Annotated in this window: 121 protein-coding genes and 1 other RNA gene (2 of these 122 only partly in view); 70 read left to right on the top strand and 52 right to left on the bottom strand. The window is 59.7% G+C overall.

Going from position 1 to position 109948, the window contains the following annotated elements; translation table 11 throughout:
* The 3 genes from JNX03_RS08075 to JNX03_RS08065 form a co-directional block, all read right to left on the bottom strand.
* Positions 1-335: the beginning of an ABC transporter permease gene (locus JNX03_RS08075; RefSeq protein WP_025047785.1), read on the bottom strand. Its footprint begins 622 nt before the window's first position; the window shows 335 of its 957 coding nt (coding positions 1-335); its start codon is at positions 333-335; its stop codon lies beyond the left edge, outside the window.
* A gap of 16 nt (positions 336-351) precedes the next feature.
* Positions 352-1947: an ABC transporter substrate-binding protein gene (locus JNX03_RS08070; protein ID WP_203211866.1), complete on the bottom strand. Its 1596-nt coding sequence runs from the start codon at positions 1945-1947 to the stop codon at positions 352-354.
* A 123-nt stretch (positions 1948-2070) separates the two neighbouring features.
* Complete coding sequence (locus JNX03_RS08065) at positions 2071-4068, bottom strand: CocE/NonD family hydrolase (protein ID WP_203211865.1); 1998 nt, start codon at positions 4066-4068, stop codon at positions 2071-2073.
* 148 nt (positions 4069-4216) lie between these two features.
* On the opposite strand from JNX03_RS08065, the gene JNX03_RS08060 reads away from it, so the two are divergent.
* Positions 4217-4528, top strand: a complete 312-nt coding sequence (locus JNX03_RS08060; protein WP_203211864.1) for a cupin domain-containing protein — start codon at positions 4217-4219, stop codon at positions 4526-4528.
* Here the strand turns inward: JNX03_RS08060 and dtd are convergent.
* From dtd to JNX03_RS08020, 8 genes are all read right to left on the bottom strand, one after another.
* A complete protein-coding gene (gene dtd, locus JNX03_RS08055) occupies positions 4525-4971 on the bottom strand; it encodes a D-aminoacyl-tRNA deacylase (protein WP_203211863.1) in 447 nt (148 codons plus the stop codon). The two genes, JNX03_RS08060 and dtd, sit on opposite strands and share 4 nt — an antisense overlap.
* Position 4972: 1 nt before the next feature.
* Complete coding sequence (locus JNX03_RS08050; protein WP_203211862.1) at positions 4973-5647, bottom strand: nitroreductase; 675 nt, start codon at positions 5645-5647, stop codon at positions 4973-4975.
* Positions 5644-6756, bottom strand: a complete 1113-nt coding sequence (locus JNX03_RS08045) for a TFIIB-type zinc finger domain-containing protein (protein ID WP_203211861.1) — start codon at positions 6754-6756, stop codon at positions 5644-5646. Before JNX03_RS08045 ends, JNX03_RS08050 begins: the two co-directional genes overlap by 4 nt.
* Before the next feature lie 71 nt (positions 6757-6827).
* Positions 6828-7403 (bottom strand): cytochrome b/b6 domain-containing protein, encoded by a 576-nt coding sequence (locus JNX03_RS08040; protein ID WP_231024285.1) that lies wholly within the window; start codon positions 7401-7403, stop codon positions 6828-6830.
* A gap of 43 nt (positions 7404-7446) precedes the next feature.
* Positions 7447-8568, bottom strand: a complete 1122-nt coding sequence (locus tag JNX03_RS08035) for an SPFH domain-containing protein (protein WP_025047777.1) — start codon at positions 8566-8568, stop codon at positions 7447-7449.
* A gap of 35 nt (positions 8569-8603) precedes the next feature.
* The gene (locus tag JNX03_RS08030) at positions 8604-9536 is read right to left on the bottom strand and encodes a DUF2927 domain-containing protein (RefSeq protein WP_203211859.1); all 933 of its coding nucleotides are present in this window, start codon (positions 9534-9536) and stop codon (positions 8604-8606) included.
* A 31-nt stretch (positions 9537-9567) separates the two neighbouring features.
* A complete protein-coding gene (locus JNX03_RS08025) occupies positions 9568-10764 on the bottom strand; it encodes a toxic anion resistance protein (RefSeq protein ID WP_203211858.1) in 1197 nt (398 codons plus the stop codon).
* Between the two features lie 36 nt (positions 10765-10800).
* The gene (locus JNX03_RS08020) at positions 10801-11685 is read right to left on the bottom strand and encodes a 5-bromo-4-chloroindolyl phosphate hydrolysis family protein (RefSeq protein ID WP_203211857.1); all 885 of its coding nucleotides are present in this window, start codon (positions 11683-11685) and stop codon (positions 10801-10803) included.
* A gap of 558 nt (positions 11686-12243) precedes the next feature.
* Here JNX03_RS08020 and JNX03_RS08010 point away from each other — a divergent pair.
* Positions 12244-13500 (top strand): MFS transporter, encoded by a 1257-nt coding sequence (locus tag JNX03_RS08010; protein ID WP_203211855.1) that lies wholly within the window; start codon positions 12244-12246, stop codon positions 13498-13500.
* Positions 13501-13525: 25 nt separating this feature from the next.
* Here the strand turns inward: JNX03_RS08010 and JNX03_RS08005 are convergent, their stop codons facing one another.
* Entirely contained in the window at positions 13526-14371 is an 846-nt protein-coding gene (locus JNX03_RS08005) for a pseudouridine synthase (protein ID WP_203211854.1), read from the bottom strand.
* Positions 14372-14433: 62 nt separating this feature from the next.
* On the opposite strand from JNX03_RS08005, the gene JNX03_RS08000 reads away from it, so the two are divergent.
* From JNX03_RS08000 to JNX03_RS07990, 3 genes are read left to right on the top strand one after another with little or no spacing between them, the layout of a single operon-like run.
* Positions 14434-14889: a nucleoside deaminase gene (locus JNX03_RS08000; protein ID WP_203211853.1), complete on the top strand. Its 456-nt coding sequence runs from the start codon at positions 14434-14436 to the stop codon at positions 14887-14889.
* Between the two features lie 5 nt (positions 14890-14894).
* Positions 14895-15515 carry a DUF5671 domain-containing protein gene (locus tag JNX03_RS07995; RefSeq protein ID WP_203211852.1) on the top strand — a complete coding sequence of 207 codons (621 nt, stop codon included), beginning with the start codon at positions 14895-14897 and terminating at the stop codon, positions 15513-15515.
* On the top strand, positions 15512-15946 hold the full coding sequence (locus JNX03_RS07990) for a hypothetical protein (RefSeq protein WP_203211851.1): 435 nt from the start codon (positions 15512-15514) through the stop codon (positions 15944-15946). The genes JNX03_RS07995 and JNX03_RS07990 overlap by 4 nt, the downstream gene beginning before the upstream one ends.
* Positions 15947-15949: 3 nt before the next feature.
* Here the strand turns inward: JNX03_RS07990 and JNX03_RS07985 are convergent, their stop codons facing one another.
* Entirely contained in the window at positions 15950-16645 is a 696-nt protein-coding gene (locus JNX03_RS07985) for a metal-dependent hydrolase (RefSeq protein WP_203211850.1), read from the bottom strand.
* Positions 16646-16830: 185 nt separating this feature from the next.
* Here JNX03_RS07985 and gatC point away from each other — a divergent pair, with 185 nt between their 5' ends.
* The 8 genes from gatC to JNX03_RS07945 all read left to right on the top strand — a co-directional run bounded on the left by gatC (position 16831) and on the right by JNX03_RS07945 (position 22208).
* Positions 16831-17118, top strand: a complete 288-nt coding sequence (gatC, locus tag JNX03_RS07980) for an Asp-tRNA(Asn)/Glu-tRNA(Gln) amidotransferase subunit GatC (RefSeq protein ID WP_203211849.1) — start codon at positions 16831-16833, stop codon at positions 17116-17118.
* On the top strand, positions 17118-18605 hold the full coding sequence (gene gatA / locus JNX03_RS07975) for an Asp-tRNA(Asn)/Glu-tRNA(Gln) amidotransferase subunit GatA (protein WP_203211848.1): 1488 nt from the start codon (positions 17118-17120) through the stop codon (positions 18603-18605). The genes gatC and gatA overlap by 1 nt, the downstream gene beginning before the upstream one ends.
* 38 nt (positions 18606-18643) lie before the next feature.
* Positions 18644-19363 (top strand): hypothetical protein, encoded by a 720-nt coding sequence (locus JNX03_RS07970; RefSeq protein WP_203211847.1) that lies wholly within the window; start codon positions 18644-18646, stop codon positions 19361-19363.
* Positions 19302-20027, top strand: coding sequence for an N-acetylmuramoyl-L-alanine amidase (locus tag JNX03_RS07965; RefSeq protein ID WP_231024286.1), 726 nt, complete (start codon positions 19302-19304; stop codon positions 20025-20027). The genes JNX03_RS07970 and JNX03_RS07965 overlap by 62 nt, the downstream gene beginning before the upstream one ends.
* Before the next feature lie 93 nt (positions 20028-20120).
* An RNA gene (gene rnpB / locus JNX03_RS07960) (RNase P RNA component class A) lies at positions 20121-20525 on the top strand.
* Between the two features lie 95 nt (positions 20526-20620).
* Entirely contained in the window at positions 20621-21328 is a 708-nt protein-coding gene (locus JNX03_RS07955; protein ID WP_203211846.1) for an SDR family NAD(P)-dependent oxidoreductase, read from the top strand.
* A 117-nt stretch (positions 21329-21445) separates the two neighbouring features.
* Positions 21446-21613, top strand: coding sequence for a 50S ribosomal protein L33 (gene rpmG, locus JNX03_RS07950; protein ID WP_011454349.1), 168 nt, complete (start codon positions 21446-21448; stop codon positions 21611-21613).
* 70 nt (positions 21614-21683) lie between these two features.
* On the top strand, positions 21684-22208 hold the full coding sequence (locus JNX03_RS07945; protein WP_203211845.1) for a hypothetical protein: 525 nt from the start codon (positions 21684-21686) through the stop codon (positions 22206-22208).
* 146 nt (positions 22209-22354) lie between these two features.
* Here JNX03_RS07945 and JNX03_RS07940 read toward each other — a convergent pair whose 3' ends face one another.
* Together JNX03_RS07940 and JNX03_RS07935 are read right to left on the bottom strand one after the other, a co-directional pair.
* Entirely contained in the window at positions 22355-23131 is a 777-nt protein-coding gene (locus JNX03_RS07940; protein ID WP_203211844.1) for a Bax inhibitor-1/YccA family protein, read from the bottom strand.
* A 126-nt stretch (positions 23132-23257) separates the two neighbouring features.
* Entirely contained in the window at positions 23258-23473 is a 216-nt protein-coding gene (locus JNX03_RS07935) for a DUF1127 domain-containing protein (protein WP_203211843.1), read from the bottom strand.
* Between the two features lie 123 nt (positions 23474-23596).
* On the opposite strand from JNX03_RS07935, the gene JNX03_RS07930 reads away from it, so the two are divergent.
* From JNX03_RS07930 to JNX03_RS07910, 5 genes are all read left to right on the top strand, one after another.
* Positions 23597-24472 carry a LysR family transcriptional regulator gene (locus JNX03_RS07930; protein WP_203211842.1) on the top strand — a complete coding sequence of 292 codons (876 nt, stop codon included), beginning with the start codon at positions 23597-23599 and terminating at the stop codon, positions 24470-24472.
* A gap of 393 nt (positions 24473-24865) precedes the next feature.
* A complete protein-coding gene (locus JNX03_RS07925; RefSeq protein ID WP_203211841.1) occupies positions 24866-25237 on the top strand; it encodes a helix-turn-helix domain-containing protein in 372 nt (123 codons plus the stop codon).
* Positions 25238-25291: 54 nt separating this feature from the next.
* Complete coding sequence (gene hisN / locus JNX03_RS07920) at positions 25292-26092, top strand: histidinol-phosphatase (protein ID WP_203211840.1); 801 nt, start codon at positions 25292-25294, stop codon at positions 26090-26092.
* A gap of 108 nt (positions 26093-26200) precedes the next feature.
* A complete protein-coding gene (locus JNX03_RS07915) occupies positions 26201-27541 on the top strand; it encodes an 8-oxoguanine deaminase (RefSeq protein ID WP_203211839.1) in 1341 nt (446 codons plus the stop codon).
* A complete protein-coding gene (locus JNX03_RS07910; RefSeq protein WP_203211838.1) occupies positions 27538-27957 on the top strand; it encodes a CAP domain-containing protein in 420 nt (139 codons plus the stop codon). Before JNX03_RS07915 ends, JNX03_RS07910 begins: the two co-directional genes overlap by 4 nt.
* A 10-nt stretch (positions 27958-27967) precedes the next feature.
* Here the strand turns inward: JNX03_RS07910 and guaD are convergent, their stop codons facing one another.
* Complete coding sequence (gene guaD, locus JNX03_RS07905; protein ID WP_203211837.1) at positions 27968-29263, bottom strand: guanine deaminase; 1296 nt, start codon at positions 29261-29263, stop codon at positions 27968-27970.
* A gap of 111 nt (positions 29264-29374) precedes the next feature.
* Between guaD and mgtE the strand changes: the two genes are divergently transcribed.
* The 4 genes from mgtE (at position 29375) to JNX03_RS07885 (ending at position 34236) form a co-directional block, all read left to right on the top strand.
* Entirely contained in the window at positions 29375-30778 is a 1404-nt protein-coding gene (gene mgtE, locus JNX03_RS07900) for a magnesium transporter (protein ID WP_203211836.1), read from the top strand.
* The gene (locus tag JNX03_RS07895) at positions 30775-31344 is read left to right on the top strand and encodes a 5-formyltetrahydrofolate cyclo-ligase (protein WP_203211835.1); all 570 of its coding nucleotides are present in this window, start codon (positions 30775-30777) and stop codon (positions 31342-31344) included. The genes mgtE and JNX03_RS07895 overlap by 4 nt, the downstream gene beginning before the upstream one ends.
* A gap of 64 nt (positions 31345-31408) precedes the next feature.
* Entirely contained in the window at positions 31409-32221 is an 813-nt protein-coding gene (locus JNX03_RS07890) for a TIGR00282 family metallophosphoesterase (RefSeq protein WP_203211834.1), read from the top strand.
* 242 nt (positions 32222-32463) lie between these two features.
* The gene (locus JNX03_RS07885) at positions 32464-34236 is read left to right on the top strand and encodes an SLC13 family permease (RefSeq protein WP_203211833.1); all 1773 of its coding nucleotides are present in this window, start codon (positions 32464-32466) and stop codon (positions 34234-34236) included.
* Positions 34237-34248: 12 nt separating this feature from the next.
* Here JNX03_RS07885 and JNX03_RS07880 read toward each other — a convergent pair whose 3' ends face one another.
* Complete coding sequence (locus JNX03_RS07880) at positions 34249-35106, bottom strand: bile acid:sodium symporter family protein (RefSeq protein ID WP_203211832.1); 858 nt, start codon at positions 35104-35106, stop codon at positions 34249-34251.
* 89 nt (positions 35107-35195) lie between these two features.
* Positions 35196-36968, bottom strand: coding sequence for an SLC13 family permease (locus JNX03_RS07875; RefSeq protein WP_203211831.1), 1773 nt, complete (start codon positions 36966-36968; stop codon positions 35196-35198).
* Positions 36969-37107: 139 nt separating this feature from the next.
* Here JNX03_RS07875 and JNX03_RS07870 point away from each other — a divergent pair, with 139 nt between their 5' ends.
* Positions 37108-37848, top strand: coding sequence for a YebC/PmpR family DNA-binding transcriptional regulator (locus tag JNX03_RS07870; protein WP_203211830.1), 741 nt, complete (start codon positions 37108-37110; stop codon positions 37846-37848).
* Between the two features lie 149 nt (positions 37849-37997).
* Positions 37998-38363 (top strand): STAS/SEC14 domain-containing protein, encoded by a 366-nt coding sequence (locus tag JNX03_RS07865; protein ID WP_203211829.1) that lies wholly within the window; start codon positions 37998-38000, stop codon positions 38361-38363.
* Between the two features lie 82 nt (positions 38364-38445).
* Here JNX03_RS07865 and JNX03_RS07860 read toward each other — a convergent pair whose 3' ends face one another.
* On the bottom strand, positions 38446-38691 hold the full coding sequence (locus JNX03_RS07860; protein WP_203212181.1) for a hypothetical protein: 246 nt from the start codon (positions 38689-38691) through the stop codon (positions 38446-38448).
* A 98-nt stretch (positions 38692-38789) separates the two neighbouring features.
* Positions 38790-39668, bottom strand: coding sequence for a LysR family transcriptional regulator ArgP (locus tag JNX03_RS07855; RefSeq protein ID WP_203211828.1), 879 nt, complete (start codon positions 39666-39668; stop codon positions 38790-38792).
* Positions 39669-39759: 91 nt separating this feature from the next.
* Between JNX03_RS07855 and JNX03_RS07850 the strand changes: the two genes are divergently transcribed.
* The 7 genes from JNX03_RS07850 (at position 39760) to JNX03_RS07820 (ending at position 47642) form a co-directional block, all read left to right on the top strand.
* A complete protein-coding gene (locus tag JNX03_RS07850; protein WP_231024288.1) occupies positions 39760-40359 on the top strand; it encodes a LysE/ArgO family amino acid transporter in 600 nt (199 codons plus the stop codon).
* Between the two features lie 37 nt (positions 40360-40396).
* Positions 40397-41299 (top strand): DMT family transporter, encoded by a 903-nt coding sequence (locus JNX03_RS07845; RefSeq protein WP_203211827.1) that lies wholly within the window; start codon positions 40397-40399, stop codon positions 41297-41299.
* Between the two features lie 71 nt (positions 41300-41370).
* Complete coding sequence (gene betI / locus JNX03_RS07840) at positions 41371-41946, top strand: choline-binding transcriptional repressor BetI (RefSeq protein WP_203211826.1); 576 nt, start codon at positions 41371-41373, stop codon at positions 41944-41946.
* Positions 41943-43451 (top strand): choline-sulfatase, encoded by a 1509-nt coding sequence (gene betC / locus JNX03_RS07835; protein ID WP_203211825.1) that lies wholly within the window; start codon positions 41943-41945, stop codon positions 43449-43451. Before betI ends, betC begins: the two co-directional genes overlap by 4 nt.
* Before the next feature lie 47 nt (positions 43452-43498).
* On the top strand, positions 43499-44956 hold the full coding sequence (betB, locus tag JNX03_RS07830; RefSeq protein WP_203211824.1) for a betaine-aldehyde dehydrogenase: 1458 nt from the start codon (positions 43499-43501) through the stop codon (positions 44954-44956).
* A gap of 254 nt (positions 44957-45210) precedes the next feature.
* Positions 45211-46869 (top strand): choline dehydrogenase, encoded by a 1659-nt coding sequence (gene betA / locus JNX03_RS07825; RefSeq protein ID WP_203211823.1) that lies wholly within the window; start codon positions 45211-45213, stop codon positions 46867-46869.
* Between the two features lie 107 nt (positions 46870-46976).
* On the top strand, positions 46977-47642 hold the full coding sequence (locus JNX03_RS07820) for a thermonuclease family protein (protein ID WP_203211822.1): 666 nt from the start codon (positions 46977-46979) through the stop codon (positions 47640-47642).
* Here JNX03_RS07820 and JNX03_RS07815 read toward each other — a convergent pair whose 3' ends face one another.
* Positions 47643-49043, bottom strand: coding sequence for a helix-turn-helix domain-containing protein (locus JNX03_RS07815; protein ID WP_203211821.1), 1401 nt, complete (start codon positions 49041-49043; stop codon positions 47643-47645).
* Positions 49044-49126: 83 nt separating this feature from the next.
* Entirely contained in the window at positions 49127-50344 is a 1218-nt protein-coding gene (locus JNX03_RS07810) for a multidrug effflux MFS transporter (RefSeq protein ID WP_203211820.1), read from the bottom strand.
* A gap of 169 nt (positions 50345-50513) precedes the next feature.
* On the opposite strand from JNX03_RS07810, the gene JNX03_RS07805 reads away from it, so the two are divergent.
* From JNX03_RS07805 to JNX03_RS07765, 9 genes are all read left to right on the top strand, one after another.
* Positions 50514-52046: an acyl-CoA carboxylase subunit beta gene (locus JNX03_RS07805; protein WP_203211819.1), complete on the top strand. Its 1533-nt coding sequence runs from the start codon at positions 50514-50516 to the stop codon at positions 52044-52046.
* On the top strand, positions 52043-52516 hold the full coding sequence (locus tag JNX03_RS07800) for a methyltransferase family protein (RefSeq protein WP_203211818.1): 474 nt from the start codon (positions 52043-52045) through the stop codon (positions 52514-52516). Before JNX03_RS07805 ends, JNX03_RS07800 begins: the two co-directional genes overlap by 4 nt.
* A complete protein-coding gene (locus tag JNX03_RS07795; RefSeq protein WP_203211817.1) occupies positions 52513-52908 on the top strand; it encodes a cupin domain-containing protein in 396 nt (131 codons plus the stop codon). The genes JNX03_RS07800 and JNX03_RS07795 overlap by 4 nt, the downstream gene beginning before the upstream one ends.
* On the top strand, positions 52905-53279 hold the full coding sequence (locus JNX03_RS07790; protein ID WP_203211816.1) for a DUF6497 family protein: 375 nt from the start codon (positions 52905-52907) through the stop codon (positions 53277-53279). Before JNX03_RS07795 ends, JNX03_RS07790 begins: the two co-directional genes overlap by 4 nt.
* Positions 53280-53493: 214 nt before the next feature.
* Positions 53494-53640 (top strand): hypothetical protein, encoded by a 147-nt coding sequence (locus JNX03_RS07785; RefSeq protein ID WP_162933395.1) that lies wholly within the window; start codon positions 53494-53496, stop codon positions 53638-53640.
* Positions 53641-53718: 78 nt separating this feature from the next.
* Positions 53719-54066, top strand: coding sequence for a hypothetical protein (locus JNX03_RS07780; RefSeq protein WP_203212179.1), 348 nt, complete (start codon positions 53719-53721; stop codon positions 54064-54066).
* Between the two features lie 325 nt (positions 54067-54391).
* Positions 54392-54598: a hypothetical protein gene (locus JNX03_RS07775; protein WP_025047728.1), complete on the top strand. Its 207-nt coding sequence runs from the start codon at positions 54392-54394 to the stop codon at positions 54596-54598.
* A 135-nt stretch (positions 54599-54733) separates the two neighbouring features.
* Positions 54734-56779, top strand: coding sequence for an acetyl-CoA carboxylase biotin carboxylase subunit (locus JNX03_RS07770; RefSeq protein WP_203211815.1), 2046 nt, complete (start codon positions 54734-54736; stop codon positions 56777-56779).
* Between the two features lie 4 nt (positions 56780-56783).
* Positions 56784-57563 (top strand): hypothetical protein, encoded by a 780-nt coding sequence (locus JNX03_RS07765; RefSeq protein WP_203211814.1) that lies wholly within the window; start codon positions 56784-56786, stop codon positions 57561-57563.
* An 85-nt stretch (positions 57564-57648) separates the two neighbouring features.
* On the opposite strand, the gene JNX03_RS07760 is transcribed toward JNX03_RS07765, so the two are convergent.
* The gene (locus tag JNX03_RS07760; RefSeq protein WP_203211813.1) at positions 57649-58110 is read right to left on the bottom strand and encodes a DUF4174 domain-containing protein; all 462 of its coding nucleotides are present in this window, start codon (positions 58108-58110) and stop codon (positions 57649-57651) included.
* A 168-nt stretch (positions 58111-58278) separates the two neighbouring features.
* Between JNX03_RS07760 and JNX03_RS07755 the strand changes: the two genes are divergently transcribed.
* The 7 genes from JNX03_RS07755 (at position 58279) to JNX03_RS07725 (ending at position 64762) form a co-directional block, all read left to right on the top strand.
* Positions 58279-59223 carry a hypothetical protein gene (locus tag JNX03_RS07755; RefSeq protein WP_203211812.1) on the top strand — a complete coding sequence of 315 codons (945 nt, stop codon included), beginning with the start codon at positions 58279-58281 and terminating at the stop codon, positions 59221-59223.
* Entirely contained in the window at positions 59183-61324 is a 2142-nt protein-coding gene (gene scpA, locus JNX03_RS07750) for a methylmalonyl-CoA mutase (RefSeq protein WP_203211811.1), read from the top strand. The genes JNX03_RS07755 and scpA overlap by 41 nt, the downstream gene beginning before the upstream one ends.
* Positions 61325-61515: 191 nt before the next feature.
* Positions 61516-62130 (top strand): VOC family protein, encoded by a 615-nt coding sequence (locus tag JNX03_RS07745; protein ID WP_203211810.1) that lies wholly within the window; start codon positions 61516-61518, stop codon positions 62128-62130.
* On the top strand, positions 62127-62612 hold the full coding sequence (locus tag JNX03_RS07740) for a GNAT family N-acetyltransferase (RefSeq protein WP_203211809.1): 486 nt from the start codon (positions 62127-62129) through the stop codon (positions 62610-62612). Before JNX03_RS07745 ends, JNX03_RS07740 begins: the two co-directional genes overlap by 4 nt.
* Positions 62613-62643: 31 nt before the next feature.
* Positions 62644-63324 (top strand): molecular chaperone DjiA, encoded by a 681-nt coding sequence (locus JNX03_RS07735; protein WP_203211808.1) that lies wholly within the window; start codon positions 62644-62646, stop codon positions 63322-63324.
* Positions 63324-64373: an endonuclease/exonuclease/phosphatase family protein gene (locus tag JNX03_RS07730; protein WP_203211807.1), complete on the top strand. Its 1050-nt coding sequence runs from the start codon at positions 63324-63326 to the stop codon at positions 64371-64373. The genes JNX03_RS07735 and JNX03_RS07730 overlap by 1 nt, the downstream gene beginning before the upstream one ends.
* Positions 64374-64396: 23 nt before the next feature.
* Positions 64397-64762 (top strand): hypothetical protein, encoded by a 366-nt coding sequence (locus tag JNX03_RS07725; RefSeq protein WP_203211806.1) that lies wholly within the window; start codon positions 64397-64399, stop codon positions 64760-64762.
* A gap of 80 nt (positions 64763-64842) precedes the next feature.
* Here the strand turns inward: JNX03_RS07725 and JNX03_RS07720 are convergent, their stop codons facing one another.
* From JNX03_RS07720 to JNX03_RS07700, 5 genes are all read right to left on the bottom strand, one after another.
* Positions 64843-66426, bottom strand: a complete 1584-nt coding sequence (locus JNX03_RS07720; protein ID WP_203211805.1) for a Ppx/GppA family phosphatase — start codon at positions 66424-66426, stop codon at positions 64843-64845.
* A gap of 103 nt (positions 66427-66529) precedes the next feature.
* Complete coding sequence (locus JNX03_RS07715; RefSeq protein WP_203211804.1) at positions 66530-68704, bottom strand: RNA degradosome polyphosphate kinase; 2175 nt, start codon at positions 68702-68704, stop codon at positions 66530-66532.
* A 74-nt stretch (positions 68705-68778) separates the two neighbouring features.
* Positions 68779-69459: an HdaA/DnaA family protein gene (locus JNX03_RS07710; protein WP_203211803.1), complete on the bottom strand. Its 681-nt coding sequence runs from the start codon at positions 69457-69459 to the stop codon at positions 68779-68781.
* Position 69460: 1 nt separating this feature from the next.
* Positions 69461-70540 (bottom strand): AI-2E family transporter, encoded by a 1080-nt coding sequence (locus JNX03_RS07705; protein ID WP_203211802.1) that lies wholly within the window; start codon positions 70538-70540, stop codon positions 69461-69463.
* 67 nt (positions 70541-70607) lie between these two features.
* Complete coding sequence (locus tag JNX03_RS07700) at positions 70608-71969, bottom strand: FAD-dependent oxidoreductase (RefSeq protein ID WP_203211801.1); 1362 nt, start codon at positions 71967-71969, stop codon at positions 70608-70610.
* Between the two features lie 117 nt (positions 71970-72086).
* On the opposite strand from JNX03_RS07700, the gene pepT reads away from it, so the two are divergent.
* The 6 genes from pepT to JNX03_RS07670 all read left to right on the top strand — a co-directional run bounded on the left by pepT (position 72087) and on the right by JNX03_RS07670 (position 78602).
* Positions 72087-73331, top strand: coding sequence for a peptidase T (pepT, locus tag JNX03_RS07695; protein ID WP_203211800.1), 1245 nt, complete (start codon positions 72087-72089; stop codon positions 73329-73331).
* Positions 73332-73492: 161 nt separating this feature from the next.
* Positions 73493-74833, top strand: a complete 1341-nt coding sequence (gene proS / locus JNX03_RS07690; RefSeq protein ID WP_203211799.1) for a proline--tRNA ligase — start codon at positions 73493-73495, stop codon at positions 74831-74833.
* An 80-nt stretch (positions 74834-74913) separates the two neighbouring features.
* Positions 74914-75423 carry a DUF2937 family protein gene (locus JNX03_RS07685; protein WP_203211798.1) on the top strand — a complete coding sequence of 170 codons (510 nt, stop codon included), beginning with the start codon at positions 74914-74916 and terminating at the stop codon, positions 75421-75423.
* 99 nt (positions 75424-75522) lie between these two features.
* A complete protein-coding gene (locus tag JNX03_RS07680; RefSeq protein WP_203212178.1) occupies positions 75523-76770 on the top strand; it encodes a lipoprotein-releasing ABC transporter permease subunit in 1248 nt (415 codons plus the stop codon).
* Positions 76763-77446, top strand: a complete 684-nt coding sequence (locus JNX03_RS07675) for an ABC transporter ATP-binding protein (protein WP_203211797.1) — start codon at positions 76763-76765, stop codon at positions 77444-77446. The genes JNX03_RS07680 and JNX03_RS07675 overlap by 8 nt, the downstream gene beginning before the upstream one ends.
* 175 nt (positions 77447-77621) lie before the next feature.
* Positions 77622-78602, top strand: coding sequence for an Ldh family oxidoreductase (locus JNX03_RS07670; RefSeq protein ID WP_203211796.1), 981 nt, complete (start codon positions 77622-77624; stop codon positions 78600-78602).
* 1 nt (position 78603) lies between these two features.
* On the opposite strand, the gene JNX03_RS07665 is transcribed toward JNX03_RS07670, so the two are convergent.
* Complete coding sequence (locus JNX03_RS07665; RefSeq protein ID WP_203211795.1) at positions 78604-79038, bottom strand: DMT family transporter; 435 nt, start codon at positions 79036-79038, stop codon at positions 78604-78606.
* A 99-nt stretch (positions 79039-79137) separates the two neighbouring features.
* On the opposite strand from JNX03_RS07665, the gene JNX03_RS07660 reads away from it, so the two are divergent.
* On the top strand, positions 79138-79548 hold the full coding sequence (locus tag JNX03_RS07660) for a c-type cytochrome (protein WP_331000484.1): 411 nt from the start codon (positions 79138-79140) through the stop codon (positions 79546-79548).
* Here JNX03_RS07660 and JNX03_RS07655 read toward each other — a convergent pair.
* Entirely contained in the window at positions 79545-80222 is a 678-nt protein-coding gene (locus tag JNX03_RS07655) for a hypothetical protein (RefSeq protein ID WP_203211794.1), read from the bottom strand. The genes JNX03_RS07660 and JNX03_RS07655 overlap by 4 nt on opposite strands.
* Positions 80219-80620 carry a PaaI family thioesterase gene (locus tag JNX03_RS07650; protein ID WP_203211793.1) on the bottom strand — a complete coding sequence of 134 codons (402 nt, stop codon included), beginning with the start codon at positions 80618-80620 and terminating at the stop codon, positions 80219-80221. The genes JNX03_RS07655 and JNX03_RS07650 overlap by 4 nt, the downstream gene beginning before the upstream one ends.
* 132 nt (positions 80621-80752) lie before the next feature.
* On the opposite strand from JNX03_RS07650, the gene JNX03_RS07645 reads away from it, so the two are divergent.
* Positions 80753-81154 carry a cytochrome c gene (locus tag JNX03_RS07645; RefSeq protein ID WP_203211792.1) on the top strand — a complete coding sequence of 134 codons (402 nt, stop codon included), beginning with the start codon at positions 80753-80755 and terminating at the stop codon, positions 81152-81154.
* Between the two features lie 120 nt (positions 81155-81274).
* Here JNX03_RS07645 and parE read toward each other — a convergent pair whose 3' ends face one another.
* The 4 genes from parE to JNX03_RS07630 all read right to left on the bottom strand — a co-directional run bounded on the left by parE (position 81275) and on the right by JNX03_RS07630 (position 83837).
* A complete protein-coding gene (gene parE, locus JNX03_RS07640) occupies positions 81275-83233 on the bottom strand; it encodes a DNA topoisomerase IV subunit B (protein ID WP_203211791.1) in 1959 nt (652 codons plus the stop codon).
* A 71-nt stretch (positions 83234-83304) separates the two neighbouring features.
* Entirely contained in the window at positions 83305-83541 is a 237-nt protein-coding gene (locus JNX03_RS20610; RefSeq protein WP_280526500.1) for a type II toxin-antitoxin system death-on-curing family toxin, read from the bottom strand.
* A gap of 12 nt (positions 83542-83553) precedes the next feature.
* Positions 83554-83685 carry a hypothetical protein gene (locus JNX03_RS20680; protein WP_269142453.1) on the bottom strand — a complete coding sequence of 44 codons (132 nt, stop codon included), beginning with the start codon at positions 83683-83685 and terminating at the stop codon, positions 83554-83556.
* A complete protein-coding gene (locus tag JNX03_RS07630) occupies positions 83682-83837 on the bottom strand; it encodes a hypothetical protein (RefSeq protein ID WP_203211790.1) in 156 nt (51 codons plus the stop codon). Before JNX03_RS07630 ends, JNX03_RS20680 begins: the two co-directional genes overlap by 4 nt.
* Before the next feature lie 80 nt (positions 83838-83917).
* On the opposite strand from JNX03_RS07630, the gene JNX03_RS07625 reads away from it, so the two are divergent.
* Positions 83918-84526: a carboxymuconolactone decarboxylase family protein gene (locus JNX03_RS07625; protein ID WP_203211789.1), complete on the top strand. Its 609-nt coding sequence runs from the start codon at positions 83918-83920 to the stop codon at positions 84524-84526.
* Between the two features lie 3 nt (positions 84527-84529).
* Here JNX03_RS07625 and JNX03_RS07620 read toward each other — a convergent pair whose 3' ends face one another.
* Positions 84530-85396 (bottom strand): alpha/beta fold hydrolase, encoded by an 867-nt coding sequence (locus JNX03_RS07620; protein ID WP_203211788.1) that lies wholly within the window; start codon positions 85394-85396, stop codon positions 84530-84532.
* A 77-nt stretch (positions 85397-85473) separates the two neighbouring features.
* Positions 85474-86340: a LysR family transcriptional regulator gene (locus tag JNX03_RS07615; protein WP_203211787.1), complete on the bottom strand. Its 867-nt coding sequence runs from the start codon at positions 86338-86340 to the stop codon at positions 85474-85476.
* Positions 86341-86432: 92 nt separating this feature from the next.
* Here JNX03_RS07615 and JNX03_RS07610 point away from each other — a divergent pair, with 92 nt between their 5' ends.
* Entirely contained in the window at positions 86433-86822 is a 390-nt protein-coding gene (locus tag JNX03_RS07610) for a DUF4260 domain-containing protein (RefSeq protein ID WP_203211786.1), read from the top strand.
* Between the two features lie 42 nt (positions 86823-86864).
* Complete coding sequence (locus JNX03_RS07605; RefSeq protein ID WP_203211785.1) at positions 86865-88232, top strand: MATE family efflux transporter; 1368 nt, start codon at positions 86865-86867, stop codon at positions 88230-88232.
* A 2-nt stretch (positions 88233-88234) separates the two neighbouring features.
* Here JNX03_RS07605 and JNX03_RS07600 read toward each other — a convergent pair whose 3' ends face one another.
* Entirely contained in the window at positions 88235-88918 is a 684-nt protein-coding gene (locus JNX03_RS07600) for a helix-turn-helix transcriptional regulator (RefSeq protein ID WP_203211784.1), read from the bottom strand.
* 104 nt (positions 88919-89022) lie between these two features.
* Here JNX03_RS07600 and JNX03_RS07595 point away from each other — a divergent pair, with 104 nt between their 5' ends.
* A complete protein-coding gene (locus tag JNX03_RS07595) occupies positions 89023-89871 on the top strand; it encodes a DMT family transporter (RefSeq protein ID WP_203211783.1) in 849 nt (282 codons plus the stop codon).
* Between the two features lie 4 nt (positions 89872-89875).
* Here JNX03_RS07595 and JNX03_RS07590 read toward each other — a convergent pair whose 3' ends face one another.
* Together JNX03_RS07590 and JNX03_RS07585 are read right to left on the bottom strand one after the other, a co-directional pair.
* On the bottom strand, positions 89876-90280 hold the full coding sequence (locus tag JNX03_RS07590) for a hypothetical protein (protein WP_037909586.1): 405 nt from the start codon (positions 90278-90280) through the stop codon (positions 89876-89878).
* 10 nt (positions 90281-90290) lie between these two features.
* Positions 90291-91493 carry a pyridoxal phosphate-dependent aminotransferase gene (locus tag JNX03_RS07585; protein ID WP_203211782.1) on the bottom strand — a complete coding sequence of 401 codons (1203 nt, stop codon included), beginning with the start codon at positions 91491-91493 and terminating at the stop codon, positions 90291-90293.
* Between the two features lie 102 nt (positions 91494-91595).
* Here JNX03_RS07585 and JNX03_RS07580 point away from each other — a divergent pair, with 102 nt between their 5' ends.
* From JNX03_RS07580 to JNX03_RS07570, 3 genes are all read left to right on the top strand, one after another.
* Entirely contained in the window at positions 91596-91994 is a 399-nt protein-coding gene (locus tag JNX03_RS07580) for a helix-turn-helix domain-containing protein (protein WP_203211781.1), read from the top strand.
* On the top strand, positions 91987-92265 hold the full coding sequence (locus tag JNX03_RS07575; RefSeq protein ID WP_203211780.1) for a succinate dehydrogenase assembly factor 2: 279 nt from the start codon (positions 91987-91989) through the stop codon (positions 92263-92265). The genes JNX03_RS07580 and JNX03_RS07575 overlap by 8 nt, the downstream gene beginning before the upstream one ends.
* A gap of 123 nt (positions 92266-92388) precedes the next feature.
* Complete coding sequence (locus JNX03_RS07570; protein ID WP_203211779.1) at positions 92389-92889, top strand: MarR family winged helix-turn-helix transcriptional regulator; 501 nt, start codon at positions 92389-92391, stop codon at positions 92887-92889.
* Here the strand turns inward: JNX03_RS07570 and JNX03_RS07565 are convergent.
* The 5 genes from JNX03_RS07565 to JNX03_RS07545 all read right to left on the bottom strand — a co-directional run bounded on the left by JNX03_RS07565 (position 92886) and on the right by JNX03_RS07545 (position 97279).
* Positions 92886-93614: a DUF1194 domain-containing protein gene (locus JNX03_RS07565; RefSeq protein ID WP_203211778.1), complete on the bottom strand. Its 729-nt coding sequence runs from the start codon at positions 93612-93614 to the stop codon at positions 92886-92888. The genes JNX03_RS07570 and JNX03_RS07565 overlap by 4 nt on opposite strands.
* Positions 93611-94327, bottom strand: a complete 717-nt coding sequence (locus JNX03_RS07560; RefSeq protein WP_231024290.1) for a DUF1194 domain-containing protein — start codon at positions 94325-94327, stop codon at positions 93611-93613. The genes JNX03_RS07565 and JNX03_RS07560 overlap by 4 nt, the downstream gene beginning before the upstream one ends.
* Positions 94321-94755: a VOC family protein gene (locus JNX03_RS07555; RefSeq protein WP_203211777.1), complete on the bottom strand. Its 435-nt coding sequence runs from the start codon at positions 94753-94755 to the stop codon at positions 94321-94323. The genes JNX03_RS07560 and JNX03_RS07555 overlap by 7 nt, the downstream gene beginning before the upstream one ends.
* A 97-nt stretch (positions 94756-94852) precedes the next feature.
* Positions 94853-96247, bottom strand: a complete 1395-nt coding sequence (locus tag JNX03_RS07550; RefSeq protein WP_203211776.1) for a surface lipoprotein assembly modifier — start codon at positions 96245-96247, stop codon at positions 94853-94855.
* The gene (locus JNX03_RS07545; RefSeq protein WP_203211775.1) at positions 96248-97279 is read right to left on the bottom strand and encodes a hypothetical protein; all 1032 of its coding nucleotides are present in this window, start codon (positions 97277-97279) and stop codon (positions 96248-96250) included.
* 213 nt (positions 97280-97492) lie between these two features.
* Here JNX03_RS07545 and thyX point away from each other — a divergent pair, with 213 nt between their 5' ends.
* The 3 genes from thyX to JNX03_RS07530 all read left to right on the top strand — a co-directional run bounded on the left by thyX (position 97493) and on the right by JNX03_RS07530 (position 100182).
* Entirely contained in the window at positions 97493-98398 is a 906-nt protein-coding gene (thyX, locus tag JNX03_RS07540) for an FAD-dependent thymidylate synthase (RefSeq protein WP_203211774.1), read from the top strand.
* A 232-nt stretch (positions 98399-98630) separates the two neighbouring features.
* Positions 98631-98954, top strand: a complete 324-nt coding sequence (locus JNX03_RS07535) for a TraR/DksA family transcriptional regulator (protein ID WP_203211773.1) — start codon at positions 98631-98633, stop codon at positions 98952-98954.
* A 43-nt stretch (positions 98955-98997) separates the two neighbouring features.
* On the top strand, positions 98998-100182 hold the full coding sequence (locus JNX03_RS07530) for a cytochrome P450 (protein WP_203211772.1): 1185 nt from the start codon (positions 98998-99000) through the stop codon (positions 100180-100182).
* 72 nt (positions 100183-100254) lie between these two features.
* On the opposite strand, the gene JNX03_RS07525 is transcribed toward JNX03_RS07530, so the two are convergent.
* Positions 100255-100461, bottom strand: coding sequence for a cold-shock protein (locus JNX03_RS07525; protein ID WP_025047677.1), 207 nt, complete (start codon positions 100459-100461; stop codon positions 100255-100257).
* Positions 100462-100637: 176 nt separating this feature from the next.
* On the opposite strand from JNX03_RS07525, the gene JNX03_RS07520 reads away from it, so the two are divergent.
* Positions 100638-100958, top strand: a complete 321-nt coding sequence (locus JNX03_RS07520; protein ID WP_203212175.1) for an ArsC/Spx/MgsR family protein — start codon at positions 100638-100640, stop codon at positions 100956-100958.
* A 45-nt stretch (positions 100959-101003) separates the two neighbouring features.
* On the opposite strand, the gene JNX03_RS07515 is transcribed toward JNX03_RS07520, so the two are convergent.
* The 6 genes from JNX03_RS07515 to JNX03_RS07490 all read right to left on the bottom strand — a co-directional run bounded on the left by JNX03_RS07515 (position 101004) and on the right by JNX03_RS07490 (position 106962).
* A complete protein-coding gene (locus JNX03_RS07515) occupies positions 101004-101546 on the bottom strand; it encodes a DoxX family protein (RefSeq protein ID WP_203211771.1) in 543 nt (180 codons plus the stop codon).
* A 9-nt stretch (positions 101547-101555) separates the two neighbouring features.
* Positions 101556-102299 (bottom strand): HvfC/BufC N-terminal domain-containing protein, encoded by a 744-nt coding sequence (locus JNX03_RS07510; protein WP_203211770.1) that lies wholly within the window; start codon positions 102297-102299, stop codon positions 101556-101558.
* The gene (gene bufB / locus JNX03_RS07505) at positions 102296-103144 is read right to left on the bottom strand and encodes an MNIO family bufferin maturase (protein WP_203211769.1); all 849 of its coding nucleotides are present in this window, start codon (positions 103142-103144) and stop codon (positions 102296-102298) included. The genes JNX03_RS07510 and bufB overlap by 4 nt, the downstream gene beginning before the upstream one ends.
* A 64-nt stretch (positions 103145-103208) precedes the next feature.
* Positions 103209-103511: a BufA1 family periplasmic bufferin-type metallophore gene (locus tag JNX03_RS07500; protein WP_203211768.1), complete on the bottom strand. Its 303-nt coding sequence runs from the start codon at positions 103509-103511 to the stop codon at positions 103209-103211.
* Positions 103512-103739: 228 nt separating this feature from the next.
* Positions 103740-105686 (bottom strand): threonine--tRNA ligase, encoded by a 1947-nt coding sequence (gene thrS / locus JNX03_RS07495; protein ID WP_203211767.1) that lies wholly within the window; start codon positions 105684-105686, stop codon positions 103740-103742.
* Between the two features lie 88 nt (positions 105687-105774).
* Positions 105775-106962: an MFS transporter gene (locus JNX03_RS07490; protein ID WP_203240805.1), complete on the bottom strand. Its 1188-nt coding sequence runs from the start codon at positions 106960-106962 to the stop codon at positions 105775-105777.
* Between the two features lie 79 nt (positions 106963-107041).
* Between JNX03_RS07490 and JNX03_RS07485 the strand changes: the two genes are divergently transcribed.
* From JNX03_RS07485 to JNX03_RS07470, 4 genes are all read left to right on the top strand, one after another.
* The gene (locus JNX03_RS07485; protein ID WP_203240806.1) at positions 107042-107863 is read left to right on the top strand and encodes a creatininase family protein; all 822 of its coding nucleotides are present in this window, start codon (positions 107042-107044) and stop codon (positions 107861-107863) included.
* 60 nt (positions 107864-107923) lie between these two features.
* Positions 107924-109183, top strand: coding sequence for an MFS transporter (locus JNX03_RS07480; RefSeq protein ID WP_203211764.1), 1260 nt, complete (start codon positions 107924-107926; stop codon positions 109181-109183).
* 117 nt (positions 109184-109300) lie between these two features.
* Complete coding sequence (locus JNX03_RS07475) at positions 109301-109546, top strand: hypothetical protein (RefSeq protein WP_203211763.1); 246 nt, start codon at positions 109301-109303, stop codon at positions 109544-109546.
* A gap of 70 nt (positions 109547-109616) precedes the next feature.
* Positions 109617-109948: the beginning of an alpha/beta hydrolase gene (locus JNX03_RS07470; RefSeq protein WP_203211762.1), read on the top strand. 421 nt of this gene lie beyond the right edge of the window; the window shows 332 of its 753 coding nt (coding positions 1-332); it begins with the start codon at positions 109617-109619; its stop codon lies beyond the right edge, outside the window.

Below are 109948 nucleotides of genomic sequence, written 5' to 3'. Positions count from 1 at the left end.
GAGATCGCAGCGGCCCAGAAAGCGAGGAACAACGTGTTCTTGAGACGTCCGCCAAGGCTTTCGGCAATATCGCGGCCATTGGTCAGCGCGGTGCCCAGATCGCCTTGCAGGATACCGCCAAGCCACTGGAAATAACGCGATACTGGGGGTTCGTCCAAGCCAAGGCTTTCCCGAAGGTTGGCAAGGTTTTCTGGGGTCGCAGACTGGCCAAGGATTTGCTGGGCCACGTCGCCGGGCAGCATCATGGTGCCGCCAAAAATCAAAATGGACGCTGCAAACAGCAGCATAATGCCCAGCGCAACGCGCTGGACAATGAGTTTTAAAATCGGGTGCATTTGCTAATGGCCCGGATCACGCGTCTTTCAGCCAGCAGGCAATGTGAGACTTGTTGTTCATCACAGGGCCGTTTGGATCATTCACGTAACCGCCGACGTTGTTGGACACGCCCGCAACGAAGTCGTTGAACATTGGCAGGATCAAGCCGCCTTCATCGCGCAGCATGCGGCCCATCTGGGAATAGATGTCCTTGCGCTTGGCTTGGTCCAGTTCGGCCTTGGCGGCGTTGAGCAGGGCGTCAAAGTCATCCCGCTTCCAACGGGTGTCGTTCCAGTCCGCGGTGGACAGATACGCCGTGGCATACATCTGATCCTGCACCGGACGGCCGCCCCAGTAGGAGGCACAGAAGGGCTGTACGTTCCACACTTCGGACCAGTAACCATCGTTCGGCTCACGCTTGATCTCCAGCGGGATACCCGCCTTGGCCGCGCTCTGCTGGAACAGGGCTGCGGCGTCAACCGCACCGGGGAAGGCACCGTCTGCAACACGCAGGATGATCGGGCTGCCATCGTGGCCGGACTTTTTATAGTGCTCGGCGGCCTTTTCGATGGAATGCTCGCGCTGCGGAATGGTTTCGTCAAACAGCGGATAGGAGGCGTTGATCGGCATGTCGTTACCGATAGAGCCATAGCCACGCAGGATCTTGTCCACCATCTCCTGACGGTCGATCGCATACTTCAGCGCCAGGCGCAGTTCGTTGTTGTCAAACGGCGCGGTGTCGATGTGCATGATAAACACATAGTGGCCACGGCCAGAGGCGGATTGAACGCTCAGGTTCGGGGCGCGGTCCAACAGCGCGGCAACCTTGGGGTCAACGCGGTTGATGATATGGACCTGACCGGATTGCAGCGCCGCGGTACGGGCGGTTGCATCGTTCAGAACCAGCTGTTCGATCTCATCGGCCCAGCCACGGTTCTCGCTGTCCCAGTAATCGTCACGGCGCTTGAACGCATGGCGCACGCCGGGTTCGTCGATCTCGATGGTGTAGGGGCCCGTGCCGATGCCCGCGCCGGGGTTGTCCATGCCGCCGCCGGGCTGGATCATCAGGTGATAGTCCGCCATCAGGAACGGCAGGTCAGCGTTAGGTGTGTCCAGCTCAACAATAAAGTTGTCGCCGTCGACCTTCATGTTCGCGATGCCCTTCATGATGCCCAAAGCACCCGATTGGCTGTCTTCGTTGCTGTGACGCTCCATGGTTTTCATGACGTCGTCTGGTGTCATGTCTTTGCCGTTGGAAAATGGGATACCCTTGCGGATCTTGAAGGACCATGTCTTGGCGTCTGCAGAGGCTTCGACGCTTTCGGCCATGCGGAAGTCCAGCTCGCCGCTTGGGTCAACTTCGACCAATGTCTCGCCCCAGGCTCGCAGGTTGTTCAAAGGCACTTCTGATGCGGTCAGAGCCGGATCTTGGGTGTTCGTGCTTTCGCCGCCGGACGAGCCGATGCGCATCATGCCGCCACGCTTGGGCGTGTCCGCTTTGGCAGAGCTGGCCAGCATGGTGTTTGCAACGGCTGCCGTCACACCCAATGCAGCGGCGCGGCCGACAAACTCACGACGGGTCATCAGGCCCTTGGCTACTTTCTCCGTCAGGTAATTCAGTTGATCATTCATTTAGGTTCTCCCGGTTGTATCGTGGTTCGCCGCGTTGCTCGCGGTTTTATTGACTGTGGAGTCAAGTTTGCGCATTTCGTCTGTTGCTGCAAGGGTTAATAACGGGTGTTCATGTCGTTGTGACTACAGATTGTCGCGATCAATGCTGTCTTCGACATCTCTGCAATAAATCAGGTCATTCCCTTCAAAGGCTTCGATTCGGGCGGTCAGGTGAAATTTCGTGGCGTCTGACCACATTTCGCAGCGGGTTTCGGTGCGCATCCGGATGTCGTCTTTTTGCAATTCGTCGGTCCAATGACAGATGCCCCGCGCCGAGGTTGGATCGTCGGGATGAATGCTCCAGTTTTCGCGGGCGATGGAACTGGTGATCAGCCCGTGATCGGCATCGCGCACAGCGCCAAAATCATCCTCGATGATCAGGCTGACGCGGCCTGTGACCATATCGGTTTCCTGCCGGCGGATGTGGTTTTCATCACGCAGGGTTTCGGTCTGCCACGGATCGGCGGCGGTGGGCGGAGCAAAGACATATTCATCGCCGCCAGCCGTCGGGCGTTGGGGAAGGGCGATCGTGCCCCTGGTCAGCCGCAGTTCGGTTTTTTCTGGCGAGGGCCAGATCAGCGGCCAATAGGCGTCCGAGACCGAGACCCGAAGGCGATGCCCTTTGGGCACGCGATAGGCGATGTGATCAAGAGCAAAAGAAACCCCCTCAGGTACACCCGGCTGCATCGGCTGCGGCTCCGCTGCGCTGTTGCGATGGCTGAGGTTCAGTACGCCATAGGTGATCCGCGTTGATGCACCATCGGGGTGAATGTGGTTCAGGCGCACGGCGATCTGGGCTTGCGGCTGGTCGGAGACCACGGTCAATGACAGACGCGGCGCCCCGACGATATCCATGTCTCGGGTCAGGGGACCACTGTCAAAGCACCGCGACAGCGCATCATCATGGCGCTGGTCGCCGGGCATTTCCGGCCCCAGCCATATCGCGCAGTATTCCCCCGCATTCGCACCGCAATGCGCGGGAGAGGACACCAGCGCATCCAGTGGGCCCGCCGTTTCGGTCAATCCATCATTGGTCAGGTGCAGCTGTTCGGTTTCAAGGTGGCTGGTTGCGCCCCTGTCCTCTGCCACCCAGCGGCCGGGGCGTTCTGTGTACCAGGCCGCGGGGCGCACACCGTCCATCAAATAGGCGCGATAGTCAGGATCATCCTCAACGCCGGTTTCCTCCCCCTTGAGCCAATGATCCCACCAGCGCAGCGCCTCTTGCAGAAAGCCGATGCGCGGTTCCGGCACGGCGAAATGCGGATATTTGTGCACCCAAGAGCCGACAATGCCTTTGGCCCCCGGCAATGCCTCAACCAGTTGAGGCACGGCGTTCTTGTAGGCGTCCCCCCAGCCACCGATGGCCAGCACCTTGGCCTTGATTGCGCTAAAATCCTCGCAAACCGATCCGTGCTGCCAATAGGCATCGCGGCGCTGGTGGCGCAGCCATGCGGCGGGCAGAAACGGCTCATGCTCCAACCGCTCCAGCCACATCTCGCGCCAATCCTCGGGGCGCAGGGCAGGGTCCGGCGCACGGGAGGAATAAGACCACATCGTCGCGCCCCAGCCGAGGTTTTCATTCAGCAGGCAACCGCCCTTGTAATGAATGTCATCGGCAAAACGGTCCACAGTGGAACACAGGGTGATCACTGCCTTGAGCGGGGCCGGATCCATCGCGGCAACCTGCAACCCGTTGAACCCGCCCCAGCTGATCCCCATCATGCCGACACTGCCGTTGCACCACGGCTGCGCGGCGGCCCAGTTGATCACCTCAACAGCGTCGTCGAGTTCCTGTGCGGTGTATTCATCCTCCATCAGTCCTTCGCTGTCACCATTGCCGCGGATATCAACGCGCAGACAGGCATAGCCGCGCATCGCAAACCACGGATGGGTCAACGCATCCCGCGCGCAGGTGCCGTCGCGCTTGCGGTAAGGCAGATATTCAAGGATCACCGGCACCGGATCATCGCCCGCGTCTTTGGGCATCCAAACCCGCGCCGACAGGCGGCATCCATCAGAAAGAGTGATACCCATGTCGGGCTCTTCGGTGATCTCGCGCAATGCGTTGGGGGTGCTTGTCATGTCGCGACCGTCCGAGGGATCGTTGATTCTGTCAAGCAGATGGAAAAGCGGGGTGAGAAAACTGGACCTAATCGACAGTATACTTTGGACCTATAGATTGCCCGGAAAACCGGACAGCCTTTCATCATGTCCCTACGGGAGAAACCGAATGTGTTCTGATGCTGGCACCGCTGTGCCCAAAGTCATGATCGAAAACGAGCGGGTCAAAGTCACCGAATGGCGGTTTGCCAAGCGCGGGGACAACACCGGCTGGCACCGCCATGCTTATGATTACGTGGTTGTCCCGCTGTTTGACGGCGTTCTTGAAATTGATCTTGGCGGTGGAGAACGTGTGACCGCAGAGATGAAAAACGGCGTGCCCTATTATCGCGAGCTGGGCGGTGAGCACGATGTGATCAACGGCAACGATTTTGAATGCGCTTTTGTCGAGATTGAATTGTTGGAGCCGAAACCGGGCTAGGGCCGCTCGGTGTCCAGACAGATGGTTACCGGCCCGTCATTGACCAATGCCACAGACATATCCGCGCCAAACTCGCCAGTCTCCACCGGAATGCCGAGGCCGCGCAGTTGATCGGCGAAATGCAGGTAAAGCGCCTTGGCCGCGTCAGGTTTGGCCGCATAGGAAAATCCCGGCCGCGTGCCCCGCGAGGTGTCGGCGGCCAATGTGAACTGGCTGACCACCAAGGCCGCGCCGCCGGTTTGGGCCAGGGACAGGTTCATCTTGCCCGCGTCATCCTTGAACAGCCGCAGCTTGGAAATCTTGAGCGCCAGCGCCTCGGCAGTTTTTTCATCGTCCTCGGGCATGGCGCAGACAAGGATCATCAGACCCTTCTCAATCTGCCCGATCACTGCGCCATCTACCGTGACGGAGGCTTGCGTTACACGTTGAAGAACTGCGCGCATCTCACTCTTTCCACTGGATAATATCTGATGGTTCCGCCCGTTCAGTGCGAAACTTGTTCGCCGGATGATCCGTATCGGCATACCCAAAAGAGATCGCGCAAAGCACCAGACGATCATCGCCCAGCCCAAAATGTTCGCGCACCTGCGGGGCATAGGCTGCAATCGCCGCTTGCGGCACAGTGGCCACGCCAAGCGCGGTGGCGGCGAGGGTAAAGGCGGTGACAAATCCACCGCTGTCCATCGCACCGTAGGGGCCAAGCTCTGCCGGGGAATGCACAATCGCCACATGCGGCGCGTCAAACAGCGCGTAGTTGCGCAGCATTTGTTCCTGACGGCTTTTGCGGTCAGATTTGTCGATTCCCACCGCATCGTAAAGCTGGAAACCGCAGGTGCGCCGCCGTTCGGCATAGGCGCCGGAATACCCTTTGGGCCATGGCAGATCAGGCTGCGGCACGCCGCCCGCACTGGCGGTCTCCAGCATCAACTGGCGAAACGCCTCGGTGCCGGCGCCTTTGGTCACGCTGACCTGCCAGGGCTGGGCGTTGCACCAGCTGGGCACATGGCGGGCGGTTTTTACGATCTGGGTGATGGTGCTATCGGCCACCGGATCGGGGCGAAAGGCCCGGCATGAATGCCGTGCCTTGAGGATATCGGTCAGGGTATCGATCTGGGTCATTGATTTTGCGCCACAAAATAGCCGATGACCCCGGCGGCCAACAGGCCAAGGATCACCGCGATGGTGATTTTGATGGCCGAATAGGGGCGTTCGCCCTGCACCCGGCCAGAGGTTCCGTTCACGACAAAACGGTAGGTCTTGCCGCGATATTTGTACGCAGCCAACCAGACTGGCAGAAGGATATGTTTGAAGGTCAGGTCAGAAAGGGCGGTGTCCACATCATGGACCCGCTGCCGGTCGCCGCCGATGTCAAACCGCACGTCCCGTTCGATCACACGGTCCATATGCGCACGCGCCTCGACAAATCCATCCTCAAGCGAAACCGCATAGGCCTCGGCCCGAAATCCGGCAAGGTACTCGGGGGCATAGGGCGCAAGCCCGGACAGGTCCCAAGGCTCCAGCGCGTCGGTGTATTTCTTGGGCAGGGATTTGGACGCCAGCACCAGCACATCATCGAAGAACCGCGCAACCCGGCCAGATGCGGGGGACCAGCGCACCTTTTGAACCCGTTCCTGCACCCTCTTGCCATCCCGCGTGACGGTGCGGGTCACATAATAGACCGTGCCGCGCTCCCCCCGGTAGGAGGACCGCGTTTGCGCATCATAGGTCCAATAGGGCACGTAGATGCCTTGCATTTTCCGCCCCTTGCGGGCGTATTCCTTGAGGCCGTTGGGTGCAAACCACAAGCCGCCAAGCCATTTGGTCATTGCATCGCGGGCGGTCTCTTCGGCCAAGGCAAAGGGCAGCACGGCGCGGGGTTTGATATGGCGGTGGGTGCCGGTATCGACCACCACCGGGGTGGCGCAGAAAGGGCATTCAGCGGCGTGTTTTCCTGCCTCAAACTCCACCTGCGCCGCGCAGTTGGGGCAGGTGGTGACGCGGGTCTCTTCCATCTCGGCGCTGGGCAGATCGGCGGCCAGTCCGGAACGCAGATCCAGTTCTGCGATGGCGTGGCTGCGCGGGGCGGTGCCTGCAATGGCTTCGGTGTTGCCGCAATGATCACAGACCAATTGTGCCGCGCCGGGATCAAACCGCAGGTCCGATCCACAGGTGTCGCAGGGAAATCGATGTTCAGCCACGGGGGCGGGGGGCATGTGAGGATCAGTCATCGGGGCCTCGTTCGTCTTGCCACAGACATAGCGGCCTTGACCGCCGGGTGCCAGTGCCGCCGCCTGCGGGCCTACAAAAAAGGATGCAATCGTTTGGGCGCCATGATGCGCAGAGCGTTGTCGCGCAGGCGCAGGTGCCGCCAGATATGAAACGCGGCGTGGCAAATGGCGATCAGGGCCAATAGGTAAAATTCATAGATGTGGATCTGGCCGATAATCTCATTGGCGCGGCGCAGGCCCAGAGGCGGGGCGATGGGCAGGAACCCTCCGGCCTTGAGCAGGGTAAAGGAAGTCAGCCCAAGGAAAAAACCGCTGAGTGCGACACCGAACAAACCCCAGATCAAGGCCTTGTGCATCCATTGATGCGCCCGCCGCGCCCAGGGCGGCAATTTCGGCCCCGGACGGCTGGCCAACCCGCGCCGCATATAGTCGGCGGTCCAAAGCAGGCAAAGCGTGACAAAAATCAGCGCCAGCATCGAATGGGCCTGAAATGCCTTTGGCCCAAACGGCAGGACATCATCCGGCGTGACCAGAAGGAACCAGATCAGCATGGGCACCATGGCCCAATGCATCGCCTTGAGCCAGGTGCGCCGCTGCGGCAGCCATTTGGGCAGTTGAAACGAGGGGCGAAACAAACGGGTCATCATGGCACAGCCACGGACAACACCGCGCAAAAGTTTCGCGCCTTCGTCACGCGCCCGGCGGGGGCGGTGGCAATACGGTAAAAAGCTGGGCCAGTTCGGCCACGTCTTCGGCCCGTTGCCATCCATCCTGACCGGGGGTCCAAACGTAGGTTTCACGCGAAAGACTGCCGTCGGCGGCCTTGCGCCCCATCGCGGCTTTGGAAAATGGTCCCGTGGTCTCACCGTCCACCGCGATGTGCCAGACATGTTCGACAGGTGGCGGCGGGGGCGGGATATGGGCGGTGGCGGGGGCCGCAGCCACCTGTGGGCGTGCGCCCCATGGCCCGGCCTGCGCAGCGGCCTGGCCGATCTGCATACCCAGACCTGCACCCAGACCCGCTTGAATGGCTGCCGCACCCCCACCATCACGGCCCAATGCCTCAGCGGCCTGAAACTGCATGTATTCGTTCAGATTGCCGATCACCCCCATGGAGGATCGTTTGTCCAGCACATCCTCAACCGCGGGCGGCAGGGAGATGTTTTCGATATACAGCTCCGGCATGGCCAGCCCGTATTCCGCCAGTTGCGCCGCGATCTCGGTGCCGACCAGCTTGCTCAGCTCGCGGGTATTCGCGGCCATGTCCAGAACCGGGATCTGGGCGCGGGCGATGGTGCGGGAAAATTCCTGCACGATAATATTGCGGATCTGATAGCTGATCTCGTCCATCGTAAACTCGCCATCGGTGCCGACGATCTCGGTCAGGAACCGCGCCGGATCGCTGACCCTTACGGAATAGGTGCCATAGGCGCGCAGGCGCACAGGGCCAAATTCGGGATCGCGCACGATGATCGGGTTCTTGGTGCCCCATTTGAGATCGTTGAACCGGGTGGTGTTGACGTAATAAATCTCGGATTTGAACGGGCTTTTGAAACCGTGATCCCAGTGCTGCAGCGTGGTCATCACCGGCATGTTGTTGGTTTCAAGCATGTACAGGCCGGGGGTAAAGACATCCGCCAATTGCCCTTCATGCACAAAAACCGCCGCTTGCCCCTCGCGCACGGTCAGCTTGGCCCCGTATTTGATCTCATGGCCTTCACGCTCAAACCGCCAAACCATGGTGTCGCGGCTGTCATCCACCCAATGAATGACATCAATGAATTCGCCGGAAAGGAAATCGAAAATACCCATGAGGTTGGTCCTTTATTGGTCAGAAATGGGAAGGCTCACAACGGCCCGCCGGTCAGTTCGCGTGCGATGATACGGGTGATCGGCGCCGCTTCGGCGGCGCTCATGCCGGGGCGCAGGCGCGGATCGTATAGCATCTTGAGCAGCAGTTCGTCATGGCCCGTGAGCAGCGCAAATTCGTCGTCGTCGTTAAAGATCGAAGGCCGCGCGGCCGGGCTGTCATTGGCAAGGCCAAGACCTTGGGCCAGCTCTTCGTGGATGCAGCTGAGGCGCAGCAGATCGGGGTTTTCGGCCCGAATGATCGCGACAGCGGCGGTATAGGTGTTGGCATCCGGCCCGGCGGCATAGGCGGCCACGGCGCAATAGGTGTCACGGCGCATGTTGCGCAACGCCCGCAGACTGTTTGCGGTGATTCCGCGCACCCGCGTTGCGGCCTCCACCAACGCCTCGGCGCGGTCGTCCTCAGAGGCGATGATCACCAGGAAATTCGGCGTTCCGGAGGTGGAAATCGGATGGCCGGTGATCCGCGCCAGCCTGTTTGCATAGCGGCGCACGTCATAGGCGTCGCCAGCGCGCTGCGATGGCGGCACCCCGGCGCCAAAGATGACGTCCATCCGGACCGGCATATCCCAGCGGCGCAGGGGGCTTTGGCCGCCCCGGCCGGAGAAGTTGCCGTCGTATTCGTTGAAAAAGGCGATTTTTTCAAAGTTGCGGGCCAGCATATCGGCGGTAAAGGGGGTGTCAGCGCCGCCGCCGTCGCGGCGCAGCAACCCTTGGGTCAATTGTGCGGTCTGCACCTGATTGAGATAGCTGCGCAGCATCGCGCTTCTTTGAGAGGTGGGTTTGGCCACCACCGGCGCGGGCAGGGCGGCAGGCCGCGCCTGCGGTTTCAGCGAAGGCTCGACGGGCGCAATCAGATTGCACGCGGCAAGGGCGGCGGACAACATGCCCGCCCCCCCAATGCGCGTCATGCGCTGAAGAATGCCTGCCGTCATCAAGTACCTACCCCGGAACCGCGCCGCCAGCGGTATCGCCCAGGCCGGTCTTCTTGGCCTTGGCTGCGGCCAGCGTATCGCGCAGTTTCGCTTCCATCTCCTGCAATTCCTTTTCAGCGGCGGCGCGTTTGGCTTTGCCTTCGTCGGCAATTTGCAGGCTTTCTTCGATGGTGCCAATCAGATCGGCGTTGGCCTGTTTCACCGCTTCGATGTCAAACACACCGCGTTCCATCTCCTGGCGGATCATCTTGTTGCTTTCGCGCAGGTTTTTCGCGTTTGAGGTCAGTAGTTCATTGGTCAGGTCATTGGCCTCGCGTACCGCGCTGGCCGCTTCGGCAGAGCGTTGGATGGTGACGGCCTGTGCCAGCTGCGTTTCCCACAGCGGCACGGTGTTGACCAGCGTAGAGTTGATCTTGGTCACCAGCGACTTGTCGTTTTCCTGCACCAGCCGGATGGAGGGCAGGGATTGCATGGTGACCTGACGGGTCAGCTTCAGATCATGCACCCGGCGTTCCAGATCATCCCGTGCGGCCCGCATGTCGCGCAATTCCTGTGCGACCATCACCTGATCGGCTTCGGCGGCTTTGCTGACTTCGGCCTCTTTGGCAGGGATTACGGTGGCGTCGAGATCGGCCAGCTTTGCCTCGCCTGCCGCGATATAGAGCGCCAGCTCATCGTAGAACTGCAGCGTTTTTTCATAAAGCATATCAAGCGATTTGATGTCTTTGAGCAGGGTATGCTCATGGCTCAGCAGATTATCGGTGATCCGGTCAATCTGGCCTTGGACCTTTTCGAATTGCGCGGTGAACTTGGCAAAGGGCGCGGCCTTGCCCAACAGTTTTTCCCACCAGCTGCGCTTGCGGCGCACGTCGAGTTCCGAGACTGAGAAGCCACGAATTGTGCTGACAATATTGCGCAGGCTGTCACCTGCGGGGCCGACGTCCTTGTTGCGCACATCGGCCAGCATCGCCTGGCTGATTTCCTGCAACTCGGCCTGCGCGGCAGACCCGAAAGAAACGATGGATTGCGTGTCTTCCATATCGATCTCGGCCATGCGACGCTTGATCTCGGCACTTTGGGTCTTGTTGGCCTTTTCCAGTGGCACAACTGCATTGGCTGCCGCTGGTTCGGGCAAGACAACAGCGGTCACTTCTTCCACCATGGCGAGAGATTGATTGGCTTTTTCACGAACAGTTTCAGACATATATCAAGTTTCCTTCATGCGTTTTGCAGGGCAAAGTCAGTCCAGCCGGACCCCTTCGCGGGACAACCGTTCGCGCAGCACGTCGATCTCTACGGTCAGATCGCTGCGATCTTCGAGCAGGGATTTGCGTGTGCGGGCGGCAAAGTTTCGGTCAAGATCATCAAGCAGCGCAAGGTAATCGGCGCGGGCCTGATCGTCCTGTGATCGGCTATAGATATCGGCGAATTTCGCCGTCGCATCGCGGGCACCGCGCAGATAAACCGACAGATATTTGCGCGCGGCTGTCAGGTCGCGCGGATCTTCTTCGACTGTGCGGATCAGTTCGCGTGCCGTGTCCTGAAAAACCTCCAGACGCTTGGCTGCGGCGCGGTCTCCGGCGCGGGCCATGGCATCGCTCATCCCGGCGAGCAGCTTCTCGGCCTCATCCACCACGCGGGCCACGCGGTCTTGCTGAAAGGTGTCGATGCCTTCCATGCCTTTGCTTTTCATCGGATCAAGGCCAAAGGCCGTCAGGTGCAGCGCGGCGGTGCAGCCGCCAAACAGCAGCGGCGCTAGGATGGCCAAGCTGCCGTCCTGATGGGCCAGAACCGCCAATGCCGCGCCAAGGCCAGCGGCGGCAGCGGCCAGTAATTTCCGGGGAATGGCTGGTTTGCGGGCCACCTTGCGGCTGTTGAACTCCGCCTCGGCGCGCAACCCCTCACGCAGCAGCCATGCGCCAAGGATCAGGCTGGCCGCCCCCGCCAGACCCAGCGCCAGACTGGTGGCGCCGTCATTCAATGAAGTAAAAACCAGCACAATCGCCGGGGCAAACAGTACGTTCGAGCGCCCACCTGCGGGGTCCACTTCAATACGTTTGCGCGGCGTGCTGTCCGGCGCGACCTGCCCATCGGGGCTGTATTTTCCGCCAAAGCGTTTGGCCATGGATCAAAGCCCCCCAAGCCAGCCGCTGGTGACGCCAAACAGCACCACGATCAACGCAACATATGCCATTCTTCGAACGGACCCTGACCCCATGTGCATATCCTTTATTCCCGCGTTGCCCCTTGACGGCCCAGAAGACCGAGGGGCCGTGGCCGCATTCCAGATTGATAGCATTATCGCGCCAATGGCAACGATCACCACAACAAACAATACGATCAGCAAGAGCCGTGCCACAATTTTCCCCCGTACTGCCAACATAGGCGCAACATGAACACCGTGCCAGACGATGCGCCCTTGCGCAAAGACCAGCGGCCGACAGGCATGCCAAGGCTAGCCGGGCGTCTGCCTGATTTATATCGATTATATAGGGGTTTACCCTCCGATTGTGAATGATCTGTGACGGGGAAAAACCATCCAAAACTCACCCATGGGATCAACCCTGCGCTGCACGCCAAACAGGTTTTGCGACATCGTGATCGCGCTTTGGTGTCGCAGGTCGAACAGAAAAACAGGGATTCTCAGTCAAGTTGGCAAAAAAACATGGGGTGAGTTTTTCTTATGTTCGAACGCCGTATTCCCGAATGGATCCGCCACGCGCCAGCCCCCTCTGTAAGAGGGTTTGCGATGCTGGCGGGGTGTGAAGCCGTTGCGAGAGGGATTTTGATCTCTGTCTATCCCGTGGCGATTTACAATGCGCTGAAAGATGCCGCGCTGATCAGCTCGATCTACTTTTGCATCGGCGTGGTGTCGCTGCTTGTTGGGCTGCTGGTGCCCTTCCTGAACAGATTTGTGCCGCGGCGCTGGATGTATGGGGTGGGGGCGTTTGGCTTTGTTGTTTCGGCCGGGCTGGCGATGACAGGCCAGCCCGAGATGATCGTGGCGTCCTTGGTGCTGAACTCGCTGGCGACCGTGACAACATTTGTCTGCTTCAACGCCTATGTGCTGGACTACATTGCACGGGTGGAACTTGGCAAATGCGAGACATTGCGCATGTTCTATTCGGCTTTGGGCTGGACCCTTGGCCCGGTGCTGGGCGTTGTGCTTTGGAGCTTTTGGCAGCCTGCGCCTTTCATCGTTTCCGCCATTGCCGCGGCTTTGATGCTCGCGGTGTTCCTCTATATGCGGCTTGGCAATGGCAAGCTGATCACGCGGGCGCGCAAGGCGCCGCCCAATCCGCTGTCGTTTCTGGGGCGCTTTTTTGAGCAGCCAAGGCTGATCGCGGGTTGGCTATTTGCGGTAATCCGGTCCTGTGGTTGGTGGGCCTATGTGGTGTACTTGCCTATTTTCGCTGTGGAAAATGGCCTGGGGGATCAGCTGGGCGGGATATTGTTGTCGCTGACCAATGCGGCGCTGTTCCTCTCGCCGGTCATGTTGCGCTGGATGCAGGCGGGGTCGATCCGCCGTTCTGTTCGCACCGGTTTCATGGCCTGTGGGTTGCTTTTCGCGCTGGGCGGCTTTGTCGCTGGTCTGCCGCTGGCCACGATTGCGCTGCTGTTTTGTGGGAGTTTCTTTTTGATCTTGCTGGATATTTGCGCGGGCCTGCCGTTCCTGATGGCGGTCAAGCCGTCCGAGCGGACCGAGATGTCGGCGATCTATTCCTCGTTCCGTGATGTGTCGGGCATTGCGACACCGGGAATTGCATGGCTGATCCTGCTGGCCGCGCCGATTTCTGGTATCTTTGTGGCTGCAGGGGCGGCCAGCTTTGTCGCTTGGGGCATCGCGGGGCGCCTGCATCCGCGACTGGGCGAAGCGCGTTTGAAACCTGCCGGGCCGTTGTTGCCCGCCGAAACGGGAGAGCCTGAGGCGGCGTGGTAATGCCCGGCGGCGCCGTCGCCCTAATTCAACGGCGCGGTTTGCCCGGTTTTCCGGCCATGCTGCTGCGGCGTTTTGAGAACCTCTGGACCGCCTTCGGTTTTTTCTGCGCGGTGCCGCTGGGATCTTCGATCTCAAGTCCCAATTGATCGCGCACGATCTTGCGGCGGACCTCTTCGACCTCGCCGGATTTCAGCTCGCCCAGCTGAAAAGGCCCATAGCTGATGCGGATCAGGCGGTTCACGCTGAGGTTCACGGCTTCCATCGCACGGCGGATCTCGCGGTTTTTGCCCTCGCGCAGACCCACGGTCAGCCAGGCATTTGCGCCCTGCTGCCGGTCCAGCGTCACAGTCATCGGCTGAAACCGTTCGCCCTCGATGGTGATGCCCTTGCGCAAGGGCTCCAACGCTTCGTCGCTGGGCCGCCCGTTGACCCGCACGCGGTAGCGGCGCAACCAGCCGGTGCTGGGCAATTCCAGCTTGCGTTTGATGCCCCCATCATTGGTCAACAGCAAAAGCCCTTCGGAATTGATATCAAGCCGCCCCACCGACATCACACGCGGCATGTCTTCGGGCATCTTGTCGTAAATCGTTTCGCGGCCCTTTTCGTCGCGATCACTGGTCACCAGCCCGGTGGGCTTGTGATACATCCACATGCGCGGCGGCTCGGGTTCTGACACGGGGTTGCCATCGACCATGATGGTGTCGCTTTCGGTCACGTTCAGTGCGGGGGACAGGATCTGTTCCCCGTTCACGCGTACACGGCCAGCCTCGATCATGCGCTCCGCCTCGCGGCGGGAGGCGACACCGGCACGGGCCAGAACTTTGGCGATCCGGTCGCCTTTCGGGGTCTCTTTAGGGGCATTGTCTGTCATGCCGCCCGCTTACCCTGTTTGTGCGGGTTGCGAAAGGGCGGCAATTGCGGGCATGAAAAGGGATGGTGTTTCGATCCCACATGCAGGCCGCCCTGGCCGAAGCGGCCGCCGCTGGTGCACGCGGCGAGGTGCCGGTGGGCGCAGTTGTCGTCGATCCAGGAGGGCAGGTTGTGGCGCAGGCAGGCAACCGCACCCGCGAATTGAACGATCCGACCGCCCATGCGGAGGTGCTGGCGATCCGTGCGGCCTGTGCGGCGGCAGGGTCGGAACGGCTGCCGGGCCATGCGCTTTACGTGACGCTTGAGCCATGCCCGATGTGCGCCGCCGCGATATCGGCGGCACGGGTGGCCCGGTTGTATTACGGTGCCTCCGATCCCAAATCGGGTGGGGTCGCGCAGGGGGCACGGGTGTTTTCCCATCCGCAATGTCATCATGTTCCGGAGGTGTTTGACGGCATTGATGGTGCGGCGGCGGAGACCATGTTGAAAGAGTTTTTTGAAGCAAAAAGAAAAGGTTAATTGGTATGGCTGTCAGTAAGGAGCTTTCCCGCTTTACCCGCGATGCACTGAGCGCGGGCAAAAGCCGCGATGAGATTGCAGCGGCCCTGACGGCCTCAGGCTGGAGCGCATCAGAGGTGTCAGATGCCTTGAGCGCATGGGCTGACACCCCCTTCGCGCCGCCGGTGCCAAGGCCGCAATCCACCGTGTCGGCACGGGATTTCTTTATCTACGCCCTGATGTTCGGGGTCTTGCTGTTTGGTGCCATCCATCTGGTGCTTTTGCTGAACCACCTGATCGATCTGGCCTTTGACGATGCGGGCTACCGCAGCAGCCATGGAATCCGCTGGGCAATTGCAGTTCTCGTGGTGACAGCGCCCACCTACCTTTGGCTGACCGCGCGGGAACGCAGCAAACTGGCGGCGGATCCGGCGCTGTATCGATCTGTGATCCGGCGCTGGATGACCTATCTGACCTTGCTGGGCGCGTCCGGCGTGTTGCTGGGTGATCTGGTGTCGGTGATCTACGCCTTCCTCAGCGGCGATTTCACTTTGCAGTTCTTGGCCAAAGCGCTGGTTGTCGGCGCAGTCTCCGGATTAATTTTTGTTTATTATCTCGGGGATATCCGCAAAGGGGACGCGGCGTGAACAGGCTTTTGTTTGTCGCCTCTGCGGCGCTTGTCTGCGGCGCAGTGATTGCCGCGCTGATGGTGGTTGGCGGTCCGGGATTCGCCAGGATGGAGAAGAATGATTCCAAGCGGGCACAGGATCTGCGCAGACTGGGGGAATATTACCGCTGCAACCTTCCCGTTGATTTGGCATTTGGAGACAGCGATCCGCAGATCAACCCCGAACGCTGCCATGGGCACCGGCGCAAGCCGGATGCCCGCGATCCGGCCACCGATGCAGAGTACAGGTTCACCCGATCCGGCCCGGACAGCTTTGAAGTTTGTGCAACCTTTGAGACGGACAGCCAGAACACCCAGCAATACCCCTATCAGATGATCACTTTTGAGGGGAAGAACGGGTGTTTGACCTATACCCGCAATGCTGCAGGTATGGATTGGGTGACAAATTAGAAGTTACAGGCTGATCGCCTGGAGCACCTTAGGCTCAATCACATTCACCCCCGGCAGGCCTTCTGCCAATACCTTGGCCGATTGTTCCAGCGCGTCAAAGGTGCGGTAATGGCAGGGGATCACGGTCTTGAAGTTGAAATAGCGCTTGGCGGCATAGGCGGCTTCGGCCATGCCCATGGTGTAGAACCCTCCTGCCGACAAGATACCGATATCCGGCTTATAGAAATCGCCGATCCAATCCATGTCCGCCATGATGCCTGTGTCACCTGAAATATAGACCGTATGCCCTTCGCCGCGCAGGATAAATCCTGTCTCGCGGCCCAGACCCAGAGGTTTGTCCGCGTCCATGGTTGAAGATGAATGCATCGCTGGAACCATCGCGGCGGTCACATTGTCGCCCAGCGGTATCGTGCCACTGATGTTATAGGCCGCGCCCTCAACCGCACCGCCCGCCGCAAGGTATTGCGCAAGCTCATACATGCCCGAAACCGGCGCGCCGGTGGCTTTGGAAATCTCCACAACATCGGTGATGTGGTCAAAGTGCCCATGGGTGACCAGAATATGCGTCGCGCCTTGAATGGCCGCATCGTGGCCGTCCTCGGGCATCATCGGATTGCCGTTCAGCCAAGGGTCAATCAACACCACCTGATCTTCGATCTCGATGCGAAATGAGCCATGTCCAAGCCAGATGATGTTCATATGTGTTCTCCCTATCTGCTGACGAAAGCATAATCCGTTCTGGCGCTGCGGCAAGGCCGGGTTTTCCATCAAACCGGCCCTCCGGGGGGAGGTTTTTTGGGCCAAATGAAGAGGTGGGCAGGGCGCACCCTTGCGAGGGCGCAAAAGGAAGGATACACCGCCGCCCAAGCAGATGGAGAGCCTTCATGTCGATCGACGAAAACACCGCCGCCCGCGTGGCGAAACTGGCCCGCATCAAGGTAGAGCCTGAGGCGCTGCCGGCGCTGGCGCAGGAGTTCAACAATATCCTCGGGTTCATTGAACAGCTCAACGAAGTGGACATTGACGGGGTCGAGCCGATGACCTCGGTGACCCCGCAAAAGCTGAAGCGGCGTGAAGATGTGGTGAGTGACGGTGACCAGCAAGAAAAGGTGTTGGCCAATGCACCCGATGCCCGCGAAGGTTTTTTTGCCGTGCCGAAGGTGGTGGAATAATGACTGAACTGAACAAACTGGGCCTGGCGGGCGCACGCGATGCGCTGCGCAGCGGCGATGTAACATCCAAAGATCTGACCGAAGCTTGCCTCAAAGCCATTGACGGGGCAGGGGCGCTGAACGCTTTTGTACACAACACGCCGGATCTGGCGATGGCGCAGGCCGATGCAGCTGACAAACGCCTCGCGGCAGGTGAAGCACCTGCAATGTGCGGCTTGCCCATCGGGATCAAGGATCTGTTCTGCACCAAGGGTGTGCCCTCTCAGGCAGGCTCGCGCATTCTCGAAGGGTTCTTGCCCGAGTATGAAAGCACCGTAAGTCAGAACCTTTTTGACAAGGGTGCGGTGATGCTGGGCAAGCTCAACATGGACGAATTTGCCATGGGCAGCTCCAACGAGACCTCCGTTTACGGCAATGCGGTAAACCCCTGGCGGCGCGGCAATGATGATGCGGCGCTGACGCCCGGTGGCTCCTCCGGTGGCTCTGCTGCGGCGGTTGCAGCCGATCTGTGTCTTGCGGCCACCGGCACCGATACCGGCGGGTCAATCCGCCAGCCTGCAGCCTTTACCGGCACGGTTGGGATCAAGCCGACCTACGGGCGCTGCTCGCGTTGGGGCATTGTTGCCTTTGCCTCCTCGCTTGATCAGGCCGGTCCGATGACCAAATCGGTGCGCGATGCGGCGATCATGCTTGAGGCGATGTGCGGCCATGATCCAAAGGACAGCACCTCGGCCGATCTGCCGGTGCCGAACTTCGAGGCGGCGCTGACGGGTGATATTCGTGGCAAGAAAATCGGCATTCCCAAGGAATACCGCATGGATGGTATGCCCGAGGAGATCGAAACCCTGTGGCAAGACGGCATTGCGATGATGAAGGATGCCGGCGCCGAGATCGTCGATATCTCGCTGCCACATACCAAATATGCTTTGCCAGCCTATTACGTGATTGCGCCGGCTGAGGCCTCATCGAACCTCGCGCGCTATGATGGTGTCCGTTACGGCCACCGCGCCACGCTTGAGGCAGGGGACGGTATCACCGAAATGTACGAAAAGACCCGCGCCGAAGGCTTTGGCCACGAGGTGCAACGCCGGGTGATGATTGGCACCTATGTGCTGTCCGCTGGTTTTTACGATGCCTATTACAACCGCGCCCGCCGGGTGCGCAGCCTGATCAAGAAAGACTTCGAAGACGTCTTTGCTCAGGGCATCGACAGCATCCTAACCCCGGCCACCCCGTCTGCGGCCTTTGGTCTGGGAGAGATGACCGACGCCGATCCGGTGGCGATGTATCTCAACGATGTGTTCACCGTCACGGTCAACCTGGCCGGTTTGCCGGGCATTGCGGTGCCAACGGGGCAGAACCGTCAGGGCCTGCCTTTGGGCCTGCAACTGATCGGGCGGCCATGGGAAGAGGCAGATCTGCTGTCTTCTGCCTATGCGCTTGAGAAGGCGGCAGGCTTTGTAGCCAAGGCAGACAAATGGTGGTAAACCAGCGCCAATAACCGTCAAAAGACAGAGCAGTCCAGATGATCAAACATGCCTTCTTCGTTCTCGCCGCAGGCGTGACACTTGCCGCCTGTCAGCCTGCTATCCCGGATTCGGGGCGCGGCGCCGGATTTGACAACTTCGCAGCCGAGCAGCGCAAGCGCGACGCGGCTCTGACCGGCATCGTGCCTGCAACGCCGGTGATAGCGGAAACGCCGATCCAGCCGAACCTGCCGAGCGATCCATCCGCCGCCGCCACCGCAGCGGAAACCGCCCGCGTGCTGGCCGCCACCCGTCCGGGGGTGCCAAACAGCGGCGGTGTGCCGATCAATGCCAGCCCGACCAACCCACCGCCCGCAGTGGTAAACACGGCAGGGATCTCCAACGAAAACAACTTTGACGCCGTGTCGGGCCAGCGCAGCATTGATGACGACGCCGCCCGCATCGCCGCCAACAAGGCTCAGTACGAGGTGGTCACGCCCCAGGCCCTGCCGACCCGCGTTGATAGCGGCCCGAATATCGTGGCCTATGCCTTGAGCACCAAAAATGCCGTTGGCGAACAGATCTATCGCCGCATCGGTTTGAACAAGGCGGCAAAATACGCCCGGTCCTGCCGCTCGTTCAGCACGCCAGATCAGGCGCAGATTGATTTCCTCGCACGCGGCGGCCCGCAAAAAGACCGCAAAGGCATGGACCCTGATGGCGATGGGTTTGCCTGCGATTGGGATCCGACCCCGTTCCGCCGCGCGGCCCAAGGCTGACGTGACAGGCCCTGAGATCAGGGATCACCTTTCGCCCAACTGCGGCCCGCGCCGGGACGGTCTGACGCCCAGCCTGATCGTGATCCACTACACCGCCATGGACAGCGCCGCCGCCGCCCGTGACCGCCTGTGCGATCCGGAGGCGGAGGTGTCCGCCCATTACCTGATTGCAAACAATGGTGAGATCCTGCGGCTGGTGCCGGAGGACCGCCGCGCCTGGCATGCCGGTGCCGGGGAATGGGCCGGACAATCCGATGTCAACTCCCGCTCCATCGGGATCGAACTGGACAACACCGGTGCCCATCCTTTTTCAGAACCGCAAATGCGGGCGCTGGAAACCCTGTTGCGTCAGATCATGACCCGCTGGAATATCGCGCCCGAAGGTGTGATCGGCCATTCCGATATGGCGCCGGGCCGCAAATGCGACCCGGGCCCGCGCTTTGACTGGACACGGCTCGCGCGCCAAGGGCTCGCGCGGTCCGCTGGCCCTTCCGCCACAGCGCAAGACGTGACCGAAAACAGTTTCCGCACGGCCGCTCGCGCCGCTGGCTTTACCGCTGACGCGCCGCTGAACGATTTGCTCGCCGCCACACGGCTGCGTTTTGCCCCTTGGCGGCAAGGCGCATTGCACCCGGATGACCTGAACCTCCCGCCGCTGCGCTGACGCCACTCTTCCCCCTTTTTGGCCCTTAAATACTCAATCCCGCCCGAGCAGCCATTGACGACAGCGGCGTCGGCGCGCTACGCCGCACCTTGCGCGGAAGGCCGGATGACCGCGGCGATGCAAATCGTCGAGGAAAGTCCGGACTCCAAAAAACAACGGTGCCGGGTAACGCCCGGGCGGGGCAACCCGACGGAGAGCGCCACAGAAATGAAACCGCCCCTGCGGGTCTGTGTCGGGCAACCGATACCGCCGGAGGGGTAAGGGTGAAACGGTGGGGTAAGAGCCCACCGCGCCGCTGGCAACAGGGGCGGCACGGCAAGCCCCACCGGGAGCAACGCCAAATAGGGACCGCGTGCCGCCGCAAGGGGGCGGGGCTGTTTTTGCCCCAGCAGGTTCGGGTTGGCAGCTATAGCTGCACCGGCAACGGTGTGGTCAGAGGAATGGTCATCCAGGGGCGCAAGCCCTGGACAGAATCCGGCTTACAGGCCTTCCGCGCATTTATGACCCGGTGCCGTTTTCTTCCAAGAAAACGGACCGGAAAATTCAAATTTTCCGCGCCCCGCCCAACGCAGAGCGCAGACAGGAGCCATCCCATGAAACTCACCGGAAAAACCGCCCTCGTCACGGGTGGCAGCGATGGCATCGGGCGGCACATCTGTCTCAAACTTGCCGCTCAGGGCCTGCGCATCGCGGCGCTGGGGCGCGACAAAGGCCGTCTGGATGCCGTGGCCGCAGAGGCGCTTCGGGCGGGCGCACCGGAGGCCCAGGGTTTTGTCTGTGATCTGGCCCAAACCGAACAGATTGACGCTGTTGTAACGGCGATTCTCGATGGCTTCGGCCCCATCGACATTCTGATCAACAACGCTGGCATCTGGCACAAGGCCGGCCCGCTCGACAGCATTGATCCGGCCATGATTGAGGCAACACTGGCCACCAATCTCAATGGCGCGATCCACCTGACCCGTGCCCTCTTGCCGGGGTTGCGCAGCCGCGAGGAGGCCGCGATTCTCAATGTCGTTTCCAAATCCGGTGTTTTGGCGCAGGCCGGACAATCGGTCTATACCGCCAGCAAATATGGCATGCGCGGCTTTACCGATGTGCTCAAGCAAGATGAGGCCGAAAGTGGCGTGCGGGTGGCGGGGCTTTATCAAAGCGGCACAAACACCGGCATGTTCGACAAGGCAGGCGAGGATGTGCCAAACCATATTTTCACCGAACCAGATGATCTGGCCGATGTGGTGGTTTTCATGTTGTCACGGCCTGCAAAACTGTGGATGCACGATGTGCGCATCGAGTTGTGAGGAAAGCATGATTTCCCATAGCTTTTGCTGTTGACACGCAGCCGCATCCCGTTACAAGCCGGGTTTCAGAATTCACGCACCCGCCCGATGGTCTAAGGTGCAGCAGGAGATGACAAGATGGCAAAGCCAACCACGATCAAGATCCGTCTGAACTCGTCCGCGGGCACAGGCCATTTCTACGTGACCAAGAAGAACGCACGCACCATGACGGAAAAGATGGTTGTCCGTAAGTATGACCCCGTTGCGCGCAAGCACGTGGAATACAAAGAAGGCAAGATCAAGTAAGATCTGTTCCTTTGGATCGCTTTAAGGCCGCGCTCATGCGCGGCTTTTTGCGTTTGGGGGAGGGCGATCAATGAAACGCGTGATGATTGTCGGTGGGCCGGGATCGGGTAAATCCACCCTGGCGCGCCTGCTGGGGGAACGAACGGGGCTGCCCGTTTTCCACATGGATCTGATCCATTGGCAGGATAACTGGGTTGAGCGCACGAAGGCCGAGAAAATACCTCTGGCGCGGGCGGTAGAGGCGCAGGAAGAATGGGTGTTCGAGGGCAATATGTCCGCCACCAACTCCAGCCGCCTGGCCCGCGCCGATACGCTGATCTGGTTGGATCTGCCGGTGGGTCTGCGCCTGTGGCGGGTGACCAAACGGCTGTTTCGCTATCTCGGTCAGGCCCGGCCCGATCTGCCGCCCAGCTGCCGCGAAAGGCTGCACCCGCAAACCTGGGCCTTTTACCGCCTGATCTGGACCACAAGGCACAGCGCCCGCGCCAAGATCACCGCGCTGATCCAAACGGCCCCGGCGGATAAAAGGATCGTGCATCTGACCAGCCCCCGCGCGCTGCGGGAGTGGCTGAAAGAGACCCTGCCGCCGCACTGACGCCCCTCTCCCTTCACGCTTTCGTAGGGTCTGAACCCTCAATATTCACTGCGCAGCGCTGCGCCACGTGCTGCGGCGTCAAAGGGGCACAAACAAAAAGGCCGGCCTCTTTCGAGACCGGCCTTCATCGCGGATTTTTACCGTCTTTATTCGCGATTGCCGAACAACTGGAGCAGCAACATGAACATGTTGATGAAGTCCAGATAGAGGTTCAGCGCACCCATGATCGCCGCTTTGCCAAGCCATTCCGTATCGCCGTGGTGGGCGTGGGCCAGGTATTCGGTTTTGATCTTCTGGGTGTCATAGGCGGTCAGACCGGCAAAGATCAGAACACCGATGGCCGAGATCGCGAACATCAGCGCCGAAGAGGCGAGGAAGATGTTTACGATAGACGCGACGATCAGGCCGATCACGCCCATGATCAGGAAGCTACCCCAGCCGGAGATGTCTTTCTTTGTGGTATAGCCCCAGAGGGACAGACCGGCAAAGGCGATCGAGGTGATCAAGAACACCTGCGCGATCGAATAGCCGGTGAAGACCAGAAAGATCGAGCTGATGGAAACACCCATCGTTGCGGCGAAAAGATAGAACACGGTCTGCGCGGTGGCCGCCGACATGCGGTTGATCGCGGCACCAAAGCCAAAGACAAAGGCCAGCGGCGCAAACATCACAACCCACTTCAGCGGCGAGGCATAAAGCGCGTAACCGAGGCCAGTCAGATATTTGTCAGGACCGATCTGCGCGGATGCGCCAGATGGATCTGCTGTCACGGCAAGGCCGGACAGGGCCCAAGCTGCGGCAAATGTGATCAGCATGCCGATCGACATTGTGCCGTAGACCTTATTCATATGGGCGCGCAGACCCGCATCGATTTCGGCGGCGCGGGCTCCGGCTGCGGCCCGGATTGTATTCACGTCAGCCATTCAAGACCTCCAATTGACTAATAGGTTCACCCTCACGCAACGCGCGCGAAGTATTGAGAGGAATATTGGGCCTATGGTCCCGTTTTTCAAGGGTGAACCTGTGTCATGAGGGGGATTGGCATCCGATTATTTCAACCAATAGGCAGGGACATCCCAAGGCGCGCGGGAGGCTTCTGCCGCGGCGGCTTCGGCAGAGACACCGATATCCTCAAGCATACGTGCATCCAGACGGGCCAGCGCACGGCGGCTGCGCCACAGTTGAATGGCATTCAAGGCGGCAGCAGCCCGAGACGTGCTGCGAGAAGAGGCGAGGCCGGCGGAGCGGAGAGTGATCTGTGTCATGGGAGTGACCTTTCTGTTTTCGTGATGATAACTTCTTAATTCATTTCGATGGTTGATATATGGCAACGAATGGGCATAATGAAATTGAATGTTTGTTATGTTGACCATCAAGGATATTGATGAATGAGAAATCTGGATATCACGACACTGCGTTCATTTGTGGCGGTGGCCGATTCCGGGGGCGTCACCCGCGCCGCCGGTTTTCTGCATCTCACGCAATCGGCAGTCTCAATGCAGCTCAAGCGGCTGGAAGAAATGCTCGGCCTCGAATTGCTTGACCGGACGGGCCGGACCATTGCGCTGACGGCATCGGGCGAACAATTGTTGGCCTATGCGCGGCGCATGATTGCGCTGAATGACGAAGTTATCACCCGCCTGACTGATCACGCCTATGAGGGGGAGATCACGCTGGGGGTGCCGCATGATATCGTTTATCCCGCCATCCCGCAGGTGCTCAAACAATTCCACGCCGCCTTCCCACGGGTGAAGATCCAGCTTGAGGCCTCGTACACCCGAACGTTGAAGGAACAATTTGCCAAAGGGGAGTGCGATATCATCCTGACCACCGAACCCGAGGTGGACAGCGGCGGTGACACGATTGCCCGCAAACGGCTGGTCTGGCTGGGGGCGCCGGGCGGTGCAACATGGCGACAGCGGCCGCTGAAACTTGCCTTTTGCCGCTATTGCACGTTCCGGCCCCATGTCACTGCAGCGTTGGACCGGGTCAATATGCCTTGGGAGATGTCCCTCGATACCGACAGCGACCGCACGATTGAGGCGGCTGTCAGCGCGGATCTGGCGGTCAACGCAATGATCGAGGGCACCGAACCCCCGCATATGGAGCAGATCGACCATGATGGCGCCCTGCCGGAATTGCCATTGCAGCTGATCAATCTTTATGGTGGGCGGGCCGCCAAGAACGAGGTGCATGATACCCTTGTGGGCCTGCTGCGAAATGCGTTTTCGACCAGCCAAGTGGGCCGTTTACGGGCGGTTTGACGCCGGTCTTTGCTGAATGCCTAAAATTTGTGCGTTGCGATAAAATCGCGCAGGGCAGAATTTTTTTGCGAGACAATTATTCAACTTTTAGTGGAATCGAATATTTCCCGCATCCATAAGCTTCATTGTTTTTCAATGTTTTGCAGAGATTTCTTCACCCATGTTGAGCGGTCGTGATGTTTGGAGTTTCCTGATCTGCAAGCATAGGGAGAGTCATCCGTTAATCATCCGATCGCGCCTCTGGACCGGACTTATTGCCAAAACGGCGTCGAAAGGTTTTGCTCGCAACCATTAAGTTTTGTAGACTTATTCAACAGTCGGCGCTCCTTCGTTGCGGAAGGGGAACATGAAAATGGTCGAACTGCACATTTTAGCCGAAGGGGAGTGTACACGATGGCTCATAAAGTAGACTTGCACGTAGGCAAGCGGATCCGTCAACGCAGATGGCTCACCGGGATGACCCAACAAAAGCTTGCCGAACTGGTGGGTATCAAGTTCCAGCAGATCCAGAAATATGAAACCGGTGCAAACCGGGTCAGCGCCTCCCGGCTTTGGGATATCGCTGACGCCCTCGAAGTGAACGTTGCGTTCTTCTTTGAAGGTATGGAAGGTGAAGGTGCCGAGGTGACGACCTCTGGCAAGGTGCCGATCGACGTGATGGGCGACAAAGAAGCAATGGATCTGATCCGGTCGTATTATGCGATCCCCGAAGATCAACGCCGCCGTTTGTTCGAATTGGCCCGCGTTCTCAGTGACGTTGCCTGAAAGCATTGATGACATTGGCTTGCATCGCCTCGCCTGAGGTGGCAGGCCGGTGCCATGACCAGATCCACAGATTTTGACAGTGACATTCGCCGCGTGGCGCATCTGATGGCAGATGCAGCACGCGCGGTAATATTGCCGTATTTCCGCAATGCTGCATTGACCGCCGACAACAAGCTTCATGGCGGCTATGACCCCGTGACCGAAGCGGACCGCGCCGCAGAGCGTGCGATGCGCGATATTTTGGCGCGCGAACGCCCCGGCGATGGTATTCTGGGCGAGGAATACGGGGCATCCCAAGGGACATCTGGCCTGACTTGGGTGTTGGACCCGATTGACGGCACCCGTGGTTTTGTCAGCGGCACGCCCACATGGGGCGTATTGATCGCCGTGTCGGATGGGCAGGGGCCGTTTTTTGGCATCATCGACCAGCCCTATATTGGAGAGCGCTTTGAAGGTGCGCCGGACGGGGCGGTCTTTGCCGGCCCGCATGGGATGGGACCGATGCAGACGCGCGCGCCGAAACCTCTGTCCGAGGCGGTGGTCTTTACGACTTTCCCCGAGGTTGGTTCGGCGGCAGATCAAGCCGGATTTCACGCAGTCGCGGCGCAGGCCCGGCTGACGCGCTATGGGATGGACTGTTACGCCTATGCGCTTTTGGCGGCGGGGCAGGTGGATCTGGTGATCGAGGCAGGGCTGAACTCTTATGACATTCAGGCGCCGATTGCCGTGGTGCAGGCGGCTGGCGGGGTCGTCACGGATTGGCAAGGCGGACCAGCCCATGATGGTGGCCGCGCGATTGCCGCGGCGAATGCCGAAATCCATGCCGAGGCTTTGGCCATCCTGAAAGATTATTGACCAAGCGGTCAACTGCAGGCTAGGTTCCCCCTGCATCCGGTTCTTCAGCCTGTTTTCCACCCGATGCGCACATGATCTGAGACAGGTTTGCCGAAAGACGGGTGAGCCATGTCCGAAATCCTTTTGAAAAATGCCCTAACGATCCTGACGATGGATGACGCGCGGCGCGAGTTGTCCTCAGCCGATATCCGGCTCAAGGGCGGTGTGATCACCGAGATCGGGCAGGGCCTTTCCGGCGGGGCGGAGGTGGTGGATGTCTCGGGCTGTGTGGTCACTCCGGGGCTGGTGAACACCCATCACCATTTATACCAGAACCTGACCCGCGCTGTGCCGGGGGGGCAGGACGCGCTGCTATTTGGCTGGCTTCAGACGCTTTATCCAATCTGGTCGCGGATGACGCCGGATCATATGTTTGCTTCGGCGCAGATCGGGTTGGCGGAACTGGCGCTGTCGGGATGCACGCTGAGTTCTGATCATCTTTATCTCTATCCCAACGGTGTTCGGCTAGAGGACACGATCCATGCTGCGGCAGAGCTTGGCCTGCGGTTCCAGCCCACGCGCGGCTCGATGAGTATCGGGGAAAGTGATGGTGGTTTGCCACCTGATGCACTGGTTGAGGACGAGGATTCCATTCTCGACGATTGTGTTCGGTTGGTCGATGCCTTCCACGACCCTGCGGAGGGCTCCATGTGTCGGGTGGCGCTGGCACCCTGTTCGCCGTTCTCCGTCAGCCGCGATCTGATGCGCAACACCGCGGTTCTCGCGCGTGACAAAGGTGTGATGATGCACACCCATCTGGCTGAAAACGAAGAAGATATTGCCTATTCCCTGGAACAGTTCGGCTGTCGCCCCGGAGAATACGTGCAAGATCTGGGCTGGGTTGGCCGTGACGTTTGGCACGCCCATTGCGTGAAACTGGACACCGCTGAAATTGCGCTTTTTGCCCAAACGGGCACGGGGATCGCCCATTGTCCCTGTTCCAATTGCCGGCTCGGATCTGGCATCGCGCCGGTGCGGGCGCTGCGCGATGCAGGGGTGCCGGTTGGCTTGGGGGTCGATGGATCGGCCAGCAATGATGCGGGCAATCTGGTGGCAGAGGCGCGGACGGCGATGCTGCTGCAACGGGTGGCGCAGGGTGCAGATGCCATGAGCGCGCGCGAGGCGCTTGAGATCGCCACGCGCGGCGGCGCTGATATTCTGGGGCGGCCTGATTGCGGACGGCTGGAGATTGGCAAACGCGCCGATATCGCGGTCTGGGATGTGCAGGGGCTGGCCAGTGCTGGCAGTTGGGATCCGGCCGCACTGTTGCTGGCGGGGCCGACCACGGTGCGTGACCTTTTTGTCGAAGGCCGGCAGATTGTGCGGGACGGGCATGTGCAAACCATTAACCTTGAGGCAACCATTTCACGTCACAACAGAATGGCACGTGAATTGGCGGAGGCAGTATGAGATCACTATTGATGGTGCTTGCGATGGCTATTGGGATGCCGGCCCTGGCCGACCCGGCGGTTCTGCGCCCGGTCAATGAGCTGCGCATTGCGCAGGGCCACGCACCAATGACCTACGCACTTTCTTTGGAGAATGCGGCCTTGTTGCATGCTATTGATATGGCACAGCGGAAATATTTTGCCCATGAAGGCCGAGATGGTTCAACGGTTGGACAACGTGTCACGGCGCAAGGCTACCAATGGTGTCTGGTGGCCGAAAACATCGCCAAAGGGCAACGCAGCCTGAACCAGGTGATGCAGGATTGGGCAGAAAGCCCGGGCCATCTTGCCAATATGATCCGGCCAGAGTTGCGCGAGATCGGCGTGGCACGGGGGCCGGGGCACCTATGGGTGATGGTTTTGGCCGCACCTTGTTAGCGCTTTGACCTTAGGGGCGTTTCTGCCCGTTGATCCAGACATCCGCAATCGCGCGATCATCGCCCATCATGATGGTGGCAAAGAGGCTTTCCCAAATATCGCTGGCCTGATCTGCGCGCTGTGCAATGGCAGGGGTCGAACTGAGGTTGAGAACCGTCAAATCAGCCTCCATCCCCTTGGTCAGGCTGCCGATCTTGTCGCCGATATGCAGACTGCGGGCCGAACCGGCGGTGGCCAACCAGATCAACTGTGCCGCATGCAGGGGCGTGCCGCGCAATTGGCCCACTTCGTAAGCCGCCGCCATGGTGCGCAGCATCGAAAATGACGATCCGCCGCCGGTGTCCGTGGCAAGGCCAACCGGAATGCCGCGCGCCGTCAATCCGGCCATGTCAAACAGGCCCGAGCCGATAAACGTATTCGACGTAGGGCAGTGCACCAGTGCCGCACCGCAGTCCTTGAGGCGGTCAATCTCCCGCGGCTCCAGATGGATCGCATGGCCATAAAGCCCGCGTTCCCCCAACAATCCATGGGCTTCATAGGTATCAAGATAATCGCGGGCCTGCGGGAAAAGCTCTTTCACCCAAGCGATCTCATCTGTCTGTTCGCTCAAATGGGTCTGCATCAGACAGTCCGGATACTCCGCCCACAAAGCCCCCAACGCGGCCAGTTGATCGGGCGTGGATGTGGGCGAAAACCGCGGCGTGATGGCATATCCGGCGCGGCCCGTGCCATGCCACTTGTCGATCAAGGCTTTGCTGTCATCATATGCCGACTGCGCCGTGTCGCGCAGGCCGTCGGGCGCGTTGCGATCCATACAGGTTTTCCCGGCAACAATCCGTTGCCCGCGCGCCGCTGCCGCCTCAAACAAGGCATCGGCAGAATGGGGGTGAATGGTGCAATAGGACGCCGCCGTGGTGGTGCCATGGGCCAGCGTCAGATCCAGATAACGCCCGGCGATCTGATGGGCATATTCAGGATCCGACAGGCGCATTTCCTCAGGAAATGTGTAGGAATTCAGCCAATCAATCAGCCGCTTACCCCATGAGGCGATGATCGCGGTCTGCGGGTAATGCACATGCGCATCGACAAACCCCGGCGCAATCAGATGATCGCTGTTATAGTGGTGAAGATCGGCCTGCGGATGCGCCTCTTGCAGTGCCGCGCCAGAGCCGACCTCAATGATCCATCCATCCTTGATCAAAACCCCGCCCGCGCTGTCAACGCTTACGGCATCCTGCCAGGGGCCACGCAGTGGATCACCCGTATAGCGGAGCACGGGGCCAAGAATGAGGGTCTGCTTTGTCATGCTCCAACCCTAAGCCCCGCAGAGGTCGGGGACAATCGCAAAGCCGTCTCAAGTGGCATTGAAACCCCCCATACGCTTGCCTATGGTCGCCCTCAAACGGAGGACCACGCTATGTCGGAACAGATCGAAGACCTGGAACTGGCCACTGGCGAGGATGCGGAGCGTCAGGCTTACAAGCTGGAGCCGAAAACCGTCGCTTCGGTGCTCTATGCGGTGGATATCGACGACCGCGAAAAGCTGACCGAACTGATGGAACCGCTTCATGCGGCGGATATTGCTGACCTTCTCGAACAGATCAATGCTTTCGACCGGAGCCGCCTTGTCCGGCTTTATGATCGTGAATTTGACGGCGAGATCCTGTCGGAACTGGACGAATCTATCCGTGAGGAAGTGATCGCCGTTCTGACCCCGCAAGTGCTGAGCCAGGCCGTGCGGGATATGGACAGCGACGATGTTGTCGACCTGATCGAAGACCTTGAGGATGATCAGCAAGAGGCGATCCTTGAGGTGCTCGAAGACGCCGATAGGGTTGCGGTAGAACAGGCGCTGAACTGGCCTGAATATTCCGCTGGCCGCTTGATGCAGCGCGAGGTGGTCATGGCCCCCGAACACTGGACCGTCGGGCAGGCAATTGACCACCTGCGCAACACGGCAGAAGAAGATCTGCCGGATCAGTTTTATCACATCGTGATGGTCGATCCGCGGTTGCATCCGGTTGGCAATGTAACGCTGGGCAAGCTGATGCGGTCGAAACGCGCAACGCCCTTGCGCGACATCCTTGAAGAGACCTTTCAGATCATCCCCGCGATGCGCGATGAGGGCGACGTGGCCTATGCGTTTAACCAGTATCACCTCATCTCGGCGCCGGTGGTCGATGACGAGGGGCGGCTGATTGGTGTGATCACCATTGATGACGCCATGGCGGTATTGGATGAAGAACACGAGGAAGACATCCTGCGTCTGGCCGGCGTGGGCGAGGGGTCGCTGTCCGACCGCGTGGTAGAGACCACCAAGCAACGTCTGCCTTGGCTTGCGGTGAACCTTGTGACGGCGATTGCAGCCTCCATGGTGATTTCCCAGTTCGAGGCGGCCATTGCACAGATCGTGGCGCTGGCGGTGTTGATGCCCATCGTGGCCTCCATGGGCGGTAATGCCGGCACCCAAAGTCTGACTGTGGCCGTGCGGGCCATTGCCACCAAGGATTTGACCGGCTCCAACGTCTGGCGGGTGATCCGGCGCGAATGTCTGGTGGGGCTGGTGAACGGGTTGATCTTTGCGCTGATTATGGGCGTTGTGGGGATTATCTGGTTCGGCTCGCCTGCACTGGGCTATGTGATCGCGGTGGCGATGGTGATCAATATGGTGGTGGCTGGATTGGCAGGCACCGGTATCCCGATCTTGCTTGAGCGCATCGGCGTGGATCCGGCGCTGGCTTCGGGCGCCTTTGTGACCACGGTGACAGATGTCGTCGGTTTCTTCGCCTTTCTCGGCCTCGCGGCGGCGGTGCTGCTATGACCGATCTTGCAGCGATCAAGGACGCGGCCCGCAAGGCGGCTTTCGCCCGTCGCAAGCCGTTGTTTGAAAACGCGAATGCGGCGCAGGCGGGCTATCTGAGCGAGGTTCTGGCAGGCTATCGCGGCGTGCCTTTGTCCGGCTTCATGCCAATCCGCACCGAGATTGACCCGACCCCGGCTATGGCAGAGGCTTGCGCCCATGGCCCCGTGGGCGTTCCGGTGATTGAGGCGGCGGCAACACCGCTCAAATTCGCGGCCTGGACCCCGGACACGCAGATGGTCAGCGGTGCCTTTGGCGCGATGATCCCCGCCGATCCGGAATTCTTTGAACCTGAGATCCTGATTGTGCCGCTCCTGGCGTTCAACAGGAATGGCGGCCGGCTGGGCTACGGCGGCGGCTTCTACGACCGGACACTGGAAATGCTGCGGGCCAAACGGCCAACCATGGCCATCGGCTTTGCCTTTGCCGGGCAGGAAGACGCAGATGTCCCGCTAGAGCCGACGGACCAGCCGCTCGATCTGATAGTGACCGAACAGGGCATCATCGATATTCCGCGCGGCGGTTGAACCACGGGTTTTGCCCTCAGGTTTGACTTGCTGTTCGGCCCGTGTCCGCGTACCGGTTGATGCCATGAAAATACTCTTTCTTGGCGATGTGATGGGCCGCGCGGGGCGCCGTGCCATCACGGAAAATCTGGGCCGTCTGCGGACCGAGTGGAAACTCGACTTCATCGTGGTCAACGGCGAAAACGCAACCGGCGGCATGGGGCTGTCCGGCGCGCATGCCAAACTGCTGCTTGAGGCGGGGGCGGATTGCCTGACGTTGGGCGATCATGCGTTTGACCAAAAGGACATGCTGTCTTTTATCGAACAAGAGCCGCGCATCATCCGGCCGCTGAACTTTTCCAAATCCGCGCCGGGCAAAGGCGCACGGCTGTTTACATCCAAGAACGGGCGCAAGGTGCTGGTCACACAGGCATTGGGGCAGGTGTTTATGAAACGGCCCTTTGATGATCCGTTTTCGGCACTGGATACTGTGCTGAAAACCCATCCACTGGGCGGGCTGGCCTCAGCGATCATCGTCGATATTCACTGCGAGGCAACCTCGGAGAAAATGGCCATGGGGCATTGGTGTGACGGACGTGCCTCGCTGGTCGTGGGCACCCATACCCATGTGCCCACAGCCGATGCGATGATCCTGCCGCGCGGCACGGGTTATTTGACCGATGCCGGCATGTGCGGCGACTATCATTCGGTGATCGGCATGGAGAAAACCGAACCCATGCGGCGGTTTATCACGGGCATGCCCAAGGAACGGTTCACACCGGCCAATGCCGAGGCAACGCTGTCTGGTGTCTATATCGAAACCGACGACCGCACGGGCCGCGCCACCCGCATCGTTCCGGTGCGCGATGGCGGTTCGTTGCAAACCAGCGCCCCCTAATTCCGCCCCATGTGCGAGGAGAACACCCGGCGCTTTGCCCCGGAGCCCAGAGGTTTAAGGGCAAAATGAAAAAAAGCGGCACTCAGCTTTATCTGGTCGGAAAACCTCCGGCGGGAGCGCCGCGCAGCGGCGGTGGTGGCTGGCCCCCTTTGCACCTTTGATTGCGTCAAAGGTGCCCTTGCGGCGGATGCGCGGACAGGCGACACTTGGCGTCACTCTTTTTTGGCGGATGGGCCTGACCTATGCAGCTTTTTAGCCTTTCCCAAACCGGCAGCGCCGTTCTGACGCTCGCGGTTGTGGTGATCATGTTTATCCTGTTTCTGCGTGAAACCCTTCCGACGGAGGTCGTCGCGCTGACCGGTGCCGCGAGCCTTCTGGCGATGGGGGTCTTGCCCTATGAGGACGCGCGGGCGGTGCTGTCCAACCCGGCGCCCTGGACCATTGCGGCGATGTTCATCGTCATGGGGGCGCTGGTGCGTACCGGGGCTTTGGATGTCCTGACCCGTCTGGCCGAGCGATACGCCCGCAGCAATCCGCGTTTGGCGGTGGTGGGGGTGATCCTGTCGGTGATGGGGGCCTCTGCGATCATGAACAACACGCCGGTGGTGGTGGTGATGATCCCGGTTGTTGTACAGCTCAGCAAAACCTTGGGCACCAAGGCGTCCAAACTTTTGATTCCGCTGAGCTATGCGGCGATCATGGGCGGCTCTCTGACGCTGCTTGGCACCTCCACCAACCTGCTGGTTGACGGGGTCGCGCGGGCGCAGGGGATGGAGCCGTTTGGCATTTTCGAGATCATGCCAATTGGTCTTGTCGTCTGTGCCTGGGGCTTGATCTACATGTCCACCATCGGGCGCAAATTGCTGCCGGATCGCGACAGCATGGCCAATATGTTGTCGGACCGGTCCAAGATGAAATTCTTCACGGAGGCGGTGATCCCGCCCGAAAGCAACCTGATCGGCCGCGAAGTGCTGGACGTGCAGTTATTCAAGCGCGAGGGCGTGCGCCTGATCGATGTTGTGCGCGGCGACACCTCCTTGCGGCGCAACCTTCAGGGGGTCGCACTTCAGGTCGGGGACCGTGTGGTCTTGCGCACCCAGATGACCGAACTGTTGAGCCTTCAGGCCAATAAGGAACTGAAGCGTGTGGATCAGCTGTCCGCGGTCGAGACCACCACAGTCGAGGTTCTCATCACACCCGGTTGCCGGATGGTGGGGCGAACCTTGGGCAGTATGCGGCTCCGGCGGCGTTATGGCGTCTACCCTCTGGCGGTGCATCGCCGGAACCAGAACATCGGGCGGCAACTTGATGATTTGATCGTCAAGGTGGGCGATACCCTGCTGCTGGAAGGCGCAGCGGAGGATATTCAGCGGCTGGCGGCGGATATGGATATGGTCGATGTCAGCCAGCCGTCGGCGCGGGCCTATCGTCGCGGCCATGCGCCAATTGCGATTGCTGCGTTGATCGGGATCGTGACCCTAGCGGCCCTGAATGTTGCGCCGATCTTGTTGCTGGCTGTGTTGGCGGTGGCCTTGGTTCTGGTCACCGGCTGCATCGACGCCGAAGAGGCGTTTTCCTTCGTGGACGGGCGGTTATTGGCGTTGATCTTTTCCATGCTTGCGGTGGGGGCAGGCTTGCAAAACTCCGGCGCCATCTCGCTTTTGGTGGATAACATCGCACCCGTGCTCAGCACGCTGCCGCTGACCGTGGTGATTTTCTGCGTGTTCCTGTTGACCACTATCTTGACCGAGATCGTGTCGAACAACGCGGTGGCAGTGATCATGACACCGATTGCCATCAGCCTTGCCGCGGCGCTGGGCATTGACGCGCGGCCCTTGGTTGTGGCGGTGATGATTGCGGCCTCTTGTGCGTTTGCCACGCCAATTGGCTACCAGACCAATACGCTGGTCTATGGGCCGGGGGGCTATCGGTTCACCGACTTTATGCGCATTGGTATCCCGCTGAACCTGTCGATGTCACTGTTGGCCAGCGCGGTGATACCGCTGTTCTGGTAGGGCGCTGTCGGGTTAGCGGTTGCGGAACCATGCGACAAACGGCAATGCCACCAGATACATGGTGATCCCATACACGGCGGAGGGCAGCGCCATGGTACTGAACCCTTCGGACTGGCCCGAGATGATCGCGGCGAGGGTGATGCCCAATGTGGCGTTCTGGATGCCTGTTTCGATGGAAATGGTTTTGCGCGCTTGCCATGCCAACCCGGCAAGTGCGGCCAGCGCCAGACCCAGCGCCATTAGAACCACGTTCAACGTGATCAAAGCGGGTCCGAGCCGGGGCAGGTTTTCGACAAAAAGCGCCCAGTTTCCGGCCAAGGCGGCGACGACAATCAGGACAAACAGGACTGTGGCCAGCAAGGACAGGCCGCCATCAATCCGGTCTGCAAAGCTTGGCGCAGCGTGCCGGATGGCAACGCCAATGCCCACGGGCAGGGTGGTGATCAGGAACATCGCAAAGGCCAGCGTGGTCACGGATACATCCGGCGCGGCATCGCCCATGAAATGCTGCACCGCCCAGGCCGCCAGAACCGGCACCGTCAGGATCGACAACAAGGATACGACAGCCGTCAAAGACACCGAGAGGGCCACATCGCCGCGGGCCAGTTTGCTGACCATATTGGAGGTCACGCCGCCGGGGCAGAGGGACAAGAGCATCAGGCCAACTGCCAGTTCTCCGCTCAGCCCGAAGGCCCGCACGCAGGCATAGGCGACTATGGGCAACATTACCACCTGGCTGATCGCACCGATGGAAAACGCTTTGGGCCTTTGCGCCACGCGGGCAAAATCAGCAATGCTCAGGCCGATGCCGAGGCTCAGCATGATGATCGCCAGTGACAGTGGCAGCACGACGTTGATCAGGATATCCATGGTTTTCTCCTTTGTCTCCGGCCATTAGGAACGCATCAGACTGAAAAACAAGCATTTTGGTGGTGTGAGGTCAGGACCGCGCCCGTAGCCTACAGCGGCCAGAACACCAGGATCGCTGGGATGGAGACCGCAACGACAATGATCTCAAGCGGCAGGCCCATGCGCCAATAATCCCCAAAGGAATAGCCGCCCGGCCCAAGGATCAGCGTGTTGTTTTTATGGCCGATGGGCGTGAGGAATGCTGACGACGCCGCAACCGCAACTGCCATCAAAAACGGGTCCGGCGACACCCCGAGGGTCTGCGCCATCTGGATACCGACGGGGGCTGCAACGATTGTGGTGGCGGTGTTGTTAAGCACGTCCGAGAGGGTCATCGTCACCACCATCAGAACCGTCAGCACAATCCATGGCGCCATGCCTTCGGTCAGACCGACAAGGGCGCCCGCGATCAATTCGGTGCCGCCCGATGTTTCCAAAGCAGCGCCCAGCGGGATCATCGACCCCAACAGCACCACAACCGGCCATTCGATATGGGTGTAAAGTTCGGACAGCGGCACGATCTTGGCCAGAACATAGGCCACCACCACCAGTCCCAGCGCGATGGGCAAATAGATCAGTCCCACGCTGGCGGCGGCCACGGCAGCGGCGAACAGCCCGATGGCAAGCCAGACCTTTGAGTTTTCGGTGACGGCCAATCCGCGATCTGCAAGCGGCAGCACGCCCAGCCAATCCGTGACATGGGCGGCGGTGTCTCGGGGCACCAACAGCAGCAGGATATCCCCGGTCCGGAGCTGTGTGCCGCGCAGATGCGAGGTGATCTTGCGCCCCTGTCTTGAGATGCCCAGCAGGATCGTGCGTTGCCGCCACGCCAGCCCCACGGCCTGTGCGGTGCGCCCGTTCAGGCGGGAGTTTTCCTGCACCACAACTTCAATGATTTCAACGCCTTCTCCGCCAGCTTTCAAGCGTTCTTCGCGGTCCGTGTCGGACAGGGCCAGATCCAGCGTGCTGCGAAATTCGTCGAGGGCATCGGGGGCCGCTTCCAGCACCAAAGCATCCCCGGCATTCAGCGCGACGTTGCGGGCCTGCCCATATCGGCGCTTGCCATCACGGATCAATCCAAGGATCGCGACATCCGATTTTTCGGCGATCTCAGTCAGTTCGGCCAGACGTTTGCCGATGTGTTTGCTGCCCTCCGGCACGGTCAGTTCGGCGATGTATTGCGCCAGATCGCTTTCGCCAATGCTGGCATCATCGCGGGCAGGGATCAGCCGCCAGCCGATGAGCGCCACAAAGATCAAACCGGCAATCGCGGCGACCCCGCCCACGGGGGCAAAATCAAACATCCTGAAGGGCTCTCCCAAGGCATCCTGCCGGATCGAGGCGATGATAATGTTGGGCGGTGTTCCGATCAACGTAACCATACCGCCAAGAATCGTGGCAAAGCTGAGCGGCATCAGGCTCAGCCCCGGTTGGCGTCCGGCCTTGCGGGCGGTTTGGATGTCCACGGGCATCAGCAGCGCCAGCGCAGCCACGTTGTTCATAAAGGCCGACAGGATACCGCCCACCGCGCCCATCAGGGTGATATGTGCCCCCAAAGACCGCGAGGCATCGACCAAGGTGCGGGTGATCAACAGCACCGCGCCCGAGCGCACCAAACCGGCGGAGACCACAAGCACAAGCGCCACCACCAAAGTGGCGGGATGGCCAAACCCGTCAAAAGCGTTCTTTGTTGGCACGACGCCCAGAACCACACCGACCATCAGTGCCGAAAAGGCCACGATGTCATATCGAAACCGCCCCCAAAGCAGCAGGCCAAAGACAGCGCCAAACAGGCAAAACAGGATAATCTGATCGGTACTCATCACGGCCTCACATGGTGTTTGCCCCCATGACACCGCGCCTGATGCGCCAGCGCAAGGGGCAATCGGCAGGGGGGATTGCCCTTGGGCGGTGGGCTGCCCTATAGAGTGGCAACGCGATCATCCAAGTTATGAGGTATCCATGGCCGGCCACTCCAAATGGGCAAATATTCAACACCGCAAAGGGCGTCAGGACGCGCAGCGCTCCAAATTGTTCTCCAAACTGGCCAAGGAGATCACGGTCGCTGCCAAAATGGGCGACCCCGACCCTGAAAAGAACCCCCGTTTGCGGATGGCTGTCAAAGAGGCCAAGTCGCAGTCGGTGCCAAAGGACGTGATCGAACGCGCGATCAAGAAGTCTCAGGGCGGCGAGGGCGAGGATTACGAAGAAATCCGTTACGAGGGTTACGGTCCAAACGGCGTTGCCGTGATCGTCGAGGCGATGACAGACAACCGCAACCGCACCGCCTCTACCGTGCGCTCGACCTTTACCAAGAACGGCGGCAATCTGGGCGAGACCGGCAGCGTCGGGTTCATGTTCGATCGCAAAGGCGAAGTGACCTATCCCGCCGAAGTGGGTGACAATGACACCGTGATGATGGCCGCGATCGAGGCAGGCGCGGAAGACGTGGAAAGCTCTGAGGACGGGCATGTGATCTATTGCGCGGACACGGATCTCAATGAAGTGGCAACCGCGCTGGAAGCGGAACTGGGCGAATCTGAATCGACCAAACTGGTCTGGCGTCCAACCACCACCACGGAAATGGATCTGGAAAGCATGGAAAAGCTGATGAAGCTGGTCGATGCGCTTGAAGACGATGACGACGTGCAGCGGGTGACAACCAACTTTGAAGCCTCTGATGAGGTCATGTCGCAGCTCTGATCTGCATCCATCGGAACAGTTTTTGAAGCCGGCCCACTTGGGCCGGTTTTTTTGTGGCGGGTCTTTGCTGATCTCTGCCGGGTTTGACCCCGATCAAAGACGCTCCTCCGGCGTTGTGCGATACTTGGGGCATTGCATAGGAGGATACCATGCTCACCATCACCAAACCGTCGGACAACCGCGTTGATATCGAACTGCGCGGCTCACTGGATGCAGATATGATGCGCAAAGGTCTGGAGGATCTGTTGTCGATGTCCGAAGGGGTCTCGGGCGGCAGGATGCTTTATACGATACCGGAATTTGCACTGCCGACGCTGGAAGCTTTGGGCGTTGAATTGACCATGCTGCCCAAGATGTTTGGCCTGCTGGGCAAATACGACAAATGTGCGGTGCTGACTGATGCGGGTTGGATTCGCACGGCGGCCGAGGTCGAGGGCGCGTTGATGCCGGGTTTGACGATCAAGGCGTTTCCGCTTGATGGCGCTGCGGCGGCGGAGGCGTGGCTGGCGGCGTAAATTGGGTGGCCAGGAAGTTGGGATTTAGGCACTAAAAAACCGCCCCCGCAGGGGCGGTGGAAGGCCAATGGCCAGCGCGTTCTTATCCGAAGATGCGCGACATTCCGAGCCAACCACTGCCGATGCGTGCGCACGGCTTCATTGGTTCGGGGGTTTTGGCTTGGGCAATCTGGGCCAGAACGGTTTTGACTTCGTTCAGTTTTGTGCGCGCGGCGCGGCTGCCGGTGCTGGCCTGTACGTTCAGGATCTTGGACTGCGTATGCAACGCGGCCTCGATCACCTCTAATTGCGACTGGTTAAGATCCAGCTTGTTTTGAAAATCGTTCATCTGTCTTCCTTTGCTTATGAGCAGCAGATAGGTGCGGCGGCGCCATTTCGCCAGAGAGACGCAACCAAATTCACCGAATTGTGTCCGTTTTGTTGCAATCAACCTGCGGTGGGATGCAGGTGGCCGCGTGCCGCGTTCTCGATTGCGCGGGTGAGTGGCGCGAGGGCAGGCGCCATCACCCGCGCACATTGCCAATAAAGCGGCACGTCAAGCGGTGCGCTTTTGACCAACGCCACAAGGCTGCCATGGGCCAGATGTGTCCGTACCAGTGGCTCTGGATTCATGCCCCACCCCATGCCCGCGAGGGCCGCATCGACAAATCCGTGGGTGGAGGGAAGGTGATGGCTGGGCGGGTGCAGGCGTTTGTCCGTCACCTGCGTGATCCAGCGCGACTGCAACTGGTCTTTGCTGTTGAACACCATCATCGGTGCTTGGGAGAGGCTGCCGGCATTGACGCCCTTTGCAAAATGGCTGCGCATGAATTGCGGGCTGGCCGTCGCGATGTATCGCATGGCGCCAAGCGGCAGCAGGTCACAGCCGGGCGCGGCGCGGTCATGTCCGGTGATGGCTGCACTGACCGCACCGCGGCGCAGCCAATCATCCGCAGTGTCCTGATCGTCGATCACCACGTCAAACAGCAAATCCGGCACCGCTGCCAAGGCCGGTATCATCCAGGTGGCCAATGCATCGGCCGGCACCGCAAGGCGCAGCCTTGGGCGCGGCGCAGAGGTTTGCCCGAGTGCCTGCGCCTCCAGCAAAGCGACATCTTCGGCATGTTTGGCCAGTCGGGCACCCAGCGTGGTGGCGCGGCAGGGTTGGCTGCGGTGCACCAATGTGGCGCCGACCTGTTCTTCCAGCGCCTTGAGACGTTGCGACACCGCCGATGGTGTGACCCCAAGCGCCCCTGCTGCCGCGTCAAAACTGCCAAGCCTTAGGATGGCGGATAGGGCGGCCAGGTGCGTGGGGTCGAGAGGCATCAGTTTTCCTAATTCAAGCTTAGTATCTTTAATTTGTCTAATCTGCACGGGCGCTGTAGTCAAACGCCAGACCTGCAAAAGGACTGCGCATGTGCTGACTTCTTTCCTTCCCGGCTTTGCCCTGAGCCTGACCCTCATTCTGGCGATTGGCGCACAGAACGCCTTTGTGCTGCGGCAAGGGCTGCGCCGTGTGCATGTGTTCTGGGTTTGCCTGACCTGTGCCCTGTCGGACGCCATTTTGATCGCGGGCGGGGTTGCAGGCTTTGGCGCATTGGCAGAAGCGTGGCCGTGGTTTGAGACCGTCATGCGCTATGGCGGCGCGGCCTTCCTGATCTGGTATGGCTACCTCAATGCCCGCGCGGCGTGGCGGGGCGGCGTGGCACTTGAGGCAGACGGGCAGGGCGCAGGGTCATTATACAAATCACTGCTGACGGTTCTGGCCCTGACGTGGCTGAACCCGCATGTCTATCTCGATACCGTTGTTTTGATCGGTTCGATCTCGGCGCAGTATCCCGACAGGCTGGCCTTTGGCATCGGTGCCACGCTCGCCAGCTTTTGTTTCTTCTTTTCGTTGGGATATGGCGCACGCCTTCTTGGCCCGCTGTTTGCGATCCCGCTCAGTTGGCGCATTCTTGACGGGCTGATCGCGGCAACGATGTGGGGCATTGCGGCAAAACTATTGTTGATGTGACCTTGCCCTTTACGGCGCGTTGAGAAACTGTCGCGCCATGGTTACTGCTACACCTCAACGCCCGCTTACCGGTATTCTTTGGATGTTGGTCACGGGGCTTTTTTTCATCGCCGTCACGGCCCTGGTCAAATATATGGGCCCGCGCCTGCCTGCGGCGGAATCGGCATTTCTGCGCTATGCCATCGGGCTGGTGTTCCTGCTGCCTGCATTGGGGGCTTTGCGGAAAACCAATCTCAGCCGGCGCCAATGGTCCTTGTTCGGGCTGCGCGGGTTTTGTCATGCGCTGGGCGTGATCTTGTGGTTCTACGCCATGACCCGCATCCCCATCGCAGAGGTCACGGCGATGAATTACCTCGCCCCGATCTATGTCACGTTGGGGGCTGCGGTGTTTCTGGGGGAAAAGCTGGCGGCGCGGCGGATTGCGGCGGTGTGTCTGGGGTTGATGGGCGCGGCAATCATCCTGCGTCCGGGATTTCGCGAGGTCAGTCTGGGCCATCTTGCGATGCTGTTTGCCGCGGTGGTTTTTGCCGGATCTTACCTTTTGGCCAAGGTGCTGGCCGATGAAGTGCGGCCTGCGGTGGTGGTGGCCATGCTGTCGATCTTTGTCACGCTGGCGCTGGCCCCTTTTGCCTTGCCGGTTTGGGTCATGCCCACATTGCGCGAGGTTTTGATTCTCACGGCGGTCGCGGTGTTTGCCACGGCGGGGCATTATTCGATGACGCTGGCCTTTGCTGCCGCGCCCGTGACCGTGACCCAGCCTATCACGTTTTTGCAGCTGCTTTGGGCCACGTCCCTTGGGGTTTTGGCCTTTAACGAGCCGGTGGATATCTGGGTCATCGTAGGCGGTTTTGTCATTCTGGGATCGGTTACATTCATCACCTGGCGCGAGGCAATGCTGAAACGGCAGATCACTCCGAATGCGAATGCGACCAAGCTCTGACTTTTCTTGATTGACGGGTCAATAAAGATCGAACTATCCTGACGCGGTAACGCCAAAGGATAGAATCCGTCATGCCAAAAGTAGGAATGCAGCCCATTCGGCGCTCGGCGCTGGTACAGGCCACAATCGCCGAGATTGGCGCGGCGCATTCGCTGGACGTCACCGTGGGGCAAATTGCCAAGCGGGCAGGCATGTCCACGGCGCTGGCACACCACTATTTTGGCGGCAAGGATCAGATCTTCCTCGCCGCGATGACCCATATCCTTGAAGAATACAAAGCGCAGGTTCTGCACCATCTGTCGCAGGCCGAAACCCCCCGCGACCGGGCGGCGGCAATTATCATCGCCAGCTTTGACGAAACCTGTTTTGCACCTGAAACGGTGTCAGCCTGGATGACACTTTATGCCTCATCGCGTACCAGCAGTGGCACCCAGCGGCTTTTGCGGATCTACCAGCGCCGGTTGCGGTCCAACCTGACCCATGCCCTGCGCGGCGCATCCCCCCGTCCCGAAGCGGATGCAGATACGATAGCGGCCTTGATTGATGGTCTCTATCTTCGTGCGGCGCTGTCGCACTCCGGCACCGCCAAGGCGGCGCTCAAATCAGCCCTTACAACACTCGATCTCTTGCTTAAGGCACCTAGATGACACAACCAAATATTCTGATCCTGATGGTGGATCAGCTCAACGGCACATTCTTTCCCGATGGTCCGGCGGATTTCCTGCATGCGCCAAATCTCAAGGCGCTGGCGGCGCGGTCGACCCGGTTTGCCAATGCCTATACGGCCTCGCCCCTGTGTGCGCCGGGCCGGGCGGCGTTTATGTCGGGCCAGTTGCCAAGCGATACTGGCGTTTATGACAACGCCGCCGAGTTCTGTTCATCGATCCCGACCTACGCGCACCACCTGCGCCGGGCGGGCTATCACACCTGCTTGTCGGGCAAGATGCATTTTGTCGGGCCAGACCAGTTGCACGGGTTCGAGGAGCGCCTGACTACCGATATCTACCCCGCCGATTTTGGCTGGACCCCCGATTACCGCAAGCCGGGGGAACGGATTGACTGGTGGTATCACAACATGGGCTCTGTCACCGGGGCCGGGGTCGCCGAGATTTCCAACCAGATGGAATATGACGATGATGTTGCCTACAACGCGGTGCGCAAGCTTTATGATCTGTCGCGCGGTGAGGACGGGCGGCCATGGTGCCTGACGGCCAGCTTTACCCATCCGCATGACCCCTATGTGGCACGTAAGAAGTACTGGGATCTTTACGAGGATTGCGAACATCTGCTGCCTGAAGTGCCCGCGATGGCCTATGAGGATCACGATCCGCATTCGCAGCGCATCTTTGACGCGAACGACTGGCGCAGCTTTGACATCAAGGAAGAAGACATCCGCCGGTCGCGGCGGGCCTATTTTGCCAACATCAGCTATCTTGATGACAAGATTGGCGAGATCCTGAAAACGCTGGAAGACACGCGGCAAGAGGCGATCATCCTGTTTGTATCCGACCATGGCGACATGCTGGGCGAGCGGGGGCTTTGGTTCAAGATGTCTTTCCTTGAAGGATCATCGCGCGTGCCGATGATGATTTCGGCCCCGCAGATGGAGCCGGGCCTGCAAACCACCGCTGTCAGCAACATCGACGTCTGCCCGACCCTATGTGATCTCGCTGGCGTCAGCATGGACGAGGTGATGGCATGGACCACCGGCCAGTCTCTGGTGCCGATGGGCCAAGGGGTAGAGCGGACCGAGCCAGTGGCGATGGAATATGCGGCCGAGGCCAGCTATGCGCCGATGGTTTCGCTGCGCTATGGCAAGTGGAAATACAATCGCTGTGCGCTGGACCCAGATCAATTGTTCGATCTGGAGACGGACCCCCATGAGCTGACCAATCTGGCGGATCATCCTGATCATCAGGGCACGTTGAATTCGCTGCGGGCCAAGGCGGATGCCCGTTGGGATCTGGAGGCCTATGACGCCGATGTGCGCAAAAGCCAGGCCCGCCGCTGGGTGGTCTATGAGGCGCTGCGCGAGGGGGGGTATTATCCATGGGATTACCAGCCGCTCCGCAAGGCGTCCGAACAATACATGCGTAATCACATGGACCTCAACGTGCTGGAAGAAAACAAGCGCTTCCCGCGCGGTGAATGACCCTTCATTTGGCCCCTAAACTCCCGCCGGAGGCAGAAAGTTAACCCATGCCCTATGACACACAACCCAAGGCCAGCCATTTTATCAATGGCGCCTATGTCGAAGACACAAACGGCACGCCGATTGATGTGATTTATCCCGCAACGGGGGAAAAGATTGCGACGGTCTATGCCGCGACCCCTGCCATTGTCGAACAGGCGATTGAATCGGCACGAAGCGCCCAGGCGGCATGGGCCGCGATGAGCGGGACAGAGCGCGGGCGCATTCTGCGCCGGGCCGAGCAGATCATGCGCGAGCGCAATCACGATCTGAGCGTGCTGGAGACCTATGACACCGGCAAACCCTATCAGGAAACCTCGGTGGTGGATGCCACCAGCGGGGCCGATGCGCTGGAATACTTCGGCGGCATGGCGGCCACCCTGACCGGCGAGCATATCCAGTTGGGCGAGAACTGGGTCTATACCCGCCGCGAGGCTTTGGGGGTTTGTGTGGGCATTGGCGCGTGGAATTATCCGACGCAGATTGCCTGCTGGAAGGGCGCACCGGCGCTGGCCTGCGGCAATGCGATGATCTTCAAACCCTCCGAGACCACGCCGCTTTGTGCGCTCAAGGTGGCGGAAATCCTGCACGAGGCGGGTCTGCCTGCGGGCATTTACAACGTGGTGCAAGGCATGGGCGAGGTGGGCAGTGCGCTGGTCACTGATCCGCGGGTCGACAAGGTGTCGCTGACCGGTTCCGTGCCGACGGGGCGGAAGGTGTATGCTGCCGCTGCGGAAGGCATCAAACATGTGACAATGGAACTGGGCGGCAAATCCCCACTGATCATCTTTGAGGATGCCGATATCGAGAACGCGGTTGGCGGGGCGATCCTGGGCAATTTCTACAGCTCCGGTCAGGTCTGTTCCAACGGGACGCGGGTGTTCGTGCACAAGGCGATTAAGGAAAAGTTTCTGGCCCGTCTGACGGAACGTCTGGGCAATGCGGTGATCGGTGATCCGATGGACCCTGAAACCAGCTTTGGCCCGATGGTGTCAGAGCGACAGATGAACATCGTGTTGGGCTATGTCGAAAAGGGCAAGGCTGAAGGCGCGCGGCTGGTCACGGGCGGGGCGCAGATTGACCGCGAAGGCTTTTACATGCAGCCGACGGTGTTTGCCGATGTGACCGATGACATGGTGATCGCCCGCGAAGAAATTTTTGGCCCGGTGATGGCGGTGCTGGATTTTGAGGACGAAGATGAGGTGATGGCGCGGGCCAATGACACCGAGTTTGGCCTGGCGGCGGGGGTTTTTACCAAAGATCTGACCCGTGCGCACCGCGTTGCGGCGCGGTTCGAGGCGGGCACCTGCTTTATCAATAGCTATAACGACGCGCCGGTCGAGGCGCCTTTTGGTGGCTCGAAAAACTCCGGTGTGGGGCGGGAGAACTCCAAAGCCGCGATCGCGCACTACAGCGAGTTGAAATCGGTGTTCGTGCGTATGGATGACGTGGAGGCGCCCTTTTAGGGCGCCGCCAAAAGGAGCGCTGACGCGCGTTTCATTTTTGGCGCTTGAGGGAACGTGAGCCCGGATCAGGACCGGCGGTTTTGATTTGCGGCGGTTCTGGAATTTGCTGAGAGGTGCTTGCGCCACAGGTCTGTGGCTCAAGACACCGGTTCAATCATGGCGGTGCGATTCCCCGCAGCGTCAAGGACAAGCCAAGCACAGCTTGGGGCGCTTTGCGCCTCCTTGACCCTGCGCGGAATCACGAAGAGGTAGATATGAAGGCGGAATTTGTAATCGTTGGAGCGGGCAGTGCCGGCTGTGCCATGGCGTATCGTTTGGCGATGGCGGGGCGGAAGGTGATCGTGATTGAACATGGCGGCACCGATGCAGGCCCGTTCATCCAGATGCCTGCGGCGCTCAGCTATCCGATGAATATGAAACGGTATGACTGGGGCTACAGGTCAGAGCCGGAGCCGCATTTGAACAACCGCCAGTTGGCCTGTCCGCGCGGCAAGGTGATTGGTGGATCGTCCTCGATCAACGGCATGGTTTATGTGCGCGGTCATGCGATGGATTATGACCATTGGGAGGAAAGCGGCGCGCAGGGCTGGGCCTATGCGGATGTTTTGCCGTATTTCAAACGGATGGAAAGCTGGCATGATGGCGGTCATGGCGGCGATGCCGGTTGGCGCGGCACCGATGGACCGTTGCATGTGAGCCGGGGGCCGCGCAAGAACCCGTTGTTCGAGGCTTTTGTGAAGGCTGGCAAGCAGGCCGGCTATGAGGCCACGGATGATTACAACGGGGAAAAGCAAGAGGGCTTTGGTCCGATGGAGCAGACCGTGTGGAACGGGCGGCGCTGGTCGGCGGCCAATGCCTATTTGCGGCCTGCGCAGCGCACCGGCAATGTCGAGTTGATCCGCGCCCTGGCGCAGCGTGTGGTGATTGAGGATGGCCGCGCCATCGGCGTTGAGGTGCTGCGCGGCGGCAAGACCGAGGTCATCGGCGCCGAGCGTGAGGTGGTTTTGGCAGCTTCCTCGATCAATTCGCCAAAGCTGTTGATGTTGTCGGGCATTGGACCTGCCGCGCATCTGGCCGAGCATGGCATCGAGGTGGTCGCGGACCGCGCCGGTGTGGGGCAGAACCTGCAGGACCATCTGGAGCTTTATATCCAGATGGCCGCATCGCAGCCGATCACGCTGTATAAACACTGGAACGTCCTGTCCAAGGCGGTGATCGGGGCGCAGTGGCTGTTTACCAAGACCGGCATGGGCGCATCCAACCAGTTTGAAAGCGCGGCCTTTGTACGGTCCAAGGCCGGGGTGCCCTATCCGGATATCCAGTATCATTTCCTGCCCATCGCCGTGCGCTATGACGGGCAGGCCGCGGCAGAGGGGCATGGGTTTCAGGCCCATACCGGACCGATGCGGTCCAAGTCGCGGGGGGCAGTGACCCTGCGGTCCGGCAATCCGGCGGATGATCCGGTGATCCGGTTCAACTATATGTCCCATCCCGAAGATTGGGAGGATTTCCGCACCTGCATTCGTTTGACCCGCGAGATTTTTGCGCAGGATGCATTCAAGCCCTTTGTGAAACATGAAATCCAGCCCGGTGCGGAGATGCAAACGGATGCGGAGCTTGACAGTTTCATCGCAGAACACGCCGAGAGCGCCTATCACCCTTGCGGCACCTGCAAGATGGGCGCGGCGGATGATCCGATGGCGGTGGTTGATCCGCAGGCGCGGGTGATCGGGGTGGAGGGGCTGCGTGTGGCGGACAGTTCGATCTTTCCGCGCATCACCAATGGCAATCTCAATGCGCCGTCGATCATGGTGGGTGAGAAAGTTTCGGATCTGTTGCTGGGGCTTGATCCATTGGCGCGGTCCAATGATGTGCCCTGGGTTCACCCTGAGTGGGAAACAGCGCAGCGGTGATCTGCTGCGCCATCGCCCGACAGCCGACTTCGGCATGGCTTGAGCGGCATTAACTTTTCTTAACGAAACCGCTTTCGTCGTGCGGGTGGAGCGCCCATAGTGGCGCCATGTTAACCATTTGTTTACGATTTGCGCTGTGTGCGCTTTGGCTGCTGGCACCCGCTGTGCAGGCGGCAGATTTCACCGGAAAACTGCGCGTGATTGATGGCGATACGGTGGATGTCGGTCGGATCCGCGTGCGCCTATATGGCATCGACGCGCCGGAACGCGGGCAGCCGTGCACAACGCTCAGCGGGCAAAACTGGGCCTGCGGTGATTGGGTCACGCGGCAATTGCAAGATCTCTATGGCGGGCATCGGGTGCGCTGTGTGGCCAAGGACAAAGACCGTTACGGACGCGTGGTTGCCAAGTGCTATGCCGGGGATGCGGACATTGGGGCGCGGCTGGTGCAGGATGGTCTGGCTTTCGCCTACCGCAAATATGCGATGGATTATGACCTGGATGAAAAGGCGGCCCTGGTCTCCAAACGCGGCATTCACGGGTTCACGCTGCAATCGCCTGCACGCTATCGCCTGACCCGGATCCAGGGGCGCGACGCGCAAGATCCAAACTGTACGATCAAGGGTAATATTTCGGCCAAGGGCAAACGGATCTACCACATGCCGGGGCAAAAGTTTTATGACCGCACCGGCATTCAGCCTGCCAAGGGCGAGCGGTGGTTCTGTTCCGAAGCGCAGGCGCGAGCCTCCGGGTGGCGGCCCGCACGGCGCTGATCATTCCACCTGATAGGGCAGGACATCGCGGCGGTTCGGATCGACGACAAGGCGGCGTTCCAGCGGCGGCACAGCCCGTTGATGGCAGCCTTTGCGTTCGCAAATCCGGCAGGAAATCCCGATGGGTTCAAAGGCGCTGTCGCGGCTGGTGTCCATGCCATCGGCGTAGACCAGCGCATCTGCATGGCCCACTTCGCACCCAAGCGCGATGGCGTAGCGGCGTACAGGGGCGCCAAAGCGACCACCCGGTTTGGTGATGTCGCGGGCCAGCGAGATATAGCGCACGCCATCGGGGGTTTCGGCCAACTGGCGCAGGAAATGCCCCGGCGTTTCAAAGGCGCGATGCACGTTCCACAGCGGGCAGGCCCCGCCGAAACGGGCAAATTGCAGGCGTGTGGCAGAGTGGCGTTTGGTGATGGTGCCGGCCTGATCCACCCGCACGAAAAAGAACGGGATACCCTTGGCACCGGGGCGTTGCAGGGTGGAAAGCCGGTGCGCCACCTGTTCGATGGAGGCGCCGAAATGTCCGGCGAGCACCTCAAGATCGTGGCGGCAGGTTTGGGCCTTCTCATGGAATTGGCCGTAGGGCATCAGTGCGGCCCCGGCGAAATAATTGGCCAGCCCGATCTTGGCGATCTCCCGCGCCCCTGTGGAGTGAAAACGGGCCAGATCCAGGGTCGCCTCAAGCAGGGGCTCCTGTCGGGTCAGGGCGACTTGCAGCAGCATTTGAAAGGTTTGGGTCTCTGGTGCGGCGCGGGCCGACAAGGTCAGCGCCTTCTGCGCAGGGTCGTATTGGCGCAGGCGGTCGGCATCGGCAAAGCTGACGCTGACCCCGGCATTGGCAAGGGCTGAGGCGGCAGCGACGCGCATATTGTTATGACCGCCTTCGCGGCTGGCGAAATGTTCGGCGGCGCGGTCAACCGCGTCGATGTAGTTGTCGCAATAGTGGAAGAAATCGCGCACCTCTTCCCATGGGGAGGGGGAGGCGCTGGCATCGCCACGGCCCAAAGCCTCATCCAGAGAGGCGAGGCGCTCGTGGGTCTGCCGGTAGCTTTGGTGCAGTTCAAGAAAGGCCCGCGCCAGGCCCGGCGCATTGGAGGCTGTGAGGCGCAGATCGGCCAGCGGGGGCATGTTGCCGCCAAAGACCGGATCGGCCAGCGCCTCACGCATGTCACTGACCAGGCGTTCACCGTCTCCCGTGCTGAGCTCGCTCACGTCCATGCCGAACTCTGTCACCAAAGACAGGACCACGGTTGTGCTGACCGGTCGGTTGTTGTTTTCCATCTGGTTGAGATAGGGGAGGGACACGCCAAGCCGCCCGGCAAAGTCTTTCTGGGTCAGCCCGACGCGCGTGCGCAATTCGCGCAGCTTGGCTCCGGCATAGAGTTTTTGATTGGCCATGACGCCACCCTTTGCAACTTTGCAGTTTGCGATAGCCTAGCTTTGCAAACTCCCTGCGGCAAGGTGCGGTGAAAAGGTTAACGTTATGCTAATCCGAGCGCTTTTTCACGGCGGATCACCGATGCGATGGAGATCACCCCAGCAATGGCGGTCAGCAGCATGAGCCAAAGCAGTGGATAGGCGCCGGTTTCAGGGGTGAGCAGGGCACCTGCCAACACCGCAAGGCCAGAGCCGCCGCCGATCATGATCGCGCCGCCAAGGCCGGAGGCCGTACCTGCCAGATGCGGGCGCACAGACAGCATGCCCGCCGCAGCATTGGGGATGCACAGCCCGTTGCCAAGGCCCACAAGGGTCATCAGGCCAAAGAAGGTTTCGGCCGTGCCATACCCGCTGAGAAAGATCAGCAAGGACACTGCGCCGCCCAGGGCATTGGCAATACAACCCCAGAGCACCATGGCGTTGACGCCGAATTTGACTGCATAAAGACCGGTGAGGAAATTGCCCGCGAAATAGCCGATCGCGGGGGCGCCAAAGTAGATGCCAAGCCAGAACGGGTTGAGGCCAAAGACCGTGCTGCCCACAAAAGGCGCGCCGCCAAGATAGGCGTAGAACGCGCCAGAACAAAATCCGGAAGCCATCGCATAACCCCAGAACCGCCGCGCTTTGAGCAGTTCGGGATATTCGCGGAACTGTCCGAGCAAGGTCTTGCCGGAGTGGCGGGCGGTTTCGCCCATGTCGGCCCAGACAATCAGCAGGATTATCCCGCCGAGAACCGCCATCAGCCAAAACGTGACGGTCCAGTCAAAGACCTGTTCAATCGCACCTCCGATGGCGGGGCTGATCATCGGTACGAGGGCGACCCCCATGGTGACATAGCCCATCATGGAGGCGGATTGATCCTGTGAATACAGATCGCGGATCACGGCCCGGCTGAGGACCATTGCCGTGGCAATGATGGCTTGGCCTATGCGAAAGATCAGGAAAACGGTGGCGTTGGGGGCGTAGATACAGCCCAATGTCGCCCCGATGAAGAGGACAAGCCCGCCCATCATCACCTTGCGGCGGCCCAGATTGTCGGAGATCGGGCCGATGAAGAGTTGCAGGATGCCGCTGCAAAACAGAAAGAGCGGGACCGAAAGCTGCATCACCGCGTAATCCGTGCCAAAATGTTCTGCCATTTGGGGAAGGCTGGGCAGGAAGATGTTCATCACCATCGCAGACAGGCCCGCAAGCAGGATCAACGTAGAGATATGCGGTGGGGTGGTCCGATCCAGAAACCGGATAACGGGAGGGGCATTCATGCAAATGCAAGTATTCCGATGTCGGGACAATGTCCAGAGAGGGCGGGATCATTTGCAATTTTGCAATTAGCTAGTGAAGCTGTGGAAATACTTTGCAAATATTCACAAATCCACTTTGGTTGCCGTCCCCGCTTGGATAAGATGCGCCAAACTTATGCAGGGGTTCATCATGAAAGATATTCTGGAACAGCTTGAAGAGCGCCGCGAAACCGCGCGCCTTGGCGGGGGTCAAAAACGCATTGATGCGCAACACGGGCGCGGCAAACTGACAGCGCGGGAACGGGTTGAATTGTTGCTCGACGAGGGCAGCTTTGAAGAGTTTGACATGTTTGTCACTCATCGCTGCACCGATTTTGGCATGGAGAAACAAAAGCCTGCGGGCGATGGCGTGGTAACCGGCTGGGGCACGATCAATGGCCGTCTGGTCTATGTGTTCAGTCAGGATTTCACGGTCTTTGGTGGATCACTGTCCGAAACCCACGCGCAGAAGATCTGCAAAATTCAGGATATGGCGATCCAGAACGGCGCACCCGTGATTGGCATCAACGATTCTGGCGGGGCGCGTATTCAGGAAGGCGTGGCCTCGCTGGCCGGATATGCCGAAGTGTTTCAGCGCAATATCGAAGCCTCCGGCGTGATCCCGCAGATCAGCGTGATCATGGGGCCATGTGCGGGCGGTGCGGTATACTCCCCCGCGATGACCGACTTCATCTTTATGGTCAAAGACACCTCCTACATGTTCGTGACCGGCCCTGACGTGGTCAAGACCGTGACCAACGAGGTGGTGACCGCCGAAGAACTGGGCGGGGCGACAACCCACACCCGTAAATCCTCGGTCGCGGATGCGGCGTTTGAAAACGATGTGGAAGCCTTGGCAGAGGTGCGGCGCTTGGTCGATTTCCTGCCGGCCAATAACACCCAGATGCCGCCCGTGCGCCCGTTCTTTGATGAGCCGGACCGGATTGAGGCCTCCCTTGATACCCTGGTTCCGGCCAATCCGAACACGCCCTACGACATGAAAGAGCTGATTCATAAGCTGGCCGATGAGGGCGATTTTTACGAGATCCAGGAAGATTTTGCCAAGAACATCATCACCGGTTTCGTTCGTCTTGAGGGGCGCACCGTGGGTGTGGTTGCGAACCAGCCGATGGTTCTGGCGGGCTGTCTGGACATTGACAGCTCTCGCAAGGCGGCGCGGTTTGTGCGCTTCTGCGATGCCTTTGAAATCCCGCTGCTGACGCTGGTGGATGTGCCCGGCTTTCTGCCCGGCACCAGCCAGGAATATGGCGGCGTGATCAAGCACGGTGCCAAGCTGCTGTTTGCCTATGGCGAGGCAACCGTGCCGATGGTGACGGTGATCACCCGCAAAGCCTATGGCGGGGCTTATGACGTGATGGCGTCCAAGCATCTGCGGTCCGATTTCAACTATGCCTGGCCCACGGCCGAGGTGGCCGTGATGGGGGCCAAGGGCGCGACGGAAATTATTCATCGTCAGGATCTGGGCGATGCGGAAAAGATTGCGCAGCACACCAAGGATTATGAAGACCGGTTCGCCAATCCCTTTGTCGCCGCAGAGCGCGGGTTCATCGACGAGGTGATCCAGCCGCGCACCACGCGCAAACGGATCGCGCGGGCCTTTGCATCCTTGCGGAACAAGAAGGTCAACCGGCCTTGGAAAAAGCACGACAACATTCCGCTATGACCCAAAGCGCTGGCCCTGACATCCTGTTCTTTCCGCCGCTGCTATCTGTGGTGGTGCCTGCCGCTGCGATTGCAGCGGAATGGGCGGTTCCGCTTGGCCTTTTGCCAAACGCGGGCACCGGGTGGAGCATTGTGGCAGGGCTGGTGATGATGCTGGGCGCAGGGGCGTTGGCGGCGGGTGGCACGCGGGCGTTTCGGCAAGCTGGCACCCATGTCGATCCACGGCAGTCGGCGCTGCATCTTGTGCAGGACGGGCCGTACCGGTTTACCCGGAACCCGATGTATCTGGGGATGGTGATCCTGCAACTTGGCCTTGGTTTGGTGTTCTCGCTGGATTGGGCCGTGTTGGGGGCGGTGATCCTTTGGGCTTGCCTGCATTGGGGGGTGGTGCTGCGCGAGGAAACCTATCTGAGCCAGAAATTTGGCGCGCCTTACGATGAATACCTGACCCAAACGCGGAGATGGCTATGACCCTTTTCAAAAACCAAGCCTTCACCATCGCCCATGCGGATGATGGAAAGTTCGAAGGTGCCGGGTTGCGACCGTTTTTTGAATATCGTGATCTGGGCATCAAGGATGCGACCAAAGGCGGCTACGGCGCCCATGTGATCCGCGCCGTGCCGGGGATGGAAAGCCCCGGTGCATGGCATTCTCATGAGCTGGATTTCCAGATGGTCTATGTCACCCAAGGCTGGGTGGTGTTCGAATACGAGGGGCAGGGGGAGCATCTGCTACGGGCCGGGTCTTGTGTGTTACAGCCGCCGGGGATCAAGCACCGCGAGGTGCGGCATTCGGATGATATGGAGCTGATCGAGATCATCTCGCCCGCCGATTTCGCCACACAGGAGGAAGAGGCGCCATGATCCGTCTGGCCTTTGCGCTTTTGCTGGCGGCGACGCCGGTCTGGTCCTTCGACGTTCCATCGGGACAGCCTGTAGACCTTCAGGAGGTGCTGATTGACGATCTGGGCGATGAGGTCTGGCTGCGGTTCAGGTTCGTTGCGCCGAAGATCTCCCGCGATGACGCGATGGCGGAGGCCAACGCGCAGGACATGTTGCATCTGTGTGAGGTAACTGCGTTGTCGTATATCTCGGATTTTGAACTGTCCGGCGATGTGATCGTGGTCTCGCTGGCCGACCGGCCCACCGAATTTGGCGTGGCCGATCCTGATGCAACACAGTTTTTCGAAGCGTTTCGCGCAGAAAATGGCTCCTGTATTTGGGAGGGTTTCTGATGCAACCACAACATGTAGGGGGCGGTTTGCCACAGACACGAATGAATGAGGCTTTGGCGTCACAAGTCCGCCGATTGACGGCGGAACCGTATCAATCGGAAAGCGTTTTGCTTATTCTGCGGCCAAGGAATACCCATGTATCCCTTACCTCAGAACCGGGGCGTGCGAGGCATCTAGCAGTGCAGCGCCTCATCAACAATGACAGGAGACATAGATGTCAAAGAGCATCAAACTGTTGGCAACGCTCGGCTTTGTTGCCGTTGTTGCCGCATGCACAAGCGGCCAGACCGAAGAAGAATTCGTGGTTGTCGACCCAGAGCCCATCTCGGTTGAGCCCACATACACAGGCAAATACAAGTAAGTCTGTTGCAAGGCAGGCGATCCCGCCTGCCTTGATCCCCACCACCCTTTGTCAGGAGGGTGTGTGATGCCTGCCTATATGTTGAAACATCGCGGGTTTCCGGGCCGTTTGCCCGGCACTGACTTTCAATTCACCATTCGACGCCCCAATCCCAAGGGCGTCACGCCGATCACCCGGCGCGAGCGTCGCCCGGATCGCCGCCCGCCGGACCGCCGTGCCGATGCTGCCTTTATGAAGGCATTGTGGGAAGCCTTTGGCGATCAGCCGTTTGAGCGCGGCAATCTGGACGCGGGGCGTCTGTCGTGGCTGTTTGGCCGCGAGGTCTTGCCTGCGACCGATCCTTTTGATCCGGCAGATTACGAGGCGCTCTTGGTCATCGACGAGGCCATCGCCCGCGCGGCCTTTCCAGAAGCGTTTGAAGGGTAATCGGCATGTTTGCGCCACTCCTCCCCGCATTTGCGCGATCCTCAGCCGATTTCTCGGCGCGGGGCGTTATGGGCTTGGCCCTTGGGGCGGATTTGGACAGGGTCGGACCTGCAGGCGGCGCGCTCAAAGAACATGCGCCGTTTGCACATCAAGACCAAACCCCTTCCCCTTATGGGCAGCGCAGCGTCCCCCCGATTGTGCTGCCCGTTTTTTCCCGCAGGCGGCGCGGTCTGGATGGTCAGGCACAGGATCGGCCCGGCAGCGCGGAACCAAAGGGCGCCTGCCGCGTTGTTCCTGCATATAAAAGCAGTGAAGGAACAGGCAGATGTCCATCAAACATATCATTCTCAGCCTTGCGGCCTGCGGCGGTTTGGCCGCTTGCGGTGACACGCTTGGCGAACAGGCACTTGGCGGCGCGGCCATTGGCGCGGGCGCTGCGGCGATCACCAGTGGCAGCCTTGCCCAAGGCGCGGCCATCGGGGCTGCGGGCAACATCGCCTATTGCCAACTCAACCCGGGCAAGTGCAACTGATCACCCTCTAATCATTGCCAAAACGGCAGGCCGCAAGACCCGGCACGCTTGTTTGGCACCCGCCTATTTGAACCCTGCGCAGCCTTCGCTGCGACAGGGTTTTTGTGTTTTCCTCAAGACCCAGAAGGATATCCCATGTTCAAGAAAATCCTGATCGCCAATCGGGGCGAGATTGCCTGCCGCGTTATCAAGACCGCCCGTAAGATGGGCATCACCACTGTCGCGATTTATTCGGACGCGGATGCGCAGGCGCTGCATGTGCAGATGGCGGATGAGGCCGTGCATATCGGCCCGCCCCCGGCAAACCAGTCCTATATCGTCATCGACAAGGTGATGGAGGCGGTCAAATCGTCCGGGGCCGAGGCCGTGCATCCCGGCTATGGCTTCCTGTCCGAGAACAGCAAGTTCGCCGAGGCGCTGTCGGACGCTGGTGTGGCCTTTGTCGGCCCGCCCGTGGGGGCGATCGAAAAGATGGGGGACAAGATCACCTCCAAGAAAATCGCGCAGGAGGCGGGGGTCTCCACCGTTCCGGGTTACATGGGGCTGATCGAGGATGCGGATGAGGCGGTCAAGATTTCCAATGAAATCGGTTATCCGGTGATGCTCAAGGCCTCTGCCGGGGGCGGCGGCAAGGGCATGCGGATTGCCTGGAATGACGAAGAGGCCCGCGAGGGGTTCCAGTCGTCCAAGAACGAGGCAGCCAATTCCTTTGGCGATGACCGGATCTTTATCGAAAAGTTCGTCACGCAACCGCGCCACATTGAAATTCAGGTGCTCTGCGACAGCCACGGCAATGGTATCTATCTGGGTGAGCGGGAATGTTCGATCCAGCGCCGCAACCAAAAGGTTGTCGAAGAAGCACCTTCGCCTTTCCTCGATGAGGCGACCCGCAAGGCCATGGGCGAACAGGCCGTCGCATTGGCGCTGGCGGTTGATTATGCCTCTGCCGGGACGGTGGAATTCATCGTGGATGGCGACAAGAACTTTTACTTCCTTGAGATGAACACCCGCTTGCAGGTGGAACACCCTGTCACCGAGTTGATCACCGGTGTTGATCTGGTCGAAGAGATGATCCGCGTGGCCAATGGCGAGAAGCTGTCGATCAAACAATCGGATGTGAAGCTGAACGGCTGGGCGATTGAAAACCGTCTTTATGCCGAAGACCCCTATCGGGGGTTTTTGCCCTCCATTGGCCGTTTGACACGCTATCGCCCGCCACAGGAAGTCGCGGCCGGGCCACTTCTGGACAACGGCAAGTGGCAGGATGATGCCCCGTCAGGGGTGATGGCCGTGCGCAATGACACCGGCGTCTACGAGGGTGGCGAAATTTCGATGTACTACGACCCGATGATCGCCAAGCTGTGTACCTGGGCCCCGACCCGCGCCGAGGCGATTGAGCAGATGCGCGTGGCACTGGACAGTTTTGAGGTCGAGGGGATTGGCCACAACCTGCCATTCTTGTCGGCGGTGATGGATCACCCGATCTTTATCAGCGGCGATATGACCACGGCCTTTATCGCCGAAGAATATCCCGATGGGTTCGAAGGGGTTGAATTGCCCGAAAACGAATTGCGCCGGATTGCGGCGGCGACCTCTGCGATGCACCGCGTCGCTGAAATCCGCCGGGCGCGGGTGTCGGGCCGGATGGACAACCACGAACGCAAGGTCGGCACTGATTGGAACGTCGCCATTCAGGGGCAATCATTTGATGTGACCATCGAGGCCGATCAGAACGGCGCGACCGTGAACTTTGCCGATGGCGAAGCGCTGCGCGTGAGCGGCGATTGGACGCCGGGCGATCAACTGGCGACCATGACCGTGGCAGATGCACCGTTGATCCTGAAGGTTGGCAAGATCTCTGGCGGTTTCCGTGTGCGCACCCGGGGCGCGGACCTGCGCGTGCATGTGCGCACCCCCCGTCAGGCCGAACTGGCCCTGATGATGCCGGAAAAGGTCGCGCCGGATACGTCCAAGATGCTGCTCTGCCCGATGCCGGGTCTGGTGGTCAAACTGGAGGCCGCTGTGGGCGACGAGGTGCAGGAAGGTCAGGCGCTTTGCACCATTGAGGCGATGAAAATGGAAAACATTCTGCGGGCCGAGAAAAAGGGTGTGGTGTCCAAGATCAACGCCAGCGCGGGCGACAGCCTTGCGGTGGACGACGTGATCATGGAGTTCGAATGATCCGATGACCGATGCGGTGCTGTCTCTTCCCTGGCTTTTGGCGATTGGCGCAGTGTTCTGCGCCGGTCTGCTGTTGCTGTGGAAAGAGGCCCGCACCGCAGGTCTGATCATCGCGCAGTTCTTTTTGACGATTGGTCTGCCGGTCGTCGTGATCCTCGGCGCTTTGGTTTGGGCGGCTCTGCCCTTCCTGGGCCAGTTGGAGACAGGTATCCAGCAGGCGATGATCGCGGGTCTGGTGATTGCGGTGGGCTGGCTGACCACGGCAATTTTTGCCGAACTGGCCAAATCGCGCGGACGTGCGGAGCGGCTGCGGGATTATCACAAGGCGCTTTATGCAGAGATCGGCAATACGCTGGAATCGCTATGGGTTGTGGGGGAAACGGAGGCCTATGTCGCCGCCTTGACCGAACGTATGGAAAAAGAGGCGGATTATGTGCCGTTTATCCCGCGTGAGCATCACGATCATGTCTATGACGCGGTGATCGCGGAGATTGACGTGCTGCCGCGCCAGACGATTGATGCGATTGTCGCCTACTACAGTCTGATCAAATCGGTTTCGGCTCTTGCCGAGGATATGCGCGGCGAGACGTTCAAGACACTGGACCCACCACGCCGCACTGCAATGTATTCAGACTATGTAGGCATGCGTAAACAGGCGTATTTGTTCGGAAAATATGCCCTACGATTGATCAAGGCCTATTCCGTCGGCGGGGCCAGAGCGGCCCAGCAGATTATCAATAGCCAGGGCGCGGACCTGTCCGCCACGTCACAGGGATCGGTGTGAACGGTATGTTGGGATCTTTGTCCATATCAGACCTTCGCGTTGTTCCTGCCTTTAACATAGGCGCCAGGGCACTGCTGATCAAGGATCACGGCCTTTCGGGGCGCATGGTGTCTTTCTCTTCGCGGATCTCGCGTTGGCGGATGGGCATTTTGTCTATGCTGCGGCTGATTTCCCGCACGTCCCATGGAAATGGCTTGCGCAGTTTGATGCCGCCGTCCTTGCCCACAAGCACCAGCATAAAGCCGCGGGGCCGCATCTTGAGCCGCAGCGCCGAGCGGGCAGCGGGGTCGGTGTCGGTCAAAACGACGACATCCCGTTCGATCAGCGCGTCCGTGCGGGCCTCCAAAAGTTCCATCTGTTCGATAAAGGCAGGATCGTTCTCGCTGTCGGCAAAGACCACAACGGGGCGCTTTTTCCAGTGGAATTCGCTTAAATCGGCCATATCTGCGGTGCGAAACACGGTATCTGCGGCAGGTGGCGCATCGGTGTCCGCACTCAGTGCGGTGGCAAAAAATCCAGCAATAACAAGCGGTATAAGCGGTTTCATAAAGGCTCCTGTTGAAACAGATATAGGCGCTTTTGCAAGATTTGCGATGCAAAATCGGTGTGATTTTCGCATTAAGCACAATGCAATGGCTTTGGGCACATGACGGGGTGTTCCCCTGCGTTCAGGCCGATGGGGGCGGCCTTGCTCAGCACGATTGGCGCCGCTGTTATGGATGTCATACTTCACCTTGGTGCGCATCGCACCGGGACGACCACGTTCCAGCATTATGTGCGGGAGCACGCGGATGATCTGGGCCAACAGGGAACCGGGTTCTGGGGGCCGTGGCGCACCCGTAAGTCGGTGTTTCCGGGGTTGTTTCCTGGCCCTGCCGCTGCAAAAAGGCTCAGCCTTCAGACCCGTGCCCAAGGGCGGGTGCAGCTTCTTGCGGCGCGGGCTGCGGATCTGGGGTTGCGCGATCTGCTGGTCAGTGACGAGAACATGATCGGCACGCCGCGGGCCTGCCTGCGGGCCAGAACTCTATATCCGGCGATCGGTGAACGACTGGCACGGGTTTCAGCGGCCTTTGGCGGCAAGATCAGCCGCGTGGTTCTATGTGTCCGCTCGCCCGACCTATGGTGGTCCTCGGTAGCGGCGATGACCGTGGCCCGAGGACATCCCGTGCCACAGCCACGCACCTTCGAGGTGATCTCGAACCGCCAGCGGGGTTGGCGGGATGTCATCACGGATCTGTCTTGCGCAGTGCCGGATGCGCATATCGAGGTGCTGCCGTTTGAAACCTTTGCAGGCCGGTCCGACAGCGTGCTGGCGGCGGCATTGGACCGCGCGGTGCCCGCCGACCGAAATGCGCTTTGGCTGAACCGGTCACCTGATTTGCCAAAGCTGCGCGGGGTGCTGTTGGCGCAGGGGGCAGACCCGGCGCAATTGCCCGAAGGACAGGGCCGTTGGCACCCATTCACTCCAGAACAAACCGCCCGATTGGCGGATCACTATGCGGACGATCTGCACTGGCTGACTGCCGGTGCTGATGGTCTGGCCCATTTGACAGAGGATAAGATCCGGACAAGCGCAGACAAAAACCTGCCGCCGGATCAGATGACAAGAGGACAAGCTCATGACAGCGGACAAGGACACATCAAAGGAAACATGGCGTAAAGCCGCCGAGGCGGAGCTGCGTGGACGCAGTGTGGACGATCTGACGTGGAACACCCTTGAGGGCATCCCCGTGCAGCCGCTTTACACTGCCGAAGACCTCGAAGGGGTGGATCATCTGGGCTCCATCCCCGGCAGCGCGCCGTTCACCCGCGGGGTGAAGGCCACGATGTACGCGGGCCGTCCTTGGACAATCCGCCAATATGCGGGCTTTTCAACAGCCGAAGAATCCAACGCATTTTACCGGCGCGGTCTGGCGGCGGGGCAGCAGGGGGTTTCGGTGGCCTTTGATCTGGCCACTCACCGGGGCTATGACAGCGACCACCCCCGTGTTGAGGGTGATGTCGGCAAGGCCGGTGTGGCCATCGACAGCGTTGAGGATATGAAAATCCTGTTTGACGGCATCCCGTTGGACAAGGTCAGCGTGTCGATGACGATGAACGGTGCCGTGATCCCGATTTTGGCCAATTTCATCGTTGCGGGCGAAGAGCAGGGCCATGACAAATCGGTGCTGGCCGGGACCATTCAGAACGACATTCTGAAAGAGTTCATGGTGCGCAACACCTATATCTATCCGCCAGAGCCATCGATGCGGATCATTGGCGATATCATCGAATATACCTCGGACCATATGCCGAAGTTCAATTCAATCTCGATCTCGGGTTATCACATGCAGGAGGCCGGCGCGAACCTCGTTCAGGAACTGGCCTTTACCCTTGCGGATGGCCGTGAATATGTGCGCACCGCGATTGCTGCTGGCATGGACGTGGACCGGTTTGCGCCGCGCCTGTCGTTCTTTTTTGCCATTGGCATGAACTTTTTCATGGAAGCGGCCAAACTGCGGGCGGCGCGTTTGTTGTGGCACCGGATCATGTCGGAGTTTGAGCCGAAGAACCCGAAATCCTCGATGCTGCGGACCCATTGCCAGACATCTGGTGTGTCCTTGCAGGAACAGGATCCGTACAACAACGTGGTACGCACCGCTTATGAGGCGATGGCGGCGGCACTGGGCGGCACGCAGTCGCTGCACACCAACGCGCTGGATGAGGCGATTGCCTTGCCGACCGACTTTTCCGCGCGCATTGCCCGCAATACCCAGTTGATTTTGCAAGAAGAAACCGGCGTGACCAATGTGGTCGATCCGCTGGCCGGGTCTTACTATGTTGAAAAGCTGACCCATGATCTGGCCGAGGCGGCCTGGACCTTGATCGAAGAGGTTGAGGAATTGGGCGGCATGACCAAGGCCGTGGCTTCTGGCATGCCGAAACTGCGGATCGAAGAGGCGGCGGCGACACGGCAGGCCAATATTGACCGTGGCACCGAGGTGATCGTCGGGGTCAACAAATACCGCCGCGAAAGCGAAGACCCGATTGATATTCTGGATGTGGACAATGTCGCGGTGCGCGAAAGCCAGATCAAACGTTTGAACAGCATCCGCGCCAGCCGCGACGAGGCCGCATGTACCGTCGCATTGGCGGAACTGACCCGCCGCGCCAAAGAGGGCGGCAACCTGTTGGAAGGGGCGGTCGAAGCGGCACGGGCACGCGCCACTGTGGGAGAGATCAGCATGGCAATGGAAGACGAGTTTGGCCGCCACAGGGCGGAGGTGAAAACCCTCGCCGGGGTATATGGCGCGGCTTATGAGGGGGATGAGGGTTTCGCCAATATCCAGAAATCCGTGGAAGAATTTGCCGAGGCCGAGGGTCGGCGCCCGCGTATGCTGGTGGTGAAGATGGGCCAGGACGGCCATGACCGCGGCGCCAAGGTGATTGCCACGGCCTTTGCCGATATCGGGTTTGACGTGGATGTGGGGCCGCTGTTCCAGACCCCTGCCGAAGCGGCGCAGGATGCGGTTGATAACGATGTGCATGTGATCGGTATCAGTTCGCAGGCCGCGGGCCATAAAACGCTGGCCCCGCAATTGATTGCCGCGCTGAAAGAGGCGGGCGCAGAGGATATATTGGTGATTTGCGGCGGGGTGATCCCGCAGCAGGATTATCAGTTCCTCTACGATGCCGGGGTCAAGGCGATCTTTGGGCCGGGGACCAATATCCCGTCGGCGGCGCAGGATATTCTCAAGCTGATCCGCACGGCGCGGGGGTGACCCAAAGGGCATTTGGCGAATGCCAAATGATGTGATTTGTTGATTGGGGGCGGCTGACTGCCGCCCTGTTGTCCATCTGCCTGGACAGATGGCGCAAGTGGAAAGGTTGGGGGAGGCTGTCTGCCTCCCCCAAACCCCCTCCGTGAGTATTTTGGGCCAAAAAGGGGGGCGTTGCAGTGGGGAGTGGGGCAATGATTGAACTGGATCATGTTGCTGTGGCCGGAGAAACGCTGGCGGCGGCGCAGGCCCATGTTGAGGCGGCGTTGGGTGTGTCCTTGCAGCAGGGCGGTGAGCATGATGTGTTCTTCACCCATAATATGCTGTTGGGCCTCGAAGACGGGCTGTATCTTGAGGCGATTGCTATCAATCCCGACGGGGCCACGCCAATGCGGCCGCGGTGGTTTGATCTGGATCGGTTTTCCGGTGCGGCGCGGCTGAGCAACTGGATTTGCCGCTGTTCGGATCTGGACGCAACATTGGCCGCCTTGCCGGCAGGCTTTGGCGCACCTGTGCAGTTGCAGCGGGGCGATCTGCGGTGGCGCATGGCGGTGCCGGAGAGCGGGATTTTGCCCTATGACAATTGTGCGCCTGCGCTGATCGAATGGGAGGGCGCTGCGCATCCGGCGACGCGGTTGGAGCAAAAAGGTTGCCGGATGACCGGATTGACAGTGCGCCATCCGCAGGCGGCGGAGCTGGCGCAGTTGCTTGCGCCGCATTTGCAGGGTGCATTTGTGGCGTTTGAGACCGGCTCAGCCGGGCTTGAGGCGCGGTTTGACGTTGCGGGTCAGGCACGGGTGCTGCGGTGATTGTCAGGCCCGCGAGTGCAGCGGATGCACAGGGTATCGCGGCGCTGTGGAATGGCATGATCCGGGACACGGTGTTTACCTTCACCACAGTTGAGAAAACGCCAGCGGAGGTGGCCGGGCTGATTGATGCACGGCCTTCCGCCTTTTGGGTGGCCGAGGCGGGTGCACTGGCCGGATTTGTGACATTCGGGGCGTTTCGGGCTGGGCCCGGATATGCCCATACGGTCGAACACACGGTGATTGTGGCGGACGGTTTTGGCGGTCAGGGTATCGGGGCGCGTCTGATGGCGCAGGCGGAAAAGGCGGCGCGGGATCAGGGGGTTCACGTCATGGTGGCCGGGATCAGCGGGGCCAATGAAGCGGCTGTCGCCTTTCACAGGAAGATGGGGTTTGCCCAGACCGGGCACATGCCGGAGGTGGGGCGCAAGCACGGCGTATGGCTTGACCTGATTTTGATGCAGAAAAGCCTCCGAACGTCCTGACTTCCCCCGCGGCAGCGTCTATGGTTCGCCCATGTCGATTTGGACCCGCATCACCGAAGCCCTTTCCGCCCTGACCTCTGGCCAGGGGCTGGGAGAAGTGTTTGACCGCCTGCGCAGCCCTCCGGAGCGGTCGGTGGCCTTCACCATTGCGGTGATCGCCTTGGGGGCCAAGATGGCCAAGGCCGACGGTTTGGTCACCCGCGATGAGGTCACAGCGTTTCGCGAGGTGTTTCAGATTGCCGAGGCCGATGCGGATGGTGCGGCGCGGGTGTTCAATCTGGCACGGCGCGATGTGGCGGGATTTGACGATTACGCCCGCCGGATCGCCCAGATGTTTGCCGAGCAGCCCGAGATCCTGACCGATCTGATGGAGGGGCTTTTCCACATCGCCATGGCCGATGGGACATATCACCCCAATGAGGACGCGTTTCTGGAGCGGGTGGCAGAAATATTCGGGTTGGCCGATGAGATATTTCCGGCGCTCAAGGCGCGGTTTGTGCCTGATACCTCGCCGCTGCCACATACGGTTCTGGGTATTGCGCCGGATGCCTCGATGGAGGAAGCGCGGGCAGCGTGGCGCAGACTGGTGCGGGCCAATCACCCCGATGCCCTGGTGGCGCGGGGCCTGCCCGAAGAGGCAGTGCGCATGGCGGAAAAGCGGCTGATTGATATCAACCGGGCCTGGGAAACCTTGTCTGGCAAGGCCGCTTGATGCGGATTGCCACTTATAACATCGAGTGGTTTTCGAGCCTGTTTGACGACGATGACCAGCTTTTTGATGATGGCGGCTGGTCGGCACGCTACAACGTGACGCGCGCGCAGCAGACCCAGGCATTGGGCCGGGTGTTTCAGGCCCTGGATGCGGATGCTGTCATGATTATCGAAGCGCCGGACCAGAGCAAGAGCCGCTCTACCATCAAAGCTCTGACCGGGTTCGCTGAACATTTTGGGTTGCGGGCAAGGGATGCGGTCATTGGTTTTCCCAATGACACCCAGCAAGAGATCGCCTTGCTGTTTGATCCGGATGTGATGCGGGTCAAGCATGATCCCCAAGGTGTGGCGTCTGGTCCCGATGGGGCAAAGGGTGCGCCGCGTTTCGACGGGGCGCTGCGGATTGATCTGGATATTGATGCCACCGAAGACCGGGTGGTGTTTTCCAAGCCGCCGCTTGAGCTGTCGGTTGAGACTGCTGGTGGATTTGTCTTTCGAATGATCGGGGCGCATCTCAAGTCCAAAGCGCCGCATGGGGCAAGCAATCCTGCCGAAGTGATGAGCTTTGCCATTGCCAACCGGCGCAAACAATTGGCGCAGGCAATTTGGCTGCGTGGCCGGATCGAGGAACATCTGCAAGATGCAGTGCCGCTGGTGGTTCTGGGGGATCTGAATGACGGGCCGGGGCTGGATGAGTTTGAACATCTGTTTGGCCGCTCGTCGGTCGAGATCGTCATGGGGGATGACGGGCCGGATGCGCTTTTTGATCCGCATGCGCGGCAGGCGCTCAGCCGCCGTTTGGGCGCGATGCCGACCACTTCGCGGTTCTGGATCAGGCCGGAAAAGCGGTTCTTGCAGGCGCTTTTGGACTACATCATGGTCACGCCGCATTTCCGGCAACGGGGCGCGGCCTGGCGGATCTGGCATCCGCTCGATGATCCTGATTGCTGGCACACACCAGAGCTGCGCGATGCGCTAGTAATGGCGTCTGACCATTTCCCGGTGACGCTGGAATTCGCTGATGGTCCGGTCGCCCCCTCGAAAACCTGAGGCAAGGCTACTATATTGGCCCTATGAAACGTATCAGTTTGATCATTTTGGTGGCTCTTGCACCCTTGGCTGTGACCGCCGAGGAGGACCGCGGATTGTCCCTCATGGAACGCGGGGCGCAGATGTTCATGGAAGGCATTCTCAAAGAGATGGAGCCCGCCATCGAGGAATTTTCAGGGCTGGCCGATCAGGTGGGCCCGGCACTCAAGAACTTTGCCCAGGAGATGGGGCCGAAACTGACCGAACTCTTGGAAGAGGTCGAGGACTGGAGCGCGTATCAAGCGCCCGAGATGTTGCCTAACGGGGATATCGTGATCCGCCGCAAACCGGATTATCCATTGGTCAAACCGGAAACCCCGACCGAACCTGCACCGCAAATTGACCTTTGAACACGGCTGTTGTTCCGTGCGTCCTCCTGCTTCATTTGGCAAGAAAAACTCAATTCCGCCCTCACGGCCGGGCGGGCGTGTCAATCGTGTCGCGCCTTGCGCACGGTCTTGATCTCGACCTGCGCCTCAAGGGAACTGGCCAATGAGTTGAACCGCGCCTCGGCGACCTCGCCAAACAGGGGCAGCATGTCTTCGGTCAGGCGCAATTGCAGCAGCTTTTTCTTTGGAAACCAACGCATTTCGCCGCGTTCTGCATCTTTGTTCATCCACAGCATCGCACCAAATCGCATCGCCTTGCCAAGGATTTCGGCCTCTCTGCGGGTGCGTTCGTCTACCATCTCGTAGAGATCTTCAAACCGGGTGTTTTCGCGCTTGTTGGAATATCGGTGCAGCAGCGCCAGACCCAGATAGATACGTTCGGAGTGTTTCAGCCCGCCGAGGTTGGCGCGGGTGGCATTGTCAAAGCAAACTTCTGCACGGTAGTCGGGATGCGCCCGCCAGCTGACGTCATGCAGAAGGCAGGCGGCTTTGACCAGCCGTTTGCGCGGGGCAGGGGCCGAGCGGTAGAGCGGGGCGATAAAATTGTTGAGCACCTTGCCAAAACCCGGCATCCGGGCATCCTTGGCCTCGGCAAAGCGGCAAGCCTCGATCAGGGGATCGCGGTCGCGCAGGCGTTGAGGCATCTGTTCGTAAAGCATGCCTTCGCGGATACCATAGCTGGAGATCGCGATGTCCTTGGGTTTGAAGGTGCGCACCAGCCGCGACAAGACCTGCGCGGCATAGGGCACCAGCGCCATCCGGGTTGAGGACACACCGCAGGCGGCGCGCAGTTCATCCAGATCGCAGTTCTTGATGTATTTCACCGTGGCGCGGACGGCCTTGGGCGTCATGCGGTATTCGTGCAGTACATGCAGGGGATAGCCCCGGCGCAGCATGTCAATCCGTGCGATGGCCCGCCATGATCCGCCCACCAGAAACAATCGGTCGCGTTGGCTGCCCATTTGGGCATGCAGGCTTTCCATCACCTCTTTGATATGGGCATCGCGTGCCGTGGCCCCACCTTTGAGGTCTCGCAGTTTCAGCGGGCCGAGCTGAGAGGTGACCCGCCGCCCGACGCGCCCGCCGGAAATTTCGGCCAGTTCCATCGACGAACCACCAATGTCGCAGACCAGCCCATAAGCCCCCGGCCAGCCCAGCAGGACGCCCTGCGCCGACAATCGTGCCTCTTCGCGCCCGTCAATGACCCAGATCCGCAGACCGGTTTCGCGGCGCACCTCGTCGCAGAACTCCTGCCCGTCAGTGGCATCGCGCACTGCCGCAGTGGCGACAACCGTGAGTTCCGACAGGCCCATCCCTTCGGCGAGTTTGCTGAACCGGCGCATGGCTGACAGGGCGCGGGCGCGGCCTTGGGGCGACAGATGGCCGGTTTCGGCCATGCCCGCGCCGAGGGCACACATGATTTTTTCGTTGTAGAAATAGGCGGGCGATCGCGCCGCGCCGTCAAACACCACCAATCGGACAGAGTTTGACCCGACATCCACAACCCCGACCCGCGCCAGCGCCCGTGCGCTTGGATCTTCGAACAGGGGTTTGCCGAAAAGCCCCAAATCCGCAAGTCCGGTTTCTGGCACCGCAGGCGTTGCGGGGTCGGTGAGATGGGCCATGGGCGTCTCCTGCGGGCAGGTGGCAGTTGGGCGCAAAATGGTCCAGTGCCGTGCTTAGGTCAATCGTTAATCAGGGCAAATCCGGCGGTGCGGCGGGCAAAAATCAGTCTTCTGTATGGGTCAGTTTTGGCACGTCTGACGCCCCGGCAGAACCGCGTCCCGACAGGGATGGATTTTCCATAAAGAAGCGGTGGCAGTTGAATGCAAACTGGCCTTCGGGGATCGGCGGGCGGTCAAATGTGCCATCGGGGGCCATGACCCAGCTTTGGGCCACATCGGCAAGGTTTGCCGCCATCACCTGGCTGGTGATCTGTGCCTTCACGGTCGGGTTTTCAATCTCAACCAGCGTTTCAACGCGGCGGTTCAGGTTGCGGCCCATCCAATCGGCGGACGACATAAAGACCCGCGCCTTTTTATGCGGCAATCCATGGCCATTGCCAAAGCAGACAATGCGTGAATGTTCCAAGAACCGTCCGACAATGGATTTCACGCGGATATTCTCGCTCAGCCCTTTGACGCCGGGGCGCAACCCGCAGATGCCGCGGATCACAAGGCTGATCTTCACTCCGGCCTGCGAGGCGGCGTAGAGCGCGTCAATGACTTCGGAATCGATGATGGAATTCATCTTGGCCCAGATCTCGGCCGGTTTGCCGTTGGCGGCATGATCCGCCTCGGCGGCGATCATTTCAAGCAGGCGCGGTTTGAGGGTGGTGGGCGAGATGGCAAGGTTATCAAGGCTGTCGGGCTGGGCATAGCCGGACAGGTAGTTGAACACTTTGGTGGCGTCCCGGCCCAGACGCTGATCGCAGGTGAACAGCGAAAGGTCGGTGTAAACGCGGGCCGTAATCGGATGGTAATTGCCTGTGCCATAATGGGTGTAGGTGACCAGTTGATTGCCTTCACGGCGCACCACGGTTGAAATTTTTGCGTGTGTTTTCAGGTCTATAAATCCGTAGACCACATGTGCGCCCGCGCGTTCCAACCGCCGCGACTGGCGGATGTTGGCCGCCTCGTCAAAGCGGGCCTTCAGCTCAACCAGGGCGGTGACCGATTTGCCATCCTCAGCCGCCTCGCACAGCGCCTCGACAATCGGGCTGTCGCGCGAGGTGCGGTAGAGCGTCTGTTTGATCGCCACCACATTGGGATCACGCGCTGCTTGGGCCAGGAAACGGACCACCATATCGAAGGTTTCATAGGGGTGGTGCAACAGCATGTCTTTCTGGCGGATCGCAGCGAACATATCGCCATCGTGATCCGACACCCGTTCCGGCACGCGCGGTGTGAACTGCGGCCAAAGCAGATCCGGACGGCTGTCGGTGACAAGCTCGCTCAGGTCATCGACGCCAATCATGCCGTCAATCTCGATCACATCGCGTTCGTGTACGCCCAATTCGTCCATGATAACGGATTTCAGCTTTTCCGGCGCACCGGCGGAATGGGTCAGGCGCACCACCTCGCCGCGGCGGCGGCGTTTCAGGGCGACCTCGAATTCGCGCACCAGATCTTCGGCTTCGTCCTCCACTTCGAGGTCGCTGTCGCGCAGCACGCGAAATTCGAAGTGTGCCTTGAGCTTGTAACCCGGAAACAGGTCCGGAATATGCACCACCAGCAGGTCTTCAAGCGGCAGATACCTGATGCTGCCATCGGGGGCAGGCAGGGACACGAAACGGTCAATCTGCGCGGGGATCGGCAAGAGCGCCTGCAAGGGGCGTTTGTCGGCGCTGCGTTCCAGTTGCAGGGCCAGCGCATAGCCGGTGTTGGGTATAAACGGGAAGGGATGCGCGGGGTCAATCGCAAGCGGAGACAGAACCGCAAACACCTGATTTAGAAAGACTTCTTTGAGGTAGGCCCGATCATCATCAGTCAGGTCCGCGATCCGTTCCAACATGATGTTCTGCGCGTCCATCTCGGCCATCAAAGAGACCAGAACACGCTGCTGGTTCATCATCAGATTGCGGGCGTTTTCGTTGATCAACACCAGTTGTTCGGCAGGTGTCAGCCCGTCAGCGGCAGGGGTGGTGTTGCCCGCCTGTGCCAGCTCGCGCAGGCCTGCGACGCGCACGGTGTAGAACTCATCAAGGTTATCGGCAGAGATTGACAGGAACCGCAGTCTTTCCAGCAACGGCACACGGGGGTTCTCGGCCTCTTCCAATACCCGCCAGTTGAAGGCCAGCCAGCTGAGTTCGCGGTTAAAGAACCTGCCAGTTCCCGAGATGTCCAGCTCGGGCAGGTCGGTCGCGTCGGGAAAGGGGCTTTCGAGAAAATCTGCGTGGGTCATGGGCGCCTTATGGCGTTGGTGTGTAACGGGATTGCGACAGGCAGAAAGGATTTCTACCATATTTCAAAGCAGTATCACGCGTCAGGGTGGTCTTTGTCCAGCACCTGCATTGCCAGATGGCGGGTCACGGGCCGTTTGAGCGCGATACTGGCGGCATCAAGCCGGTTGATCAGGTCAATCGCAGCGGCAAAGGAACGGTCCATTCGGGTCAGCAGATAGGGGATCAGATCGGGCTTGGGTGTCAATTGCCGGTCAGCCAGCAGTTTGACGAGTAGGGCCGACAGCAGCGCATCATCGGGGGCCTCCAGCGCGACGGCAGTTGCCCCGCGCAGGCGGCTGATGAGGTCTGGCAAACTGAGCCCCCAATGTTGCACCGGCGGTGTACCGGTCAGCAGCAGTTTGTGACCTTCGGCGAGCACCAGGTTGTGGAGATGGAACAGAGCGGTCTGCGCCTCTGCGTTGCCTGCGATGGCGGGAATGTCTTCGACCGCGATGCTGGATTGGGCAAGGGCGGGGATGTCCGCGTCTCGAAGGCTGCTGGCTGGCACGATGGTGGCGCCTGACATCTCTGCCCAGACGTGGGCAAGGTGGGTTTTGCCTGATCCGGCAGGACCGGTCAGCACCAGCTTGCCGCCCGCCCATTGTTGCCAGCCATCAATCATCGCCAGCGCCATGGCGTTCGAGGGTGCGACAAAAAATGCATCCCGTTCCAGCGCCGTGCGGCTGGGCAGGTCCAGTCCCAGTTGTCTGTGCATGTCAGCTGTCGCCCGAGGATTTGGCGTTTTGGCTGGTGCCTTTGTATAGCAGGCTTTGTCTGTATTGGCTGACCGCAAAGCGGGCCACCACACCCAGCGCCGCCGCAACAGGGACCGCGACCAACATGCCGACAAAGCCAAAGAGCGTGCCGAAGACAGACAACGACAGGATCAGCCAAACAGGGTGCAGGCCCACCGAATTGCCCACCAGCTTGGGGGTCAGAACATTGCCTTCGATCACCTGACCGAGAGCAAAGATACCGGCGACCAGTCCGATGGACACCCAATCCCCCCAGAACTGGAACAATGCCAGCCCAATGGCCAAGGCGCCGCCAAGGATCGCGCCGAGGTAGGGAATAAAGGTCACGAGACCCGCGATAAACCCAACGACAAGGCCGAATTGCAGCCCCACAAGCATCAGCGCGATGGCATAATAGGTGCCAAGGATCAGGCAAACTGTGCCCATACCGCGAATGAAAGAGGCCAGCGTTTTGTCAATGTCTCTGGCCAGTTGGCGGATCACCGGCTGATGGTCTCTTGGCAACAATCCGTCAATGCCAGCGACCATGCGGTCCCAATCCAGCAACAGGTAAACCGCGACCACAGGCACGATCACAAAGAGCAGGATGATGTTGATAATCGAGGCAAAGGAGGCCAGTGCCGTTTGCAACACCTGTCCGCCGCGTTCCTGAATGGTGGCTCCTATCGAATTGAGCGAACTGCGCAGGGTCGAATCCTGATCGAGCAGGGATGGAAACCGTTCGGTCAGGAAATTGGTGAAATCGCGGGTCAGTTGCGGTGCCACCTCGATCAGGCTGACAGTTTGATTGACCAGTGTCGGCACCACCAGCAGCGCCATGACCACAAAGATCAGCAGGGCAACAACGGTGATACAGGCCGTTCCCAAGGCGCGGCTGAGGCCCATTTTCTCAAGCCGGTCGGCCACCGGATCAAGGAAATAGGCTATCGCCCCGCCCAAGACAAAGGGGAGCAGCACATCGCCGAGAAACCACAGTACAATGAGAAACACCGCCGTGGCGGCGCCCCAGTATTTCAGCTGATCTCGTACAGGCAGGGCCATGAATGTCTCCGGTTTGGGCTTCTTATCACATCGCCCATGCGGAACGGTGTTTCAAGGGGTGGGGGCGCTAGAATACCCGCACGCCTTGTTTCGACAGGGTGGTTTGCACGGCTTGAATGTCAAGCTGGTCCAACGCGGTGCCGGTGGCGATGGACTGCGCCGCCGCAACGCCTGCGCCCTGGCCCGCCACGGCGCAGCAGGCCATGTTGCGGGTGGCGGCATGGGCGATCTTGTCGCCGCCAATGGCGCGGCCTGTGACCAGCAAGTTTTTGATCTTCTTGGGTAACATTGACCGATAGGGCACCTGCATATAGCGCCCCGTGGTCGGAATGATCAGCACGCCATAGCCGTCGATAAATTCGGGATAGATGCCAATGCTGTCCTCAAAACGGCCCTGATGGCGGACATCGTTTTCGGTCATGTTGTATTGGGCATCCAGCTTGCGCGTGTCGCGGATGCCGATGGACGTGCCAAAGTTGCGTAGCCGCGCCGCATCGCAGCCCGGCGTATAGGCCCGCAGCGCATCGATGGCGAGCATGGCCTGCGCCCGGCCTTCGATCTCAAAGCGGGTCATGCTGTCGGGATCGGTGCCGTCGCAGCCTGCCAGATGCACGAGGTTCATATAGGTCATCTCGCCGGTGTCATGGACCGCCCCCCATGTGCCGCCGATGGTGTTCAGATGCGGCGGGATCAGACCGTCCTTAATTGCGCGTTCAAAGGGTTTTCCAAGGAAGGGCGAGAACATATCGTCTTCCTTGCCGTCGGTTTCGACCTGCCACTCACCCGAGGACCAATCCTTGTAGGTTTGCGGATCGCTCTGCACTCCGGCCATGAAGGCCTGTTTGTCCACGCCCGCGATATGGAACATCACCGAGGCGGCCTGCATCTCTTCGATCGGGGTTTTTCGTGTGGGCGCGCCCGCCCGTTGTGCGACGTCTGCGTCGCCGGTGGCATCTATCACCACCTTGGCCAAAATCGCCTCGCGTCCTGCCTTGGATTCGACAATCACCCCGGTGATCCGGTCCCCCTGCATGATCGGGGCGACAAACTGGCGGTGCAGCATGGGGTGGATGCCGGCCTCCTGCACCAGCCGGTCAGCGACCAGTTTGAAGCCTTCGCTGTCCAACTCATAGCTGAGCGATTGGGATTCCGGAACCGCCGCGCCCATAGCTTTGGCACGTTCCTCAAATTCCCAGCCGATGCCGCCCGCTTCGACAGTCGCTTCATGGCGGTACCAGGCAAAGCCCTCAACCCCGACAACGGTGATATTGCCGCCAAAACAACCGAACCGATCCAGCAGCGTAACCTCTGCACCCGCCCGCGCGGCGGCGAGCGCCGCAGCAAGGCCGCCGGGGCCGGAGCCGACAACCAGAACGCCGGTTTGGTGAATAATCGGGGTTTCGCGGGCCGGTTCGGTGATGCTGGGCATGGGCAATCCTGGGTGTTTTGACCACTGAGCATTTCCGCCGCGGGCCGGTCAAGCATTTGACTGTCTTGACTTCGGGTCCGCTCAGGCGGCTCTATCGGGCAAAAGCGGGAGAGAACCATGCGCAGTGCATTTGACGACGAATTGGAAACCCGGCTGGTCCGCTATGCGGCGATTGACAGCCAGAGCGATGCCACATCGCCGACGTCCCCCAGCACCGAGATCCAGTTGCAGATGTCGCAATTGCTGGTGGAAGAATTGCTGGAGATGGGCGCAGAAGATGTTGTGCTGACGGACTACGGTGTGGTTCTGGCGAGCATTCCGGCAACTGTAGAGGACGCGCCGGTGATGGGGTGGCTGGCCCATGTGGACACCGCGCCGCAGTTCAATGCCACAGGGGTGAAACCTGTGGTGCATCGCGGTTACAACGGCGGCGATATCACCTTTGCCGATGCGCCGGAGTTGAAACTGTCGCCAGAAAATTCGCCCTATTTAGGTGAAAAGATGGGCGAAGATATCATCACGGCCAGCGGCACAACCTTGTTGGGCGGCGATGACAAGGCCGGGGTTGCGATTGCGATGACGGCGGCGCGGCATTTGTTGAACAACCGGCAAATTCCGCATGGCAAGATCCGGCTGGCCTTTACGCCGGACGAAGAGATCGGACGAGGGGTGGATGCGAGGCTGCCTGCCGATCTGGCAGTGGATTTTGCCTATACCTTCGATGGCGGCAAGCCCGGCGAGGTGGAGTTCGAGACATTTTCAGCCGATGGGGCGGTGATCAAGGTCAGGGGCGTGTCGGCCCATCCGGGATTTGCCAAGGACAAGATGGTCAATGCGCTGCATCTGGTTGCGAAGATCATCATGACCTTGCCGCAGGTCACGATGACGCCGGACACAACCGAAGGCACAGAAGGGTTTATCCATGTCTCCGAAGTGAATGGCGGCTCGACCGAGGCGGAAATCGTTCTGATCCTGCGCGATTTTGAGCGGGATGGCTTGGCTGCGAAGGGTGATCTGCTGCGCCAGATTTGCCAGACCGTCGCCGCGACGGAGCCGCGTGCCGAGATCACCTGCGAAATCCGCCCGCAATACCGCAACATGCGCTATTGGCTGGAGGAGGATATGACGCCTGTGCATCTGGCCCATGCAGCGGTGCGCAAGGCCGGGCTTGAGCCGGTGTCGGTGCCGATCCGGGGCGGTACGGATGGATCGCGCCTGACCGAGATGGGGGTGCCATGCCCGAATATTTTCACCGGTATGCAGGAGATCCACGGGCCGCTGGAATGGATATCGGTGCAGGATATGGCACAGGCCACGCAGGTGGCGCTGGAGCTTGCGCAATTGGCCGCTGGATCAGAATGAGCGGCTGCGCCGCATTTGATTTATCAATGGAATGGGGGCGCTGCCCCCAAACCCCCGGAGTATTTGAAGCCAAAAAGGCGTAGGGCCCGGGATGGTGATTGTGCCTGCGCGGGGTTTGAATTAGGCAAGGCAAGGAATTTGACTTTGCCGAGGAGCGCGTGATGCGTCTGAGCCGCTATTTTTTGCCTGTGCTGAAAGAGAACCCTTCTGAGGCGCAGATTGTGAGCCACCGTTTGATGTTGCGGGCGGGGATGATCAAGCAGGCGAGTGCCGGGATTTATTCCTGGTTGCCGCTTGGTTTCAAGGTGCTGCGCAAGATCGAGAATATCGTGCATGAAGAGCAACAGCGGGCGGGGCATATTCCGATGCTGATGCCGACGTTGCAATCGGCGGATCTGTGGCGCGAAAGCGGCCGCTATGACGACTATGGCGAAGAGATGCTGCGCATCAAGGACCGGCATGGGCGTGATATGCTGTATGGCCCCACCAATGAGGAACTGATCACCGATATTTTCCGCAGCCATGTCGGGTCTTACAAAGACCTGCCTTTGACGCTTTACCACATTCAGTGGAAATTCCGTGACGAGATCCGCCCGCGTTTTGGTGTGATGCGGGGCCGAGAGTTTTTCATGAAGGACGGCTATAACTTTGACCTGACCAAGGAGGACGCGCTGCATGCCTACAACCGTCATCTGGTCAGCTATCTGCGGACCTATGAGCGGATGGGCCTGCAGGCGATCCCGATGCGGGCAGATGGGGGCCCGATTGGCGGCGATTACACCCATGAGTTCCTTGTGCTGGCCGAAACCGGCGAATCCGAAGTGTTTTATGACAGCGCGGTGACCGATCTGACCTTTGGTGATCGCGAGATCGATTATGACAGTGTTGATCAATGTGCCGCTGTGTTGGAGGAGTTCACCTCCAAGTATGCCCGCACGGATGAGACCCATGATGAGGCGCTCTTTGCCGAGGTGCCAAAGGACCGCCAACGCACGGCGCGGGGCATTGAGGTTGGGCAGATCTTCTATTTCGGGACCAAGTATTCCGAGGCCATGGGCGCCAAGGTGCAGGGGCCGGATGGCAAGACCGTGCCGGTGCATATGGGCAGCCACGGGATAGGTGTGAGCCGCCTTTTGGGCGCGATCATTGAGGCCAGCCATGATGACAAGGGGATCATCTGGCCTGAAGGCGTGACGCCCTTCCATGCGGGGATTGTGAACCTCAAGCAGGGCGACGAAGAGGCGGATGCTGCCTGTGATGCGCTTTATGCGTCTCTCAAGGCGTTGGGGCTTGATCCGCTTTATGATGATCGCAATGAGCGGGCAGGGGGCAAGTTTGCAACGATGGACCTGCTGGGCCTGCCATGGCGGATCACGGTTGGGCCGCGCGGGCTGAAAAACGGGGTGGTCGAATTGACATCGCGCCGCACAGGCGAGAGCGAAGAGATGCCGCCAGAGGCTGCGGTCCAGAAGATCGCGCAGATCTACGCTGGCATCGCCTGATCCTTGATCGCAGGCTGACGTATGTTAGCCTGCGGTTCAAACGGGAGGCAGAGCATGGCGCCCATTGTGGAGCAAGAACGATGATCCTGCGGGCCTTGACCCTTGCGGGTGGGTTGGCCGGGGCCACGGCGACCTCGCAATTCCCTGAGTTCTCCCAGCAATATATCCAAAGACTGGGCGGTGCGGTTGATGCACTGTCGGATGTGGTGGCGGATTTTGATGCCTCCGCAGCGGCTGTGGGGCTGAGCCGCGCTGATGCACTGGCGCAGATGCAGGGCACGGATTTTCTGGAGCGGCGGCGCAGAGACATGACCGCAACCTTTGATCGCTACGCACGGCTGCGGTCCGATTTGGAGCAATTGAAGAACGAAGGTCCGTTCATGCGGGCCTATCATATGCCAAGCCTGACGGACCCCGAGATCGCGCGCGCCGCCTGGTCGGAGTATCAACCTGCCCTGCCGCTGAATTTTGCCGGAGCGGTTTTTGCGGCTGTTGGCTTTGTGCTGGGCTTGGCGGTGCTTGGGGTTATTTTGCGCATCCTGTCCTGGCCGTTTCGACGCAGGCCCGCCGATCCCGCGATGGGCGCTTGACCCTGTGAGGGCAAAGCCTCAGGTTGCGGCCAAAATGCCAGAAGCCTCCTTAGGATGGACAAAAAGATGAGCACTGCGCCCTTTGCGCCTTTTGAATGGATGATCGCCTGGCGCTATTTGCGGGCGCGACGGGCCGAGGGCGGCGTTTCGGTGATGACCTGGATCAGCTTGATCGGCATCACACTGGCGGTTTTTGCTTTGATTGCAACGCTTTCGGTGCGCTCAGGATTTCGGGCGGAGTTCGTGGATACGATCCTTGGCGCAAATGCGCATGTGACGGTCTACCAGTTGGGCGAGGTCAACGCCGCCGGGCGGATTGATCGCAGCATTGCCGATTATGAGGCCTTGGCCCAAACCGTCGCAGCGGTGCCGGGGGTGACGCGGGTTGCGCCGCTGATCCGGCAGCAGGTCATGGCAAACCATCGCCAGTCCAATGCAGGTGTCGAAGTGTTTGGTATTGCGCCGAAGGATTTGAAGACAATCCCGCGGATCGCCGACCAGACCCGCGCGCAGGGCGATTTGGACCGGTTTGAAGAGGGCATTGCACTGGGCATCGGGGTGGCCAACACCCTGGGCGTCGCGGTTGGAGACAGGGTCAAGCTGATCTCGCCTAACGGGGTCAAGACCGCCTTTGGGACCAGCCCGAGGGTGAACGCCTATGAGGTTGTGTATATCTTTTCGGCGGGACGTTATGACATTGACCGCACCCGTGCCTATCTGCCGATTTCAGATGCGCAAATCTTCTTTAACCGTGAAGGGGTGGCGGACGAACTTGAAGTGATGGTCGAAGATCCCGAAGCTGTGGATAACTACGCTTTGCCAATCCTGACCGCGACCGGCCCGCGGGCGCAGGTCTGGACATGGCGTGATGCGTCGGGGTCGTTCCTCAATGCGCTGGATATCGAGGATCGGGTGATGTTTGTGATCCTGTCTGTACTGGTTCTCATCGCCGCGATGAACATCGTTTCGGGGCTGATCATGTTGGTCAAAAATAAGGGGCGCGATATTGGCATCCTGCGTACCATGGGGCTGACCGAAGGGTCGGTGCTGCGGGTATTCTTTATTTGCGGCGCGTTTACCGGGATCATAGGCACGGCGCTGGGCGTCATTCTGGGCTGTCTTTTTGCGCTATATGTCGATCAGATCTTTGGCTTCGTGAATTATCTGTCTGGCGGCACGGCGTGGGATGCATCGATCAGGGGGATCTACTTCCTGCCGGCCAAGTTGCAATTGGCTGATGTGCTGTCTGCGGTGGCTTTGTCGCTGGGGCTGTCGTTTATCGTGACGATTTTTCCGGCGCGGCGGGCGGCGCGGATGAATCCGGTGGAGGCGCTGCGCTATGAGTGAGTTTGTGCTGCGGCTCTCAGGGATCACCAAAGCCTATAACCACGGGTTGCCCAATGAAGTGAACGTGCTGCGCGGCATTGATCTGGATGTGCGCAAGGGCGAGGTTGTGGCCCTTGTGGCGCCTTCTGGGGCGGGCAAATCGACCCTGTTGCATATTGCCGGGCTGCTGGACACGCCGGACGCGGGCAAGGTCGAGATCACCGGGCAGGACATGACCGGGCGCGGCGATCGGCAACGCACAAAGGTGCGGCGCAGTGATGTGGGTTTCATCTATCAGTTTCATCACCTGTTGCCGGAGTTTTCGGCGCAGGAGAATATCGTGTTGCCACAACTGGCCAATGGTGTGGCAAAAGCGGCGGCTGAGACGCATGCGCGGAAATTGCTGGAGCGAGTGGGGATTGCAGAGCGTGCAGACCATCGCCCCGCGGCCCTGTCAGGCGGGGAGCAGCAGCGGGTTGCGTTTTGCCGGGCCCTGGCCAATGCGCCAAAGGTTTTGCTTGCGGATGAGCCGACAGGAAACCTTGATCCGGGGACATCGGATCAGGTGTTTGGGGCGTTGATGGATCTGGTGCGCGGCACCGGTCTTGCGGCGGTGATCGCGACCCATAACCTTGATCTGGCGGCAAGGATGGATCGGCAGATCCGGCTGGATGCGGGGCAATTGGTGACCGATTAGGCGCTGAAAACCTTCGCCGTTCTCGGCCTGCGTGTGTCGGTGTGGCGATTTCTCGCAGAATGTGTTGCCTGTGCAAAATATTGCCTTCTGGCAGGGTTCAAACGCTTGACGTGAGAATTGACCTAAGGTCAGACTGATCTTCGCCCCCAAGGGGAGGGGCCAAGAAGGAAGACGCATGGCGCATATTTCGCTCAAAACCATCGAGGAAACCACGCAGGCGGCTTTGATCGCCCATGGGGCTGACGCATTTCCCGCCGCCGAGGTTGCGCGGGCCGTGGCCAAGGCCGAAGCGGTCGGCAACAAGATCTGTGGTTTGTACTATGTGGAAAGCTATTGCCAGCAGCTTGCTTCTGGCCGGGTCAAGGGAAAGGTGGTGCCAGTTGTAAATGCGCGGCGCAGTGCGGCCATCCATGTGGATGCCGGATTTGGCTTTGCCCAACCCGCCTTTGCCTATGGTTTGCCTGTGGCGCTGGATGCGGCGCGGGAGGCCGGGGTGGCCACGATGGCGGTTGGCCATGCGCACACCTGCACGTCGCTGGGGTATTTTACGGAACAGATTGCCCACGCCGGTTTGATCGGCATCGGGTTTACCAATGCATCGCCTATCGTGGCCGCGCCGGGCGGAAAAACCCGTGTGATTGGCACCAATCCGATTGCTTTTTCCGTGCCGGATGGCGCAGGTGGCATTGCCATGCAGTTCGATCAATCCACCACAACCGTGGCTTTGGGCAAAATCACCATGGCCAAGGCCGCAGGACAGAAAATTCCCGAAGGCTGGGCCGTGGACGCGGATGGCAATCCCACCACAGATCCGGAGGCGGCGCTGGGGGGATCGCTGGTGTCGATGGGCGGCTACAAAGGCTGGGGCTTTGGCCTGATGGCGGAAATCCTGGCAGCCGGCATGACGGGGGGCATTCTGTCCAAGGATGTCAAACCCCTCAAAGCGCCTGAAGGTGCGCCGCATGATCTGGGCCAATATTACATCATCATCGACCCGTCCTCATCGCCGGAATTCGGCGCACGGCTTGAGGCATTGGCCGCCGCTGCTGCCACCGACGAAGGGGCGCGGATGCCCGGCCAGAACAAACAGCAAAGTGATCCGGTCGAAGTGGATGATGCGGTTTGGGCGATGATCGAAGGGTTCGCGAAGGCCTAGTCTAGACCTGCTGGGTCAGCCAGACACCGGCCGCCATCAGCGCGATCCCGCCTGTGCGGGCCAGACCCAGCGAGGACACCTGCGCCCCGAAGAGACCAAAGTGATCAATCGCTGCGGCTGATATCAATTGCCCCAATAGCACAAAGAAAACGGCATTTCCGACCCCGAAATGCGGGGCGATAAAGGTGATGGTCAAGACATAGAAGGCGACCAGAACACCGCCCAAAAACAAATGCCTGGGTGCGGTTATGAACCTGTCCAGCGCATGCGGGCCAGTGACCAGAACCACCACCAGACAGCTGACAAAGGCCACTACAAACAGCACCATTGCAGCGGCGGCAGGTGATCCGACCCAACTGCCCAAAGCGGCGTTCAGGGCGGCCAGAACCGGAATGCCGATTCCGGCGATGAGCATGATCAGGGCGTAATGTGCCATTGGTAAATCTGCCTTCCTGTGGTGACTTGATCTGGATCATGGCCAGCTGTAGGCAAAGACACAAGGATAGATGGCAGGCCATCAGATCAGGAGAATTTCATGCGGTCTTATTTGACGACTCTCGCCCTTGCCGGGGCAGGTGCTCTTGTGTTGGCCTGTGCGCCGAACACCATGCCTGAGGCTGGTGACGGCGCGGCGTTTTTTGCAGAAAACTGCGTGTCCTGCCATGGGCCTTCCGGGCGGGGTGACGGGCCTCTGGCGTCGGGGCTTGATCGCAAGCCAACCGATCTGACGCTTCTTGCCCGCGCAAACGGTGGCACATTTCCAACCGCCCGCGCCCTCAGCTATATCTATGGCGATCCTGAGCAGGGGCATTTGGCCCGTGTAATGCCACAGTTCGGCGGCGCGATGGCGGATGATCTGGTGCCGGTTGATGTGGACGGGGTGATGACACCCACGCCGCGCGCTCTTGCGGGCCTGCTGGCCTATCTCGAAGCGATCCAGCGCTAACCGCAGATCCCGTCGATTTTGACGCCCTTCCACGGCAGGCTGACATCATGTTCGCGGCTTTGAGGCAGCGGGGCCACCGGCATCACCTGACCGATCAGCGCATGCAATCGTTTGGTACGCGGCGCTTGCGGGGCCAAGGCGCGGCAGCAGACAAATTCCTCGACGATCGAGCCTTGTTGTTCAAAGCCAAACTCTCCGAACTTAGGGTTTGCTCTGATATCAAATAGATAGGGGTCAGCTTTGTTGCCGTGTTCTGAAGCGGCCCGCAGCGGTGAATATCCCGTGGTGGCGCGGTTCTGCCACTGCCAGATGTGGGTGATCTCATGGGCCAGCAACATCGCCGCGATCAGATTGATCCGGTCCGGGTAGTCGGGCAGGTAATCGTCGATATACCAATCCTTGTCGAACAGCACGGTGTTATATAGCGCCACAGCCGCAGGTTTCGAGGTCACGATGGCGTCGGTCGCGGGGGGCAGGATCAGCTCTCGGCAGGTGGTGCGCGGGCGGGGTTTGCGGCGAAAGGTGACGGCGCGGGTGGGGGCGCCATCATGCAGGCGCACCTTGTCCATATCGAGCGAGCTGCCATGGATCGTGGTCAAATAGGCGCGTTCGTTGTCGGTCAGCGGCCTTCCACAGCCAGCCAATAGCACCAGAACAAGCAGGATACGGATCATCGGGCGAAAGTGGCCGTGGCGGTGGCAACGGCCTTGCCCGAGGGTTCGGCGTAAAGTGTACAACGGGCAAAGATCATGCTTTTTCCAGCGCGGGTGATCTCCGCCTCGGCGCGGATGCTGTCGCCACTGGCGGGGCGCATGAATTGCGTGTCCAAAGTGACGGTGCCGACAGGGATCATCTGACCCTCATGGGCACCGCAGGCCAAGACCATTGCAGTGTCCGCCAAAGCGGACAGTGCCTGTCCACAAACAATGCCACCTGTACGGTTCAAGGCATCGGTGACCGGGATTTCCAGAACGGTCTTTTGCGTATCGGCTTGTGCCACTTTTGGCTTGAGCGCCAGCACCCATGGGGCGAAGTGATCATAAAGAAACGTTTCGACAATGTCCGGGGTCATAACGGCCTCGCTGGTGCAATGGCAGCAGCCTAGCGGGGCAATTCACAGGCGCAAGTTGCAAAATTTGATCCAGCGCAGGGCGGGGCGGTGGAGGGCTGCGATATGATGGGGCAGATAACGATGGAGGATCGAATGCAAAGACTTGTGATCGCGGCGGTGGCCTTTGGCATGATGCAGGGGGCGGCGCAGGCCCAGGATGTAGGGGCAGGTGCGGCGCTATATGATGCGCATTGCGCAACCTGTCATGGGCTGGAGGGGCGCGGCAATGGCCCGATGGCTCCGGCCTTGATGCTGCAACCGCCGCCGCTGAACGATCTGACGGCGCGGCACGGTCAGTTCCCGGTCACACGGGTGGTGACACGGATTGACGGGCGTGATCCCTTGGTCAGCCACGGATCACCGATGCCGGTTTATGGCCCGTTCTTTGAGGGGGATGACACGCCGCTGAAGGCGGAAACCGGCCAACCGATCATGACCAGCCGCGCGATTGTGGATCTGGTGGCCTACCTCGGGGTCATTCAGGAACAGCCGTAAGCAGCTACCCTGTTTGGCCGAAATGAAGCCCCTTCCCTCATGGGGGAAGGGGGCTATGCAGCTGTGGCGCATGTGCATGCTGGGTTGGGTATTGCGACGGACGGATTGAGCTTTTACCCCTCAAACGTCCAACTCCTCCACAAACCGTGCGTTTTCCTGAATGTACTGGAACCGCAGCTCGGGCTTTTTGCCCATCAAACGTTCCACCAGATCGCCGGTTTCGCCCGGTTCATCCTCGTCTACCGTCACCCGGATCAGCTTGCGGGTTCCGGGGTCCATTGTGGTTTCCTTAAGGTCTTTGGCATCCATTTCCCCCAGGCCTTTGAACCGCTGCACGTCGATCTTGCCTTTGCCGCCCAGACCCTTTTCCATCCAGTAATTCTTTTCCGCATCGTCAGCGACATAGATACGTTTGGCCCCCTGGGTCAGCCGGTAGAGCGGCGGGCAGGCCAGATACAGATGCCCGTCGTCAATCAGGGGCCGCATCTGGGTAAAGAAAAAGGTCATCAAAAGCGCCGCGATATGGGCGCCATCGACATCCGCATCGGTCATGATGATGATCTTGTCATAGCGCAGATCATCAAGATTGAACTTGGTGCCCATGCCCACCCCCAAAGCCTCGCACAGATCGCTGATTTCGGCATTGGTGGTCAGTTTGTTTGACGCCGCGCCCAGCACGTTGAGGATCTTACCCTTGAGCGGCAAAAGCGCCTGATTGTTGCGGTTGCGTGCCCCCTTGCCAGAGCCGCCGGCGCTGTCGCCCTCGACAATGAACAATTCGGTGCCTTCACGGGTCTTGCTGGTGCAATCGGTCAGCTTGCCAGGCAGGCGCAGCTTTTTGGTGGCGGTCTTGCGTGCGGTTTCCTTTTCCTGACGGCGGCGCAGGCGCTCTTCGGCCCGCAGCACCAGAAAATCGAGAATCGCGCCCGCAGATTTGGTGTCAGCGGCCAGCCAGTTGTCAAAGTGGTCGCGCACGGCGTTTTCGACCATCCGCTGCGCTTCGGTGGTGGCAAGGCGGTCCTTGGTCTGGCCGACAAATTCAGGCTCGCGGATAAAGCAGGAGACAAGCGCACAGCCACCGGTGATCAGATCCTCGCGGGTGATCGTGCTGGCCTTGCGGTTGCCGGCCAATTCGCCGTAAGCCTTGATCCCCTTGAGGATCGCCGCCCAGAAACCGGCCTCATGGGTGCCGCCTTCGGGGGTGGGGATGGTGTTACAGTAAGACTGGATGAATCCGTCGCGGGACGGGGTCCAGTTGATGGCCCATTCGACCTTGCCGGGGGTGTTGAATTTCTCCTTGAAATCCACCATGCCGCCAAAAGGCGCATCGGCATAAGTGGTTGATCCACCTAAGGTTTCGTTCAGGTAATCCGACAGGCCGCCGGGGAAGTGAAAGCTGGCCTCTTGCGGTGTGGTGCCGTCATCCTGCCCGCATTTCCAGCGAATCTCGACGCCCGAAAACAGATAGGCCTTGGATCGCGCCATGGCAAAAAGCCGGGCAGGCTTTAGCTTCAGCGAACCAAAGATTTCCGGATCGGGGTGGAACGTCACCGCTGTGCCGCGGCGGTTGGGGGCGGCGCCAACCTTCTCCAGTTTGCTTTGGGGAATGCCGCGCGAGAATTCCATCGCGAAAAGCTCGCGATTGCGGGCCACTTCCACGCGCAGATGGTCCGACAGGGCGTTCACGACCGACGAGCCAACGCCGTGCAGGCCGCCAGATGTCTCGTAACTGTCACCGGAAAACTTGCCGCCTGCGTTCAACGTGCAGAAAATGATCTCAAGCGCCGATTTGCTGGGGTCTTTGGGGTGCGGATCGGTGGGAATGCCGCGGCCATTGTCGCGCACCGTGACATGGCCGTTTTCATGCAATTCCAGCTCGATCCAGGTGGCATGGCCCGCGACGGCCTCATCCATGGAGTTATCGACAATCTCGGCCACCATGTGGTGCAAGGCGCGATCATCCTTGCCGCCGATGTACATACCGGGGCGCAGGCGCACATGTTCCATATCCTCCAGCACCTGGATGGAGGAGGCATCGTATTCTTTGCTGGGCTGTGTTCCGGTGAGAAGATCGGACATGAGGCTGCTCTTTCTTATATGTGCCGGCCATTTTGACAGGCTGCGCGGCTTCCGGCAATGCGTTTGCGCGGTTAATCCACAGCCTTCTTGCGCAACCACGCGGCCAAATCATCTTCATCCAGCCGCCGCTGCGCCGCATTGCGGATCAGATCGCCGGCTTCGATGGTTTCATGGGCGATGCGAATGCCTTTGAGGTGCAGGCAAACGATCATGGATTTGTAGGCGGTGCGTTTGTTTGCATCGTTAGAATCATGCCCGGTCGAGATCGCGACACAATAAGCGGCGGCCAGGTCAAAACTGTCGGTGATCAGCCCATATACCTATCGGATATCGATTCGCGCCAACGCCCCATCAATGGATTTGTCGCCGACAAACCCTTGCAGTTCACCGGCATTCAGAACGGCATCGTGAATGGCTTCGACCAGTTCCGAATTCAGAAGGCGAAAGCTCATTTATCTTTCAGGTAATCGAGAACAGGCTGGGTTTGATCGCGGGTTGCGGCAATACTCTGCATCACTTCATCCAGCGTGGCATAACGTGGCTCTTCCTGCAACTTCGCCTCTGCGGGCACAGAATACCCGAAAATACATATCGTGATATCCATTAGAATGTGCTTTTTGAAAGGGGTCTTGCAGTGATCCATCCATGGACGCAGTGTGTGGAAAAACCATAAAGGAGGCACCAATGCCTTGGATCAAGACCATTCCCTTTGACGCGGCAACCGGCAAGCTCAAGCAGCTTTATCAACGGGTTACGGGGCCGAACAACAATGTCGACAACATCATGAAGATGCATTCGCTGCGTCCTCACACGATGGAGGGGCATATGGCGATCTACAAATATGTGCTGCATCACAAGGACAACCAGATCCCCAAATGGTTCTTGGAGGTGCTGGGCGTTTGGGTGTCATCTCTCAATGATTGCAGCTATTGTGTGGAGCATCACTTTGCCGGAATGAAACGTCTTTTGCGTGATGATGCGCGGGCGGATGCGATCCGCGGGGCGATCACGGCGCGTGATGTGGCGGCGGCACCGCTGGATGATGCGCAAAGAGCGGCTATGGTCTATGCGCAAAAGCTGACGCAAGCAGCAGGGCAAATGGTACAGGCCGATGTGCAGGCGCTGCGCGATGCGGGTTGGGACGACGGTGAAATTCTGGAGATCAATCAGGTCAGCGCTTATTTCTCCTATGCCAACCGCACGGTTCTCGGGCTTGGGTGTTCCACGGATGGTGACATCATCGGCCTCAGCCCCGGCAATTCGGACGACCCGGACGATTGGGGCCACAAATAGGGATCAGTCCAGCCAACTCAAAATTGCCTGCGCCACTTCATCGGGTTTCTGGTGGTGCAGCCAATGATCCGCCCCTGCAATCTCTACCCTTGTCAGATCGCGGGCAAATTCCTCGAGCCCTTCAGTGGCGGCGGGCAAGAGCGCGGTATCATCGCTGCCCCAGATCAACAGATGCGGGCAGCGCACCTTTAGGCGGGCTGGATCAAACGCGGGCAAATCCGGGAGCGACTGGCCCGATAGGGGGACTTGCAGGGGCGATGCGCGATACCAATTGACCATGCCGCGCAGCCTGCCGGGGCGTGACCATTCCGCCAGATAGGTCTCAAGGGTCGCCCCCGTAAGCCAAGACATATCCATTTTTGCAGAGAACAACGCCCGTAACTTGGCAAAATTGTCGGCAGCAAGGTGATCTTCGGACCCGTCCTTGCGCAGGTAGTGGATGTATTGCGATGCTTCGGTCTGCGGCCCGCCAGCGGCCATGGCCCGTTGAAACGGGGCCGGATGCACACCGTTCATGATGATCAGCTTTTGCACCAATTCAGGCCGGAACATTGCAAGGCCATAAGCCACCGCTGCACCCCAGTCATGGCCAAGAACGATCAAGGGATCATCCCCGATCAGGGCCGCCATATCCTTGACCAGTTCCGAGGTGGTATAGGCAGAGACATCCGCAGGGGCCCAGCTTTGCCCATATCCGCGTTGATCGGGTGCGATGATGTGAAAGCGATGTGAAAGGCGCTCTGCCAGATCGGACCATGAACCGCCGTATTCAGGAAAGCCGTGCAGCATCAACATTTTGGGCAGGGATTCATCCCCCCAGTGCCGGACAAAAAAGGATTGGCCGTTCAATGTTGTTGTTTCGATGCGCATGGTCCTGTCCCCTTTTGGATGGTCTGCCGCTCGGGGCAGGGCAACTGTGGCGCGGGCGGATTGCAGGTGCAAGCCTGTCACATCCAATGGCGCAATTCGTCCTTGAGATAATCGAAAACAAAACGGATGCGGGCGATGCGCGATTGATCTTCGTGCAGGACCAGCCACGCGGGCATCTCATAGGTCCAATTCGGCAAGACACGCCTGAGCCCAAGGCGGGTCGCCAGCTTGACCTGGCAGAACCCCACGCCCAAACCGGATTGGATATGCGCGATCTGCGACAGGGGATCATCGCAGCGCAAGATGATGTGATCGGGCAGGGGCACGCCGGCGCTTTGGATGGCAGGCAGAATGATGCCTTCGCGGTCGTCTGCAATGAAGGGGACATTGTGCAGGCTGTCCATCCTGTCCGGCAGATCAAGATCGGGATGGGCAAAGAGACCTACCTCGACCGCGCCCAAGGGCGCCGCGATCAGGGATTGCTGTCTGGGCGGGGTAAACCTCAAGGCGATGTCGGCGGCGCGGCGCGTCAGATCTTCGGCGTGATCGGTGGCGGCCAGTTCGAAGCGCAGGCCGGGCGCGTCTTTGGCAAGCCGAGCCAGCAGGGGCGGCAAAACATGGGCCGCTGCAACTCGGCTGGAGGTAATGCGCACAATACCCAACAGCGCGTCCTTTTGCGCGGAGGCCGCCCGGTGCATGGCCGCTGCCTCTTCCAGCACGGCGCGGGCCAGTGGCAAAAGTGTCTCGGCCATGGAGGTCGGGGTCAGGCCGTTGGCGGCGCGGGTGAACAACTGGGTGTTCAACTCTTGTTCCAGCGCTTCGATGTGGCGGCGCACGGTGGGCTGCGCCAGTCGCAAATTGCGGGCGGCCGCACTGAGGCTGCCGGTTGTCATAACCGCGTGAAAGGCCGGGATGTGGTCAAGGGACGGGAAAATTGTACTCATCAAAATATGATAGCTGGGTAAACGCATTTGAACAATTTCTTTCAGGCGTAATCACAGGGATGATCCTTGCGAAGTCGAAAAAGGAGAATGAAATGACTGAGGCACAAATGATCAAAAAGGCCGGACGCAGCTGGTATATGCCAGCGATCCTGCGCAGCGAAGGCGCGGCCGTAGCGGTGCTTTGTACGCTGAGCTACCGCTACATGGAAGGCGGTTGGTGGCTGTATTTTATGGCTTTTCTGCTGCCGGATCTGTTCATGTTGGGGTATCTGGTCGGCAACCGGATTGGCGCTTTGTGCTATAACATCGGCCATAGTTATCTGACACCGCTGGCGCTGGCGGCTACGGGGGGATGGATGGGGTCATCCCTCGCCCTGGAACTGGCGTTGATCTGGGGCGCGCATATCGGGGTCGACCGGGCCATTGGGTATGGACTTAAGTACAATGGTCACTTCAAAGACACGCATTTGGGCCGTGTATAACCGCCTCTTCACCTTTGAAAAATTCGCGCCTAATTCTGGGCCATGACACAACCTATGACATATGGCGGCCATGTCCGCGCGATTCTTACTTTGGGTCTGCCGTTGATCGGTGGGCATCTGGGGCAAATTGCCATTGGCGTGACCGATACGGTCATGCTTGGCTGGTTCTCGGTCGAGGCTTTGGCCGCTGTGACGTTGGGCAGCACGTTCTTTTTTGTGTTGTTCATTTTCGGCTCGGGCTTCGCCTGGGCGGTGATGCCGCTTGTGGCCTCCTTTGCGGCTGAAAAGGACGAGGTGGGCATTCGCCGCGCCACGCGCATGGGGATCTGGCTTTCGTTGATCTTTGCAATGATTGCGATGCCCATTCTGGTCTGGGCGGAGCCGGTTTTGCGGCTGCTGGGGCAGGGCGATGATCTGGCCTTTGTAGCGGGGCAATACCTCAAGGTCGCGGGCTGGGGGATCATCCCGGCACTGTTCGTGATGGTGCTAAAGTCCTATCTGGCGGCGTTGGAGCGGACACAGGTGGTTTTTTGGATCACGATCGTGGCGGCGATCTTCAACGCGATTGCGAATTACGCGTTTATCTTTGGCAACTGGGGCGCGCCCGAGCTGGGCGTTGTGGGGGCGGCGATTGCGTCGCTTTCCACGCAGGTCGTTTCGTTGATCGGGATTCTCATCTATATTCTTGTGGTGGTGCCGCAGCACCAGTTGTTCGTGCGCCTGTGGCGGCTGGATCCGTCGATGTTTGCGCGGGTGTTCAAACTGGGCCTGCCCATCGGCCTAACAGCGCTCAGCGAAGTTGGCCTGTTTGCCGCTTCGGCGATGATGATGGGTTGGTTGGGGACAATTCCACTGGCCGCGCATGGCATCGCAGTGCAGCTCGCTTCGATCACCTTCATGGTGCATCTGGGCCTCAGCAACGTGGCAACAATCCGCGCGGGCAACGCCTATGGGCGGCGAGATGTCGATCATATGGGGCGCGGTGCCAAGATTGTTCTGGCCATGTCTGTTGGATTTGCGGTGCTGACCATCATCGGCTTTGTCGGCTGGCCAGAGCCGCTGATCTCGGCGTTCATGCAAAAGGGCGAACCGGCGCGGGTTGAGATTCTTGCCGTGGGCGTGGGCCTTTTGGCAATGGCGGCGCTGTTCCAGCTGGTCGACGGGGCACAGGCGGTGGCGCTTGGCCTTTTGCGCGGGGTGCAGGACACAAGCGTGCCGATGTGGATGGCCGCGTTCAGCTATTGGGTCGTGGGCATTCCGGCGTCCTACCTGCTGGGCTTCACCTTCGGGTTTGAAGGGATCGGTGTCTGGGCCGGTCTGGTCCTTGGTTTGGGTGTTGCAGCGATCTTGCTGAACTTGCGGTTCTGGCGGGTGACGATCAAACAGGTCGGGCAGCCCGTTGCAGCGTGATATCAAAGGTCTTTGGTCGACACCGTGTCGTGTTTCTGGGTCTGCTCCCACTGCGCGATCAAGGCGTCACCCAGGCCTTTGAAATCCTCCGCAAGGAAGGCACAATGCGTCATCCGGTCCAGCCTGAAATGCCGCAGATCTTGGCGTTTTTCGCACCATGCAACGATCATGGCATTGTCGACATAATAGATCATGACAAGGGGCCAGATGATGCGGCGGGTCTCGCGGCCTTCCACGTCGCGGTAGCGGATGCTGAGCTTGCTTTCACGTCGGACGGCCAGCCGGATTTGCGAGATGTCGATGCTGGGGGTGTTGCCCACCCCCCATGACGACGTCACCAGCTTGCGGGTTCCAGGTGCGGCCTCTTGCAGTTTGCGGGCCGCCCGACCTGCCGCCCGCCACAGACCGGGATCACCTGTACGGGCAATCAGGCTGAGGCCCACTGCGATGGCTTCGGCCTCATCCACATCCAGATTGATCGGCGGCAGATCATACCCCTTGCGCATCACATAGCCCACACCCGGCTCACCCAGAATGGGCGTTTGCATGGCCTGCAGGCTTGCGATGTCACGATAGACCGTGCGCACCGACACTTCGAGCGCGGCGGCTATCTCGCGGGCGAGGATGGGTTTGCGCGCACTTCGCAGCAGTTGGATGACTTCAAAGAACCGTGTTGATTTGGACATGGGGCGCCTTCGGTTATTTGCGGTCTAGCCTAACACTCCTGACACATAGATGGCAGCAGTGATGCGCTATGGCCCCGGTCCAACACATAAGCAGGACCAGACCCATGCATAGATTTGACCAAACCACCCGAACCGCGGGCATCCTCCTTGTGGTGATCTCGGCGGTGGTGTTTTCCAGGGCTGGGATCTTTACCAAATCGGTGACCACAGCGGCCTGGGGCGTGATCTTCTGGCGTGGGTTGGCGGCGGCGGGGTTCACGCTGGTCTATTTGGTGATGCGCGGCCAGTTGCGGTCAGAAGTGCGGGCCTTCGGTTGGCCCGCCTTCTGGATCACGGGCATGATGGCGGCAGGCACGGCGGCGTTTATTCCGGCCTTCAAACACAGCAGCGTTGCCAATGTCGCGCTGATCTATGCCGCAGCGCCCTTCATCGCGGCGGGACTGTCGTGGATTTTCATCAAGGAAGCGCCCAGCAGACGGGTGATGATCGCCTCTGGTGCGGCGTTTGGCGGAGTCTTGGTTATCCTGTCGGGATCGGTTGGCGGTGGCGCGCTCAAGGGCGATTTTCTGGCGCTGTTCATGACCTTGATGATGGCGGGGGTGATGGTGGCCTACCGGATGTATCCGGAGGCAACGGCGGCCTTGCCAGCGGCGCTCTCTTCTGTGGTGTTGTTGCCATTGGCCCTAACCTTTGGCGATCCGATGGCGACCCCTGCCGCTGAGATGCCGGTGCTCATTGCCTTTGGGTTGGTCTTTGCTGTGGCTTCCGTGACCTTGTCGGAAGGGGCGCGGCGATTGCCATCAGCCGAAACCGCATTGCTATCGACGTTGGAGATGCCGCTGGCACCTGTTTTGGCCTTTGCATTGCTGTCAGAAGTGCCAAAGCCGCAGGTTCTGCTGGGCGGAGTGGTGATATTTGCGGCGGTGATCTGGTCGCAGCGACGCAGGGCTTAGACGGCTAGTCTTTGTTGATCAGGCGGTCCGCCTTTTTGCGCACCAATGTGCTGCGCAGATCGTGCATCGCCAGAAGCAGACCATCAGTGACCGCGTCGAGCTGTTCGTCGGTAGCCTTGGATTGCACCCATTGCGTGGTGAGGTTCATGTAGTCGACGGCGCGGTGAATGTCGTCGATGTCGCGGTGGGCCAGAACCTGATTGCGGTCTTCCATCCAGCTTTGGATATGTGCCAGATCCGCGTCGGTCAGCACATATTCACCATGGGGTTTGATGGCCCCGTTGCGGATGTTCACGACGGCGATTTGGTCCATCTCGATGCGGCGGTGGCGGTTCTCTGTGTCCACACGGAAAACCGCCGCGCCATTCTCGCGGACCCGGAAATAATACTCAGGTAACTCTGCCGCCATGTTGCCCCTTTCAGGTCAGTCCCGCGCAGAATGTCTGGATGCGGGTGCAGGCCTCTTTCAGGGCCTCGTCAGAGGTAGCGTAACTGACCCTGAAGTTTGGCGACAGCCCGAAAGCCGCTCCAAAGACAACGGCCACCCCGGTTTCTTCAAGCAGGGCTGTGGCAAAGACCTCGTCATTGGTAATCTTGGTGCCTGCGGCGGATGTCTTGCCGATCAGACCCGCGATGGAGGGATAGACGTAGAACGCGCCTTCGGGGGTGGGGCAGGCCATTCCGTCGATCTCGTTCAGCATGGAGACCACCAGATTGCGGCGGCGCACGAAGATCTCGTTGTTGGTCGGCAGGAAATCCTGCGTACCGTTCAGCGCCTCCACGGCCGCCCATTGGCTGACACTGCAGGGGTTGGAGGTGGATTGCGATTGTACCTTGCGCATCGCAGCAATCAATTTCTCCGGACCTGCGGCATAGCCGATGCGCCAGCCGGTCATGGCATAGGCTTTGGAGACGCCGTTGATGGTCAATGTGCGATCATAAAGCGCCGGTTCCACCTCTGCGGGGGTGCAGAACTTGAAATCGTCATAGGCCAGATGTTCATACATATCGTCCGTCATCACCCAGACATGGGGATGGCGCATCAGAACATCGGTCAGCTCCTTCAGCTCGGCGCGGGTGTAGCCTGCTCCGGTGGGGTTGGAGGGGCTGTTGAAGATGAACCATTTAGTCTTGGGGGTGATCGCGGCCTCAAGCTGATCTGCGGTCAGTTTGAAGTTGGTCTGCAAAGACGCTTCGGCAATCACCGGTTCACCGCCTGCAAGCAGGACCATATCAGGATAGCTGACCCAGTACGGGGCGGGGATCACCACTTCTTCGCCGGGGTTCATCGTGGCCATGAGTGCGTTGTAAAGGATTTGTTTACCACCCGTTCCCACACTGACCTGAGAGGGCGTATAGTCCAGCCCGTTGTCACGCTTGAACTTGTCGCAGATCGCCTGCTTCAACTCGATAATGCCGTCCACTGCGGTGTATTTGGTTTTGCCCTCATTGATCGCCGCAATGGCGGCATCCTTGATGTTTTGCGGCGTGTCAAAATCCGGCTCTCCGGCGCCAAGGCCGATCACGTCGCGCCCCGCAGCCTTGAGTTCGGCGGCTTTCGTCGTCACCGTGATGGTCGGAGACGGTTTGACGCGGGAGAGTGATTGAGAGAGCAGTTCCATTTTGGCCTCAGTTTGTCTAAGTGTGCAGCATACTCATAGGGGCCACCCCCGCACCGATCAAGCGACATTGGTGAGAATGCAAAGATCGAGGAGATGTTAACGATGACTGAGACAGCAGACTGGTATGGACCGGAGGCGGCGACCTTTGGAGATCGCGTTGCAGCGGCGCGCGAAATGGCGGGCATGACACAGGCGGTTCTGGCGAAGCGGCTTGGCGTCAAACAATCCACATTGCGCAGTTGGGAGGACGACGTGTCCGAGCCGCGCGCGAACCGGCTGTCGATGTTGGCAGGGTTGCTGAATGTATCGATGATGTGGCTGATCAATGGCGAGGGGGAAGGGCTGGACAATCCGGACATCATCACCCCGCACAACAGCGATCTGAGTGAGATTCTGGCAGAAATCCGCGATATGCGCATTGAGATGCAAAAACGGGCCGAGGCGATGGGCCGTCTGGAAAAACGCGTGCGCAAGATGCTTGAGGATGCGACCCATGGCTGAAGAGCTGCGGGCGCATAAGGTCAAACGCCTGCACATGCGGTCGATGCGCCGGGGGATCAAAGAAATGGATTTGATCCTTTCGGCCTTTGCGGGTGATCATCTTGAGGCGATGGATGACGCCGGTTTGACGCTTTATGACGATATGCTGAACGAGAACGACCATGACCTTTATCAATGGGTCACAGGGCAAGTCGTTGTACCGGAACGATATTCCGATCTGATTGCCCGCATTCAAAGCCGCATCGCGGATCAACCTGTCGGACAGGTTTAACCCAAACGGCCCACACCGGAGGGCCGCTGTTTTGGCCGCCCTTCGAAGCTGTTTCAGGGTTTAACGAATTATTCTGCTTTTTTTTCCCATTTTCTGTGGCAACACATTGAGTCGGAGAAACAAATGAGCATTCAACAATCCGTCACCGGCGCTGCCAATGAATCAGGCTTTATGGTGGGCTATCTAGAGGCCCTGTCTTTGGTTGAGCGGCTTCACAGGCTGCTGCTTGACGTGATCAAGGACGAGTTTGAGCGGGTCGGCGTCTTGGAAATCAACGCAGTGCAGGCGCTGTTGCTGTTTAACATTGGCGACAATGAGGTGACCGCCGGCGAGTTGAAAAGCCGCGGCTATTACCAAGGCAGCAACGTCAGCTACAACCTGAAAAAACTGGTGGAGATGGGGTTCATGCACCATCAACGCTGCGAGATCGATCGCCGTTCCGTGCGGGTGCGCCTTACCGAAAAGGGCCGCCACATTCGCGACGTCGTGGCAGAACTGTTTGCGCGGCATGCGGACGGGCTTGAGGACAAAGGTGTGCTTGGCCCTGCGGGCGTGTCCGAGATCACGGTTTCTCTCAAACGGATGGAACGGTACTGGACGGATCAGATCCGCTATATCTACTAGCGGTCAGGCTGGGGCGGCAGGTAGGACAGGACCAGCCCTTCCAACTCGCGCAGCAACTTGCGTTTCATCGCGTCGGTGTATTGGTTATAACCCAGCGCGGTTTGAACAAAGGCATCCGGGCCAAGGATCACTTCGGCGCTGTAGTAAGCGGACAATTCTGATATTTCCGCCTGCCTGAGATCGCCCATATTCGGGGCGTCTGCACCAATGACCAGCCCGTTGATAGTGATGCCGCTGCGTTCAATTTGGTCATTCACGTCACGGGGACGGGGGCCAAGGTTGGATTTGCCATCTCCGGAGATGTCCAAGGTCCGTTTCCAGCAATCCGGTTGCTGCGCCAAGAGTTGCGCGCCAAAGGTCATCGCCACACCTAGGGCGGTGCCAGGGGTGGCGTTGCGGCGGCGGGTCTGGCGCAGGGTCTCGATCGCGATATCCAGTGCGGGAGGCTGATCCAGCACGGACCAAGGCAGGAGCACATGTTGATCGGCTGGGCCGCTCCATTCATAGACAAGCAGACGGACGGGGGCGGAAGGCATTTGCAGCACCTTGGCGCGGACCTCCGGATCATTCAGCGCCGATGCCAGCCCGTCCAGTTGCGCCCGATATTCCTTGGCATCGACCGATCCGGAAACATCAAGCCCAAGCGCCAAAGCCTGCCGGCAGGCCGCCGTTGCGTTGGTCGCGGCCACGGAAAGCGCAAGCGCCAGCAGCGCGGCGCGGATCATCCCGCTGATCCAGCAGGCCGCGGCAAAGCGCCAATGGCGGGCGGGGTCAACTCACGCTCCAGCTTTTGCCGCATGGCACGTTCATAATCCTCGAAACCGTCGGCAATCACCAAGAACGCCCCCGGTCCATGCAAAACCTCAGCGCGGTAAAAGGCGATCAACCCAACCTCACCTTCAAAGTCGGCGGCATTCACCACCAGACCGTTCACCGTCACCTCTTCAAACGGGAACTCGCGATAGGCGGCTTGCGGGCCGAACCCTTCGTTGTTTTGCCCGTCACCGGCCATATCAAGGGTCTTGCGCAAACAATCGGGCGCAGCTTGCAGCAGCTTGGCCCCGTGCCCCAAAGCATAGCCCATCGCAGTTGGAAACTCATTATGGCTGCGGGTGCTGTTTGCGATGATCTCGGCGGTGTTCACGAGGGTTTCGAGATCGTCAATCATCGTCCAATCCAGCAAAACTTCCTGATTGTAGCGGCCCGACCATTCATAAACGGACAGTGCAACCTTTTGATCTGCGGCGAAAAAGGCGCGCTGCACTTCGGGCGACGTCAGCGCGGCAACAAGGCCGCCGCGCTGCAAACGATCCTCAACCGGATCGACAGAACTGGAGACATCCAGCGCAAGCAAAAGCGCCAGACGGCAATTGGCGGCCTCCGCCGGGGCAGCGGCGGCCAAGGCCAGCGCCGCAACAGAGGCCAGCCGTTTTACCAATGGCCTGTGTTTTCCATGCTGGCCCAAGGCTCGGCGGGGGCCTGTGCATCGCCCTCTTGCAACAATTCGATAGAGATATTGTCGGGAGAGCGGACAAAGGCCATGCGGCCATCGCGGGGCGGGCGGTTGATGGTGATGCCGTTTTCCTGCAAGTGGCGGCAGGTGGCATAGATGTCATCCACGGTATAGGCCAGATGGCCGAAATGGCGGCTGTCGGATGGCAGTTCATCGTCACCATCCCAGTTGTAGGTCAGTTCCACATCCGCATGACCATCCGCCTGACCCGGAGGGCACAGGAAAACGAGGGTAAAACGCCCGCCTTCATTTTCTATGCGGCGGCGTTCAACAAGCCCGAGAAGTTCGTAGAATGCGATGGATTTTTCCAGATCCTTCACGCGCACCATCGTGTGCAGGTATTTGATTGGCATGCTGTGGTCCTTTGTTGCACTGCGTTGGCTGCAACTTAGCACAGCCCGCCGCGCATTCCAGCGCCTCGCGGGATTTTGAGCGTCTGGGATTTTTGGATTAGAAAGCGGATTTGATCCCGATGCTGAGCCCGATGCGGTTCACATCATAAAGGCCAATGTTGCTGTCGGTTTTTGACGCGCTGAGGGTCACGGAGGGGTTAAATCCGTAATAGTCGATCTGCCGGAAGGTTGCGGTGACATCAGCAAAAATCTTGCGATCCTGTCGGCCATCCGCCGAATGTCGGGACACGTCATAATCGCGATAGGCGGCACCAAGGCCAAATTGCACGTCCGCCCCCATGATTGGCTTGCGCATGACATAGCCTGAGCGCAGCTCAACCTCACTGTATTCGGCATCCTTTTCGACGGAATGCGTGGTTTCCGCGCTCAGCCCAAGATAAAGCGTATCGCCGGATTTGAGCCGCTGGGTCAGGCTGCCCCGCAGGGCAAGGCTGTCAACGTCCGGCGTGGCTTGGCCGAATTGTCGTTCAACATCAACGCCAAAGCGGTATCTTTTTGTGCGGCTGGGGCTGTAGGCCTGAAAGGCCGCGCCGCGCAAATAGCTGGCGTAACGTGATCCGCCATACCAGGATTGGCCCAGCTCGCCGTCAAAGGTAAATTCGCCCTTGCGTTCAAAGTTGATGCGCTTGAACCCATAGCCGAGCGTTGCCGTTCCGAAGGCAAAGTCAGAGCCGGATGCGTCGGGCGCGGTGTTCTGGGCGCTGCCCGACAGGGCAAAGGTGCGATAGGACAGGCCGATCTTGACGTCATGCGCAGTGACCGGCGTTTGGTGAAACCTGTAGCGTGTGCGCATGCTGCCACCGACCTCCAGCCCGCTGAGGGCGCGGGCACTGCCAGTGAGATTGTATTCGATGGGCTGGCCGAACAGGATTTCGCTGATGGCATAGTTCAGCTCGGACCGGTCCTGGGCACTGCCGTTGTTGATGTTGGAATTCGGGGCCAAGGTGAAGCTGAGGCTGGTGTGCCAGGGATTGCGGGTTCTTACATATTTGAAGTCACGTTCGGCGCGGGCGCGGAGCAGATCATTGGGCGCATGTTCCGCCGCGCGGCGCAGCCAAAGCTGGGCACGGGTGCGCTGTCCGGCTGTAGACAATACCTGAGCGGTGATCAGAGCGGCCGAGTATTTTTCCGCGTCTGTTTGTGCCAATTGCCACGCACGCCGCGCGGCGGTGCGGGCAGGGGCGGTCCGGCCCAAATCGCGCAGCGCGCGGGCATGGATCAAATGGGCGTTCAGATCATTGGCATCGCGGGTCAGCAACGCCTCAGCATAGACTCTGGCCCGCTGCGCATCTCCGGCACGTAAGGCTTCGGTTGCCGCCTGCCGCATGGCAGGGGCGTCCAATGTGGTTTGCGCAGCCACGGGCAGGCCCGTCAGACAGGCCAAGATCCCGAGGATGGCCGCGCTCCTGTAAAAGGGGCGCCGCTTGGGCATTTACTGATTTCCGCGATAGATCGTGAAACCAAGGGTCTCGCGGACACCGTCTGCGGTTGGATCTTCGCCTGTTTCCAGGACAATAATCCCCACGATTTCCTCGGCTCCGTCGCCCGAGATGATCCCGTAGTATTGGCCGTTCTCATAATCGACAGCCTGGCCGCTGTTGTTGCCAAAGCGGGATGTGAGCGTGCCGGTTATCTCGCCATTGGCATCGAGCGCGTTGGTCGAAACGGTGAAGACAGCTGTCGGAATCGCGGTGAGGGTCGCATCGCTTGCAGCTCCGACGCGGCCATAGATTTCGCTGGTGATATCCTCGCCGGCAAGATTGTAGACCTTGCGGTTGAACACAAATCCATCCACTGCCCCTTCGTAGCGGCCTGTGGTTTCGTTGAAGTCATCAAAGTCGATGGCGATCTGCACGTCCGACGTGGTGTATTCCAACCCGCCGCGCCCGTTGTAGTCTCGCAGACCCGCCCCCTGACCGTTGTAAAGCGCCTGGCCGGTGGTGGGCAGGACCACCGTTCCGTTGCGCTCATAAACAAAGCCGCCAAAGCCATAGCCGACGTAGGCGCCGGTGCGCACGATGGCAAATTCGGTGTTGCCGCTGGTGCTGACGCCGTAAATGGCGCGGTGTCGGAATTGGTTGATGGTCGCGTTGGTCTGTGTGTCTGGATATTGTTGCACCGCCTCATAAACCGCATATGGTCCGAGGCTGCCGACCGCTTGGCCGCGGATATATGGTGTGTCTGCGCCGCCATCAAACGGGAGATTGTCGACGGTAAAAGTGTCGTCCGTAGAATTATAGGCCACGCCCTCGGCAAAGCCATTGCCGTTCTCGTCGACCGCTTCTTTGCGGAAAATCGTGGTGTCGGGCTGCGGTGATGAGGTACCGGGGGGCAGGGTGCGATCGCTGTCGATCGTACCGTCTGTTGTTGTCGGATCTTCTGTCTCATCCGCATTGAAGGGAGGTGTGCCGCCACATCCAACAAGAAACGTACAGAGCAAGAGCCCCGCTGCATTGATTTTCATGATAGCCTGCCTTCAGCTCTGTGTTTTATTTTGCATTACAGTCTCAAACCAGAGGCGGTTTTGTCAACGCTGCTGCATCCCTCACTGTTGAATAACTTTTCAAGGGTGGTCAAAAAACAATACCGCATATGGCGGTTCCTCAGGTGGATTTGCGCAGATATAGTGATCTGCGAATCCATGCCACCCATGAGTGCCTCAAAAGGACCGCCCGTCATGCCCCTTTCCCCTGACCAACAAGCCGAAATTGACGCCCTGCGCAGCGAAAGCCAGCCTACCTTGCGGGCCACCGTGCCGGGGATGGAGGCGCATCTTTACAAGGCGCATGAGGTGCTGGACCACGGGTTTATCCGGGTGATCGACTATATGGGCGATGATGCCGCGATCTGCCAGGCGGCGCGGGTCAGCTATGGCAAGGGCACCAAATCGGTGCAGAACGACGAAGGCTTGATCCGTTACCTCATGCGGCACTGGCATTCGACGCCGTTCGAGATGTGCGAGATCAAGCTGCATGTGAAACTGCCGGTCTTTGTCGCGCGGCAATGGATCCGCCACCGCACCGCCAATGTGAACGAGTATTCCGCCCGTTATTCCATTCTGGACCGCGAGTTCTACATCCCCGCGCCCGAGCACATCAATGCGCAAAGCACAGTGAACAATCAGGGGCGGGGCGGCCTGCTTGAAGGGGAAGAAGCGGCCCGCGTGCTGGAGATCCTCAAGGCAGACAGCAGCCGCGCCTATGACCATTATCAGGAAATGATCTCGCAAGAGGGGCAGGACGGTCTGGCCCGCGAGCTGGCGCGGATGAACCTGCCTGCCAATGTCTATACGCAGTGGTACTGGAAGGTGGATCTGCACAATCTCTTCCACTTCCTGCGCTTGCGCGCCGACGCCCACGCCCAATACGAAATCCGGGTTTACGCCGATGCGATCTGCAAGGTGGTGGCCGACTGGGTGCCAGCAGCCTATGGCGCGTTTGAGGACTATCGTCTGGGTGGCGCGACGCTGTCTGGCAAGGCGCTGGATTGCCTGCGCCGGATGCTTAAGGGCGAGACGGTCACGCAGGAGACTTCGGGGATGTCGAAAGGGGAGTGGCGCGAGTTTGAAGGGGTGATTGGCTAAGGCAGATTGAGCGGCCTGTCGTCACACCACCCACCCCGCCCGGCACCGCCGGGCAGCGCCCGACCTCCCCCAGGAGGGCGCTTTTGCACCGGATCACACCTCATGAAAGCTGTGCATTTTGCGCCGCCCCTCTGCCGCTTGGAGGGGGGAGGCACCCTCCAGGTCGGTCGCTGCCCGGCGATGCCTGCACCATGCCCTTGACGGCGGGGTGAACCCGGCCCTACCACAACACATGGATCCGAAAACTGCCCTACACGCCCGACTTGAGGCGCTTGATGCCGAAGATGCCGCTGGCCTCGACGGGCAAAAGACCGTTGAATTGGATCAACAGGCGGTTGGCCGGCTCTCGCGGATGGATGCCCTGCAAAATCAGGCGATGGCACAGGCACAGGCGCGGCGACGCGGGGCCGAGCGGCTGCGCATTCAGGCGGCTCTGGCGCGGCTTGCGGAGGGCGAATACGGCTTTTGCACCGATTGCGGCGAGGCGGTCGAGCCTGCCCGCCTTGCTGCGGACCCTTCCATGCCGAAATGCCGCGATTGCATGCAGGGGGGCTAGCGCGCCGCATTGACACCGGCGTGGCAAAGGCCAGACTGTCGCCATGTTTGATCTTGCCAACCCACCCGCCGGTTTCACCGACAACCCGTTTCCGCATTACGATCGCCTGCTGGCTGAAACCCCTGTTTTGGAGCAGCCGGACGGCTCTGTCCTGATTTGCAAACACGCCGATCTGAATGCCATCTACCGCGACACGACAACCTATATTTCGGACAAAAAGGCGGCCTTTGCCCCCAAATTCGGGCTGGATACACCACTATTCGAACATCATACCACCTCGTTGGTGTTCAACGACCCGCCACTTCACACCCGTGTGCGCCGGATCATGACATCAGCCTTGACGCCCAAAGCCTTGGCGCGGATGGAACCGGGGTTGATTGAAACGGTGGACCATTTATTGAACGTCATGCCGCAGGATGCTGATCTTATTGAGGATTTTGCATCTACCATTCCCATCCAGATCATCGGAAACCTGCTTGATGTACCGATGGACGAACGTGGCCCCCTGCGTGATTGGTCTCTGTCAATTCTCGGCGCGTTGGAGCCGGTCCTGACCCCAGAGCAACTGGAGGCCGGCCATCGAGCGGTGCGCGACTTCAAGGACTACCTCACGGACCTGATCGCCCGCAGGCGGGCACAACCGGGAGACCCAGAAACGGACGTGCTGACACGGCTGATCAATGGGGATGAAACTGGGCGGTTGACCGAGATCGAGCTGATCCAGAATTGCATTTTCATCCTCAATGCGGGCCATGAAACCACGACGAACCTGATCGGCAACGGCTTGGCCCTGCTCAACGATCATCCGGTGCAAAAGGCGCAGTTGATTGACGACCCGGCGCTGATCAACACGGCGGTGGAGGAGATCCTGCGAGTGCGGTCACCAAACCAGTTTGGCAATCGTGAAACCACGGCTCAGGTGACGTTCGGCGGCATTAATATCCCGCCGGGGACCAATCTTCATCTGTGCATTGGCGCGGCCAACAGAGACCCGGATGTGTTTGAAAACCCAACAGTCTTTGACATTAAGCGGCAGCCGAACCGACATCTTGCCTTTGCGGGCGGGCCGCATGTGTGCGTGGGCCTGACGCTCGCGCGGATGGAAGGACGGATCGCTATTGAACGTTTTTTGAGGCGCTATCCTGATTATGTTTTGGCACCCGGTCGCCTGGGCGGTGGGCGTATCAGGTTTCACGGATACCAGTCACTGCCCTGCGCCCTGTCCTGAGCGCAGCAAAATCTTTGGTTTGGCGCTGTTGCACAACGCCAAATTTACCGGTTTTCCGTCACTGATCTGTTGTTATAACAGGGTGATGTCAGACGCCATCTGGCGGCCGTCGCGGCCTTCGGAAAGTTCGAAACTGACTTTCTGGTCATCCGCAAGGCCCGTCAGGCCAGAGCGTTCGACCGCTGAGATATGTACAAATACATCATTGCCGCCACCTTCTGGTGCGATAAATCCGTAACCCTTGGTGGTGTTAAACCATTTCACGGTGCCATTCGGCATAATATCCGCGCCTCCTTTAGTCTTTCATAGGCCTGCCGAAACAGGATAGGGCCTATGCCAAACCATTCCGGCGCGCCCTACAGTAGAAAGGATTGCGCAATCGGGAGAAAAATCAAGTAAATCGCGAAAAATTTTGTTCAAATTTCAGATCAAGCGCCAAAAGAAGAGGGAAAATGATGCAAATTTATGGTCTTAAGAATTGCGATACCTGCAGGAAGGCGATGAAGGCACTGCCTGATGCTACGCTCGTTGATGTGCGCGTTGATGGCGTTCCTGAAGAGGTGTTGTTGGCGGCACATCAACAGTTCGGTGGCGCGCTATTGAATACACGGTCCACCACTTGGAGAGGGCTGAGCGAGGTAGAGCGGCAGGCCGATCCTCTGACATTGATCAAAGCCCATCCCGCTTTGATGAAGCGGCCGTTGATTGCTGTGGATAACACGCTTTTTCTATCTTGGAACAGTGATATAGAGAAGGAAATTAAAGCACTTTCTTAACCGGTGTCAGCTGGCGCGGCGCGCGCGCCAGCATGGTTTCAACGCTCAAATAACGCGCCGTTTGAATGCGCGGTCAAAGGACAAGGGCCCCGCGCCTTTGATCACTAGGATCAGCAGCAAGAGAACCCACAACGCCCTCTGGTCCATGATGACCGCATCCGGGAAACGGTCGAACCACGCGCCCAACGCGCTGTCTTGGCCATGGCCATAGATGTCGGTCAGCGATTGGACAGCGATGAAACCGATCATCCCCAGCGCGGCGAGGCGGGTCAGCAAGCCAACAACGATAAGGGCTGGCAAAATGAACTCTGCCCATGTTCCTGCGAGCACGACCAAACGATGAAAAAGACCAAGTGCATCAGTGTCATAGCCGGCTTCTTCGAGCACACGGGGGAAGATCTGCGCATAGGCACCGACGGAAGGTGTCCATAGGCCAGACAGGCCATCGCCGATTTTGGTGAGACCCGAATTGAGGAAGTAGACCAGCAGAACCGCCGCAAAAAGGAACCTTGCGAGCGTTGGCAACAACCAGTTGGCCTGTTCGAGTCTGGTGAAAACTGCATCATGCAGGGATATAAGCGGTTTCATATCAATTCCTTACGGGGTTTCTTTAAAGGCTCGGGATGACAGGGCCGTTGTGAGGGCGGCGGCGAGATCAAAATCGGGTATTTGCGCAAGGGTCAGATCGTGCGCAGCCCCAAATGTCCGGCCTTGGGCCAGGTTCTCCAGCCAGATCGCGGCCCCCGGAGGCAGGAGCCATGGCTGTGGATCAAATTCTGGACGGGTGATCAGAACATCCTGTGCAATAGCCTGCGGTTTGGGCGCGCCATCTTCGTTATTGAAGCGCCAGATGTCATAGAGCGGCCAATCAGAGCGCAGGATCAGGCTGGCTGGTGCAAGACCGATCTTCATTCTAGGCAATGCATCCGGCGCAGTGTTTTGCAGCCTGGCCGCGTCAAAATTCGGAGCGTCGGCGGCGTGGTAGGACCGGCGCATGGCCTGATCAAGCCGTGCGGCATCGGCCAGATACCCGATATGCGCAAGGGGCGTGAAGTTTTCGATAAACTCAGGAAAATCAACGCCATAATGCATCATGAGCGGCGATTTAGGGGGGTGATTTCGGACGTAGAGCGGCGCGAGCGAGCTGAAATTCTGCGTGCCGATCAGTTTGCGAACCAGCGGGAACGCCGTTGATAGAGCCTCACAAAGCGAGGTGGTCACGTTGTTGCGATAGACATCATATCTGCGGCCTGCCGGTTGGTTTTTACCGTCGATCAGACCGTCCGGCACGGGGCGCGCTGGGTCCAGGAGGCCCGCGTGAAATCTCTCCGATCGGGTCATCCGGCCAAGGCCATGGCGGCGCGGTTTGCTTCGGCACGAAGGGTTGGCCAAGACGGTATATCGTTGTCCCATTCCACTAAAACCGGTTTTGGTGCGGTTTGTGCAAGCGTGTATCTGAGCAATGACCAAACCGGATCGACGACTGGTTTGGCGTGGCTATCGATCAACAACGGCGCACCAAAATCATCCTGATCTTCATCATGTCCACCCACATGGATCTCGCCCACATGATCGGTTGGATAGGTATCAATGTAGGTTTCTGGGCTGACCCCAAGGTTTGTGGATGAAATGAATACGTTGTTCACATCCAGCAATAGACCACAGGATGTCTTGTGGATAACCGCAGAAAGAAAGTCAGTTTCTGTAAAAGTAGATTCAGCAAACGTCAGATAACTGGACGGGTTTTCCAGCAGCATTTGACGGCCCAAGGTGTCTTGAACCTGATTGATATGGTCACTCACGAGGGTCAGAGTTTCGGCTGTATAGGGCAGGGGCAGCAGATCGTTCATGAACTCCGCACCGTGGGTGGACCATGCCAGATGTTCCGAAAAGCTGGCGGGTTTGATGCGATCACACAGGCGCTTGAGCCGATTTAGGTGATCCTTATCAAGCGGCTGTTGGCCCCCGATGGACAGGCCTACACCATGGATGGAAATCGCAAAGGTCTCGGACAACGCCTGCAACTGGGCCAAGGGTCGCCCGCCGTCACCCATATAGTTTTCGGCATGAACCTCAACCCATTCAACAGCGCCGGGATCTTCCAGAAGCTCTTGGAAATGTTGGGGTTTGTATCCGATCCCGGCTGCGTTGGGCAACTGGTCAAATCGGGACCGCGTGTCGAGCATGATGCGCCCTCCGGTGGATCAAGGGTGTTCCGGGCCGCGCTCTGGGCCGCCCGGAACGCATTTCTTACGCGGGCAGGTCGCGGTCGAGTGCCTCAAGCGAGCCTTTGCGCTCAGAGCCGTCTGCCATCGCTGGCAGATCGATGCTTTCGCAGGTTCCGGCGTCAACCAACGTCCAGGCGTTGCCTTGATAATCGGTGACGGATGTACCTGCGCAGGTGGTGCCCGGGCCGGCAGCGCAGTCGTTTTCACCAGCCAAAGACACGCCATAGCATTTCTCTTTGGAGGCCGCCTCGGCCGTGGTTGTCTGTGCGGTCATCGCTGCGGCAACAGCGCCTGCAAGCGCGACGGATTTGAGTGTGTTGGACATTTTTCAAACTTCCTTTGGTGTTCAAATCAACGGGTGATGTGAAGAGTAAACCATCCGGGCCAGTCTAACACCACTCACGAGGGAGTGTGTCACGATCCTGTCAGGATTTGCCGGAAAATCTGGGAGATTTGTTGCGAATTTGGCCTTTGGCACCTGTGAATTGTTACAGGCCCACAAAAAACGGGGCCGCGCAAACGGCCCCGTGTGAGGAATGTTACAAAAACCGGATCATCGCAGATCGGGCGGTGTTGCCTCGACGCTCAGGGCGGCGGCAACATCGGCCAAGGGTTGCACCGAAGTTTGTTTTTCGCCCAAACGGCGGACGGACACGGTCTTTTCTTCCACTTCGCGGCCACCCACGGCGAGAATCACAGGCACCTTGCCAACTGAATGTTCGCGGACCTTGTAGTTGATTTTTTCGTTACGCATGTCGGCCTCGGCCCGCACACCGGCGGCTTTGAGAGTCTCAACAACTTCAACCACATAGTCATCGGCCTCGGATGTGATCGAGGCAACAACAACCTGACGTGGGGCCAGCCAGAAGGGCAATTTGCCAGCGTGCTCTTCGATCAGGATCCCGATGAACCGCTCAAAACTGCCCAGGGTGGCCCGGTGCAGCATTACGGGGCGGTGCTTGGCGCCATCGGCGCCCACGTAGGTTGCATCCAGCCGTTCGGGCAGGACGAAATCAACCTGATGGGTGCCGCATTGCCAATCGCGGCCAATCGCGTCGGTCAGGACAAACTCCAACTTAGGGCCATAAAATGCGCCTTCGCCGGGGTTCAGTTCGGGTTCGATTCCGGCGGCACGTGTGGCTGACAAGAGCGCCTCTTCGGCCTTGTCCCAAACCTCGTCCGAGCCGGAGCGTGTCTCTGGCCGGTCGGAGAATTTCACGCTGAAGTTCTCGAAACCCAGATCTTTGTAGATGTTGCTGAGGAAGGTGATGAACTCAGCGGTTTCCGCCTCGATCTGGTCCTCGCGGCAGAAAATATGCCCGTCATCTTGGGTAAAGCCGCGCACGCGCATGATACCGTGCAGGGCGCCAGAGGGCTCATACCGGTTGCACGAGCCGAATTCGGCCATGCGCAGCGGCAAATCGCGATAGGATTTCAGACCCTGGTTAAAGATCTGCACGTGGCAGGGGCAGTTCATCGGTTTCAGGGCGTTGACCGCCTTTTCGCGGGCGTGCTCTTCGTCGACTTCGACGATGAACATGTTTTCCTGATACTTTTCCCAGTGACCGGAGGCTTCCCACAATTTACGGTCCACGACCTGCGGAGTGTTGACCTCCACGTAGCCACCTTTGCGTTGCTGGCGGCGCATGTAGTCTTGCAGTTCGGTGTAGATTTGCCAGCCGTTGGCGTGCCAGAACACCTGTCCGGGGGCTTCTTCCTGCATGTGGAACAGATCCATCTCGCGGCCCAGTTTGCGGTGGTCGCGTTTGGCGGCCTCTTCAAGCATGTTCAGATGTGCGCGCAGTTTTTCCTTGCCGGTGAAGGCCACGCCATAGATCCGTTGCAGCATCGCACGGTCGCTGTCGCCGCGCCAGTAAGCCCCGGCAATCGACATCAGCTTGAAGGCATCGCCCGGCACCTGGCCGGTATGCTGCAAATGCGGACCCCGGCACAGATCCTGCCAGTCGCCATGCCAATACATGCGCAATGGCTCATCGCCGGGAATGGCGTCAATCAGTTCAACCTTATAGGGCTCGCCATTGTCCTCGTAGTGTTTGATCGCGCGGGCACGGTCCCAGACCTCGGTGCGGACGGGATCGCGCTTATTGATGATTTCCTTCATCTTTTTTTCGATGAGGCCAAGGTCTTCGGGGGTAAACGGGTCTTTGCGGTCAAAGTCGTAGTACCAGCCGTCCTTGATCACCGGGCCGATGGTCACTTTGGTGTCAGGCCAGATCTCCTGCACGGCGCGGGCCATGATATGGGCCAGGTCGTGGCGCACCAGCTCATTGGCCTGTTCTTCGTCGGCCATGGTGTGGATGGCGATGTCGGCATCAGCATCGATCGGCCAGGCCAGATCGTAATGTGCGCCGTTCACGGTGGCGCTGATGGCTTTTTTACCAAGGGATTTGGAAATATCGGCCGCCACTTCGCCCGCAGTGATACCTGCGTCGTAGCTGCGTGCATTGCCATCGGGAAGGGTGAGAGAGATTTGAGCCATCTTGGGCGCTCCTCGTCAGTTTGGCGCCCACGAGACGCCCGGTTGCGGGTTATGTGTGGGCGCTGTTTCGCGCGGCGGGCAGGCAAGGTCAAGGGCTGTGTTGAGGCCGTGGCGGATAGCGGACAGAAAACCACAGGTGCAGCAGGGCAAGGCAGGCACAGCAACCGGCGGCAAATCCTGTGGCGGCAATGCCAAATCCTGCGATGACCAGCCCGCCGATGGCCGATCCAATGGCCGCGCCAATATAGATCGCCGCGGCATTGACGGCCAGAACAACAGGCGCCTGCGCCCCGGCAAAATTGATCAGGCGCATCTGTTGTCCGGCCATAAAGGCCCATCCGGAGAGCGCCCAGAAAAATGCGATGGCCACAAGCGCAATGTCGGAGACGGGCAGCAAGGAAAACAGTGGCATCACAGACATTTGGCACAGGCAAAGCGCGGTCAGCGTGATTTTCCAGCCCAGCTTATCGGCAAGGAACCCGCCAAGGATGTTGCCTCCGACCGCCCCCAAACCAAACACAAGCAAGATCGCGGTAATACCATCCCGTCCATATCCCATGGTCCCGCTCAGCAGCGGTGCGACATAGGTATAAAGGACATAGATCGAGCCAAGAAAACTGCCGGTGAACATTACTGCCAGCATCACGCGGCCCTGCGAGAGGACATGCCCAAGATCGGTCAAGCTCACGGGCTGAAACCTCAGACCGGCCGGCACGCGCCGCCATGTCAGCCATATCAGCGGAAGCGTCAGCGCCAGCACCAGCCAGAACGCCCACCGCCAGCCAAAGCTATAGGCGATCCAGCTTCCGACCGGCACGCCCAGAACCTGCGAAAGGGTGAGCCCGAAAAACACGCTGGCCAGAACCCGCGCCCTTTGCGCCTCTGGGTAGAGTGCGGCGGCAACGGCTGCGGCCACGGGGGTGAACAGACCCGCGCCTGCCGCGGCCAGCACCCGTCCGATGTTGAGCATGGCGAAGTTTGTGGCAACCGCCGAAAGGACAGCTGCCAGCGCAAACAGAACAAAGGCCGATGCCAAGACCCGCCTGCGGCCCACGCGCCCGCTGAGGGCGACCAACAAAGGCGACAAGATTGCGTAAGCAATGGAATAGACAGTCAACAATTGTCCGGCAGAGGCGGCGCTGCGCTGCATATCGGCGCCCAGAGGTTCTAGCACTCCGACGATCACAAAGGCCCCCATACCGATCACAAAGTTGCCCAGCGACAACAGGGGGATCAGCAACCGATCAGGGGCAGGGGCCATGTCAGAGGATTGCATATCAAATGCCTAACAGGTCTAGTTGCCCATGCAAGACTGCCGCAGCGTCGGCATTTTCATGACACCCAAGGAGGACAGGATGATCGAAGTGGAATGGCAAAACCTGAAGGCGCATGAATTGCGCCGTCTGGCGGACGAAAATGCGGTGGTGATCCTGCCCATCGCCTCGATTGAACAACACGGGCCACATCTCCCCACCATGACCGACACGCGGCTGGGCCATGAGGTGGCCATTCGCGCGGCCCGCAAAGCCAGCGGAACCCGGCCCGTGGTGGTCACGCCCGTGGTCTGGTCGGGGCTGTCAGAGCATCACATGCCCTTTGGCGGAACCCTGACCGTCAGCCATGCCACGTTTCGCGCATTGGTCAGGGATCTGGTCCTGTCGATCACCCGGCATGGGTTTCGAGACATCCTGATTTCCAATTCCCATGGCGGCAACATCATCGCGATGCATCAGATCTGTGATGAACTGGCCCCGGAGGTGCCCGCAACCCTGGTTGCCACGACCTATCCCATGGAAGCGGCTGAGGAAGTGGGCGGTATTCTTGAGGATCAGGACGGGATGCAACACGCCTGCGAGGCGGAAACCTCGATGATGATGGCACTGGTGGGAGATCTGGTGGACAGCAGCGACATGGGTGCATTGGCCAGCAAGGCGGTTGATGGGCCTACCTTTCTGCGGGCGGGCAAGGCATCTTATCGCTGGCGGCCCTTCACGCATCTGACAGGCAATGGTGTGGCAGGCAATCCGGCGCGTGCCACGGCGGACAAGGGCGAGCGATTGATCGAGGTGAGTGCGGACGCGCTAGCGGCGATGATTGCCGATCCGGACACATGGGCCGCGCCCGAAGATCTGCGCGGCGCGGAAACCGGCGGGGTGCCATTCCGACCCGGCACTTGAGTGAACGGGCCATCGCCCTAACTGGTCTGGCCTCACAGGCCAGACACGGACGGACCGATCATGACCCATCTTCAGAGCCAGGAAACCTTTGCCGCGATCACCGGGGCAGAGGACGCTGCCCAAGACATTGATCAGGCTGAGGCCCGCAACGGGCTCCGGCACATCGCGTCGCTGTCGATGACCAAGGTGGCGGATGGTTTGATCGACCCCAAGCTGGTGCTGGCGTGGCTGCTCACGGCGCTGGGTGCGCCTGCGGTCTATGCAGGTGCGCTTGTCCCGATCCGTGAGGCCGGTGCGCTGTTGCCGCAGATGCCCTTGGCGGGATGGGTGCAAGGCCTGGCCCGGCGCAAATGGGCCTGGGTGATCGGCAGCGCCGGGCAGGGGATCGCCGCCGGATTGATTGTGCTGTCTGCAGTGTTCCTGGAGGGGGCCGCAGCGGGGCTGGCGATTTGTGCTGCTCTTGCCGGACTGGCGCTTTGCCGGGCGGCCTGTTCGGTCTCTTACAAAGACATCCTGGGGAAAACCGTTGCCAAGACCCGGCGCGGGGCAGTGACGGGGTTGGCGGGATCCGTGGCGTCTGTTGCGGTGCTGGTCTTTGCCGGGTTGCTGCTGTCGGGTCTTGCGCAAAATCGTTGGGCGATCATTTTGGCAATCGCCTTGGCAGCGGGGCTTTGGATTGCGGCGGCCCTCTTGTTCTCAAGGGTGGAGGAAAAGCCGAGCGCGGAGCAATCGGCAACCGCTGCAGGGTTCGGGGTCTTGCGCGAAAACGCCGATCTGCGCCGGTTTGTTGTGGTGCGCGGCCTTCTGGTTTCGACCGCATTGGCACCACCCTATCTGGTGATTCTTGCTGGCCAGTCTGAGGACAGCGGGCTGGGCCAATTGGGCGCTTTGGTTCTGGCCTCTGCATCGGCGTCTTTGATCAGTTCCTATGTCTGGGGCCGTTTGTCTGACAGATCCAGCCGTAAGGTCTTGATGCTGGCGGGCGGCGCAGGCGCGGCAGCGATCTGCGCAGCCGTTGGATTGTGGTTTGCCGGATTAGCCACGGCGTTCTGGGCCATGCCCGCCGTTCTGTTTGTGTTGATGGTCGCCTATCACGGGGTGCGGCAGGGGCGCTCAACCTATCTGGTTGACCTCGCGCCCGCAGATCAAAGGGCCGCGTTTGCCGCCGTGAGCAACACGGTGATCGGTGGTTTGTTGTTGCTGGCAGGCGTGATCGGTGGCGGGGCCGCGATCATCGGGCCGCAAGCGACCTTGGTGGTTTTCGCTGTGATGGCGATTCTTGCCGCAGTGGTTGCACGTGGCCTGCCTGAGGTGGAATAGCCACGGGCCTGCGGCAATTGTTCGACAAGTATGGATTGACTGCGACGTATCAGCGTATATTTACGACATAGGGGCAGCGCGATGCGACCCCGACCTTTCCTTTGGGGGATGAGCAGAATGGCAAGCTATAATCGTACATTTGACCTGTCGATCAGTGACGTTGAATTGATTGAAGAAGCGCTGCGCGCGCGGGGCCGTGAGCTGAGCAAGATGCGTCTTGCACTGGGTGGTCAGGATCCGGCAGACATGGAATCAATCCGGGTGATCGAGGCCGATCAACGCGCGGGGGAGGAATTGCTGGGCCGGATGCATGATCAAAAGGTTTTCTACCGTCCCAAGACAGCCACATACATCGGCGGCTGATCCAGTGTTCTGAGGTGGTTGCCCTCCGCCCCGGTGCAGCGCATGATGGCGCAAAACACCGGGGGCGTGCATGGGCGACACATCTTTTTTGACCACCAAACAGGGCCGCAAACTGGCCTATCACCTGACCACGGGGCGCGGTCCTTGTGTGGTTTTCTTGGGCGGTCTCAAATCCGACATGATGGGCACCAAGGCGGTGTTTCTCGAAGAATGGGCGCAGGCACAGGGCCGCGCCTTTTTGCGGTTTGATTATTCCGGTCACGGCGAGTCCTCCGGCAGCTTCACGGATGGCTGCATCGGGGATTGGGCCGAAGACACGGCAGAGGCGGTGGCCGAGTTGACCGAAGGGCCAATCTTGCCCGTCGGGTCTTCCATGGGCGGCTGGCAGGCGCTTTTGCTGGC

Source organism: Sulfitobacter mediterraneus (genome assembly GCF_016801775.1).
In the GTDB taxonomy this organism is placed as follows: domain Bacteria; phylum Pseudomonadota; class Alphaproteobacteria; order Rhodobacterales; family Rhodobacteraceae; genus Sulfitobacter; species Sulfitobacter mediterraneus_A.
Note: the sequence above shows the minus strand (reverse complement) of the source record. Positions and strands in the feature narration are given on the sequence as shown.

Excerpts from the sequence above, each read along its gene's own strand:
- JNX03_RS07915 (WP_203211839.1), top strand. The coding sequence starts at position 26,201 with ATGTCCGAAATCCTTTTGAAAAATGCCCTAACGATCCTGACGATGGAT.
- JNX03_RS07480 (WP_203211764.1), top strand. The coding sequence starts at position 107,924 with ATGACCCATCTTCAGAGCCAGGAAACCTTTGCCGCGATCACCGGGGCA.
- JNX03_RS07780 (WP_203212179.1), top strand. The coding sequence starts at position 53,719 with ATGTTGAAACATCGCGGGTTTCCGGGCCGTTTGCCCGGCACTGACTTT.
- JNX03_RS07880 (WP_203211832.1), bottom strand. The coding sequence starts at position 35,106 with ATGGATATCCTGATCAACGTCGTGCTGCCACTGTCACTGGCGATCATC.
- scpA (WP_203211811.1), top strand. The coding sequence starts at position 59,183 with ATGACAGCGGACAAGGACACATCAAAGGAAACATGGCGTAAAGCCGCC.
- betA (WP_203211823.1), top strand. The coding sequence starts at position 45,211 with ATGAAGGCGGAATTTGTAATCGTTGGAGCGGGCAGTGCCGGCTGTGCC.
- bufB (WP_203211769.1), bottom strand. The coding sequence starts at position 103,144 with ATGCTCGACACGCGGTCCCGATTTGACCAGTTGCCCAACGCAGCCGGG.
- JNX03_RS07785 (WP_162933395.1), top strand. The coding sequence starts at position 53,494 with ATGTCAAAGAGCATCAAACTGTTGGCAACGCTCGGCTTTGTTGCCGTT.
- JNX03_RS07670 (WP_203211796.1), top strand. The coding sequence starts at position 77,622 with ATGGCGCATATTTCGCTCAAAACCATCGAGGAAACCACGCAGGCGGCT.
- JNX03_RS07570 (WP_203211779.1), top strand. The coding sequence starts at position 92,389 with ATGAGCATTCAACAATCCGTCACCGGCGCTGCCAATGAATCAGGCTTT.
- dtd (WP_203211863.1), bottom strand. The coding sequence starts at position 4,971 with ATGCGCGCAGTTCTTCAACGTGTAACGCAAGCCTCCGTCACGGTAGAT.
- JNX03_RS07965 (WP_231024286.1), top strand. The coding sequence starts at position 19,302 with ATGGCGATGGGTTTGCCTGCGATTGGGATCCGACCCCGTTCCGCCGCG.
- JNX03_RS07735 (WP_203211808.1), top strand. The coding sequence starts at position 62,644 with ATGTCGATTTGGACCCGCATCACCGAAGCCCTTTCCGCCCTGACCTCT.
- JNX03_RS07685 (WP_203211798.1), top strand. The coding sequence starts at position 74,914 with ATGATCCTGCGGGCCTTGACCCTTGCGGGTGGGTTGGCCGGGGCCACG.
- pepT (WP_203211800.1), top strand. The coding sequence starts at position 72,087 with ATGCGCAGTGCATTTGACGACGAATTGGAAACCCGGCTGGTCCGCTAT.
- JNX03_RS08040 (WP_231024285.1), bottom strand. The coding sequence starts at position 7,403 with ATGATGACCCGTTTGTTTCGCCCCTCGTTTCAACTGCCCAAATGGCTG.
- JNX03_RS07860 (WP_203212181.1), bottom strand. The coding sequence starts at position 38,691 with ATGAACGATTTTCAAAACAAGCTGGATCTTAACCAGTCGCAATTAGAG.
- JNX03_RS07520 (WP_203212175.1), top strand. The coding sequence starts at position 100,638 with ATGCAAATTTATGGTCTTAAGAATTGCGATACCTGCAGGAAGGCGATG.
- JNX03_RS07805 (WP_203211819.1), top strand. The coding sequence starts at position 50,514 with ATGAAAGATATTCTGGAACAGCTTGAAGAGCGCCGCGAAACCGCGCGC.
- JNX03_RS07680 (WP_203212178.1), top strand. The coding sequence starts at position 75,523 with ATGATCGCCTGGCGCTATTTGCGGGCGCGACGGGCCGAGGGCGGCGTT.
- JNX03_RS07510 (WP_203211770.1), bottom strand. The coding sequence starts at position 102,299 with ATGACCCGATCGGAGAGATTTCACGCGGGCCTCCTGGACCCAGCGCGC.
- JNX03_RS07550 (WP_203211776.1), bottom strand. The coding sequence starts at position 96,247 with ATGCCCAAGCGGCGCCCCTTTTACAGGAGCGCGGCCATCCTCGGGATC.
- JNX03_RS08065 (WP_203211865.1), bottom strand. The coding sequence starts at position 4,068 with ATGACAAGCACCCCCAACGCATTGCGCGAGATCACCGAAGAGCCCGAC.
- JNX03_RS07815 (WP_203211821.1), bottom strand. The coding sequence starts at position 49,043 with ATGGCCAATCAAAAACTCTATGCCGGAGCCAAGCTGCGCGAATTGCGC.
- thyX (WP_203211774.1), top strand. The coding sequence starts at position 97,493 with ATGCCCCTTTCCCCTGACCAACAAGCCGAAATTGACGCCCTGCGCAGC.
- JNX03_RS08025 (WP_203211858.1), bottom strand. The coding sequence starts at position 10,764 with ATGTCTGAAACTGTTCGTGAAAAAGCCAATCAATCTCTCGCCATGGTG.
- proS (WP_203211799.1), top strand. The coding sequence starts at position 73,493 with ATGCGTCTGAGCCGCTATTTTTTGCCTGTGCTGAAAGAGAACCCTTCT.
- JNX03_RS08060 (WP_203211864.1), top strand. The coding sequence starts at position 4,217 with ATGTGTTCTGATGCTGGCACCGCTGTGCCCAAAGTCATGATCGAAAAC.
- betC (WP_203211825.1), top strand. The coding sequence starts at position 41,943 with ATGACACAACCAAATATTCTGATCCTGATGGTGGATCAGCTCAACGGC.
- JNX03_RS07770 (WP_203211815.1), top strand. The coding sequence starts at position 54,734 with ATGTTCAAGAAAATCCTGATCGCCAATCGGGGCGAGATTGCCTGCCGC.
- JNX03_RS08030 (WP_203211859.1), bottom strand. The coding sequence starts at position 9,536 with ATGACGCGCATTGGGGGGGCGGGCATGTTGTCCGCCGCCCTTGCCGCG.
- JNX03_RS07515 (WP_203211771.1), bottom strand. The coding sequence starts at position 101,546 with ATGAAACCGCTTATATCCCTGCATGATGCAGTTTTCACCAGACTCGAA.
- JNX03_RS07760 (WP_203211813.1), bottom strand. The coding sequence starts at position 58,110 with ATGAAACCGCTTATACCGCTTGTTATTGCTGGATTTTTTGCCACCGCA.
- JNX03_RS07485 (WP_203240806.1), top strand. The coding sequence starts at position 107,042 with ATGATCGAAGTGGAATGGCAAAACCTGAAGGCGCATGAATTGCGCCGT.
- JNX03_RS07795 (WP_203211817.1), top strand. The coding sequence starts at position 52,513 with ATGACCCTTTTCAAAAACCAAGCCTTCACCATCGCCCATGCGGATGAT.
- JNX03_RS07810 (WP_203211820.1), bottom strand. The coding sequence starts at position 50,344 with ATGAATGCCCCTCCCGTTATCCGGTTTCTGGATCGGACCACCCCACCG.
- JNX03_RS07645 (WP_203211792.1), top strand. The coding sequence starts at position 80,753 with ATGCAAAGACTTGTGATCGCGGCGGTGGCCTTTGGCATGATGCAGGGG.
- JNX03_RS07545 (WP_203211775.1), bottom strand. The coding sequence starts at position 97,279 with ATGAAAATCAATGCAGCGGGGCTCTTGCTCTGTACGTTTCTTGTTGGA.
- JNX03_RS07535 (WP_203211773.1), top strand. The coding sequence starts at position 98,631 with ATGGATCCGAAAACTGCCCTACACGCCCGACTTGAGGCGCTTGATGCC.
- JNX03_RS07525 (WP_025047677.1), bottom strand. The coding sequence starts at position 100,461 with ATGCCGAATGGCACCGTGAAATGGTTTAACACCACCAAGGGTTACGGA.
- JNX03_RS07605 (WP_203211785.1), top strand. The coding sequence starts at position 86,865 with ATGACACAACCTATGACATATGGCGGCCATGTCCGCGCGATTCTTACT.
- JNX03_RS07910 (WP_203211838.1), top strand. The coding sequence starts at position 27,538 with ATGAGATCACTATTGATGGTGCTTGCGATGGCTATTGGGATGCCGGCC.
- JNX03_RS20680 (WP_269142453.1), bottom strand. The coding sequence starts at position 83,685 with ATGAGCTTTCGCCTTCTGAATTCGGAACTGGTCGAAGCCATTCACGAT.
- betI (WP_203211826.1), top strand. The coding sequence starts at position 41,371 with ATGCCAAAAGTAGGAATGCAGCCCATTCGGCGCTCGGCGCTGGTACAG.
- JNX03_RS07615 (WP_203211787.1), bottom strand. The coding sequence starts at position 86,340 with ATGAGTACAATTTTCCCGTCCCTTGACCACATCCCGGCCTTTCACGCG.
- mgtE (WP_203211836.1), top strand. The coding sequence starts at position 29,375 with ATGTCGGAACAGATCGAAGACCTGGAACTGGCCACTGGCGAGGATGCG.
- JNX03_RS07845 (WP_203211827.1), top strand. The coding sequence starts at position 40,397 with ATGGTTACTGCTACACCTCAACGCCCGCTTACCGGTATTCTTTGGATG.
- JNX03_RS07995 (WP_203211852.1), top strand. The coding sequence starts at position 14,895 with ATGGCTGTCAGTAAGGAGCTTTCCCGCTTTACCCGCGATGCACTGAGC.
- JNX03_RS07500 (WP_203211768.1), bottom strand. The coding sequence starts at position 103,511 with ATGTCCAACACACTCAAATCCGTCGCGCTTGCAGGCGCTGTTGCCGCA.
- JNX03_RS07970 (WP_203211847.1), top strand. The coding sequence starts at position 18,644 with ATGATCAAACATGCCTTCTTCGTTCTCGCCGCAGGCGTGACACTTGCC.
- JNX03_RS08005 (WP_203211854.1), bottom strand. The coding sequence starts at position 14,371 with ATGACAGACAATGCCCCTAAAGAGACCCCGAAAGGCGACCGGATCGCC.
- JNX03_RS08070 (WP_203211866.1), bottom strand. The coding sequence starts at position 1,947 with ATGAATGATCAACTGAATTACCTGACGGAGAAAGTAGCCAAGGGCCTG.
- JNX03_RS07720 (WP_203211805.1), bottom strand. The coding sequence starts at position 66,426 with ATGGCCCATCTCACCGACCCCGCAACGCCTGCGGTGCCAGAAACCGGA.
- JNX03_RS07655 (WP_203211794.1), bottom strand. The coding sequence starts at position 80,222 with ATGATCCGTATCCTGCTTGTTCTGGTGCTATTGGCTGGCTGTGGAAGG.
- JNX03_RS07595 (WP_203211783.1), top strand. The coding sequence starts at position 89,023 with ATGCATAGATTTGACCAAACCACCCGAACCGCGGGCATCCTCCTTGTG.
- JNX03_RS07710 (WP_203211803.1), bottom strand. The coding sequence starts at position 69,459 with ATGCACAGACAACTGGGACTGGACCTGCCCAGCCGCACGGCGCTGGAA.
- gatA (WP_203211848.1), top strand. The coding sequence starts at position 17,118 with ATGACTGAACTGAACAAACTGGGCCTGGCGGGCGCACGCGATGCGCTG.
- betB (WP_203211824.1), top strand. The coding sequence starts at position 43,499 with ATGCCCTATGACACACAACCCAAGGCCAGCCATTTTATCAATGGCGCC.
- JNX03_RS07885 (WP_203211833.1), top strand. The coding sequence starts at position 32,464 with ATGCAGCTTTTTAGCCTTTCCCAAACCGGCAGCGCCGTTCTGACGCTC.
- parE (WP_203211791.1), bottom strand. The coding sequence starts at position 83,233 with ATGTCCGATCTTCTCACCGGAACACAGCCCAGCAAAGAATACGATGCC.
- hisN (WP_203211840.1), top strand. The coding sequence starts at position 25,292 with ATGACCAGATCCACAGATTTTGACAGTGACATTCGCCGCGTGGCGCAT.
- JNX03_RS07625 (WP_203211789.1), top strand. The coding sequence starts at position 83,918 with ATGCCTTGGATCAAGACCATTCCCTTTGACGCGGCAACCGGCAAGCTC.
- JNX03_RS07580 (WP_203211781.1), top strand. The coding sequence starts at position 91,596 with ATGACTGAGACAGCAGACTGGTATGGACCGGAGGCGGCGACCTTTGGA.
- JNX03_RS07630 (WP_203211790.1), bottom strand. The coding sequence starts at position 83,837 with ATGGATATCACGATATGTATTTTCGGGTATTCTGTGCCCGCAGAGGCG.
- JNX03_RS07765 (WP_203211814.1), top strand. The coding sequence starts at position 56,784 with ATGACCGATGCGGTGCTGTCTCTTCCCTGGCTTTTGGCGATTGGCGCA.
- JNX03_RS07575 (WP_203211780.1), top strand. The coding sequence starts at position 91,987 with ATGGCTGAAGAGCTGCGGGCGCATAAGGTCAAACGCCTGCACATGCGG.
- JNX03_RS07775 (WP_025047728.1), top strand. The coding sequence starts at position 54,392 with ATGTCCATCAAACATATCATTCTCAGCCTTGCGGCCTGCGGCGGTTTG.
- JNX03_RS07820 (WP_203211822.1), top strand. The coding sequence starts at position 46,977 with ATGTTAACCATTTGTTTACGATTTGCGCTGTGTGCGCTTTGGCTGCTG.
- JNX03_RS07945 (WP_203211845.1), top strand. The coding sequence starts at position 21,684 with ATGAAACGCGTGATGATTGTCGGTGGGCCGGGATCGGGTAAATCCACC.
- JNX03_RS07985 (WP_203211850.1), bottom strand. The coding sequence starts at position 16,645 with ATGAACATCATCTGGCTTGGACATGGCTCATTTCGCATCGAGATCGAA.
- JNX03_RS07865 (WP_203211829.1), top strand. The coding sequence starts at position 37,998 with ATGCTCACCATCACCAAACCGTCGGACAACCGCGTTGATATCGAACTG.
- JNX03_RS07925 (WP_203211841.1), top strand. The coding sequence starts at position 24,866 with ATGGCTCATAAAGTAGACTTGCACGTAGGCAAGCGGATCCGTCAACGC.
- JNX03_RS07930 (WP_203211842.1), top strand. The coding sequence starts at position 23,597 with ATGAGAAATCTGGATATCACGACACTGCGTTCATTTGTGGCGGTGGCC.
- JNX03_RS07755 (WP_203211812.1), top strand. The coding sequence starts at position 58,279 with ATGGATGTCATACTTCACCTTGGTGCGCATCGCACCGGGACGACCACG.
- JNX03_RS07855 (WP_203211828.1), bottom strand. The coding sequence starts at position 39,668 with ATGCCTCTCGACCCCACGCACCTGGCCGCCCTATCCGCCATCCTAAGG.
- JNX03_RS07955 (WP_203211846.1), top strand. The coding sequence starts at position 20,621 with ATGAAACTCACCGGAAAAACCGCCCTCGTCACGGGTGGCAGCGATGGC.
- JNX03_RS07745 (WP_203211810.1), top strand. The coding sequence starts at position 61,516 with ATGATTGAACTGGATCATGTTGCTGTGGCCGGAGAAACGCTGGCGGCG.
- JNX03_RS07705 (WP_203211802.1), bottom strand. The coding sequence starts at position 70,540 with ATGGCCCTGCCTGTACGAGATCAGCTGAAATACTGGGGCGCCGCCACG.
- JNX03_RS07600 (WP_203211784.1), bottom strand. The coding sequence starts at position 88,918 with ATGTCCAAATCAACACGGTTCTTTGAAGTCATCCAACTGCTGCGAAGT.
- JNX03_RS07650 (WP_203211793.1), bottom strand. The coding sequence starts at position 80,620 with ATGACCCCGGACATTGTCGAAACGTTTCTTTATGATCACTTCGCCCCA.
- JNX03_RS07530 (WP_203211772.1), top strand. The coding sequence starts at position 98,998 with ATGTTTGATCTTGCCAACCCACCCGCCGGTTTCACCGACAACCCGTTT.
- gatC (WP_203211849.1), top strand. The coding sequence starts at position 16,831 with ATGTCGATCGACGAAAACACCGCCGCCCGCGTGGCGAAACTGGCCCGC.
- JNX03_RS07590 (WP_037909586.1), bottom strand. The coding sequence starts at position 90,280 with ATGGCGGCAGAGTTACCTGAGTATTATTTCCGGGTCCGCGAGAATGGC.
- JNX03_RS08010 (WP_203211855.1), top strand. The coding sequence starts at position 12,244 with ATGTTCGAACGCCGTATTCCCGAATGGATCCGCCACGCGCCAGCCCCC.
- JNX03_RS07870 (WP_203211830.1), top strand. The coding sequence starts at position 37,108 with ATGGCCGGCCACTCCAAATGGGCAAATATTCAACACCGCAAAGGGCGT.
- JNX03_RS07715 (WP_203211804.1), bottom strand. The coding sequence starts at position 68,704 with ATGACCCACGCAGATTTTCTCGAAAGCCCCTTTCCCGACGCGACCGAC.
- JNX03_RS07935 (WP_203211843.1), bottom strand. The coding sequence starts at position 23,473 with ATGACACAGATCACTCTCCGCTCCGCCGGCCTCGCCTCTTCTCGCAGC.
- JNX03_RS07875 (WP_203211831.1), bottom strand. The coding sequence starts at position 36,968 with ATGAGTACCGATCAGATTATCCTGTTTTGCCTGTTTGGCGCTGTCTTT.
- JNX03_RS07475 (WP_203211763.1), top strand. The coding sequence starts at position 109,301 with ATGGCAAGCTATAATCGTACATTTGACCTGTCGATCAGTGACGTTGAA.
- JNX03_RS07610 (WP_203211786.1), top strand. The coding sequence starts at position 86,433 with ATGACTGAGGCACAAATGATCAAAAAGGCCGGACGCAGCTGGTATATG.
- JNX03_RS07790 (WP_203211816.1), top strand. The coding sequence starts at position 52,905 with ATGATCCGTCTGGCCTTTGCGCTTTTGCTGGCGGCGACGCCGGTCTGG.
- JNX03_RS07800 (WP_203211818.1), top strand. The coding sequence starts at position 52,043 with ATGACCCAAAGCGCTGGCCCTGACATCCTGTTCTTTCCGCCGCTGCTA.
- JNX03_RS07700 (WP_203211801.1), bottom strand. The coding sequence starts at position 71,969 with ATGCCCAGCATCACCGAACCGGCCCGCGAAACCCCGATTATTCACCAA.
- JNX03_RS08020 (WP_203211857.1), bottom strand. The coding sequence starts at position 11,685 with ATGGCCAAACGCTTTGGCGGAAAATACAGCCCCGATGGGCAGGTCGCG.
- thrS (WP_203211767.1), bottom strand. The coding sequence starts at position 105,686 with ATGGCTCAAATCTCTCTCACCCTTCCCGATGGCAATGCACGCAGCTAC.
- JNX03_RS07620 (WP_203211788.1), bottom strand. The coding sequence starts at position 85,396 with ATGCGCATCGAAACAACAACATTGAACGGCCAATCCTTTTTTGTCCGG.
- JNX03_RS07660 (WP_331000484.1), top strand. The coding sequence starts at position 79,138 with ATGCGGTCTTATTTGACGACTCTCGCCCTTGCCGGGGCAGGTGCTCTT.
- JNX03_RS07725 (WP_203211806.1), top strand. The coding sequence starts at position 64,397 with ATGAAACGTATCAGTTTGATCATTTTGGTGGCTCTTGCACCCTTGGCT.
- JNX03_RS07730 (WP_203211807.1), top strand. The coding sequence starts at position 63,324 with ATGCGGATTGCCACTTATAACATCGAGTGGTTTTCGAGCCTGTTTGAC.
- JNX03_RS08045 (WP_203211861.1), bottom strand. The coding sequence starts at position 6,756 with ATGACTGATCCTCACATGCCCCCCGCCCCCGTGGCTGAACATCGATTT.
- JNX03_RS07490 (WP_203240805.1), bottom strand. The coding sequence starts at position 106,962 with ATGCAATCCTCTGACATGGCCCCTGCCCCTGATCGGTTGCTGATCCCC.
- JNX03_RS07585 (WP_203211782.1), bottom strand. The coding sequence starts at position 91,493 with ATGGAACTGCTCTCTCAATCACTCTCCCGCGTCAAACCGTCTCCGACC.
- JNX03_RS08050 (WP_203211862.1), bottom strand. The coding sequence starts at position 5,647 with ATGACCCAGATCGATACCCTGACCGATATCCTCAAGGCACGGCATTCA.
- JNX03_RS07555 (WP_203211777.1), bottom strand. The coding sequence starts at position 94,755 with ATGCCAATCAAATACCTGCACACGATGGTGCGCGTGAAGGATCTGGAA.
- JNX03_RS07665 (WP_203211795.1), bottom strand. The coding sequence starts at position 79,038 with ATGGCACATTACGCCCTGATCATGCTCATCGCCGGAATCGGCATTCCG.
- JNX03_RS07895 (WP_203211835.1), top strand. The coding sequence starts at position 30,775 with ATGACCGATCTTGCAGCGATCAAGGACGCGGCCCGCAAGGCGGCTTTC.
- JNX03_RS07890 (WP_203211834.1), top strand. The coding sequence starts at position 31,409 with ATGAAAATACTCTTTCTTGGCGATGTGATGGGCCGCGCGGGGCGCCGT.
- JNX03_RS08000 (WP_203211853.1), top strand. The coding sequence starts at position 14,434 with ATGGTGTTTCGATCCCACATGCAGGCCGCCCTGGCCGAAGCGGCCGCC.
- rpmG (WP_011454349.1), top strand. The coding sequence starts at position 21,446 with ATGGCAAAGCCAACCACGATCAAGATCCGTCTGAACTCGTCCGCGGGC.
- JNX03_RS07940 (WP_203211844.1), bottom strand. The coding sequence starts at position 23,131 with ATGGCTGACGTGAATACAATCCGGGCCGCAGCCGGAGCCCGCGCCGCC.
- JNX03_RS07675 (WP_203211797.1), top strand. The coding sequence starts at position 76,763 with ATGAGTGAGTTTGTGCTGCGGCTCTCAGGGATCACCAAAGCCTATAAC.
- JNX03_RS08035 (WP_025047777.1), bottom strand. The coding sequence starts at position 8,568 with ATGGGTATTTTCGATTTCCTTTCCGGCGAATTCATTGATGTCATTCAT.
- JNX03_RS07565 (WP_203211778.1), bottom strand. The coding sequence starts at position 93,614 with ATGATCCGCGCCGCGCTGCTGGCGCTTGCGCTTTCCGTGGCCGCGACC.
- guaD (WP_203211837.1), bottom strand. The coding sequence starts at position 29,263 with ATGACAAAGCAGACCCTCATTCTTGGCCCCGTGCTCCGCTATACGGGT.